Source organism: Cellulosimicrobium sp. NPDC055967 (assembly GCF_042269845.1).
Classification (GTDB): domain Bacteria; phylum Actinomycetota; class Actinomycetes; order Actinomycetales; family Cellulomonadaceae; genus Cellulosimicrobium.
In genome coordinates this window covers 1-115,343 of the sequence record NZ_JBHJYJ010000012.1, presented here as the reverse complement: position 1 = coordinate 115,343, position 115,343 = coordinate 1, and the positions used below count along the sequence as shown (strand labels likewise).

Here is a 115,343-nt window from a genome sequence, read left to right as displayed (position 1 = left end):
GAGCATGAACGTGTTGGCGAGCTTGTACTTGGCGCCCCACTTGTAGTTCATGGTCTCGCCGTTGCGCTCGGTGTCGTGGTTGTCGACGAACACGCCCGCGCGGTCCGAGGGGAGCTTGTTGTCGCCGATGGTGCGCAGGTCCTTGATCTGGCCGTCGAACCGGGACTTGAGGTCGCGCGCGTAGAAGAACTCGTGCGAGTCCCCGGAGCCGAGGTACTCCGAGGGCTGGATCGGCTCACCGCCCGCGCCGATGACCTCGTGCACCCAGAAGATGTTCGGGTTGGACAGCTTTGCCTTGATGGCGGCGAGGTCGGATGCGGGGATGTGCTTGGCGGCGTCGATGCGGAAGCCGGAGACACCCATGCCGATGAGGTCGTTCATGTACCCGGCGATCTTGCCCCGCACATAGTCGGAGCTGGTGCGCAGGTCCTGGAGCGAGACGAGGCGGCAGTTCTGGACGTTGTACCGGTCGCCGTAGTTGGTGATGTTGGACCGGCAGTCGTTGAAGTCGTTCGGGCCGTACGGGACGCCAGGGAAGTTGTCGACCGAGTAGCTCGTCCCGCCGGTCCCGGTGCCGGACCCGGTGTCGGCGCCGGCGGTGTGGTTGACGACCGCGTCGACGACGACTCCCACGCCTGCGGACTTGCAGGTGCTCACCATGTTCTGGAACTCGGCACGGTTGCCGAGCTTGGACTCGATCTTGTAGCTCACCGGCTGGTAGGAGGTCCACCAGGCCGTGCCCTGGATGTGCTCCTGGGGCGGCGAGACCTGGACGTAGCCGAACCCGGCCGGGCCGATGGTGCTGGTGCACTCGGCCGCCACGGAGTCCCACGTCCACTGGAAGAGGTTGAGGATCACGTCGCCCCGGCCGTTCGGGGAGTCGACGACGGGCGTCGGCACGGGCGGTGCCGCCGCGGCGGGCGCGGCGACCGGGACCGTCGCGGCGAGCGCCGCCCCGAGCGCGAGGGCGGCCGACGCCGCGGCCGCGACGACGCGCCGCAGGCGTCCGTCGCGCCGGACCGTGCGCCCGGGGGCCCGACGGGCGCCGGGCGCCGCTGCGGGGGTGGGTGCCGGCGGACCGGCAGGGTCGGTGGTGCGCGTCATTGCTGCTCCTTCGAGGTGCTGCGGCCGACGACGCGCTCGACATCGAGCGCGTGCGGGCCACGCGGTGCTGTCTGCGCCCCGGGGTGTCGGGCGCGTCCGGGACTCGGCAGCGTTGCAGAGATTTACCGGATATTGCTGCAACCTTACAGAGCCGCCTCGACGCTGTCACGACCGGCCGGCGTCGCGCGCTCCGGTCGCGGCTCCTGTGGGCCGTGCGCCGTGGGCTCCGACGGCATAGCGTCGAGCGGTACGCACCACGGGAGGAGACGACGACATGGGGACCAAGCGCCGCTGGAAGGACCTGACCAAGGGTCAGAAGATCGTCGTCGGGGTCGTGGGTGCAGCACAGGTCACGCTCACCGCCGCGGCGTACCGCGACCTGCTGCGCCGCCCGGCGGAGCAGGTCAACGGCACCAAGCTCGCGTGGGGGCTCGCGCTGCTCGTCAACTGGGTCGGGCCGATCGCCTACTTCCTCGACGGCCGCAAGCCCTGACCCCCATCACGTCGAGCAGGTCATCCTGGTCGCCTGAACAGGTGGTCCTGGCGCGTCACGATGACGGACGCACCAGGACCACCTGTTCGACGTCGTGGTGGCTCCCGTCAGCGGGCCGCCGAGGACGTCCCTACCGTCGCCGCCGCGCTCACCTCGCCGAGGATCACGGCGTCGATGAGCTGGCGCGCCCAGTCGAGCACCTCGGCGCCGCGCAGCGGGCGTCCGCCGATGCGCGCCGTCGTCGGGTACGGGACGAGGAACGCGCGGATCGCGGGCTTGAGCAGCGTGCCCGGGTACAGGCGCTTGAGCCGGAACTGCGCCGACTCCGCGAGGTCCACCGGGGCGAACCGGATGAACTTGCCCTGCGCCGTGACGTCCGTGAGCCCCGCGCGGCGCGCGTGGTTGCGGAAGTCCGCGACGTCGAACAGGGCGGACGCGACGTCCGGCAGCGCCCCGTAGCGGTCGACGAGCTCGGCCCGCACCTCGGCGAGCTCGGGCGCGTCGGTCGCGGCGGCGATCTTCTTGTACGCCTCGAGCCGCAGCCGCTCGGTCGCGATGTACGACTCGGGCAGGTGCGCGTCGACCGGCAGCTCGATGGAGATCTCGGGCTGCTCCTCCGGGCCGTCGCCGCGGTAGTTCGCGACGGCCTCCCCCACCATGCGCACGTACAGGTCGAACCCGACGCCCGCGATGTGCCCGGACTGCTCGCCCCCGAGCAGGTTGCCCGCGCCGCGGATCTCCAGGTCCTTCATCGCGACCTGCATACCGGCGCCGAGGTCGGTGTGCGCGGCGATGGTCGCGAGGCGGTCGTGCGCCGTCTCGGTGAGCGGCCGCTCCGGCGGGTAGAGGAAGTACGCGTACGCGCGCTCCCGGCCACGGCCCACGCGCCCCCGGAGCTGGTGGAGCTGGGAGAGCCCCAGCATGTCCGCGCGCTCGAGGATGAGCGTGTTCGCGTTGGAGATGTCGAGCCCGGTCTCGATGATCGTCGTGCAGACGAGGACGTCGAGCTCCTTCTCCCAGAACGCCCGGATCACCTGGTCGAGCTGGTGCTCGTTCATCTTGCCGTGGGCCACGCCCACCCGGGCCTCGGGCACGAGCTCGCGCAGCCGCGACGCGGTGCGGTCGATCGTCTCGACCTTGTTGTGCACGTAGAACACCTGGCCCTCGCGCAGGAGCTCGCGGCGCAGCGCCGCCGCGATCTGCTTCTCCTCGTACGCGCCCACGTACGTGAGGACGGGGTGGCGCTCCTCCGGCGGCGTCGCGAGCGTCGACATCTCGCGGATGCCCGTGACCGCCATCTCGAGCGTGCGCGGGATCGGGGTCGCGGACATGGCGAGCACGTCCACGTTGGTGCGCAGCTGCTTGAGCGTCTCCTTGTGCTCGACGCCGAACCGCTGCTCCTCGTCGATGATGACGAGCCCGAGGTCCTTGAACCGGATGCTGCCCGTGATGAGCCGGTGGGTGCCGATGACGACGTCGACCTTCCCCAGCCGCAGGCCCTCGATCGTCTCCTCGGACTCCTTGGCCGTCTGGAAGCGCGAGAGCGCCTTCACTGTGACGGGGAAGCCCGCGTACCGCTCCGAGAACGTCTCGAGGTGCTGCTGGACCAGGAGCGTCGTCGGCACGAGCACCGCGACCTGCTTGCCGTCCTGGACCGCCTTGAACGCCGCGCGGATCGCGATCTCGGTCTTGCCGTAGCCGACGTCGCCGCACACGAGCCGGTCCATGGGGACCGTCTTCTCCATGTCCGCCTTGACCTCGTCGATCGTCGCGAGCTGGTCCGGCGTCTCGACGTACGCGAACGCGTCCTCGAGCTCGCGCTGCCACGGCGTGTCGGCGCCGAACGCGTGGCCCTGCGTCGCCATGCGCGCCGAGTACAGGCGGATGAGCTCGCCCGCGATCTCCTTGACGTGCTTGCGCGCGCGGGTCTTCGTCTTGGCCCAGTCGGCCCCGCCCATCTTGTTGAGGCTCGGGGACTCGCCGCCCGTGTACTTGGTGACCTGGTCGAGCTGGTCCATCGGGACGAACAGCCGGTCGCCCGGCTGGCCCCGCTTCGACGACGCGTACTCGATGACCAGGTACTCCCGCGTCGCCGCGTTGCCGCCCGTGCCGAGCGTGCGCTGCACGAGCTCGACGAACCGTCCCACGCCGTGCTGCTCGTGCACGACGAAGTCGCCCGCCTTGAGCTGGAGCGGGTCGACGACGTTGCGCCGCCGGCTCGGCATCTTGCGCATGTCGCGCGTGCTCGTCCCCGCACGGCCCGTGAGGTCGGCCTCGGAGAAGACGGCGAGGCGCAACCCCGGCGCGACGAAGCCCTTGCCGACCATGGCCGGGGTGACGAGGACGATGCCGCCCTCGGGCTCGTCGTCGAGGCGCGGCACGAGGCGCGCGGGCGTGTCGACCGCGCCGAGCTGCTCGACCATGCGCTTGGCCGGGCCGTGGCCCTCGGTCGTGAGCACGAGGCGCCAGCCCGCGTGCTGGAGCCCGCGCACGTCGTCGAGAGCGCGCGAGACGTCGCCGCGGTAGGACTCGACGTCACGCGCGCCGATCGTGAAGGTCGGGACGCCGTCCGCGCTCTCGCCCACGTGCGCGGCCGTCGTGCCCGACGCCGCCGGTTCGCCCCCCGCGACGGGCGCGCCGGCGCCCGCCGCGACGTCGGTCGGCAGGTCGGTCGGCACGTCGAGGTCCGGGTTGTCGAGCGCGAACGAGGACAGCGTCCACCAGCCGAGGCCGCGGCGCTGCGCGACCGCGCGCACCTCCACGAACGTCTCGAACGACGCCGCGGACAGGTCGAGCGGCGACGCCCCGCCCGCGACCGCCCCCGTCCAGGCGGCGGCGAGGAACTCCTCCGTCGTCGCGACGAGATCGTGCGCGCGCCGGCGCACGCGCTCGGCGTCGTCGAGGACGAGCAGCGCGTCGTCGGGCACGAGCTCGAGCACCGGGACCATGCGGTCCACGAGGACCGGCGCGAGCGACTCCATGCCCTCGACGGCCACGCCCGCGGCGAGCTTGTCGAGCATCTCGACCGCGCCCGGCAGCTGCTCGACGAGCGCCGCCGCGCGCGCCCGCACGGACTCGGTGAGCAGGATCTCGCGGCACGGCGGCGCCCACAGCCCGTGCTCGGCGATCTCGAGGCTGCGCTGGTCCGCAACCGCGAACCAGCGGATCTCCGACACCTCGTCGCCCCAGAACTCCACGCGCAGCGGGTGGTCCTCGGTGGGCGGGAACACGTCGAGGATGCCCCCGCGCACCGCGAACTCGCCGCGCCGCTCGACCATGTCGACGCGCGTGTACGCCGCCGCGACGAGCCGCTCCGCGACGTCGGTCAGGTCCGCCGTCGACCCGGCGTGCAGCTCGACCGGCTCGAGCTCGCCCAGCCCCTCCACGACGGGCTGCAGGAGCGCGCGCACCGGCATGACGAGCACGCGGACCGGGCCTGACGGCCCGACCTCCGGGTCCGGGTGCGCCAGGCGGCGGAACACGGCGATGCGCTTGGCGACGGTGTCCGCGCGCGGGCTCAGGCGCTCGTGCGGCAGCGTCTCCCAGCTCGGCAGGACCGCGACCACGTCCGCCAGCTCGTCCGGCAGGTAGGCGCGCACGCTCGCGGCGAGCTCGTCCGCGTCGCGCCCGGTCGCCGTCACGACCACGAGCGGACGCGAGCCCGTCGCCCACGCGGCGCCCGCCGCGCCGTCGGGCACCCCGTCGACCGGCCCGGTGGCCCGCGCCCCCGCCATCGCGGCGAGCAGCGGCGGGCGCGCACCGGCCGGGCCGACCACGTCCGCCTCGCCACGGGCGCGCACGTGCTCGACCGCCGCCGTCGCGGCGGGGTCGGCGAGCAGCGCGGGCAGGATGCCGGTGAGGTTCATGCGGTGGGGTCCCTCCGAGGACGGTGGTCGGGAGCGTCGACGGCCGCGCGCGGGGCGGGCCCGGGTTGAGGACGGTGCCGGGGCTGGCTGAGGACACGACGGGGCAGCACGAACGGCCCGGACCGAGGTTCACCGAGGGTGAGCGGGTCCGGGCTGACGTCGTGCGGGACGACGGATCCCAGCGTACGCCTCGGCGCCCACACGTCGACCGGCGGCGGCGCGCGACGGGCAGGCGGCGTTTTCACCCGGCGTCACCCGCTCGCGACCGGTGACACGGTCCCCGCCGCTCCGTCATGCTCGGGGCGTGTCCACGTCTGCGGCGCCGGCCTCCGTGCCGGCCCGGCCCCGCTCCTCCGCGCTCCTGGTGGTGCTCGTGCTGCTCGTCGCGGCCTTCGTCGCGCTCTGGGCCGCCTCGCACCTCACCGTCGCGGGCCAGCAGGCCGACGCCGGGGCGTTCCGGACCCTCGCTCCCCTGCACGACGCCGGCCGCGACCTCGCGGGGGCGCTGCGCCGGGGTCTCCCCGTGGCGTGCGCGGCCGTCGTCGCCGTTCTGGGCGTGGTCGCGCTCGTGCGCCGCGCGTGGCGCGACCTCCTCGCCGCGGCCGTCGTCGTGCTCGGGACGGTCGGGATCGCGCTCGGGCTCCGCGAGGTCCTCGTACGGCCCGACCTCGGGGGCTACGGCTACGCCCACCAGACCTTCCCGAGCGGGCACGTCGCCGTGGTCGGCGGCCTGTGCGTCGCGATCTGGCTGCTGTGGCCGTGGCCGGCGTCGCGGACGGCCGCGGGCTGGGCCGGGCTCGGCGTGACGGCGGTCGCCGCCCTCGCCTCCGTCGTGACGTACGCGCACCGGCCGAGCGACGTCGTCGGCTCGCTGCTCGTCGCGGCGGCCGTCACGGTCGCCGTCGTGTGGCTGCTCGACGTCCCGCGGAGAGCCGGCTCGGCCGGCGCGCCCCCGGTCGCGCCCCCCGCCGTCGCCGACGGGACGCCCGAGCCGCCCCGGGTCAGCGACCCCTCGGCGTGACCTCGGCGAGCCCCGCGTAGAGGTCCTCGTACCGGTCGACGACGCGCTCCCAGGTGAAGTCCTCGACCCGACGGCGACCGGCGGCCCCGATCCGCCCCGCACGCTCCGGGTCGTCGAGGAGGCCGAGCACGGCGGCGGCGAGCGCCTGCGTGTCCTGGGGGTCGACGAGCACGCCGTCGACGCCGTCGGTGACGATCTCCGGGGGACCGCCCCGCACGGTCGCGACGAGCGGCCGGCCCGAGCGCCACGCCTCGAGGACGACGAGCGGGGCCGCGTCCGCGCGGCTCGGCACGACGACCACGTCCGCGCCCGCGAGGCGGGCCGCCACCTCGGCCGGCTCGAGCCGTCCGGGGAGCTCGACGCGGTCCGTCAGGCCCGCCGACGCGACCCTGCGGCGCAGCGCGCCCGCCTCGCTCCCGTCGCCCACGACGACGAGCCGCGCCCGGTCGCGCAGCGCCGACGACGCGAAGGCGTCCACGAGCAGGTCGAACCCCTTGACGTGCTCGATCCGTCCCACCGCGACGACCACGGGCTCGCGCACCGCAGGACCCGACGGCCCGGGCCCGTCCGCCGCGGCGCCGTCGTCCGCTCCCGGCCCGACCAGGTCGTGCCCCGCCAGGTCGTGCCCGGCGAGGTCGACGCCGTTCGGGACGACCACGGCGTCGGGCGCCCCGAAGCGGACCAGGTCGTCCGCGACGACGCGCGAGCACCCCGTCACCGCGCCCGCGACGCCGATCGAGCGCTCCAGCGCCGTCCGCAGCAGCCGCGAGTGCTCGAACACGGCGTGGTCGTCCGCGAACGTCTCGCCGTGGGAGCTGACCACGAGCGGGGTGCGCGTGAGCGTGCGCAGGCCGAGGGCGTACGCGCCGTTGGGGCCGAAGCACTGCACGTGCAGCACGTCGGGCCGGAACGCCCGGAACGCCCGGCCCCACGCGAGCGCCGCCCGCGGAGCGGCGAGGGCGAAGCGTGCGACGTCGCCCGGCCGGCTCGACGGCTGCGGGGTCGGCAGGTACCGCACGAGGACGCCGTCGACGCGGCGCGTGCCGAGGTGCTCGCCGCGGTCGACCGTCCAGACCTCCACCGCGCTCCCGCGGGACGCGAGCACGCGCGCGACGTGGCGCACGTGCGACTCGACGCCCCCCGTGTACGGGTCGAACGAGCTCGCGACCAGCGCCACCCGACGACGGCCTGCCATGCGTCCCTCACCCTCTCGCGGGACGGCCCGCGCCCGGTCCACGATCACCCGCTCATCACCCGCTCCAGCAGGTCCGGCGGGGCGTCCGCGCCACTAGAGTGGGCCACTCTACCGACCGCCCCGGTCGCACCGACCGTGCCGCACCCGCCGCGCACCACGCCCCGAGGGGGACCTTCCCGATGCCGCAGCTCGTCGTCGCGACCGTCGCGGTCGAGGTCCCCATGGGAGCCCAGGTGTACCAGGAGGAGGTCGCGACGCGCGCGGCGGAGGCGCTCGCGGACGGGCGCGCCGGAGCGAGCGCCTGGTCCGTCGACCGCGCGGTCTTCCGCTCGCTCCGCTCCCCGCTGGCCGGCACCCACCGGCTCCCGCTCGGCCGCCTCGGCTCCGCGGGCCCGGCCCTGCGCCGGGCCGTGGGGCGCGCGGTCTACCCGCGGGGCGCCGTCGTGCACCGCGTCGGGCTCGACCTGCCGCCGCACCCGACGCGCGACGTCGTCGCCGTGCAGGACGTCGTGTCGTGGCGCTACGACGACGAGTCCGCACCGGTCCGTGCGGCGGCCGAGGAGGTCCGCCGCGCGGCGGCCGTCGTGTGCGTGTCGGAGTTCAGCGCGGACGAGGCCGCGGAGGTCCTCGGGCTCGCCGAGCGCCCGGCGGTCGCGTACAACGGCGTCGACCCCGTGTACTTCTCGGCCGAGCCGCTCCCCCGCGAGCGTCTCGCCGCGCTCGGGGTGGACGGCCCCTACGTCCTGCACGCAGGCGGCGCGTCGCGGCGCAAGAACCTCGAGGAGCTCGCGGTCGCGTGGACCGCCGTCCGCGCGGCACGGCCCGACCTCACGCTCGTCATGAGCGGGCCGCCGCACCCGCGCCGCACCGCCCTGTTCGCGGAGCTGCCCGGCACGCGGCTCGTGGGGCGACTGCCGGGCGGGCTCATGCCCGGCCTCGTCGCGGGGGCCGCGGCCGTCGTCGTGCCGTCGCGCTACGAGGGCTTCGGGCTCCCCGCCCTGGAGGCGATGGCCGCGGGCGTGCCGGTGGTCGCGGCGCGCACCAGCTCGCTGCCCGAGGTCGTGGGCGACGGCGGCGTGCTCGCCGAGCCGGACGGCGCGAGCCTCGCGGAGGCGCTGCTGTGGGTGACGACGCGCGACGCCGAGGTCGAGGCGCTCGTGGGGCGCGGGCGTGAGCGCGCGGCCACGTTCACGTGGGAGCGCAGCGCCGCGCAGCACGCCGCGATCTGGCGCGCGGTCGCCGCACGCGGCTGACGACGCCCGCGCCCCGGTGGCGGCGCTCACCCTGCCGGCTCCCACGCCTGGACCGCACTGATCGTCGCGATCCACTCGCTCTCCGTCGCGAGCGGGATGAAGTCGGGGTGCAGCCCGCCGACGATCCCCGTGTAGTTCGCCGCGAGCACGGGCACGTCGCGCTCGGTCGTCATCGGGAGCGTCACGCGCACGGCCGTCACCTCGACGGGCTCGAACGAGAAGAGCGCGACGCGGTCGAGGAGCTGGTCGGTCTGCTGCGCCACGTCCTGCCACGCGCCGTCGGGTGTCCGGACCGAGACGGTGTAGTCGCGCAGGCCGGACGTGCAGCACCGGATGCCGGCCGTCGCGACGGCGACGCGGTCGATCGTGCGCGGGCCGTCGGTCGCGACCTCGACGCCGGGCGCCTCGTCGACGGACCCGTCGGCCAGGCGCCCCGACCGCCAGGGCTCGCGCACGGCGAAGGTGCCGGACGTGACGACGTCGGGGTCGCTCGCGTCCTCGTGCGTCGACGTCGCGGTCACGGGCCGACCCTCGAGGACGTCGTCGCCGAACGCCTCGACGGGGGCGACCTCCAGGGCCGTGCCCGCGGGCGCGACGAGCAGGACGGGCGCGCCGTCCACCGGGACCTCGACGCCCCCGGAGGGGACCTCCAGGCCGCGCTCGGCGCCGTACGGGTCGCGCGCGGTCACGGTGACCGCGCCACCTGGCGCGGTGAGCCGCACGGTGGTGGACAGGTCCTCGCTCCACAGAGCGAGCAGCTCGGCGCCCTCGACCTCGCCCGTCCCGGGCGCGCGCACGGCGTGGACGCCAGGGGTCCCGGTCTCGACCGCCGCGGGAGGCCCGAACCCGTCGAGGAACGGCGCGCTCGCCGCGAACGCCGCGCCGGCGGGCTTCACGTACTCTCCGTACTGGAGCAGCGACCACGAGTTCCCGGCCTCGCCGAACCCTCCCTCGGAGAAGAAGTACGTCCACTCGTCGACGCCCTCCGACCCGTACCAGAGGAGCTTGCGCACGACGTCGGACCCCCCGGCCCAGAAGTTCGCGACGCCGTCGGACCACCACCCGGACTCGGTGTCCCACACGGGGACGTCGCCGCACGGCCCGATCGCCTCGCGCAGCCGGTCCAGCTCGGCACCGTCCGCGGAGAACCCCTCCTCCTCCCACGACCGGTTGAACCCGGTGTAGGGGTGGATCCCGACGACGTCGAGCGAGTCGCAGCCGCCCGCCGCGACCAGGTCGGCCCACCACGCGGGCTCGATCCCGAGCGTGTTGCCGCCCACCACGACGACGTCGGCCGACGCGTCGCGAGCGCCCGCCGCGAACGGCGCGCCGACCTCCTCCTCGTACGCGGCCGCGTCCTCGTAGCCCGTGTTGTTCGGCTCGTTCCACGGCTGCCAGTAGCGGATCTGCGGTGCGTGCTCGTGGACCGCGGCGACGATCTCGCGCGTCCATCCCTCCCACGTGCCGGCCTCGACCGCGGCCTGCTCCGCCTCGCCGCCCGAGCCGAGCTGGAGCGTGAGGATCACGCCCGTCTCCTCGGCGAGCTCGGCGGCGGCCGCGAGCTCGGCGAACGGGTCGACGTCGGCAGGCTCCTCGCCCTCCTCCTCGTCGGGCTCGAAGGCCGCGTTCGGCAGCGAGTCCCAGACGAGCGCGGCGCCGTCCGGCTCGGCGGTCGGGTCCGGCACGATCGCCCCGAAGTCGAGCTGCGCGCGGTGGCTGCCCACGCCGAGCTGGTCCGCGAGCTGCACGCCGCGCAGCGGTCCGGCACCGCCCCAGTCCGCGCCGTCCGCGAGCGCCGCCGGGTCGAGGTCGCTGCCCGGCGCGGCCACGGTGTAGCGCAGGCACGTGCCCGAGACCGGCTCCCCCGTCGCGGCGTCGACGAGCGCGGCGTCGACCTCGTACACCCCGGGCCGGGTCGGCGGCAGGTCGAGCGGGACCTCGCCGCCGTCCGCCGGAAGGTCGACGACGGTCTCCTCGCCGGCCACCGGGTCCCACACGCGCGGGTCGCCGCGCACCTGGTAGCGCAGGCGGTACGTCCCGGCGGAGGCTCCCCACGCGTCGTCGAACGCGGCGACCACACGCGGTGCGGTCCCGTCGGGGAAGACGCCGTAGGGCGCGTCCACGAGCAGCCCGGCGCCGAGCCCGAGCCCGCCGAACAGCTCCTCGTTCGCCGCGTTGTACTTCACCGGCGCGCCGAGCTCGTACGCCATGCGGTCGGCCGTGATCTCGGTGAGGGCGAACCCGTCGTCCTCGCCGTGCGTGAGCACGTAGTAGGGCGCGTCCCCGGCGGTCCCATCGCGCAGGACCGGCGTGCGTTCCCACAGCGCGAACGGCTGCTCGAGGTCCTTGTGCGTGTCCGGCCACACGCCCCGGAACACGCTGTCGCTCCCCCACCACCGGAACCCGAGGTTCTCGTCGGCGACGACGAGGCCGTCGCCCGCCGGCCCCGACGACGGTCCGGTGGTGGCACCCGTGGTGTCGTCGAGCCAGGGCACGCGCGGGACGCCGAACGGTCGCCCGCGCTCCCACGAGGCGCCGAGGCGGAAGGACGCGTCGTCGCCCTCCGGACCCACGGCGTGCAGGTCGCGCGAGCGGCGCTCGCCCTCGCGCACGTCAGTCTGGACGAGCGCGCGCCCGTCCGGGAGCTGCGCGAGGAGAGAACCGTCGAACGGCTCCGTGCCGAGGAGATCGCCGTCGTCGGACACCTCGTGCAGCACCTCTCCTGCCTCCTGGACACCGACGACCGTACGATCGTCGACCGTCCAGCGCACGGTCCCGTACAGGTCGAGGAGCGCACCGGTCGTGTGTGCTCCCTCAGGGATCGAGACGGTCCAGGCGACCGAGCCGTCGGGTGCGACCTTGTGCAGGTCCCGCCGACGCATGAGCGTGTCGACGAGGTAGAAGCTCCCGTCGGGATCGACCTCGAACGATCCCGTGGTGAACGTCTCGCTGACCCCGTCCCAGTCGAGCTCGACGAGAGTGCGCCGCACGGCGTCACCGTTCGCCAGGTCGTACCGGGTCACCGTGTACGTCGCCTCACGGTCCCACTCGAGCACGTACGCCGAGCCGTCGACGACCCGGAACGTCATGAGCTCGCCGTCGTCCAGCGTCACGACGTCGTCGACGACCGTGCGGATGCCCTCGAGCCCGTCGGCGTCGACGCCGTCGTCGGTGACCTGGTCGAGCCGCGGGAAACCGCACAGCGGCAGGGCGCCGACCTGGGTGACGGGAGCGGCCGCCGGGACGGCCGAGGGTGTGAAGGCGGCCGGCCCGCTCGACGTCGTGGTGACCCCACCGCCCCCGATCGCCACGGCGACGAGGACCCCCACCACGGCGGTCGCGAGGCCGGTGACAGCGGTGATGTCCAGGCGTCCGCCCGCCCTGCCGTCCTCGTGCGAGCTCATCCGCGCCCCTGCCGTCGTGAGGGCCCGGCACCGTGTGCCGTTCAGGCGATCGTAGGACCGCGTCGCCCCCGGGCCGAGGGCCCTGGCGCACTTTCACCCGCGTTCGTCCGGTTCTGCACGTGATTCACCCGACCGACCCCGCCGCACCGCCCGTCGCGACGACTATCTTTCATCTGTGCAGGCGACGACAGAACCCGCGATCCGCGTCGCCGGGCTGGGGAAGACCTACCGGCTCGGCGCCTTCGGCGAGCGGCCGTCGACCGCGGCGGCCGCCGCGGTCCAGTGGATCCGGTCCACCGGCAAGCAGAAGTACACGCTGTTCGACGCGCTCGACGACGTCTCCTTCGAGGTGCCCCAGGGCGAGGCGCTCGGGATCGTCGGACGCAACGGTGCCGGCAAGTCCACGCTCCTGAAGATCCTCACGCGCGTCACCGCGCCGTCGCGCGGACGCATCGAGCTCACCGGGCGCGTGGGGTCGCTCCTGGAGGTCGGGACCGGGTTCCACCCGGAGCTCACCGGCAAGGAGAACATCTACCTCAACGGCGCGATCCTCGGGATGACGCGCGCGGAGATCAACAAGCGCTACGACGAGATCGTCGCGTTCTCCGGCATCGAGAAGTTCCTCGCGACGCCCGTCAAGCGCTACTCGTCCGGCATGTACGTGCGCCTCGCGTTCTCGGTCGCTGCCCACCTCGACACCGAGATCCTCGCGATCGACGAGGTCCTCGCGGTCGGCGACGCCGAGTTCCAGCGGCGCTCGATCCAGAAGATGCGCGAGGCGGCCCAGGGCGGGCGCACCGTGCTCTACGTGAGCCACCAGCTCCAGACCGTCCAGGCTCTGTGCACCTCGGCGGTGCTCCTCGACCGGGGGACCCTGACGTACTCCGGCACCGTCGAGGGCACGCTCCAGGCGTACCGGGACAGCTTCGAGAGCTTCGCCGCCGCGCAGTCCGACCCGAAGAAGCGCCCCGGCAACGGGAAGGTGCGGCTGTCCTCGGTCCGCATGGAGGACGAGTTCGTCAAGTCGTCGCAGGACATCGTCGTCGACTTCGATGCGCCCGCGAGCAAGAAGCTCGTCGGCACGTACTTCGTCTCGATGCACATCAACAACGACCAGGGCACGGTCATCGCGCAGTGCGACTCGCGCCTCGTGGGCAAGTGGTTCGACCCCGAGCAGGCGCAGCGCGGACGGCTCGTCATCCGTGACTTGTGGCTCAAGCCCGGCCAGTACACGGTCGACGTGTACGCGTGCCAGGCCGGGGTGCTCGACGCGTGGGAGGGAGCGTGGCGCTTCGAGGTGCTGCCCGACCTCCCGTATCCGGAGTTCACGGAGGCGTCGAGCACCGAGAAGGGCATGGTCTTCGTGAACTTCGACTACGAGGGGATCTGACGTGGAGCACACCGTCCAGCGCACCGTCATCACGCCCCCCGGGCGGCTAAACCTCCCCTCGCTGCGTGAGCTGTGGGGTGCTCGTGAGGTCGCGGTCCGACTCGCGCTGCGCGACGTCATCGTGCGGTACCGGCAGACGATCTTCGGCATCACCTGGGTCATCGCCCAGCCGCTGGTCAGCGCGGGCATCTTCACCATCGTCTTCGGGGAGATCGCGGGTCTGTCGACCGGGAACGTCCCGACGTTCCTCTTCACGCTCGCCGGGATGCTCGCGTGGAACCTCTTCAACGGGTCGCTCGGCAAGGCGTCGGGGTCGATGGTCGGCAACCAGTCGCTCGTGCAGAAGGTGTTCTTCCCCCGGCTCCTGGTCCCTGTCTCGAGCCTCGCCTCGGTCGTGCTGGACTTCCTCGTCGCCCTCGTCCTCGCGGTCGTCCTGCTGTTCGTCTACGGGATCAACCCGGGCTGGGCCGTCCTCCTCCTCCCTGTGTGGGTCCTGCTCATCCTCATGATCGGCACGGGGGTCGGCCTGGCGGCAGCGGCGTACATGGTCAAGTACCGCGACGTCGGGTACGTGCTGCCGTGGCTCGTCCAGATCCTGCTCTACGCGAGCCCGGTCGCCTACGCCCTCTCGTCGGTCCCGGAGAGGCTCCGCTGGCTGTTCGAGATCAACCCCGTGACGTGGTTCCTCGAGACCTTCCGCTGGTCGCTGCTGGGCACCGAGCTTCCCCCGACCTGGCAGATCGTGGCGCTCGTCGTCGCGGCACCGCTGATCTTCCTCGCCGGGACGCTCGTCTTCCAGAAGAACGAGCGCGAGTTCGCGGACTACATCTGATGCGCCTCGCTGCATACGTGCTGCTGGCCGACCCGAGCTTTCTCGCGGCCAGCCTGCGCGCGTACTACGACCACGTCGACCGCATCGTGCTGTCCTACGACGAGACGTCGACCTCCTGGACGGGAACGCCGCTGCCCGTGGACGAGTGCCTCGCGATCGTCGAGGGGCTCGACACGGACGGCAAGTGCGTGCGCGCACCGGGACGCTACGCCCGGCTCGACGAGCACCCCCTGGACAACGACACCTTCCAGCGGCAGGCAGCGCTCGACGAGGCCTCCGACGGTGCCGACTGGGTGCTCCAGCTCGACACCGACGAGGTCTTGCTCAACGCGCCGGTCTTCCTCAGCACGCTGGACTCCGCGGATCGTGCCGGCGCCCGAGGCCTGCACTACCCGTCGCGCTGGCTCTACTCGCGGGTCGCCCCCGGGCGGTACCTGGAGGCGAGCACGAGGTCGGGGCGCCCGTCCGCGTCCTACCCCGGACCTCTCGCGGTCCGGGCCGGTACGCGGCTCGACCACGCCCGGCAGGCGGACGTACCGCTGTACCGCGTCGACCTGCGCCCCTGGAACACCGACCCGAGCCACCCCCACGACACCATCGTCCACGCCGTCGTGGACCCGTCGGACGCGGTGCTCCACTTCTCCTGGGTACGCTCCCCCGAGGTCATGCGCCGCAAGTTCGGCTGGTCTGGCCACACCGCGCACTACTCGCACCCCACCGTCTACCAGGACTGGGTCCGTCACTCCCGTCGCCCGCGCCTCACCGCCCTGACGTCGCCGCTCCGGCGGCGCGACTGGTACCGCGTCGTGACGGTCGCCGAACCTCCCGGAGGAGAGCCATGACCTGCTCGGTGAGCGTCGTCGTCGTGACGTACGGGCGGCCGGACAGCGTGCGTGAGTGCCTGCAGCACCTCGAGCGCCTCGACACGGCTCCGCTCGAGGTGATCGTCGTGGACTCGACGCCCGACGACCGGACCCGACGACTCGTGCGCGAGGAGTTCCCCCAGGTGCGGCTGCTGCACAGCACGCTCGGACGGGGCACCACGCCCGAGTCGCGTCAGATGGGGTTCGCGGTCGCACGCGGTGACGTCGTCGCCTTCGTCGACGACGACGCGTACGCGGCCCCCGACTGGCTGGACGAGCTCGTCGCCCCCTACGCCGACCCGGACGTCGTGGCCGTCGGCGGTCGCGCCGACAACGGGATCACCGGCGAGGAGTCCGAGGGACTCGACCGCATCGGCCGCCTCCTACCCGACGGCCGGCTCACGGGCTACTTCGCTGCGGACCCCGGACGCACGATCGAGGTGGACCACCTGCTCGGCGCAAACATGTCGTTCCGCCGTTCCGCGCTCGAGGCGATCGGCGGGATCCGCGGGAACTACCCCGGCACGTGCCTGTGCGAGGAGTCCGACATCTCCCTGCGACTGCGCGCGACCGGCGGCCGGCTGCTGTACACGCCGCGCGCCGTCGTACGGCACATGGCCGCGCCCTACGGGATCGGCGGGAAGCGGTTCGACCGCCGCTACCTGTACTACGCCCGGCGCAACCACCTCGTGATGCTCGTGCGCAACTTTGGATGGCGAGACCCGATGGTGCGACGGTACGCCCGCTCGACCATGCGTCAGCAGCGGGACTACGTGATCCTCGCCTGGCAGCAGCTCCGCCCGCGCAAGTCGGACGGTCGTCCACGGCCCTGGCGCAAGAGGCTGCGCGGACCGGTGATCCTCTCCCGGTCCGCCGCCGAGGTCGCCGGGCTGGTGGCCGGTGTCCCCGCCGCGGCCTCCGCAGTGCGCCGCGACCGCGCCGACGGCCGTTGACGTGGCGCTCCCTCCCCTCGTCCACGTCATCACGCCCGGTGACCACTACTCGCCACGCACCGGCAGCGCTGTCCCCACCGTGGTGGACGGCCTCTCCAGGTCGCGGCGACCCGACGCCCCCCGGTCGCAGGTCGTCGTGGCACGAGGCACTTACGCCGACCGTTACGACAGCGCCGACATCGTCGAGTACGACCCACGGCCCGCGCGGCGGTACGACCGGTACCTCGATGCCGCGCTCTCGCGAGCCGGGGCTCCACGGCTCGCCGCCCGGAGGGTGCTCGCGCCGACGCTCGGCGCGCAGCACCGTTTGCCCCCCTCCGTCGTCCTCGCCCACAACGCGCCCGCGCTAGTCCCGCTGGTCGACGACAACCACCACCGGCCCGTGCTCTACGCTCACAACCACGTGCTGCGTACCTACTCCGCACGTGAGGCGCGCCGCGTGCTCGGCTCCGCTGAGCTGGTCGTCTGCGTGAGCGACTTTCTCGCCGACCAGGTCCGCTCGGACCTGCCGACGGATCTCCGTGCCCGCGTCGTCACGGTGCGCAACGGCGTCGACCTCGCGCAGTTCGCTCTGCCACGCCCACCCCGCGGCGGTCCGCTGCGGGTCGCCTACGTCGGCCGGGTCATCCCCGACAAGGGGGTCCACGTCCTGCTGGACGCGGTCGCGAGCCTGCGCCGCCGTGACCTCGAGCTGACCGTCGTGGGCCGTCCGGGTTTCGCCGCCGACGCCCCGCTCACGGAGTACGAGCGGGGCCTCCGCCGACGGGCTGCCGAGACCGTCTCGCCCGTGCGGTTCACCTCGTTCGTCCCGCGGGCCGGACTGGCCGCCATCCTCGCGCGCACCGACGTCGTCGTAGTGCCCTCGATCTGGGACGAGCCCTTCGGGCTCACCGCGCTCGAGGGCATGGCGGCGGGAGCGGCGGTGGTCGCGTCGTCGGCCGGGGGCCTCCCCGAAGCGGTCGGGGACGCCGGCTTCCTCGTCGCGCCCGGGGACCGCGACGGCCTCTCCGTGATCCTTGCGGCCCTCGCCGACGACGAGGCCGCGCTCACGGCCGCCGCGAGCCGCGCTCGCGAGCACGTCGGGCGCTGCACGTGGGAGCTCCGGGCGTCCGAGCTCGACCGGGCCCTCGCCGTCGGCGCGACCTGAGTCCTCGCGGCACGTGTCAGTCGCGGTGGACGTCCCTCGGTCCGCACTCGTCGCGGACCACGACCACCGGGACGGCTGGGGCAGCACGTCCGCGGCGGTGACCCCACCACTCACCGAGGCGCCAGACGGTGTCGGCCACACCACCGCGACCTCGGCGGGCCTTTCCCACGATCGTCGACCAGGTTCCCAGGAGAGCCCCCCGCACCGACCGGCGCCGTGCCGGGTGGGGCGACACGGGGCGATCTCGACGTTCGCCGCCGGGTCCGCCCCGTGCGATCACCTGGGCGAACCGGTGCCGCAGCTGCTCGTCACCCAGCGCGTAGGCGTACGCCTGTCGAAAGGTGGCACGCAGGCCGTCGCGCTTGCGGACGTGCAGCACCGCCGTCGGTTCCAGGGTCAGTCGATGGCCCGCCAGCTGGGCGCGCCAGCACAGGTCGACGTCCTCGCAGGTAGCCAACGACTCCTCGAAGCCGTCGAGAGACTCGAAGACGGAGCGTCGGATCCCGAGGTTTCCCGCGCCGGTCCCGACCAGCCAGGGCAGGTAGGGCTTCACGACGAGCGGGTCGGTCGTCCACGTGACGTGGAACCCACCTCCCGGGTTGAGGAGGTCTCCCTCCCACCGGCCCGTCACGAGGGCGGAATGCCGCAGCGCCTCCCGCATCGCGACGACCCACCCCTCACCGACGACGTCGTCCGCGTCGCAGAACGCGAGCAAGGTTGCACGGGCCGCGCGCGCGCCGGCGTTGCGCGCTGCTGACGGTCCTCGTCGCGCGGAGGCGTCGACGAGGCGTATCTCCGGGTGCTTCGCACGGAGATCGCTGACGAGCTCCCGCGTGCCGTCCCTCGAGCCGTTGTCGGCGACCACGATCTCCCACGGGAAGGGGACGCTCTGCGCGACGAGTGCCGCCAGCTGGTCGCCGATGGTCTCGACGGCGTCGAACGCGGGGACGACCACGCTGAGCTCGGGAGGCTCCGGGCTGCTCACGCAGACGTCCTTCGGTGCGCGGACCGGCTGCGTACCACCCGGTGGCTCGTCAGAAGCTCGCCCACGGTCGCGGTGGTGTACCCGGACACGGCGAGGCCCGCCAGGATGAGGTCGGTGACCCGCCCGCGGTCGAAGTGCGGCAGCTCCTCGTCCGGTCGGAGCGTCTCGGGGTCGCCACGGTGGTCGTGGAGCAGGAGGATCCCACCCGGGCGGATCTCGGCGAGCGCGCGCCGGGCGATCACCTCCTCGTCGTCGTGGAGCCAGTCCCTGGCGTCCGCCGACCACAGGACGACCTCCAGACCCGAACGACGGATGCGGCGTGCCTGCCGGGCCGTGTGGTGACCGTACGGCGGCCGGTAGGCGTCGACCCGCACCCCGAGCAGCTCCTCGAGCCGTTCGCGCGCCGCGGTGACCACGCGCGGCCCTTCGTGGTCGTCATATCCGAGCAGCGACTCGTGCCCGGTCCCGTGCAGTGCCACCTCATGGCCCTCGTCGACGATCCTCCGGGCCAGGTCGAGATGGGCCTCGACCTGGCTCACGAGCACGAAGAACGTCGCGCGCGCCCCGTGCGAGCCCAACGCCTCGAGCACGCCCGGAGTACCGTCCGGGCTCGGCCCGTCGTCGAACGTCAGGGCCACGCGGCGCTCCGTCGTCTCGACGCAGAAGACCCCGCAGTCGGCGAGCAGCGCCGAGGGGACCGGGAAGGGCACGATCGCCCGGTCGGCCGGTGCCGCCTCACGCGACGCCGGCTCGTCGAGCACGTGGCGCCGCACCGGCACGGACCAGCGCCGGCCCGTCGGCCGGAACCGTCCGAGGCTCGCGGACCCACGGATCACGTCAGCCGCCCGCCCGGCACCGTCCGCGTCCGCGGCGGACGAGGCGCGACAGACGCACGCCGCTGCGCAGCACGCGCACGTACCCGAAGGCGGCTGCCAGCGCGACACGCGACGTCCACCGGCGAGGACGGTCGAGGGTCCATACCACCTTCCAGAACGCGAGCGCATCCCAGAGCTCACCACCGACCCCGCGCAGAACCTCCCGTGCCGGCCGGTTCGCCTCGAGATCGGCCACCCCGCCTGCCACGCGCACGGACTTGTGCGTCAGCTCGCCCCACGTGGGCCTGGACGGATGGTCCACGACGGCGTCAGCCGCGTACCGGAAGGAGCCGCCCGTCGCATCGAGGCGCAGACCCCAGTCAAGGTCCCCGCCCGACTTCAGGCCGGCGTCGAACGGGCCGACGCGGTCGAACGTCTCCCGACGGACCAGGAGGTTCGCCGTCATCGCGAACGGGTAGGTCGCGATCGAGTGCTCCTGCGGCAGACCCTCCATCGCATCCATGTGCTCCGGGGCGCTGCGGGGCTCCCTACCACCGCGGAAGACGAGGTTGATGGCACCGCCGACCGCGTCAGGAGCCGGTGCGCGCGTCAACGCCTCGACGCCGGCACTCAGCCAGCCCGGCCGGGGGAGACAGTCCCCGTCGGTGAACGCGAGGACATCGCCCTCCGACGAGACCACGCCCTTGTTCCGCGCCGCGTAGGAGCCGCGCCTGGCCTCGTGCTCGACCCGGAACCGCTCGTCGCCCGGCGGGAGTGCCGGTCGCAGGTCCTCCGTCGAGGCGTTGTCCACGACGACCACCTCGAACCGGTCGCGCGGGTAGTCCTGCTGCGCCAGCAGCCGGAGGCAGCGGCCCAGCCGCTCGGCGTCGTTGTGCACCGGGACGATCACCGAGACCGTGGGCGCCTCGCTCCGGGAGGGCCTCAGATCCACCTCGTCGGTCATGTCGCGCGTCCTCTCCTCTCCTGGTCCGCTCGTCTCACCCATCCCGCGCCTCCGTCCCGGACGACACGCCGGAGACGGCTCGCGACCGCGCCAGGCGCGCGATTCTCCGATAGACCCGTCGGGCCATGTCACGCGAGGCGCGCAGCGTCATCCCGGCGAGGCGACGCGGTGGTGCCCCCGGGGCCACGCTGATCCGTCGAGCACGGTGCAGGACGCGGTGCGCGTGCTGCACCAGCGACGACCCGTCCACCAGGACGGCCCGCGGCATACCCGTGAACGGGAGCCAGCGCAGGTCGTAGGCGTTGTCGCCCACCGGGACGTCGCCCGGGAATCCGTCCGGGGTCGCGACGAAGTTGTAGCTGTCCGCGAACGGCAGCAGCTCTCCGTCGCCGTACTCGTGCAGGAACTCGAAGTCGACGAGCACCAGACCGGCGTCCGGGTCCAGGAGGAAGTTGTGCGGGCGAGCGTCGACGAGGTCGTATCCGCGCTCGTGGACAGCGCGGAGCACGGCCACCATGCGTCGCAGGTGCCGGACCGGGACGAGCCGCCCGCTCTCGTCGAGCCCGGCGATCCGGTTCTCGTAGTACGGGCACGTGAACCACCCGTCCCCCGTGTCGAGCACCGGGGGCACCCCGGGAAGACCGACGAGCTGCTCCCGCATCGCCCGGATCTCGCGATCGAGGAACCTGCGCGCTCCCGGGTGGAAGGTCTTGCGCACGACCAGGCCGTCAGCGGCTCGCACCACCTCGACGCGCGAGCGCCTCCCGCGGCTCAGGACGCGGACGAGGTCGCCCGCGGGACGGTTCGCGGCACGGCGCGCGTCCACGAGACGCCGCAGCGCCTCCACCTGGTCCGGCACCGCATGCTCCACGTACTCCCACGACTCTTCCTCGTCGTCCGCGGAGTGGACCGGGTTGAAGCGCTCCTCCGACCCGACCCGCTGCTCCACGAGGCCCCGTAGCCGGTTCTTGGCCCAGTACGTCGCCTGGTTCGTCAGGTGCGGATACTGCGCGGCGATCCAGGGCTCGACCGGGTCCGGGGCGTAGTGCAGCGCGACCACGAGCAACGCAGGCCCGCCGCCGCTGCGCGGAAGGGGCCCGGAACCCCAGTTCCCGCCACGGATCGCTTGGGCGCACCGCTCGCGCGCCGCGTCGTCGAGGTCGTGGACCGCGAGCACCTCGAAGCCGAGCTGCTCGAGCACGCCCACGACGTCGTCGGTGGTGAGGTGGGCTGCCGTCCGCTCCCGGACGACGAAGGCCGTCATCTCCGGTGGCTCGGGCGCCGTGGCGGGACGGTCCGGGACGAGGCTCGACCGGAGCCAGCCGTTGGACTGCGCCATGCGCCGCCGTGCGTCGCGGGAGGGTGACCAGCCCGCGTCCCCGAGAAATCCGTCCAGGCCCTCGAGCGTGGCCGGCAGCTCGACGTCGAGCGTCTGGGCGAGCGTATCGAGGATGCGGCGATAGTCGTGCTCGGGGTCGGTGACCGGCCGCCCGAGCGAGCGGGACTCGATGCCCGACAGCTCTCCCTTGTGGTAGACCGCGTGGTAGGTGAGCGAGCGGAGGTGGTCGAGCGGGCCAGGAACACTCAGCCCGCTCCGGTGACGCACGGCGCCGTTCAGGATCGTGCGGGCGAGGTGCGGAGGGTAGTAGGCGGCACCGCGGAAGTCCGACGCGGGGAGCCCCGAGACGCTGTAGAGGTCGACCGGGATCGTGCCGGGCTCCTCCGCGAGCAAGGCACGGAATGCGGCGAGGTCCGCGTCGGAGACCAGGATGTCGAGGTCCTCGCCGGGGTCCAGATCTGGCAGGCCATCGAACCAGCGCAGCACGGCGTGCTGCAGGCCCGCCTGCTCGAGCCGCGCGGCCAGGCCTGCGACTCCCCAGACCGGGCTGAGATAGGTGCGCGTGGCGGGTGGAGTGCGGTGGCGCACTCCGAAGACCTCGAGCTCGGCGCCGCCGAGGGTCAGCCGGCCGCGAGGGTCGAGCTTGCGCGTCAGCCGGCCCCACGCGGCGGCACCCGCCCGCTCGAGCGTCGCCAGTGCGGACCGGTCCACCGCGACGAACGGGACGTGGGCAAGGAGCAGGGGCGACCAGAGCAGTCGGGCGTGGTGGCCCCGCAGGACCAGCAGGTCGGTCGAGCACCGGAGCGCGACGCCGGGGTCGGTCAGCTCCTGGAGACGAGGGTCGTCCTCCCGACGACTCGCGTCGCCGAGGGTGCGCGGGGCGACCAGCCCGAGGTAACGGTCCACTCCTCGGTCGGCCAGCTCGTGCATCGCAGCGGCGCTCGCCGGACCGACGTCCAGCACCCGCAGGGCGGGCGTCAGAACGTCGGAGGCATCCATAGGGGACAGCGTAGGGGGACGCCGCGGGTCACCGAACCCGTCGAGCGGGCGAAATTAGGCCGTCGCACGCTCACTCGACGAGTCGAGGTCCGAGGACCTCGACCGCCCGGACCAGCGGCTCGAGGGTCCAGGGCTTGTGCCGGCGTCGCGGCAGCGAGTACGAGGCGACGCGGTCCAGGAGGACGAGCGTGGCGGCATCGAGCGGTCCGAGCTCTCCCCGTACCTGGTGCGCCCGACGCGCCAGCGGTCCGGGGATCGCGTCGTCGGCAGCCCGGCCGAGCGCGTCGGCGAGCGAACAGCCCGTCCGTGCACGCTCGTGACAGATCGCGGCGTAGAGCGCGTCGAGCACCAGGGGGTTGCGTGGCTCGAACCGGTTCCAGTCGACGAGGACCGGAGGACGCCCGGCCGGGACGAGGACGTTCTCCGGGTGGAGGTCTCCGTGCGACGGACCGAGTGGCACCTGTCGGGACGACAGCGTGCGATCGGCCCACCGCCAGATCCCCTGCGCCTCGCACTCGGCGATGTCGCGCTGTCCCCGGGAGGAACGGAGCCGCGCCCACAGGACGCTGTCGCTGACCGGGCCGTGGTCGGTGTCGTCGAGGGCAGCCAGCACGTCGCCCACGACCCGGGTCGAGGTCGCGACGTCGACGGCTCGCGAGCGCACCACCGGGGTCCGGATCCCGACGACGTCTCCCGTCCCGACCATCTCCGCCTCCAGCACGTAGGGGCCGAGGCGCGTCGAGCGCGCCGCACGCATCCGCTGGTGCTCTGCCACGAGCGCCGTCCGCTGATCGGGGGAGAGCGCGATCTTGACGAACGACCGCGGCCCGGCCAGCCCGACGCGGGCGTCGCTCAGCGCCAGGGCTCGGGCGCCCTCGTCCGCCCAGGACGCAGCGCGCTGCGCGCCCGGACCGTGGTCCTCGCGCGCGAGGACCACGAACGCCCCGGGCGCGAGAAGACGGTGACCTCCCCCACGGGTCAGTGCGCGCGCCACGCCCCGCTTCCACCCGTGACGTTGTTCGTGCTCGAGGAGGTACCGGCGCGCCGCGCCGCCGGGAACCAGCACCCGCCACCCCGCCCGGTGCGGGAGCGCGACGTAGCGTTCCACGACCCGGAGGCCGCTGCGCCGCGCGAGACGCCGTACCGAGGCCTGTCGCTCGCGGCCGCGCGAGCTCCGGAGGACGGCGCGGACCACGCTCTCCTCGGCGCCGATGACGAGCCTCCCCGACGGCGACATCGCCCGGACCACCTCTGTCAGCACCCGCTCCGCCTCGTGCGGCGCGAGTCCGGCGGCGGCGAGCTCGCCCAGGTCGGCGAGGGCGACGTCGAACCCCGGCGAGGTCGCGGCGAGCGGGTCTCGCACGTCGATGTGGACGTCCACCCCTCCCGGCACCGCGTGCATGAGCCGTGCGAAGCGCAACCGGTCCAACGACCAGTCGGCGCGCACCACGTCCGCCCCCAGCGTGCCCAGCGCCGGACCGAGTGCCGCCCACCCGGTCCCGAGATCCAGGACCCGCGCTCCCGGACCGGTCGGCACGAGCGCTGCCACCGCGCCGGACGCCGGGTGCAGCAGCTCCTGGACGGTGTGCAGCGGCCAGGACCGCGGCCCCTGGAGCATTGCGGCGACGACGTCCTCGGCCGTCCGCGCCTCCCGCACGGTGGCGCGGACGTGACCGGGCACCGTGCGCCAGGGCTGGTCGTCGGTCGTGGCACGGACGATGCCCAGGTCGTCGGTCGGGCGGCGGTCGTTCACGGTGCGGTCCGCGCGTCCCGCGTCCAGGCCGGGCCGAGGTGTCGCGGGGAGGGTCCGGGACTCATGGCTCTCCCTGCCTCTCGGTCATGGCCGGTCCGTCGTCCGCCGCATCCTACCGACGACGTGCGCAGGCGAGGCCGTCGCCGCCGGTCTCCGGTGAGACTTCACCCGAGCGACGTCCTGGCCGCCGCGCACCACGCCACTCGAGGGCGACGAGCCACAGGGCGTGCGCCACGTAGCCCGGCCCGAGCCACACCAGGTACCGGGGTACGCCGACCGTCGCACGCCCCAGGGCGGCCAGAGGTCGGTGCGCCAGCACCGCGCCCTGGACGTCCGCAGGGAACGACCCGGCGTACCTCGACCGGGTCCGGCGGTACGGGGACCGGCGGTACGGGGACCGGCGGTGAGCAGTGCCGAGCGTCTCCACGTACGGCGCGACGAGGTCGACGCCGGCGCCGCGCAGCGGCACCAGCGAGTCCCACGCGCGGAGATTGACGTCCACGACGAGCGGTCCGTGGGGTCCCATCTGCAGGTCCAGGTTGACCAGACCGGTCCCCCCGAGCGCTCCTGTCGCGCACCGACCGACCTCGAGCACGCGCCGGTCCTGGTCGACGACGACCCGCGCGGCCGGTCCGTGCGTCCCGCGGACCGAGGCGCTGCGCGACGCGACGTCCGCGACGACCTCTCCGCCGACGTGCACCGCTCCGTACTGGTGCGTCGGCCCGGCCTCGTAACGTTCGAGGAACACGTCCGGCCCCCAGCGCCCGAGGGCCGCGCGCACCTCGTCCTCGTCTCGTGCGACGAGGACCCCGCTCCCGCCCGCACCGACACGTCTCTTCACGACGACCGGTAGCCCCGACACCGCGAGCGCCGCCCCGAGGTCGTCCGCCGGCCACGTGTCAGGGACGGGGACGCCGGCTGCGCGCAGCAGCGTCGACACGACCAGCTTGTCACGGTGAGCCAGCCGGTGGCTCAGGGTCGCCGCGAGCACGGGCGGGGTGCGGAGGTCGGCGACCAGGGGTGCGAGCAGAGCGACGTCGACCTCGCTGCACTGCAGGTCGGCGATGCGCGGGTCGAGGAACCCGGCGTCGAGGAAGTCGTGCAGGGTGATCGTCGCGTCGAACACCCATCGGGTCATGAGTCGCTCGTCGCGGCTCCGGACGTCTCCCACGCGCAGGGTGCGGACACCGTGCCGACGCAGTGCCGCGGACAGCTGGAGCATCGACTGCCAGGGCTGGTCCTGGAGGAAGACGACGGTCGGCCCTGCTCCCGGCCGGGGTACCCGGCTCATGGGACGTCCCGCCCGGAGGCACGCCGGACGACACGTCGCAACGACGGCGTCGCGAGCGCCCGCACCGACCGCGCGGGCAGCGGCGAGCGTCGTTCCAGCAGGGCTGCCTCGACCGGACGCTCGGCGTTGGCATAGCGGACCTTGTAGGGCTCCTGGCCGGGCCCCAGGTCCAGCACGGCAGATCCGGTCGCGTGCGCGTGCTCGAGCAGCAGGAGGAGGGTGAGGTGGCCGGGCGAGTACCGGGACTCGGCACTCCCCACGGCTCCGATCCACGCCGTCGTCGTCGTCCCCGCCGTGAGCGCGAGGTCCGCCGCGAGCGCGACCCCGTCGCGCTCCCAGGTGCACACAACCACGCGCCCGTCGATCGCGAGCCTGTCCGCGACGTCCGCGAGCATCGTCGCGGTCCGCGCACCGAAGCCGATCCCCCAGCCGCCTCGTGTCTCCTTGCGCTCGCCGTAGAGACGGCGCAGCTCGGGGATCCGCTCGCGGACGGCCGACGCCGAGGTCGACACGACCGGCCGGTAGCCCAGCTCCTCGAGCCGGCGCGCGTAACGGCGCGCCTGCTTCCCGCTGGTGCGGTGGCGCCGCTCGAGCCATGCCTCGTACCTGTCCTCGTCGAGGGCGAACTCCGGGGCGGCGGACGGGACGACCGACACGCGCGGGAACCAGGCCGGGGACCGGCGAGCGACGCGCGCGAGGAGCTCACCACCGTGCCCGGTGCACTCGAGCTCGACCGTGGAGGGGGTCGGTCGGAGGTCCGCGATCGCCCGTGCGAAGGCGTCCTCCGCCTCGTCGGCCCAGCGGGGATCCACGACGGGTTCGACACCGACGAGCACCTGGTGCCCGGCCATGCGGACGATCTCCGCGTCCCAGCGGTCGCGCTCGACGTAGAGGGGCAGGACCCCGACGACCGCGCCACCGCGCCGCACGACGACGACGCGGGCGCGCGCGTCGTCCCGCAGGACGTGCCGGTACCAGGCCAGCACGCACGCCGGGGCCGAGCGTGGTCTGCCCTGCTCGACGACCAAGCGGTCCCAGGCCGCGACCACGTCGGCGTCCGGGGCGGGCACCACGACGGTCGTGAGTGCGCCCTCGGAGTCGTCGACTCGATCTCGCGACTTCCCCCGGAGCGGGCCATAGCCACAATGTAGCGACGATGCACAGGTGCGACCGCCCGCACCCCCAAGTTCACCCGTGGCCGCGACCCAGCCTGACGAACGGTGCCGTGGGCGCGAACCGCACGGCCCACGCGGCCTCCCCGAACGCGGTGACGACATGCCGTTCCCTCAGCGCAGCCCGCGCCGCGCGCCCCGCGCTCCACCACGCGAACCGGTCGTTGGTCCGGAGCCGGTCGTCGTACGCCGCGACGAGGTCCCGACGCCCCGCCGCGAGCGCCTCCTCGCGGTGCCGGCGCAGGATCGCCCGGATGCTCGCCGCGAGGTCGCGGTGCGAGCGGGTGGTGTTGGACGCGTGGTAGCGGTAGTCCACGAGCACGTCGGCGACGAAACCGAACGGTCCGAGTGCCGCCGCGTGAAGCACGAGGTCGAGGTCCTCACCCTGTCGGTAGGCGGGGTCGAACCCGCCTACCGCGTCGAACGTCTCCCGCCGGATCACGAGGTTGGGCAGCATGACGCCCGGGCCGCGGATCACGGCACGCCGGTCGGTCGCCGGACGCTGGTCGGCCGGGACGAGCTCCACGCCGTCGGCGTCGATCGTCCGCATCGCGCAGTAGCTCAGGACGACGTCGGGCCGTGCGGTCATGGCCTCGACGTGCCGGCGGAGCCGGTCGGGGTGCCAGCGGTCGTCGTCGTCGAGGAACGCGACGAGGTCGCCGGTCGTCTCCTTCACCCCGGCGTTGCGTGCAGCGGAGACGCCCGACGGCGCTCGGCGCACCACGCGGGGCCTCGGCGCACCCTCCTCGACCCTGATCGCCTCGACGATCCCCCGCAGGGCGTCAGGCTCGGGCGAGCCGTCGTCCACCACGACGAGCTCGGCGGCAGCGTACGTCTGGGCGAGGACGGACTCGAGCGCCTCGGTCAGGAAGGCGCCGCCGCGGTTGGTCGCGACGACGACGCTCACGCGCGCCGCGGTACGGGCGCCGTCGGCCGGCCGCGCTCCGCTCACCTGTCTCCTCCTGCCGTCCGTGCCTCGTGCCGGTCTCGTACGTGTGCGTGGGGGCGCTCGCGTGCCCGCGCGGGGCGAGTCGTCGCCGGCCACCGGACCGGTGGGGTGAAATCGGCGGATTCCTGCGGGATCCGCCTCCCGCTGGGGGACAATCTCCCACATGAGGGTCCTCCGCGTCTCGCACAGCGCCGTGGTCGACGCCTGGCGCGAGCGCGAGCGGGAGCTGCGTGCGCGGGGCGTCGACGTGCGACTGTTGTCCGCTCGCGCGTGGGACGAGGGCGGCACGACCGTCGACCTCGCACCGCGACCTGGCGAACCGGTGAGCGGCGTGCGGACGCTCGGCTCGCACCCGGCTCTCTTCGTCTACGACCCGCGCGTGCTGTGGCGCGCGCTCGGCCAGGAGTGGGACGTGCTCGACGTGCACGAGGAGCCGTTCGCCCTCGCGACGGCCGAGATCCTGGCCCTGCGCCACCTGCGCGCGCTCGTCTCCCGACGCACCGCTCCCCCGTACGTCCTGTACTCGGCGCAGAACCTCGCCAAGCGCTACCCGTGGCCGTTCCGCTGGTTCGAGCACCGCGCTCTGCGGGGCGCGGCTGCCGTGTCGGTCTGCAACGACGAGGCCGGTCGGATCGTACGTGCCAAGGGAGCACGCGGGCGCGTCGAGACCGTCCCGCTCGGTGTGGACCCGGCGGTCTTCTCCCCCGCGACGCCCGTGCCCGACGTCGCGGGGGCCGGGCACGCGGCCGGGCGCCTCTGCGTCGGGTACGCCGGGCGGCTCGCGCACCACAAGGGCGTCGACCTGCTCCTGGATGCGGTCGGCGGTGACGACCGCCTCGACATCGTCCTCGCGGGTGACGGCCCTGACCGCGCCGCACTGGAGGTGGCCGCGCGACCGTTGGGCAGCAGGGTGCGGCTCGTCGGTCCGCTGGAGGGCGACGATCTCGTCGCGTTCTACCGCTCGCTCGACGTGCTCGCCGTGCCGTCGCGCGAGACGTCCGGGTGGGTCGAGCAGTTCGGCCGGGTCGCGGTCGAGGCGATGGCGTGCGGCGTCCCGGTCGTGGCGAGCCGGACGGGCGCGCTGCCCGACGTCGTCGGCGGTGCCGGACTGCTGGTGGCGCCCGAGGACCCCGGCGCGCTGCGCGACGCGCTCGTGCGGGTCCTCGACGAGGACGGCCTCGCCGAACGGTTGCGCACCGCCGGGGTCGAGCGCGCTGCGTCGTGCTCGTGGGCCGAGGTCGCACGCCGCTACGAGGAGCTCTACGAGACCGCGGCCGGCACGGGTGGCGCGACGACGGGGCCCGTCGCAGAGCCGGTCGCAGGAACCGCCGTGACGGCCGGCGACGCGGCGGTGGACGTGCCGCCCGAGGTCGTCGTCGTCGCGTACGGGTCGCCCGCCATGGTGCGCGACGCGCTCGCGCCGCTCGCCGGGAAGTTTCCGATCACGGTCGTCGACAACTCGTCGCTGCCCGAGATCCGGGAGATCACCGAGATCGCCGGCGGGCGCTACCTCGACCCGGGACGCAACGGCGGTTTCGCCGCGGGTGTGAACCATGCGCTCGCGCACCGCCAGGCGCCCGGCACCGACGTCCTGCTCCTCAATCCCGACGCCGTCGTCACGCCCGAGGACGTCGAGACCCTGCACCGCGCCCTGCACGGACGGCCGGGGCTGGCGAGCGTCGGTCCGGAGCAGTTCGACGACGAGGGCCACACGGCGCGCGTCGTGTGGCCGTTCCCGTCCCCGGTGGCGACGTGGATCGAGGCCGTGGGGCTCGCGCGGCTGCGTCGCACGCCCGCGGACCGGTCGTTCGTCATCGGATCCGTGCTCCTGCTGAGCGCCGCCGCGATCGACGACGTCGGCTGCTTCGACGAGCGTTTCTTCCTCTACGCGGAGGAGACGGACTGGTCGTACCGCGCCGTGCGTGCCGGCTGGCGTCACGCCGTCGTGCCCGACGCGCGTGCGCTGCACCTCGGCGGCGCGACGAGCACCGACCCGGCCCGCCGCGAGACGCACTTCCACGCGTCCCAGGAGCGGTACCTGCGCAAGCACCACGGTCGCGTCGGTTGGGCGGTCGCCCGCGTCGGCGCCGTGCTCGGTGCCGCAGCCCGGACCGTCGCCCTCCGCGGCGAGGGCCGCGAGAGCGCACGGCGTCGGCTCCGCCTCTACGTCACGGGACCGGTCCGCGCGGAGTCCGCGCTGTGACCCCTCCCTCCGTGGGGCTCTCCCGTCGCCGCCCGGTCCTCTACCACGTCCCGCGGGTACGCGGTGCCGTGGCAGAACGGACGCGGACCGTGGCCGGATGGACCGCGGGGGGCGCGGTCGTCGTCGCGCTCCTCGGCGTCCTGGGCTTCGTCGTGCCGGAGCTCCAGATGGCCGCTCTGGCGGGCGCGCTGCTCGTGCTCGTGGTGGGGCTCACCGCGTACGAGCCCGTGGCTCTCCCGATCCTCGCGATGCCGGCGCTCGTGATCGTCCAGCGCGTCGGCGGGGGCGGGGTCGACCTCTCGCTCAGCGACTTCGCGCTGTTCGGGGCGTTCTGGTTCGCGCTCTTCTTCTCGCCCCGGCCCTTCTCGCGGCCCATGCGGGCGATGCTCTGGCTGTCGTTCGTCTACCAGGTGGCGACCCTCTTCACGGTGCTCGTCAACCCGTTCAGCGCGAACGTCGTCGAGTGGTTCCACGCCTGGCTGTCGGTCGCGGGCGCGCTCGTCGTCGGCTGGGCGGTCGGCCGCTCGGGCCGCGCCCGGCTCGGCCTGACCCTCTTCCTGCTGCCCTGCCTCGCGATCGCGGCGCAGACCTGCCTCGTCGCGCTCCAGCAGCTCGCGGCGGGCAACACGGGTCCGGTGTACATCGACGCGCCGCTCTCGATGCACAAGAACTTCATCGGGTGCGTGCTCGCGTTCGCCGCCCTCACCGCCTACGCGCGCCCGTGGTGGGTGGGCTGGCCCCGCTGGTTCTCGCTCGGGGCGTTCTGGCTCTGCTCGCTCGGCGTGCTCGCCGCGCAGGCGCGCCAGGCCCTCATCGGTCTCGCGATCGGCATCATGCTCATCACGCTGCGCGGCGACCCCGACCGCAAGCGCTCGAAGCTCATCCTGCTCGCCGCGATCCCGGCGATCTACTTCGTCGTGCTCGCGGTGCAGGAACAGCTCGAGTCGGGGAACGAGTTCAACTCCGCGAACCAGCGGCTCACCTGGTACGCCGACTCGATCGACGTGTGGCAGCGCAGCCCGTGGGTCGGGATGGGGCTGCGGTGGTGGACCGCGGGCGTCACGGAGTTCGTGTTCCAGCCGCCCAACGTCGAGCTCGAAGTCCTGTCGTCCGCCGGGATCGTGGGGCTGGTCGGCTTCCTCGCGCTGTTCCTCGGCGGGATGGTCGTGCTGTGGCGCATCAACCCGCGCTTCGGGACGCTCGCGTTCTCGATGCTCATGATGCGCTTCGTCCAGGGCCAGTTCGACCTCTTCTGGGTGTCCGTCCAGGTGACGGTCCCCTTCGTCATCGTGGGCGTGTGCCTGGGCGCCGAGTCCTACGCCGAGTCGCGGCAGCACGCCCGCGACGCGACCGGTCGAGAGCTCCCTCTCGACGAGCTGCGATCCGTACGGGAGATGGCCGAACGATGACCGACCTGCGGATCCTGCAGATCGCCCCCGAGATCGCCCCGGGCAGCGGCGTGGGCGGCGTCGCGCACCACCTGGAGGCGGCGTTCGAGCGCGCCGGGGTCGCGACCGGACGCTTCACGCTCGCCGACGCGCGGGGCGCGTGGCTCCCCGAGCCGGGGCCGGGCGTCCGGGGCCGGCTCGTGCTCCTCGCCCGGGTCGTGTGGTTCTCCACCGTGGGCACGGCCCTCGCGCGGCGCCGGGTCGCCCGCGAGCGCCGCGCGGGCCGGGGAACCGGGGACGCGGTGGTCTCGATCTGCCACAACGACGTCCTCGCCGGCGACGTGTACGTCAACCACGGCATCCTCCGGGTCGCCATGCGGGCCCGCGGGGGGTACGCGTGGCGCATGGCCCGCAACCCGCTGCACCTCTTCACGGCGGCGCGCGACGCGCTCCGGTACCGCGGCCGCGCCCACCGCGTCGTCGTCAACCTCACGCGGTCCGAGCGGGACGCGCTGCGCAGCACGTACCCGCGGCTGCGCGCGCGCGCCGTGGTGATCGGCAACGGCGTGGACGTCGCACGCTTCGCGCCGCCCTCGCCCGCCGAGCGCGCCGCGGCGCGGGCCGCGGCGGGCGTGCCCGAGGGCGCCGTCCACGTGGTGTTCGTCGGGCACGAGTTCGACCGCAAGGGCCTCGACCTCGTGCTCGCCGCGGCCGCGGACCTGCCCGACGTCCACGTGAGCGTCGTGGGCGGGACGCCCGACATGCTCGCGGACGTCCGGGCCCGGGTCGCCCGCCTCGGGACGACCGACCGCGTGCACCTCGCGGGCCGCGTGCCGGACCCGCGGCCCTGGCTCCACGCGGCCGACGCGCTCGCCCTGCCGAGCGCCTACGAGGCGAACGCGCTCGTCGTGCTCGAGGCGCTCGCGTGCGGGGTCCCGGTCGTCGCCACCCCCGTGGGCTACGCACCCGACGTGGTCGAGGACGGGGTCACCGGCTGGCTGGTGGACCGGACGGTCGAGGGGGTCCGCGGCGGTCTCGCGGCCGTCGTGGCCCTGGACGACGACGCGCGCCGCAAGATCTCCGCACGGGCGCGCGCCACCGCCGAGCGGCACGACTGGGACGCCGTCGCACGTCGCTATCTCGAGCTCGCGGCGGCGCTCGCCGCCGCACGATCGGAGCACCGCCCGTGAGGATCCTCCACGCCGTCCGGTCCGACGGCTTCGCCGGCGTCGAGCGGCACGTGGCACGGCTCGCGCGCGCGCAGTCGGCGGCGGGCCACGACGTCGCCGTGGTCGGCGGCGCGCCCGACGGCATGCGCGCGACGGTGGACGACCCCACGGTGCCCCTCCTCCCCGCGGCCTCGACCGGCGACGTCGTGCGTGCGCTGCGGGCGCACGGCGCTGCCGCCGACGTCGTCCACGTGCACATGACGGCGGCCGAGGTCGCCGCCGCCGTCGCGGCCCGCACGACGCGCGGGTTCCCTCCCGTGGTCTCGACGCGCCACTTCGCCCGGCGGCGCGGCACCGGGGCCCGGGGGCGGCTCGTCGCGGTCGTCGCCGCGTCGCCGGTCCGGGCGCAGATCGCCATCAGCCGGTACGTCGCGGACCACGTCGAGGGCGACAGCGTCGTGGTGCACCCCGGCGTGGCGGACCGTCCGGACGGTCGAGCCGCCGCCGCGCGCGACGACGTCGTGCTGGTCGTCCAGCGGCTCGAGGCCGAGAAGCGCACCGACCTCGCGCTCGAGGCGTTCGCGGCGTCGGGGCTCGCGGACCGCGGCTGGCGCCTCGAGGTCGCGGGCGACGGCGCGCAGCGGACGGCGCTCGAGGGCCTCTCCCGGTCGCTCGGCATCGCGGACGCCGCGTCGTTCCTCGGGGCGCGCGACGACGTCGACGCCCTCCTGGGCCGCGCGGGCCTGCTCGTCGCGCCGTGCCCCGTGGAGGGGCTGGGGCTGAGCGTCCTCGAGGCGATGGCGAGCGGCCTGCCCGTCATCGCCTCCGCGGCGGGCGGGCACCGCGAGACGCTCGACGGGATCGACCCGCTCACCCTCTACCCGGCGCTCGACCCGGGCGCCGCCGGCCGGGCCCTGGCCGCCCTCGCGGCCGACCCCGCGCGCCGCGACGCCTGCGCCGCGGCCGGTCGCGCCGTCCAGCGCGAGCGCTTCACGCCGGCGGCCCAGGTCGCCGGGACGGACGCCGTCTACCGCGCGGTGCTCGCGTGACGGCCGCCGCGGGCGGTGCGGGCGCGGGCGACGTCGTCGTCCTGTCGCTCGAACGCTGGGACGACGTGTGGCGCCGCAACCAGTACCTCGTCGCGGAGCTGTGCCGCACCGACCCGACGGCCCGGGTGCTGTTCGTCGAGCCGGCGTCCGACCCGCTGCACCGGCTCAGTCGGCGCGGCGTCCCGCGCCCCGGCCGCGGTCTGCGCGCCGCGCCCGCCGTGGACGGGATCGCCCCCGGCCGCGTGCTCCTCCACGAGCCGACCAAGTGGCTCCCCCGCAAGGTCGACCCGCGCGTGGACGTCCGGCTCGCGCGGTCGGTCGAGCGTGCCGTGGCCCGCGCCGGCCTGCGCCGCCCGGTGCTGTGGGTCAACGACCCGTCCGGCGCCGCCGTCGTGCGGCGCACGGGCTGGCCCGCGCTCTACGACGTCACCGACGACTGGCTGGCCGCCGACCGCTCCCCCGCCGAGCACGCGCGCCTCGTCGAGGACGAGGCGACGCTGCTGGACCGGTGCGCCGAGGTCACGGTGTGCTCCACCGGGCTGGTCGCCCGCAAGGGAGCGGCCCGCGACGTGACGCTCCTGACGAACGGGGTCGACCTCGACCGCTACCGCCGCGCGTTCGCCCGCCCGGCCGACCTCCCGGCGGGCCGGGTCGCGCTCTACGTCGGGACCGTGCACCCCGACCGGTTCGACGTGCCGCTCCTGCTCGCCACCGCCCGCGCGCTCGACGGGCACGCCCGGGTGGTGCTCGTCGGGCCGGTGGTGGACCTGTCCGCCGCCGAGCACGCGGACCTCGCGCGCGCCGGGGTCGTGCTCCTCGGGCCGCGTCCCTGGACCACGGTGCCGGCCTACCTGCGCCACGCCGACGTCCTGCTCGTCCCGCACGTCGTCGACGCGTTCACCGACAGCCTGGACCCCATCAAGCTCTACGAGTACCGGGCCGTGGAGCGGCCCGTCGTGTCGACGCCGGTGGCGGGGTTCCGGGACGAGCCAGGAGCACGTGTCGCCGTCGGCGACGACTTCCCCGCGGCGGTGCTGGCCGCGCTCGTCGGCGCGACGCCCCCGCGGACCGGCGAGCTCTCCGGCGACCCGCCCGACGTCCCGACCTGGCGCGGTCAGGCCGCGCTCATGCGCGCCGCCCTCGTCCGGGCGCGGACGTCCAGACGTCCGTGAGCACGCGCGCCGTGCGCTCCACGGGGAACCTGCGCAGTGCCGACGCGCGCGCCCGGAGCGCGCGCTCGCGGGCCGCGGCGGGGTCGTGCAGCACGTCGAGCACCGCGGCGGCGAGCGCGTCAACGTCGCCGGGCGGCACGAGGAGGCCGAGCGCCCCCGGCCCCGTCTCGGGGTCGTCGAGGATCTCCTCGACGCCGCCCGCCCGCGTCGCGACGACGGGGACGCCGCGCACCATCGCCTCGACGACGACCTGCCCGAACGGCTCCGGCACCGGCGACGCGTGCACGCACACCGCCGCCCGGTCGAGCTCCGCGCGGGGGTCGGGCACGAACCCGACGAGGTCGACGTGGTCGTCGAGCCCGAGCCGGGTCACCTCGGCCCGGACCTGCGCCGCGTAGTCCTCGGCCCCGAACGCGGGCTCCCCGACGACCCGCAGCCGCGCCGCCGGCACGGCGTCCACGACCGTGCGCAGCGCGCGCACCATCTCGAGCTGGCCCTTGGTCGGGCTGAGCCGGCCGACCATGTCCACCACGGGCTCCGGCACCTCGGCGCGGGCCGCGAGCGCGCCCTCGGCGCCCGCCACCTGCTCCGGGGCGAACCCCGGGTACGCGACCGCCGTCGTGACGGGGAGCGTGGCCGCCGTCGCGCGGGAGTTCGCGACCACGGCCGCCGGGACCCGGCGCGCCAGGGCCCGCACGACCCGGACGAGCGGCCCGGGCAGGTAGTCGGGGGCGATACGGTCGTGGACGTGCCACACGAGCGGCCGGCGCGCGAGCGCCGCCGGCACGATCCCCAGGAGGTCTGCCTTGAGCGACGTCGTGTGCACGACGTCGGGCCGCAGCGCCCGCACGCGCCGCGCGAGCCGCCAGAGGAAGGGGACCGTGCGCAGGGCGCCCCCGAGCGCCGCGACGGACAGCCGCCCCGCACGCTCGCGGTCGGCGGTCGCCACGGACGGCGCGAGCGGCACGACGTCGACCCGCACGCCGAGCTCCTCGAGGCGCGCGCGCAGGGGACCGTCGGCGAAGAGCAGCGCCCGGACGTCGACCTCGGGCCCGAGCGCCGCGCAGGTGCGCACGAGCGCGAGCTCGGCGCCGCCGAGCTCCGCGGTGTGGTCGAGGACGAGGACCCGGAGCGGCGGACCGCCCGGGGAGGTCACCACCGGAAGGGACGCTTGCGCTCGTCCGGTGCGGTCTCGTCGCCGGACTCGTCCGGGGTCGCCGGCTCGACCTTGCTCCACGCCGGGGCGAGCACGGCGTGCCGCTTGCCCGGACCCCGCGCAGCGGTGGGCGCCGCCGCACCGTCGGCCGCCGGCGCGCCGCGGGCGGGCACTGTGGGTGGCGTGGGGCGCCCCACCGCGTCGTCGACCGCGACCGCCGCCGCGGCGACCGAGGCACGTCGCGTTCCGACGGAGCGCCCGGAGTCGTCCGCGACGGGCTCGCCATCCGGCCGACCGGAGCCCGCCTGCCCGGACGGCTCTGCGGGGGCGTCTGACCGCCCGGTCGCGGGCCGCTCTGTCGCGGCGGGAACGACGGAGGGCGCCGGTGCCTGGGCGCCACCCTGCCTGGTCTCCTGCTCCGTGTCGTCGCCGTACGTGGACGCGTAGAGCATCCGCCGGTCGCCCGTGACCCCGGTCAGCGCGATGCCGAGCAGCGGGACGTTGCTGACGCGCAGCCGCTCCGTCGCCTCGGCGAGCACAGCGCGGTCAGTGCGCCCGGCCGACGCGATGAGCACGACGCCGTTCGCGTAGCCACCGAGGATCGTCGCGTCGGCCGCCGCCAGGACGGGGGGCGCGTCGACCACGACCACCTCCGCGTGGTCGCGCAGGCTCCGGACGAGACCCCGCGCGCGCTCCGTCGCGAGGAAGTCCGCCGGGTCCATCTCCTCCTCGGGCACCGGCATGACCCGGAGGTTCGGCACCGCGGTCGGGCGCAGCTCCTGGTCCTGCCCGTCCCAGTCGTCGGGAGCCGGGAGCATGCGGTCGAGCTGCGGGCGCCGCAGGTCGCCGGACAGCGCCACCGTGCGTCGGCCGCTCAGCGCGAACGATGCCGCGAGGTTGGCCGTGATGAACGAGCGGGGCGCCGACGGGTCGGCCGCCGTGACGACGACGACCGCGTGCTTCATGCCTGCGGTGGACACCTGCACGGCGGTGCGCAGCTCGCGGATCGACTCGGTGAAGGGCGTCGCGACCTTGCTCGCGACGGGAAGCGCGTGCGTGTGCACGAACTCCTTCTCCGCGGGCCGCGTGCCGTAGAGCTCGGCAAGCACCGGCGTCTCGGTGAGCCGTGTCGACTCCGCCGCCGTGCGCACGCGGACGTCGAGGCCACGCCGAGCGAACGCCAGGCCGATCCCTGCGACCAGGCCAACGAGCGCGGCGAGCGCGAGCACCGTCGCACGGGAGAGCCCGAGCGGCTCGGCGCCGGTCGCTGGTGCGACGACCTCTCCCGGCACCGTGATGCCCCGCAGCGAGTTGATCTGCACCGTGAGCGCGGAGTAGTCGTCGACGATGATGTCCTGCTCGGCCGAGGCCAGCGGATCGCCGGTGTCGGCCTGCAGGCGCGTACGGACACCGACCAGCTGCTCGGCGAGCGCCTGACGGCGGGCCTCGATCTCCTCGACCTGAGCCGACTGCAGCACGACGAGCTGTTCGGCGTAGGCATCGGCGAAGGCGTTCGCCACGTCGACGGACCACGCCTCGTCCGGGGTCGTGGCGTCGATGCTGACCGTGCTGCTCTCACCGTCCACGTGGGCGGAGACCAGGTCCGCGAGCTCGTCCGCCGACCCGGGTGCGCCGAGCGCCGTCGCGGCCGCCTCCGCTACCTCGGGCGCGGTGACGTCGTCGGCGTCGGTCGCCACCGTCACCTCGACGAGCGACTCCCCGCCCTGCGCGCTCTGCACGCCGTAGAGCTGGACCGTCGCGGTCGCGCGGTACATCGTCTCCTGACGGTCGAGGTAGAACAGCGCTCCGGCCACGACGACGAGGACCGCCGCGAGGACGTAGTACTTGCCCGCCCAGACGGTACGGACGAACTCCCTGATGGTCATCCCTGCGATCTCCCCCCACCGGGTCGGCCCGCGCCGACGGTGTGGTCCTGCTGCTGGGCCACGACGCTCCGCAACCGCGCGACGAACCGCTCACGGCCGAACGTCGCGACGTGCGCCATGACTGCGTCATCATCCCACGTGCGCCCCGTCGCCACCTCGACGGCCTCGGCCACGAGGTCGGGCCGCGGCGCGTCGAAGAACACGCCGTTGACGCCGTCCACGACGGTGTCGAGGTAGCCGCCGTCACGCAGCACGACGCTCGGCCGGCCGAACGCCCCGGCCTCCAGCGGCGAGAGCCCGTAGTCCTCGTACGACGCCGCGACGAGCGCCGACGCGTTCCGGTAGACCCAGCGCAGCGTCGCGTCGTCGACGCGGCCGAGCAGGTGCACCCGGCCGCCCCCGCGTGCCGCCTGCGCCTCCAGGCGCGCGCGGTCGGGACCGTCCCCGACGACGACGAGCGTACGGCCCGTCGCGAGCGCCGCCTCGACGACGACGTCGACGTTCTTGTACGGCAGCAGGCGCGCCACGCACAGGAGGAAGCCGGGCTCCACGCCCGGCAGGGCGCGCTCCTCCCCGTCGGGGAGCATCGCGGGCGGCGGTGCGAGCACCTCCGCCTCGATCCCGTAGGCGTCGCGGATCGCGCGCTGCGTCACGGTCGAGTTGGCGAGGTAGACGTCCGCACGCCGCGCGGCGGCGCCGTCCCACCGGCGCAGCCCCGGGGAGAGGAGGCCGAGCGCGGTGGCTGCGGCACGGCGTCGGGCACGGTGCGCGGCGGAGCCCTCGGACGGCCCGAGGTACCGGTCGCGCTGGTACAGCCACCGCGCCGGGGCGTGGCAGTAGACGACCGTGCGCCGCGCCCCGCGGTAGCCGTGCGCCCACCCGGTGGACGACGCGAGCAGGACGTCGGCCTCGACGCGCTGACGGTCGACGGCGGGCGCGAGGAACGGGAGCGCGACCCGGTGGTTCCGGCGCAGCAGCGCGGCCCGGTCGAGCGCGGACGTGCGCAGGTCGAGCGAGCCGAACTCGGGGAACGTGCCGACCGGGTCGTACAGCGTCGTGTACATGGGCGAGCCGGGGAACGCGCCCGCGAGCAGCAGCGCGACCCGCTCCGCGCCGCCACGCTGGGTCGCGTAGTCGTGCGCGAGCGCGACACCGTGGGTCATCGGTCCTCCCTCGCGAACGCAGGCAACCAGCCTAGGTCGGAGGGGCCGCCCGGAGAGGGGGACGAAGGGACCTCACCCGGGTGAAAACGGGCGTCACGGTGCGTTCGACACGCCCTACGCCTTGGTGTGGAACTTCCCCTGCGCGGCGAGCAGGCCGTCGGTGAGCAGCATCTCGACGGCGTCCGCCGCGTCGTCGAGCAGGAACGGCAGCTCCTTGGCCTCGGCGCCCTTGAAGTCCTTGAGCACGAAGTCGGCGGTGTCCTGGCGGCCCGGGGGACGGCCGACGCCCCCGCGCACGCGCACGTAGTCCTTGGTGCCCAGGGCCTTGCTGATGTCGCGCAGGCCGTTGTGCCCGCCCTCGCCGCCGCCGATCTTCAGCTTCACGGCGCCGAACGGGATGTCGACCTCGTCGTGGACCACGACGACGTGGTCCGGGTCGATCCCGTAGTACTTCGCGAGCCCGGACACGGGGCCGCCGGAGACGTTCATGTACGTCGTGGGCTTGGCCAGGACGACGCGCGGCCCGGGCCGCCCGCCGGGCAGCATGCCGATGCGGGCCTCGGCGACGGCGGCCTGCGCCCGCGGGTGCCGCGCGAACCGCGCGGCGGCGCGCCCTGCGAGGACGTCGAGGACCATGTGGCCCAGGTTGTGGCGGTTGCCCGCGTACGTCGGCCCGGGGTTGCCGAGCCCGACGACGAGCCACGGCTGGTCGGTCATGTCGTCCCTCGTCCTTCGTCCGGGTCCCGGCTCGGGCTGCGCGCCGGCGGGGGGTACGGCTGGTGGTGGTGCGGTGTGCGGGCGCACGGACGCCCGGCACCGTCACGGTACCGGGCGTCCGACGCGGGTCGTCGTGGCGTCAGCCGACGACGGGGAGGATCACTCCGCGGCAGCCTCGGCAGGAGCGGCGGCCTCGGCGGCCTCGTCCTCGGAGGCCTCGACCTTGGGCTCGCTGACGATGAGGACGTCGGCCGAGGCGTCCGTCACGAGGGTGACGCCCTCCGGCAGCGCGACGTCGCCCGCGTACACGACCGAGCCGGCCTCGAGGCCCTCGACGGAGACCTCGATCGAGTCGGGCAGGCGCGTCGCGTCCGCCTCGACCACGAGGGTGAGCTGCTCGAGCAGGTGGATCGTGCCGGGGACCGACTCGCCCACGACGTGCACCGGCACCTCGACCTCGACCTTCTCGCCCTTCTTCACGATGAGCAGGTCGACGTGCTCGATGACGTTGCGGACCGGCTCGCGCTGGACGTCCTTGGCGATCGCGAGCTGGGCCTTGCCGTCGAGCTCGATCGAGAACAGCGCGTTCGAGTGCTTGAGCGCCATCATCGTCTCGTGCCCCGGCAGGGTCACGTGCAGCGGGTCGGTGCCGTGGCCGTAGAGGACCGCGGGGATCTTGCCGGCGCGGCGGACGCGGCGGGCGGCACCCTTGCCGAACTCGGTACGGGCCTCGGCGGCGAGCTTGATCTCAGACACGTGGATCACTCCTGGAAGAACGTTGCGGGCCGGCCACCAGTGGGGAGCGGTCGGCTGTCCGGACGGTTGAGAGGGCCACCCGGACGGGCGGCTGCGTCGGCGCGGGACGTGTGACGGGCGCGCAGGAGGACGACCGCCCAGTCGATAACGGAGATCCAACAGGTCTGGCTGACACTCGCGGTCCCGCGCCGCCGGTGTGATCACCGGTCCAGCGCTGCCGGCCGTCAGACGTCCCTCGCCGAGGCAACCTGACTACTGTACCCGGGCTCGGCTCCCCCGCGAAACCCGCGACGGAGCCGAGGCGGAGCCGAGACTCGGGGCTTCCGCTACTTCCCGGGCGCGGCGTAGAGCTGCGCCACCTCCGCGGCGCTCAGGGCACGGTCGTAGAGCCGCACGCCGTCGATGCGGCCCTTCATCGGACGGGTCCCGTCCGACTCGGCGCCGATGCCCAGACGGAGCGCGTTGGTGCCGACGGCGGCCGGTCCGGCCTTCGACGCCTGCTCGACGCCGTTCACGTAGATCCTCATCCGCGTGCCGTCGAAGGTGCCCACGAGGTGCACCCAGGTGCCGTCCGTCGGGTAGGGCGTCGTGGTGTCGACGCGGTAGGTGTCCCCGGACGACGCGTGGTTGAACCGGAGGAACGCCGTCCCGCCGTTCGCGAGACCCAGCTCGTACCCATCCGTCGCACCCTGCGCGGCCTTCTTGAGGACGTACTGCGTCGCCTTCTGCTCGGGACGCACCCAGGCCGAGACCGTCATCGGGCCGGCGAGGTCGAGGGAGGGCCGGTCGTCGACGCGCGCGAAGTCGTCGACGCCGTCCAGCCCGAGCGCGGTGCCGCTGAGGCCCGTCGCCCACGTCGCGCCCGAGCGCATCGACGCCGTCGCGCCGTTGGTCGAGCCGTCCGCCGCCGTGGTCCCCTGCCCCTCGTCGAACCCCCACACCCCGACGGCCCCCGCCGGGACCGTCGGTCCGGGGTCGGGCGTCGGGTCAGGGGTCGGCGTCGGGTCGGGCGTCGGCGTCGGGTCCGGAACCGGTGTGGGATCCGGCGTCGGGTCGGGCGTCGGCGTCGGGTCCGGAGTCGGCGTGGGGTCGGGCGTCGGCGTCGGGTCCGGAGTCGGGTCGGGCGTCGGCGTGGGGTCCGGAGTCGGCGTGGGGTCCGGCGTCGGTTCCGGGGCGGGCACGGAGCTGCTCGCACCGGAGTAGAGCGCCGCGACCTCGGCCCCGGTGAGGGCGCGGTCGTACAGGCGCACGGAGTCCACGGCGCCCTTGGTGGCCCGGGTGCCGTTGGACTCGGCCCCGATGCCCAGCGGGAGCGTGCTCGTCCCGATGCTCGCCGGACCGGCCTTCGAGGCCTGCTCGACGCCGTTCACGTAGATCCGCATGCGCGTCCCGTCGTACGTCCCGACGAGGTGCACCCAGGTGCCGTCCGTCGGGTACGTGGAGGTGGCGTCGACCCGGTACGTGTCCCCCGACGATGCGTGGTTGAGCCGCAGGAAGGGCTTGCCCCCGCTCGCGAGACCGAGCTCGTAGCCGTCGGTCGTCCCCTGCGCGGCCTTCTTCACCACGTACTGCGTCGCGAGCTGTTCTGGCCGTACCCACGCGGCCACCGTCATCCGCGTCGTGAGGTCGAGCGTCGAGGCGTCGGGTACGCGGACGTAGCCGGTCACGCCGTCGGACCGCACCGCGGACCCGCTCCGCCCGGGGACCCACGTGGCCGCACCGACGAGGGAGCCGCCGTTCGCCCAGCCCGACACGTCCGCGGTCGCGAGCCCCTGACCCTCGTCGAGCTCCCACGCTCCCACGAGCCCGTCCGGGGAGGCCACCGCCACGCGGACCGTCGCCGGTGCCGACCACTGCCCACCGGCACCGACCCGGAACGTGAAGGAGTCCGCACCAGCGGAGGCTCCCGGCGTGTAGGTGAACGTGCCGGCCGACGTGCTCGTCAGCGCGACCGTCCCGCGCGTCGGCGGGGTGACCACCTGGAACTGCGGCGTCGCGCCCTGGGGCACCGTGGCCGTCAGCGTGCCGGAGACCGGCTGGCCGAGCGTCGTCTTCACGGCGACGTCCTGCGCGACGGGTGCCGGCGCGGGCGTCGTGGACCCACCCTGGAACAGCGTCGTCACCTCGGCGGCCGAGAGCGCACGGTCGTAGAGACGGACGCCGTCTACCGCACCCTTGACGGGCCGGTAGCCGTTGCCCTCTGCGCCGATGCCCAACGGTGACGCGTTCGTGCCGATGCTCGCCGGGCCGGCCTTCGAGGCCTGCTCCACGCCGTTGACGTAGATCCGCATGCGCGTCCCGTCGTACGACCCGACGAGGTGCACCCAGGTGCCGTTCGTGGGGTACGAGGACGTCGCGTTGACCCGGTACGTGTCGCCCGAGCTGTCCTCGTTGAGACGCAGGAAGGGCTTGCCGTTGCTCGCGAGCGCCAGCTCGAACCCGTCCGCGGCGTCGTTGGTGGCCTTCTTCACCACGTACTGGGTCGCGGCCTGCTCCGGTCGCACCCACGCAGCGACCGTGAGCCCGGTGCTCACGTCGAGTGCGGCGGAGTCCGGGACACGGACCAGACCCGTCGCGCCGTCCGAGCGCACGGCGGACCCGGAGACCCCCGGGACCCACGACGACCCGCCGACGAGCGTCCCGCCGTTGCCCCACCCGGAGGAGTCGGCGGTCACGAGCCCCTGGCCCTCGTCGAGGTTCCACGCGCCGACCAGGCCGTCCGCGGAGGACACGCGCACGCCCACGGTGGCAGGAGCCGACCACAGCCCGCCGCTGCCCACGCGGAACGTGAACGAGTCGAGCCCGCTCGCGGCCCCGGCGCGGTAGGTGAACGCACCCGTGGCGGGATCCATCGCCGTCAGGGTGCCCGCGGTCGGCGGCGTGACGACCTGGAACGTGAGGGGGTCGTCGGTCGTCGCCTGCGCGCCGAGCTTCCCGGTGACCGTGCCGCCCACCGTCGTCGCGACGGTCGAGTCCTGCGCCGTCGGGGCACCGGCCGGCGTCCAGGCGAGGCGCGCCGCACGCGCCGTCGTGGCGGAGGCGGCCATCACCAGGACCTCGCCGGGGACGTTCGACTTCGTCGCGGTCGCGTTGTTCCAGGAGCCGTCGAGCACCGTCTCCGCCGCCCCGGAGAAGTCAGGAGAGATCCGAGAGGTCTCCTTCACGAGGATGTCGTCGAGGTTGGTGCTGCGCGTGTACACGACGCGGAGCCGGTCCGTGACGTCGTCGACGAGGACGATGCCGCGCGTGCCGACCCGGTCGACCTCGCGCAACGGGTCCCAGGTGCCGTCCGGGTGACGGACCAGGAGACCGATGACGGTGCGGTCCGCGGAGTTGTAGGACGTCTTGACGGCCGCGTAGAAGGTGCCGTCGTCCGAGACCGCGACGTTGAGGTGGTCGTCCGCCATGCCGCCGCCGACCGGGAGCGCGGACCCCGCCGCGGGGACCTCGTCGGCCGTCCAGGTCGAGGGGGACGCGCCGTCGGCGTGCGTCCGGAAGCCGAATCTCTCGGTGTTCTGGTTGGACCACAGCACGCCGACCTTGTTACCCGGCATCGCGGTGACGACGGCGATGTCGTCGTCCGTGATCCCCGACGCGACCGTGACCGGAGCCGAAAACGACGAGTAGGGGGCGTCGCTCCAGCGCACCTGGACCTGGCTCGCCGTGTCCCAGGCGACCCACATGCGGCCGGTCGAGTCGATGTCGATGGTCGCGGTCTCGCTGCCGGGCAGCGAGACCGCCGTCGCGCCGGCGCGCGCGGTCCACGGGACGTACGTGTTCGACTGCGGGTCCCGCTGGATCGAGACGAGGGTCGTGGTCGGCCCGTGGAGCAGCACGTGCGCGACGTCGCCGACGGCCTTGACGTCCGCGCGCACGTCCGTGCGTTCGGAGATGCGCGTGACGTTCGTCCACGTCTTGGGGACCGCGTCGTACCGCCAGACCCACGTGCCTGCGGGCGACGTGCTGGCCGAGGCGAGCACCGCCCACCACGTGCCGCCCGCGGACCAGAGCTTCGACTGGGGCTTCTCGCCCGTGTTCCCCGTGAGGGGGATGCCGGTGGACGTGACCGCCGCCGCGGCGGGCTCCTCCGGGAGCGCCGCGGCTGCCGGTGCGGGCGGCTGCCACGACAGGGTCAGCAGCCCGGGGTCGGGCGACTTGGCGGAGACCTCGACGAGGTACTCCTCGCCCTCGGTCGCGTCGAACGTCACCGACGAGGTCCGGACGTCACCCTCGTCGTCGTTCGTCGCGACGGGGGCGCTCGTCGCCGTGCTCGGGTAGACCGTGAGCACGGTGTCGAGCTCGCTGCCGTGGGTCGAGAACGTGATGGGGCCGCTCGTCGGGGCCGTCCACCGCCACCACATCGACGAGGCGGACGCGTCCGGTCCCTCGGGGCCGGACTGGTCGGGGGCGAAGTTCGCCGCGACCTCCTGGCCGACGGAACCGCCGATCGCGACGCTCTCGGCCTCGCTGTCGCCGACGACGTCGGTGAGCTGCGAGGTCCCGGCACCGCCGGGAACTCCGGGGAACGCCGCCCCGATGCCCACGAGCGCGAGCGCACCCGCCACCGCGGCGGCGGTCGCGACGAACCATCGCCGACGCGTGACCCCTGACGGTCGAGGCTCCTGTGTGCTGTGCGGCATGTGGTGCGTCCTGCTTCTCGCGTGCTCGTCGAGACTGCGGCGACACCGCGTGACCGCCGCCCCCTGCATGCACCCTCAGGCGAATCGAACCACTCGGGGAGCCCGGAGGGCGACCTCCTGCCCGGAAGTTCACCCGCCGAGGGCGTCCCGCGTGACCGGTTGGGGCCTCCTGTCCGTCATTTCACCCACGCGACCCGGCCGCCGGGCGGCTCGGGCGGAGTAGCGTGGGCCGACACCCAGACCGTCACCCACGGAGGTCCTCGATGCGCATCTCGGTGGTCGGTTGCGGGTACCTCGGCGCCGTGCACGCCGCGAGCATGGCGTCCCTCGGCCACGACGTCGTCGGCGTCGACGTCGACGCCGACAAGGTCACGGCGCTCACCGCGGGCCAGGCGCCGTTCTTCGAGCCGGGCCTTCCCCGTCTCCTCGAGCAGGAGGTCGGGAGCGGTCGCCTGACCTTCACGACGGACGTGTCGCGCGCGGCCGGGGCACGGGTGCACTTCGTGTGCGTCGGTACGCCGCAGCGGCCGGGCGAGTACGCGGCGGACCTGCGCTACGTCGACGCCGCGGTCGAGTCCCTCCTGCCGCACCTGTCCCCCGGCGACCTCGTGGTCGGCAAGTCCACCGTGCCGGTGGGGACCGCCGCGCGGCTCGCCGCGCGCGTCCGCGAGGCCCAGCCCGGGGCGCGCCTCGTGTGGAACCCGGAGTTCCTCCGCGAGGGCCACGCCGTCCAGGACACGCTCCACCCGGACCGCCTCGTGTACGGCGTCCAGCCGGAGGACGACGGCACCTCCGAGAGCGTCCTCGACGAGGTCTACGCGAGCGTCCTCGCGGACGGGACGCCGAAGGTCGTCACCGACTTCGCGACGGCCGAGCTCGTCAAGGTCGCCGCGAACTCGTTCCTCGCGACGAAGATCTCCTTCATCAACGCGATGGCCGAGCTGTGCGAGGCCACCGGGGGCGACGTCACGGTCCTCGCGGACGCGATCGGGCACGACGCCCGCATCGGGCGCAGCTTCCTCAACGCCGGGCTCGGGTTCGGGGGCGGCTGCCTGCCCAAGGACATCCGCGCGTTCATGGCCCGCGCGGGCGAGCTGGGCGTCGACCAGGCCCTGTCGTTCCTGCGGGAGGTCGACTCCATCAACATGCGCCGGCGCGTTCGGATGGTCGACCTTGCACGCGAGGTGTGCGGCGGCTCGATCGTGGGCCGCAACGTCGCGGTCCTCGGCGCCGCCTTCAAGCCCGACAGCGACGACACGCGGGACTCCCCCGCGCTCAACGTCGCGATGCAGATGCACCTCCAGGGCGCGCACGTCGTCGTCACGGACCCCCGCGCGACGGAGAACGCACGACGCACCGCGCCGGAGCTCAAGTTCGCGGCGACCGTCGAGGAGGCGGCGCAGGAGGCCGACGTCGTCGTGCTGCTCACGGAGTGGCGCGAGTACCGCGACCTCGACCCCCGCGCGCTGGGCGAGCACGTCGCGCACCGGCGCGTCCTGGACGGGCGCAACGCGCTCGACCCGGCGGTCTGGCGCGACGCGGGCTGGACGTACCGCGCGCTGGGTCGCCCCTGACACCACGGCAATCCGGGAGCGAGCCGCGCTCGTCAGTTCGTCGCCGCTGCCGTCGCCGCGACCGTGGCGCCGACGAGGATCGCCGCGGTGACCTCCTCGACGTAGGCGCGCACCGCCTCGCTCGCCCAGCTCTGCCGCGCGATCTCCTTCGCGCGCGCGTCGACGGCGCGGCGGCGCGACCCGGACAGGTCGGTCCCGCCGTCCACGACTGCCGGCGTGCCTCGATCACCGCCCGCCGCGAGCACCCGGCCCGCCTGCCCGGTCGCGGCGAGGATCGCGACCAGGGCGGCCGTCCGCAGGTCCGGCGCGCCGCCGTCGACCAGGACGCGCCAGAGCCCGGCCCGCACGCCCTCCTCGTGGCGCGTGTCCGCCGCGGGCCAGCGCGTGGTCGGGAAGATCCCGAGCACGCGGCCCTCCTCGCGTCGCAGGACGCCGCGCTCGGCGAGCGACGCGATCGCGCGCGACGCCGGCCGGAGTTTCGCGAGCGGCGCCACGAGCCCCTTGGGCGTGGACCCCTCGCGCGACCGCACCACGGTCAGCGCCTCGTCGAGCAGCGTGTTGCCGGTGGGGGACGCGTCCCGCACGACGATGCGCCCGATCCTGCCGCCGTCGCCGTCGCCCGCGAGGTCGGCCCTGCCCAGGAGCGCGAGCTCTACGAGGAGCGCCCCGGCGGCGACCTGCTCGCGGTACGACGCGTCGACGACGGCCTTCCCGGTCACGTCGTCGAGCGTGAGCAGCAGGTAGTCCTCGAGGATGAGCATGCCTCCACGGTAGGCGCCGCCGTGCCCGCGGAGACGTGCCGAATGTCATCGGCCCGCGAGGCCGTCGCGGGCCTCAGCCGTCGTGGATCACCAGGACGGCCTGGTCCGGCCCCACGTGGAGCGTCGCGGCGTCGCACCCCTCCTGGGTGATGCGGACGGTCCAGGGTGGCTCGGCGCCGGACGACACCAGCTCGCCCGTCACCACGTCCGGACAGGTCGCGCCCAGCAGCTGCGTCGGGGCGGGGGCGAGGTCCTCGAGGAACGCCAGCGTGACGGTGGCGCCGCGGTACCGCTCCGCGGAGTCGTCGTGCGACGACACCACGAGACCGACGAGGCAGATCGCCGCGATCGCCGCGGCGACGGCGCTCCACACCCTCAACGTCGTGAAGCGTCGCCAGGTCACGGCGTACAGACCGGCGCCCTCGAGCCGGTAGGAGACCCAGCCGAGGATCGTCAGGTCGCGTTCGACGACGCGGCGCCGATCCTGGAACGCCGTGCGGAGGTCCGGTGCCAGCGCGGGGTCCGCGAGCTGGGCCATGACGTTCCTCTGGTCAGCGACCGCCCGGCGGCGACGCTCGACGAGGCCCGGGACGTCGCTCGCCCACAGGCCGAGGAACGTCGTGGGCTCGCGCGCGACCTCGTCCCGCAGTCCCGTGAACTCGAGCTGGGTCGCGATCGCCTCGACGGTCACCACGCGCGGCGCGAGCACCCGGCTCGCGAGCGCGACCACGGTCCCGAGCGCCACCAGGGCGCCCGCGCCCCACGCGAGCGCGGTCCACGTCACGGCTCCCCGCTCCGACACGATCCCGGCGACGGGGAACGCCGCGGCGAGGAAGGCGGTCAGGGCGACCGTCGACGTCGCGAACCACTTCGCGACGTCGCGCAGCCGGGCGGTGGAGGCGTCGTACGAGGCGATGCGGGCGACGGTCAGCGCCGTCTCGACCGGCTGCGGGCCCGACGGCAGGACGCTCGGCTCGGGTCCTCGCGGCACGTCAGTCCTCCCAGGGCGCGGCGAGGTCGTCCTGAGGAGGCATCTCGTCGGCAGGCTGCTGGTCGGGGCCGGCCCCTCCCAGCGGGACGACCCAGCCCGTGCCGTCCCACTGCAGCAGTCGACCGTCGATCCACCGGTACTCGTCGAGCGCGGGGCCTGGTTCGGTGCTCATCGTCACTCCCTGGGCGCTCGCGTCGTGCCGGACAGTCCCAGGGTTCTCCATCGCGGGCGCGCCGACAAGGATGAAGTCGGGTCAGTCCGCGAGCTCCCAGCGCACGGTGACGCTCGCGCGGACCTCCTGGGTGCCGGGCTCGACGACGAGCGCGTCGCTCGCGGCCTTGGCCGCCATCAGGCGCGGCACCGGGCCGGGCCCGCCGACGTCCTCGCGGACCTCCACGACCGGGCCGAGCGACCGGCCCGCGAGCCGCGCGTACTGCTCGGCGCGCGCGCGGGCGTCGGCGAACGCGGCGTCGCGCGCCGCGACGGCGAGCGGGCCGGGGTCGCCCACGGCGAGGCTCGTCGAGTCGAGGCGCGCGACGGGCCCCGCGGCGTCGAGGGCGGCGCGGACGATCTCGCCGCACGCCGCGACGTCGCGCACGGTCGCGCGCAGGGTGAGCCGCGCCGTCGTGCGCGGGCCGTCGTCGCGCTGCTCGGTCCACGTGGACGTCTGGGACGTGCGCACGTCCGCGGGCGCGACGCCCGCCCCGACGAGCGCGTCGCGCGCCGCGGCCAGCCCGGCGTTCGCCCGGTCGAGGGCCTCCTGGACACCGGGGGCGCTCGACTCCGCGCCCAGCTCGACGACGGCGACGTCCGGCGCCGCCGTCACTGCCCCCTGACCGGTGGTCGTCACTCCCGAGCCGCCCACGACCCCTCCTGTCAGCTGTTGCCGTCGAAGAGCGAGGTGACCGACCCGTCGTCGAACACCTCGCGGATGGCGCGCGCGACGAGCGGCGCGATGGAGAGCACGGTGAGCTGCGGGAACTGCTTGTCCGCAGCGATGGGCAGCGTGTCCGTGATGACGACCTCGCTCGCCCCGCACTCGGACAGGCGCTGCGCCGCCGGGTCGGACAGCACGCCGTGCGTCGCGGCCACGATCACCGAGCGCGCCCCCGCGGCGAGGATCACGCGCACCGCCTCGGCGATGGTGCCGCCGGTGTCGATGAGGTCGTCGACGAGCACGCAGTCACGGCCCTCGACGTCGCCGACGACGCGGTTGGCGACGGCCTGGTTCGGGCGCGTCACGTCGCGCGTCTTGTGCACGAACGCGAGCGGCCCGCCGCCGAGCTTCGCGGCCCACTGCTCGGCGACGCGGATGCGGCCCGCGTCCGGGGAGACGACCGTGACGTTCGACGTGTCGACGCGCGTGCGCACGTAGTCCGTGAGGATCGGCATCGCCCACAGGTGGTCGACCGGGCCGTCGAAGAAGCCCTGCGTCTGCGCGGCGTGCAGGTCGACGCTCATGAGGCGGTCGGCGCCCGCGGCGGTGAACAGGTCGGACATGAGGCGGGCCGAGATCGGCTCGCGGCCGCGGTGCTTCTTGTCCTGCCGGGCGTAGCCGTAGAACGGCTGGACGACCGTGATGGTGCGGGCCGAGGCACGCTTGGCCGCGTCGACCATGAGCAGCTGCTCCATGATCCACTGGTTGATCGGCGCAGTGTGGCTCTGCAGGATGAAGACGTCGGCGCCGCGCACCGACTCGCCGAACCGGACGTAGATCTCGCCGTTCGCGAAGTCGTACGCGGTCGTGGGCAGCAGGTCGATGCCCAGCTCCCGCGCGACGTCGTTGGCCAGCTCGGGGTGCGCGCGCCCCGAGGCGAGGACGAGGGACTTCTCCCCGTTGCCGGCGATCGTGCTGCTCATACCAGTGGGTTCCTTCGGTGGTGTTTCCGGGTGCGGGGTGGGTCTGAGGAGAGCGGGGCCGGACGCGGTCAGTCTGCCGTGGTCGCGGGACGACCGCCACGCAGCGCCTCGAGCGTGTGCTCGAGCTCGGGTCCGGGCGGCGGCGGGGTCGGGCGCTCGGCCGTCGCCGCCGCGCTCTGGTCCGCGAGCTGGGCCTGGGCCTGGGCACCGAGCGGCGGCGCCTCGGGGTCGCTCGCGCGCGCGGCGGCCGCGGCGTCGGCCGCCGGGGTGCCGGGGCGGCGGCGCTCGACCCAGCCCTCGATGTTGCGCTGCTGCCCGCCGCTCACCCCGAGCGCGCCCGCGGGCACGTCGCGGCGGATGACCGAGCCGGCGGCGGTGTAGGCGCCGTCGCCGACGGACACCGGGGCGACGAACATGTTGTCCGCGCCCGTGCGCGCGTGCGAGCCGATCACCGTGCGGTGCTTGTGGACGCCGTCGTAGTTGACGGTGACCGACGCGGCGCCGATGTTCGTGTGCTCGCCGATCGTCGCGTCCCCCACGTAGGACAGGTGCGGGATCTTGGAACCCTCGCCGATCTCCGCGTTCTTCGTCTCGACGAACGTGCCGATCTTGCCCTGGGCGCCGAGCACGGTGCCGGGCCGCAGGTAGGCGAACGGGCCGACGGACGTCCCGGCCCCCAGGACCGCGAGGCTGCCGTGCGTCCGGGTCACCGTCGCGCCCGCGCCGACCTCGGTGTCGGTGAGCGTCGTGTCCGGGCCGATCGTCGCGCCCTCGGCGACGACCGTCGCCCCGTGGAGCTGCGTGCCGGGGAGCAGGGTCACGTCGCGCGCGAGCTCGACGTCGACGTCGACCCACGTCGTCGCCGGGTCGACGACGGTCACGCCCTCGCGCATCCAGTCCTCGAGGATCCGGCGGTTGAGCTCCGCGCGCAGCGTCGCGAGCTGCACGCGGTCGTTGACGCCCTCGACGATCGTCGGGTCCGCGGAGACGAGCGCCCGGACCGTGCCGCCCTCGGCGCGCGCCGCCGCGACGACGTCCGTCAGGTAGACCTCGCCCTGGGCGTTGTCGCGCCCGAGCGTGCCCAGGCCGCGGCGCAGGACCGCGGCGTCGAACACGTAGATCGACGCGTTGACCTCGCGGATCGCGCGCTCGTCGGCCGACGCGTCCTTGTGCTCGACGATCCGCTGCACGTCGCCCGAGCCGTCGCGCACGACGCGCCCGTAGCCCGTCGCGTCCTCGAGCTCCGTCGTCAGCATCGTCACCGCGTTGCCGTCGACCACGTGCGCGGCGAGGAGCTGGGCGAGCGTGCCGCCGTCGAGCAGGGGGGTGTCGCCCGCGGTCACGACCACGGGGCCCTCGAGCCCGTCGCCCAGGCCGCGCCCCTCCTCGCCGTCGGGCAGGCCGTGCAGGAGCGCCTGCGCGTGGGCCTTCGCGTCGAGCGCGGCGAGCGCGCACTGCACGGCGCGCCCGGTCCCGGGGATCTCGTCCTGGTCCACGACCACCGCGTCCGGGTCGACCGAGACGGCGTGCTCGGCGACGCGGTCGCGCCCGTGCCGCACGACGACGGCGAGCAGCGCCGGGTCGAGCGAGCGTGCCGCGACGAGCACGTGCCCGAGCAGGCTGCGGCCCGCGAGCGTGTGCAGCATCTTGGGGGTGGACGACTTCATCCGCGTGCCCTCGCCGGCGGCGAGGACGATCACGGCAGCGGGGGCGACGGTGGGGTCGGTTCCCTGCTGAGCTTCCATGGGTGTTCCCCTCGGGATCGGTGGCACGAGCTCCGCCCCCAGGACTCGAACCTGGACCAAGGGCACCAAAAACCCTTGTGCTGCCGATTACACCAAGGCGGACCGGACCCGGCGACGCCTCTGCCCGTCACCTGCCCCTCGCCGTGCTCCGGTACGTCTCCCGGGCCACGGCGGGCGGGCTGGGTCCGGGAACAGTCTGCCAGGTCGGTCCCTGTGCCCGACGCCGGTCGCGCCCGTCTCGTCCGGTCCGCACCCTGGTCCTCGCCCACCGCGGCAGTCGCGTGCGCCACACGGGCGGGGCGCGCACGCGGGGCACGGCGGCGGGTGCACGGCATGATGGACCCCGTGGCCGAGTCCAGACGCACCCCCCGATCCCGCATGACCGCGAGCCAGCGGCGCGAGCAGCTGCTCGCCGTGAGCCGCGGTCTCTTCGCCGAGAAGGGGTTCGAGGGGACGAGCGTCGAGGAGATCGCGGCGCGCGCCGAGGTGTCCAAGCCGGTCGTGTACGAGCACTTCGGGGGCAAGGAGGGTATCTACGCGGTCGTCGTGGACCGGGAGGTCCAGGCGCTCACGGCGGCGCTCTCCGGCGCGCTCGACGAGGGCGGCCACCCCAAGGTGCTCCTCGAGCGCACCGCGCTCGCGCTCCTGTCCTACATCGAGGCGTCCGAGGACGGGTTCCGCATCCTCGTGCGCGACTCCCCCGTCGCCCAGGCCACCGGCACGTTCTCCAGCCTCATCGGCGACGTCGCGACGCAGGTCGAGCACCTGCTCGCCCACCAGTTCAAGACGCGCGGGCTGGACCCCAAGGTCGCGCCCATCTACGCGCAGATGCTCGTCGGCATGGTCGCCCTCACCGGGCAGTACTGGCTCGACGTGCGCTCGCCCAAGAAGACCGAGGTCGCGGCGCACCTCGTCAACCTCGCGTGGAACGGCCTCGCGGACATGGAGAAGCGCCCGCACCTCATCACGACGAAGTCCTGACGCGTCCGTCCACGGGTCGTCCGGGGAAACTTCTCCGAATCCGCGTCATGGCGCCCGGGCGTACCCGTCTCTCCTTGCGGAAGCACGAGACCGACGAAGCGGGGCACTTCATGCACGGGCACGACCGGTCCACCGACCGCACGCACGAGGACCACCGGGACGAGATCCGTCCCACGGTCTGGGGATACTCGACCTGGACGACCGCGCGCTGCCTCCACGGGGCCGTCGCCGGGGCGCCGGACCGCATCGTCCAGCGCACCGACGTGCTGGTCCCCGGCCTGACGCCCCGCGAGCTCGACCGGGTGCGGCGGCACGCCGAGTGGTACGCGTCCGTCGACGGCGTGCGCCTGGGTCTCGTCGCGGGCGCCGCGACCGCGATCGCCGCGCTCCTCGTCGGGCACGCCCTGGCGCCTGCCGTCCTCGTCCTCGTCGCCGCGCTCCTCGGCGTCACGGCCGCGCTCCTCACGCGGGTCCTCCTGCGCGTGGCCGGACCCCGGCTCTCGCGCGTCGAGCGCCGGGCCCTGCGCGACGCCGTCGAGATCCGGCGCGTGCGCGTCGCGCCCCCGACGTCGGCGGGCATGCGCGTCCTCGTCGCGATGAGCGCCGTCGAGTCCGTCTCCGCACGTCTCGACGAGCGGGAGGCCGCGATCGCGCGCGAGCTCCTCTGGGCCGCGCTCGACGCCGTCCGGCGCGACGACGTCGCCGACGTCGACCAGGCGACCGCCGCGATGCTCCGCCTCACCGTGCGGGCCGCGCGCACCCCGCTGCCCCCCGTGCGCGACGAGCACCGGGGCTGAGCCCTCGGCCGGGGTCACGACCCCCGGCCTCGGAAGGACCCGCCCGGTCCGTCGGGAGGGGGCAGGACGTGACATCTGTCCCGTGCCGTGCGCGTGGCCGCGTGGTTGTCTGGGGCACATGGCGACACTCGAGATCGACTCGCTGACCAAGACCTACGGCGACGTGCGCGCCCTGCGCGGGACGTCGTTCGACGTGCGTGCCGGGGAGATCTTCGGCTTCGTCGGCTCCAACGGCGCCGGCAAGACCACGACCATGCGCATCATCCTCGGCGTGCTCGCCGCCGACGGGGGCGAGGTGCGCTGGGACGGGCGGCCGATCGACCTCGCCGCGCGGCGGTGCATCGGCTACATGCCCGAGGAACGCGGGCTCTACCCGCGCATGAAGGTCGGCGAGCAGCTCGTCTACCTCGCCCGGCTGCACGGGCTGTCCGCCGCAGACGCGAAGGACGCGATGGAGCGCTGGACCACGACGCTCGGCGTCGACGCCCGGCGCGGCGACGAGGTGCAGAAGCTCTCGCTCGGCAACCAGCAGCGCGTCCAGCTCGCCGCCGCGCTCACGCACGACCCCGAGCTGCTCGTGCTCGACGAGCCGTTCAGCGGGCTCGACCCCGTGGCCGTCGACGTCATGAGCAACGTGCTGCGCGCCCGCGCCGACGCGGGCGTCCCCGTCGTCTTCTCCTCCCACCAGCTCGACCTCGTGGAACGCCTGTGCGACCGCGTCGGGATCATCAAGGACGGCGCGATGGTCGAGGTCGGCACGATCGACGAGCTCCGCCGGACCGAGACCGAGAGGTGGGTCGTGGACGGGCCACCGGGGGCGACGTGGATCGGCGCCGTGCCCGACGCGCGGGCCGTCAGCCTGGAGCGGTCGCGCACCGTCGTCGAGCTCACGCACCGCGACGGGGCCGCGGGCGACCGGACCGCCGTCGACGGGCCGAGCGGGCGCGAGCAGGCCGTGCTGCGCGCGGCGCTCGCCGCCGGGCCGGTGCACGAGTTCTCGCTCGTCCGGCCGTCGCTCACCGAGCTGTACCGCGACGTCGTGAGCGCCGAGGAGAAGCCGGCCGGGACGGCCGCCGAGACCGTGGAGGTGGGGGCATGAGCACGGGGACCTCGTTGACGTCCTGGGGCGCGATCCGCCTCGTCGCGGGCCGCGAGATCACGACGCGGCTCCGCTCGAAGTCGTTCGTCTGGCTCACCGTGGTCCTCGTCGGCGCGGTCGTGCTCGGCGGGGTGGTGCTGAACCTCGCGAGCTCGTCCGGCCCGACCGCCGAGCGCGTCGGCGTCACGCCACAGACCGCGGCGCTCGCCGAGTCCGTCGAGGCCACGGGAAGCACGCTCGGCACCGAGGTCGAGACCGTCGACGTCGCCGACGACGCCGCGGGCGAGGCCCAGGTGCGCGACGGCGACCTCGACGCCCTCGTCACCGGGTCCGCCGACTCGCCCACCGTCGTCGTGGACACCGAGCTCTCCCCCGGCCTCACCGCCGTCTTCACGACCCTCGCCCAGCAGACCGCGCTGTCCGACGCCGTCGCGAGCCTCGGCGGCGACCCCGCCCAGGTCGCGGGCGACGTCGCGACCGCCGCGCCGACCGTGCGCACCATCGGGGAGCCCAGCGAGTTCGACCCGACCCGCTACGTCACCGGCCTCGTCACCGGCGTCCTGCTCTTCATGGCCATCATGATCAGCGGCCAGCTCATCGCGCAGGGCGTCGTCGAGGAGAAGACGAGCCGCGTGGTCGAGCTCCTGCTCTCGACCGTCCGGCCCTGGCAGCTCATGGCGGGCAAGGTGCTCGGCATCGGCCTCGTCGGCCTCGGGCAGGTCGCGCTCGTCGTGCTCGCGGGCGTCGGGACCGCGCTCGGCCTCGGCCTCGTCGACACGTCGACGATCGACCTCGGCACCGCGGCCGCCTGGGCGCTCGTGTGGTTCGTCGTCGGGTTCGTCAGCTACGCGCTCCTCATGGCCGGCCTCGGCGCGCTCGTCTCGCGCCAGGAGGACGTCGGCGCGGTCACGACCCCGGTCACGTTCCTCATGATCGTGCCGTACGTCGTCGGCATCTCCGTCGCGCCGTGGGCCCCGGACAACCCGCTCGTCGTGTGGCTGTCGTTCGTCCCGCTGTGCTCGCCGCTCCTCATGCCCGTGCGCATCGCCCTCGGCAGCGCCGAGACCTGGGAGGCGCTCCTCGCCCTCGGCCTCTCGCTCGCCGTCATCCCGGTGCTCGTGTGGCTCGCCGCGAAGATCTACTCCAACGCGGTCCTGCGCACCGGTGCCCGTGTCAAGCTCAAGGACGCCCTCCGCACCACCTGACCCGGGACCGCGGCGAGGTAGAGCCCTGGTCGCGCGAGATAGAGCCGTGGTCGCGCGAGGTAGAGGCGTGGTCGCGCGAGATAGAGCCGTGGTTGTTGTGCTCGACGGCGTGTGGCTGGCCTGGGTGGTCGGGGTGGGTGGTGGTGCCGCGTCTACCATCCGCCGCTCGTTCCTCGCGGCTCCCGCCAGGCCCGCCACGACGCGGCACCACCACCCACCCCGCCCCACGGTGTCTCGCTCTGGTCTCCCCTCACTCGGGCGACTGCCCGCGGTTGTCGGTCACGGCGACGAACCGCGGCCGACAACCCGCGGTTCTACCTCGACCCACCAGGGTTCTCCCTCGGTCGGCCAGGGCTCGCCCTCGGCCGACCAGGGGTCTCCCTCGGGCGACCGGGGTTGTCTCTCGGCCCGATGTGCGGCGGGCGTCAAGAGTCTTGATGTCGAGACACATCGAGTACCCTCGCGTCATGGAGCAGCAGCACGAGGACGAGGTCGACCGCATCGTCGCGGCGTGGCAGCGCGAGCGCCCGGACCTCGACGTCGAGCCGCTCACCGTCTTCTCGCGCGTCGACCGCCTTGCCCGGCACCTCGACCGCGCGCGCCGCACGGCGTTCGCGCGCGGGCACCTGGAGACCTGGGAGTTCGACGTCCTGTCCGCGCTGCGGCGGGCCGGCGAGCCGTACCGCCTGTCGCCCGGGGCGCTGGTGACGCAGACGCTCGTGACCAGCGGGACCATGACGAACCGCATCGACCGGCTCGAGGAGCGCGGGCTCGTGCTGCGCCGCCGGTCCCCCGACGACCGTCGCGGCGTGCTCGTGGAGCTCACGCCCGAGGGCCTGGAGCGCGTCGACACGGCGATGACCGACCTGCTCGCGGTGGAGGCTCGCATCCTCGACGCGCTGGAGCCCGGCGGCCGCCCTGCGCTCGCGGCCCTCCTGCGTACAGTCGTAGGACAGTTCGACGACTGACCGACGACCCGGCTGACCGGGCCGCGCGGCGTCGCACGTGCCCGCACCCGGAGGTCACCGCCCGATGCCGCCGTCCCGGCCGCCCCGCCCGACCACGTTCCGCGGCGGGATCGACGGCGTGCTGCTCGTCGCGGTATTGCTGGTCGCGGTCAACCTGCGCGCGCCGCTCACGGCGCTTCCGCCGGTCGTCGCGGACGTCGCGGTGGACCTGCACCTCACCGCGGCGGCCGCGGGCCTGCTCACGGGCATCCCCGTGCTCTGCTTCGCCGTGGCGACGCCCGCGGTCGCCGGGCTCCTGGGGCGGTCGTCGCTGCGGACGGCGATCGCCGTCGCCCTGGCGCTGATCCTCGCCGGCACCCTGCTGCGCTCGGCCGACGTCGCCGTCCTCGGCGCCGCGGGCACGTTCGCCGGGACGGTGCTCCTGGGGCTCGGCATCACGACGGCGAACCTGGCCGTCCCGATGATCGCGCAGCGCGACTTCCCGGGCCACGTCGCGACGGTGACGGGCCTGTACACGGCGGCGATCAACGTGGGGACCGTCGCGACGACGGCGCTCACCGCGCCCCTGGCCGACGCCGTCGGGTGGCGCTGGGCGCTCGCGTCCTGGTCGGTCCTCGCGGTGGTCGCGCTCGTGTGGTGGCTGCGGGCGGTCCCGCGCGAGCCGAGCCGGCCGGGAGGGGCGGCGACCGACCGGGCGAGCGGGACGCCGTCGGGCACGACGGCGCCCGCCGACGGAGCGGGGCGCGCACGGGCCGACGCGGGCGGGCCGGACGACGACGCCGCCCCCGACCCCGGCGACCTCGCCACCGCAGCGGCGGAGGGCGTCACCGGCACCGACCCCGCCGCCGCCCGCGAGCGCCACGTCCTCGCGACGCCGTTCACGTGGTGGCTGTGCGCGATGTTCGCGCTCCAGTCGTCGAGCTTCTACGCGCTCACGGCGTGGCTGCCGCTCATCCTGGAGGACCTGGCGGGGATCCCGCGCGCGGCGTCGGGCGGGGCGGCGTCGCTGTTCCAGGGGTTCGCGATCGTCGGGGGGCTCGCCGTGCCGCTCGCCGTGCGGCGATGGTCGCTGCGGCAGAGCTTCGCCGTGATCGCGGTGCTGTGGCTGACGCTGCCCCTGGGCCTGCTCGTCGCGCCGGGACTGTGGGCGGTGTGGGCGTCGATGGCCGGGATCGCGCAGGCCGCGAACTTCGTCGTCGTCTTCACGCTCGTCGCGCAGCGCTTCCCGACGGTCCGCCGCGGTCGACAGGCGTCGGCGACGGTGCAGTCGGTCGGCTACTGCCTCGCCGCCGTGGCCCCGACGCTCGCCGGCGCCCTGCAGACCGCGACGGGGACCTGGACGACGCCGGTCGCCGTCGTGCTCGGTGCGCTCGTGGTCATGACGGGGATCGGCCTCGTCCTCACGAGCTCCCCCCGCGATCGCGCGAGCTAGCCCCCACGTCCCTACCCCGCGCGACCAGGGCTCTACCTCGGGAGACCAGAGCTCTACCTCGCGCTCGCTCCCTCGGCAGGCACTACGCCCTTGACCCGCGCGTCGACGCGTGTTTATGGTGTACACATTGTTTATGCCATACACGCCAGTGTGCGCCGCACACCGGCCAGCACGTCCGACCGAGAAGGAGAAGGCGATGACCGAACCGATGATCGCCGTGCAGGGGCTCGAGAAGTCCTACGGCGACCACGCCGTGCTGCGCGGCGTCGACCTGACCGTGCGCCGCGGCGAGATCTTCGCGCTGCTCGGGCCCAACGGCGCCGGCAAGACCACGACCGTCAACATCCTCACGACCCTCGTCCGGCCCGACGGCGGCACGGCCCGCGTCGCGGGCGCCGACGTCGTCCACGACGCGGCGCGGGTGCGCGAGACCATCGCGCTCACGGGCCAGTACGCGTCGGTGGACGAGTTCCAGACGGGCCGCGAGAACCTCGTCATGATGGGCGAGCTCGCGCACCTCCCGCGCCGCGCGGTACGCCCGCGGGCGGACGCGCTCCTCGCGCGCTTCGACCTGACGGACGCCGCCGACCGCCGCGTCGGGACGTACTCGGGCGGCATGCGCCGCCGCCTCGACCTCGCGATCAGCCTCGTCGCCGACCCGGCGGTCCTCGTCCTCGACGAGCCGACGACGGGCCTCGACCCCGCCTCGCGCGCCCAGCTCTGGGACGTCGTGCGGAGCCTCGCGACCGACGGCACGACGGTCCTGCTCACGACCCAGTACCTCGAGGAGGCCGACCGCCTCGCCGACACGATCGCCGTCCTGCACGACGGCCGCGTCGCCGCGCGCGGCACGGCCGCCGAGCTCAAGGCGCTCGTCGCGGGCGACCACGTGCGCGTCGCGTTCGACGACCCCGCGAGCCTCGCGGCCGCCGTCGGGCTCGCGCCGGCACTGGGCCTGGCCCGCACGACCACGGACGAGAAGGACCTCTCCCTCACCGCACCGAGCGACGACCCGGTCCGCACCATCCGCGACGTGCTCGCCGCGGCCGACTCCCACGACCTCGCCGTCGTCGGGGTCAGCGTCGTCAAGCCCACGCTCGACGACGTCTTCCTCGCCCTGACCCGGAAGGAGGGCGCCCGATGAGCGCCACGACCGCGACCACCCTGGACCGCCCCCGCCGCGCCACGCCGTCGCGCGCGCGACAGACCCCGGCCACCGCCGCGCGGGACGTGCGCACGATGGTCGCGCGCGAGACGCGCCGCCAGCTCCGCAGCGTCGACGGGCTCATCACGGCGTTCGTGCTGCCCGTGATGATCATGCTCGTGTTCGTCGTCATCTTCGGCGGCGCGATCGGCGGGGACGACTACATCGACTACGTCGTCCCGGGCGTGCTCGTCATGTGCCTCGGGTTCGGCTCGGCGACGGCCGCCGTGGGGGTCGCGCAGGACATGACGTCGGGCACGATCGACCGGTTCAAGACGCTGCCGATCTTCGGGCCGTCCGCGCTGTGGGGGCACGTCGTGGCGAGCGTGGTGCGCAACCTCGCGTCCGCGGTCGTCGTCGTGGCCGTCGCGCTCGCGCTGGGGTTCCGGCCCGACGCCGGGCTCGGCGACTGGGTGGGCCTCGTCGCGTTCGCCGTGGTCGCGGTGCTCACGTTCACCTGGCTGAGCGTCGCGCTCGGGCTGGTCCTGAGCGTCGAGGCGTCGCAGTCGGTGAACTTCCTCTTCCTGTTCGTGCCCTACCTCAGCTCGGGCTTCGTCCCGATCGACACGATGCCCTCGTGGCTGCACGGCTTCGCCGAGAACCAGCCGTTCACGCCGATCATCGAGACGTTCCGCGGCCTCCTCGCGGGATCGCCCGACGCGACGACGGTCCTCACGGCGATCGCGTGGCTCGCGGGATTCCTGGTCGTGAGCTGCGCCGCCGGCTCGTTCCTCTACCGCCGCCGCACGGCCCGCTGACACCCACCCCAACCCCCACCTCGGCCGAGCAGGTGGTCCTGGCGCGTCCTGCCGACCGGACGCGCCACGACCACCTGCTCGGCCGCGAAGAGGGCCTGGTCGGCGACGGTCCGCCGGGACCGGCGCCGGTCGGGGAGGATGAACCCATGACGGACGCACCCGACCTCCCGCCCCGGCTCGCGCTCGCGTGGGGCGTCGCCGAACGGCCCGAGCGCGCGCCCAAGCGCGAGCTGAGCATCGAGCGGATCGTCGAGACCGCCATGGAGATCGCCGACGCGGACGGGCTGGCCGCGGTCTCCATGGCGAAGGTCGCCCAGAGCCTCGGCTTCACGACCATGTCGCTCTACCGGTACGTGACGAGCAAGGACGACCTGCTGCTGCTCATGCAGGAGGCGGCGCTCGACGTCGAGTACCCGCCCGCGCACGAGCCCGCGGACTGGCGCGCGGAGCTGCGCGAGTGGGCGCAGTTCACCATGGCGGTGTTCGCGTCCCACCCGTGGTTCCTCGACATCCCGGTGACCGGCGCGCCCCTCACGCCGAACAACCTGCGTGGGGCGGACAGCGCGCTGCGCGCCCTGCGCTCCACGCCGCTCGACGACGAGGAGAAGATGTCGGTCATCCTCCTCGTGAGCGGCTACGCGCGGAACGCCGCCCGCCTGCAGAGCGACCTCGCCCGTGCGGTCACCGCGGGCGGGGGCGACGAGACCGTCCTGGGCGGCGGCTGGGGCGGCGCGCTGCGCGACCTCGTCGACGAGGTGCGCTTCCCCTACCTGCGCCCGCTCGTGGAGGCGGGGACGTACGCCCAGGAGGGCACGATCGACGACACCGCCTGGGGCCTCGAGCGCGTGCTCGACGGGATCACGGTCTACGTGGACGCCCGGGCGGCCGGAGCCCCGGGCGCGGGGCGCCGCACCCCGGCGCCCGACGACCTGCCGGCCCCGGCCGGCGACGCCGGGGCCGACCCGCGCGACGCCGTCGCCCCGGTGGAGATCGCCGTGCACGTCAAGGACCCGAAGGTGAAGAAGGCGACGCTCAAGCGGCGCGACGCCGAGCGCCGCGTCCGCGAGGCGCAGAAGAAGGTGCGCGAGCTCGAGAAGGCGCTGCGCGAGGCGGAGAAGGCGGAACGCGAGGCGGCCCGGGCGGCGGCGGAGAGGTCTGGCCACTGATCCCGGAGGCCGCACGTGACCCCGAGATAGCGACGCACCACCGAGATAGCGACTCCCGGACGCCGGGGGGTCGCTATCTCGGCGGTGCGTCGCTATCTCGGCGCGTGGGCTCACTCGGCGAGCGCGAAGCCTGTCGTCCAGGACGTCTTCTCCCCCGCGGCGAGGGTGAGCTGGAGGAAGCCGAGCGCCTCGAGCTCGTGCGCGCGCTTCAGCGAGCCGGCGTCGACGACGCGCACTCCGGACACCGCGCCGGCGAGCGCGGCCTTGGCGTCCGCGTCGTCGCCCGCGACGAGGACCGTCGTCGGGAGCGGACCGACCTGCCCGGAGGCGAGGGTCGCGGCGAAGTTCGTGTTGAACGCCTTGAGCACGCGCGCGCCGGGCACGCGCTGCTGGATCTGCGCCGCAGCCGACGAGCCGTCGGGCACGACGAGGGCGTCGAAGGTCGCGAAGTCGAGCGGGTTGGTGATGTCGACGACGACCTTGCCGTCGAGGCGGTCGCCGTAGAGGTCGACGACTTCCGCCACGGCCCCGTACGGGAGGGCGAGGACGACGACGTCGCCCTTGAGCTCGTCGCCGACGGTCCCGGCCGAGACACGAGGATCGAGGTCGGTCGCCTCGCGCGTGAGGACCTGCACCTCGCTGCCCGCGGCGAGCGCGAGCCCGGCGATCGCGGTGCCCATGTTGCCCGCGCCGATGATGGTGATGCTGCTCATGGTGGCTTCCCTTCCTGCGCCGGCCGCCCGGTCGGCTGTTAGTTGTTGCTACAACCATCACCCTACGACGCTAAACTTGTAGCGTCAACTATTACGATGGTCACACCGGAGGAGGCCCGATGACGACAGAACCCCGCTGGCTCGACGACCAGCAGCTCGACGCGTGGAAGCGGCTCGTGGCGGTCGTGGAGCTGCTACCGGGCGTCCTGGACACCCAGCTCCGGCGCGACGCCGACCTCAGCCACTTCGAGTACTACGTGCTCGCCATGCTCTCCGAGGCCCGCGACCGCACGCTGCGCATGACCGACCTCGCGGGCGCCACCAACGCGACGCTCCCCCGCCTCTCCCACGTCGTGGCCCGGCTCGAGAAGCGCGGGCTCGTCGAGCGCGTCCCGTGCCCCGAGGACCGGCGCGCCACCAACGCGCACCTCACCGACGCCGGGTGGGCCAAGGTCGTCGCGACGGCGCCGGGCCACGTCGCCACCGTCCGGGACCACGTGATCGACGCGCTGACCCCCGAGCAGGTCGAGCAGCTCGACGCCATCGCGGGCGCGATCCTCGAGCGCGTGGACCCCGACGACCGCATGGGCTTCCTGCGCCGCTGACCGGCCCGCTGGACCGCTCGCTCGCGCGGGTTCGTCAGCCCGCGACCTCCGCCGCCTCGAGCCACGCCGCCTCGAGCTCGTCCTTCTCGGCCGCGAGCGTGCGCAGCTCGGCGTCGAGCTCGGCGACCGCGGCGAAGTCCGTCGCGTTCGCGGCGATCTTCTCGTGCAGGCGACCCTCCGCCTCGGCGATCTTCGACAGCCTGCGCTCGATGCGGTTGATCTCCTTCTTCGCCACACGCACCTCGGCCGCGCTCGGACCGGCCACGACCGATTCGCTGTCCGCGCCGCCGTCGGCCCCCGACGCGGGCGCGAAGCCGCTCGACGACGCCCCGGCGCCCGCGAGCGCCGCGCGCCGCAGGTCGAGGTACTGCTCGACGCCGCCCGGCAGGTCGCGCACCTGACCGTCTCCGAGCAGCGCGACCTGGCGGTCCGCGACGCGCTCCAGCAGGTAGCGGTCGTGCGAGACGACGACCAGCGTCCCCGGCCAGCCGTCGAGCAGGTCCTCGAGCGCGGCGAGCGTGTCGGTGTCGAGGTCGTTCGTCGGCTCGTCGAGCAGCAGCACGTTGGGCTCGGCGACGAGCAGCCGCAGGAGCTGCAGGCGGCGGCGCTCGCCGCCCGAGAGGTCGCGCACGAGGGTCTGGGACCGCTCGCGCGTGAACCCGAGCCGCTCGACGAGCTGCGAGGCCGTGAGCTCCTTGCCGTCCACGACGACGGACCGCTTCTCGTCCTCGATCACCTGGATGACGCGCGACCCGGCGATGTCGTCGAGCTCGCCGACGTCCTGCGACAGCTCGGCGACGTGGACGGTCTTGCCGCGCTTGACCCGCCCGGAGTCGGGCTCGCGCCGCCCGGCGAGGAGCGCGAGGAGCGTCGTCTTCCCGGCGCCGTTGACCCCGACGACGCCGTACCGGTCGCCGGGCCCGAGGCGCCACGTGACGTCGTCGAGCAGCACGCGCCTGGCCACGTCCGCACCGGCCGCGCCGCGCACGGGGACGGCGACCGTCACGTCCTCGAGGTCGAGCACGTCCTTGCCGAGCCGCTTGGTCGCGGTGCGCGTGAGCTCGAGCGTGTCGCGCGGCGGCGGGACGTCGGCGATGAGCGCGGCGGCGGCGTCGAGCCGGAACTTGGGCTTGGACGTGCGGGCGGGTGCCCCGCGGCGCAGCCACGCGAGCTCCTTGCGCAGCAGGTTGTCGCGCTTCTCCGCGGCGACGGCGGCGGTCCGCTGGCGCTCGGCGCGCGCGAGCACGTAGGCGGCGTAGCCGCCCTCGTACCCCTCGACCGCACCGGAGCCGTCGCCGCGCACCTCCCACATGCGCGAGCAGACGGCGTCGAGGAACCAGCGGTCGTGGGTCACCACGACGAGCGCGCCCCGGGCGCCCGGGCGCGCGAACCGGTCGCCCAGGTGGGCGGCGAGCCACGCGACGCCCTCGACGTCGAGGTGGTTGGTCGGCTCGTCGAGGAACAGCACGTCGTGGTCGGCGACGAGGAGGGCCGCGAGCGCGACGCGGCGCCGCTGCCCGCCCGACAGGGTGTCCGCGGGGGCGTCGAGGTCGAGGTCGGCCAGCAGGCCGGCGTGCACGGTGCGGATGCTCGCGTCCGACGCCCACGCGTGCGTCGCGGCGTCGCCGTGCACGAGGTCGCGGATCGTCGCGCCGGTGCCGACGTCGTCGCGCTGGTCGAGCAGCCCCACCCGCAGCCCGCCCACCCGGGTGACGCGGCCGCCGTCGGGCTGCTGCGTGCCCGCGAGGAGGCGCAGGAGCGTCGACTTGCCGGCGCCGTTGGGGCCGACGATGCCGACGCGGTCGCCGTCGTCGAGGCCGAGAGAGACGTCGTCGAGCAGGGTGCGGGTGCCGACGGTCAGCGAGATGCCGTCGGCGCCGAGAAGATGAGCCACGCCGTCGAGCCTAGCGACCTCGGCGGCGCCCTCGTCCGGGGCGCCGGTGCGCGAGGCCCGACCGCGCGCCTCGCGCCCGATGGGGACTCCTCCCCCTTGCGCCGGGCCGCGTCATGACGAAAGGTGACCGTGACAACCGTCCCCCCTGCCAACAGAGGTTCACCATGTCCTTCTACGGTGCCGACGTCGCCGCGCTGCGCGGGCTCGCCGACACGTTCCAGGGCGAGTCCGCCAGGCTCGAGGCGACGACCTCGGCGCTGCGCGCCGCCGTCACGTCGACCCCGTGGGCAGGTCCGGACGCCGAGGCGCTGCGGGCACGGTGGCACGGCGAGATGGAGGCGGCGCTGCGAGCGGCGTCGACCCTGCTCGACGACGGCGCGCAGAAGCTCCGCGTGCAGGCCGAGCAGCAGGACAGCGCGAGCGCCGTCGACGGCGGCGGGAGCCGTGGCGGCGGTGCTGGTGGCGGTAGCGGCGGGATCCCTGGTCTGCCGGGCGATCACACCCTGCCCGACCTGCCGCCGATGACCGAGCAGCAGGAGCCGCCGACGATCGTCGCGACGGAGCACGTGACGTACGAGCAGGGCATCGGGGTCGGCCCGGGGGAAGGGAGCGCCGGGTTCGAGTACCGCATCGACGAGCTCTCCGACGGGACGTTCCGGGTCACCCAGCTCGCCGGGGGCAGCCTGGGAGTCGGAGAGGGCACCCCGACCCCCTACGTCGAGGGGCACGTGAACGAGCACGGCGTCAACCTCGGCGCGCAGGCGGGCGCCTCGGGCGGGGCGGTGCTGAACGTCGGGAGCGAGTACACCTTCGCGAGCCAGGACGAGGTCGACGCCTTCCTCGCCTACCAGCAGCGCCAGACGATGCACTACATGGGGCCGGAGCTCGGGTCGTACGTGCCGCCGAGGCCCGACGCCACGATCGTCGAGGCGGGCGCCTACGCGACCGGGTCCGCCGGGGGTGCGGTCGTGCCGCTCGCTGGGGGGAGGGCCGAGGTCGAGGTCGAGGGCCTGGTCGGCACCCGCGTGGACAACAACACGGGCACCACGACGGTCTACGTCCGCGGCGACGCCGGCGCAGGCATCGAGGGCACGGGGATCGTCCCGGGCAGCAAGGACGCCGGCGGGCCCGGCGTGTACGCGGTCACGTACGACGCGAGCGGCAACGTCGTGCCCAACCCACCGAGCTCGCTCATCACGACGCCACCCGGCGGTACGGTCGTGAAGGAGCAGGGTGTCGGGTTCTCCGCCGGGACGCCGCTGCCCGTGGTCGGCGGAGGGAGCGTCTCGGTCGGAGGGTCGCGCACCCGCACCGAGTACCCCGAGCAGGGCTGATCGGCGGGCCCTCCTACTTCAGTCCCGTGTGCGCGAGGCCCTGGACGAACTGCTTCTGCGCGACGAGGAACACCGCGAGGACCGGCAGCACCGTCAGCGTCGTCGCCGCGAGCTGCACGTTCCACATGGGACCGCCGTAGGCGTCGACGTACTGCGTGAGCGCCTGCGGGAGCGTGAACCGGTCCTTGCTGGACAGGTACACGATCGGCTCGAGGTACAGGTTCCACGACTTGAGGAACGTGAAGATCGCGACGGCCGAGATCGCGGAGCGGGACAGCGGGAACGCGATCCGCCAGAAGATCCCCCAGCGCCCGAGGCCGTCCATGCGCCCCGCCTCCTCGAGCTCGCCCGGGAGGCCGAGGAAGAACTGGCGCATGATGAACGTCGCGAGCACGCTCGGCGCCCCGAGGATCGGGATGACCACGAGCGGCCAGTGCGTGTCGATGAGCCCGAGCGAGTTGACCATCCGGAACAGCGGGACGATCGTCACCTCCGACGGCACGAGCAGCCCCACGAGCACGAGCAGGAACAGCGCGTTCGCCCCGGGGAACCGGATGCGCGCGAACGCGTACCCGGCCATGGACGACACGAGGATCGTCCCGACGGTCACCAGCGCGGCGATGTAGAGGCTGTTCCAGTACTGCTGCGCGAACGGCTGCAGCCGGAACACGTCCCCGTACGCCGCGAACGACGGGTCCTGCGGCCACAGCGTCGGCACGGCGCGGAGGATCTCGCTCATCGGCTTGAGGCTCGACGTCGCCATCCACCACGTGGGGAACACGAAGGGAACGCTCAGCACGACCAGCAGCGCCACGAGCGCCCAGCGTCCCCACCGGCGCCGGGACCGCGCGGCCCGGTCCCGACGCGCGGGCGCGTGCCGTGGGCGGTCCGCGCCGTCGCCCGTGCCCGACGCCGCGGGCCGGGCCGGGTCACCGTCCGCGCCCGGGAGCGTGGCCGGGCCGGGCATCACGTCAGACTTCATGGAAGACCCACCTCTTGCGCGTCTGCCACTGCACGAGTGTCAGGACGAGGACGATGACGAACAGCAGGACGGAGATCGCGCTCGCGTAGCCGAAGTCGTTGAACCGGAACGCCTGCTGGTACAGGTAGTAGACGAGCACCGTGGTCGAGTTCCCCGGCCCCCCGCCCGTGAGCACGGCGATCTGCGCGAACACCTCGAGCGAGCCGACGATCGTGAGGATCGAGACGAGCAGCACGGTCGGGCTGATGAGCGGGAGCGTGATCGACCGGAAGCGCCGCCACGCGCCGGCCCCGTCGATGCGCGCGGCCTCCTGGACCTCCTCCGGGACGCCCTGCAGCGCCGCGAGGAACAGGATCATGTTGAGGCCGACGTTCTTGAACACCTGGACGACGATCACCGAGATCATGGCCGTCGTCTCGCCCCGCAACCAGTTCGGGCCCTCGACGCCGAGGAGCGACAGGAAGCCGTTGATCCCGCCGTCGGCCTGGAGCAGGAAGCTCCACACGATCGTCCACGCGACGAGCGACACGACCACCGGTGAGAAGAAGAACGTCCGGAACGTCGTGGTGCCCGGGAGCTTCTGGTTGAGCAGCACCGCGAGCAGCAGGGCGAGCGAGATGTTGAGGACCACGAGCCCGACCGAGAACCACAGGCTCGCGAGCAGCGAGTCGCGCAGGCCGGGGTCGGAGAGCATGCGCTCGTAGTTGTCGGCGCCCGCGAACGTGAACGTGTTCGCGAGGACGTTCCACTCGTGCAGCGAGTACCAGACCACGGCGACCAGCGGTGCGACGACGAACGCGAGCGCGCCGAGCACGGCGGGCGCGACCATGGTGTACCCCACGGCCGCGTCCCGTCGTGCGAGTGCGGAGGACGCCACGCTCAGTCCCCGAGCAGGGGCTGGATCGCCGCGCACGTGTCGGCGAGCACGCCCTCGACGTCGGCGTCCGCGGTCCACAGCGCGTCGAGCTGGGCCCGCACCGTGTCCTGCAGCTTCGCGAAGTTCCGGTGCGACGGCTTGGTCACCGCGCCCTGGATGCCGTCGACCACGACCGCCTGGAGCTGGGTCTCGCTGAGCTTCGGGTTCGCCGCGCCGAGCGTCTCCGCGTTCAGGAGCGACTCGCGCGGCGGCGGGAAGTACGCGGCGAGCGTCTCGGCGTTCTCCGGGTTGGTGAACCACGCGAGGAAGTCGGCGGCGACGTCCGGGTGCTCGCCCGCCGCGAAGACGCCGATGCCCGCCTGGCCGATGACGTTCTGCTGACCCGCGGGACCGGCCGGGAGCGGCACGACGTCCCACGCGAACGAGTCGTCGAGCGCGGACGCGCGGCTGATCTGCGTGATCGTCATCGCGGCGTCGCCCGCGAAGAAGTCGGCCGTCGTGCCCGGACCGGGCATCGCCTTGTCCACGAACGTCGCGTCGTGGATCCACGTGAGCGCGTCGACCATCTCCGGGTCGGTGAACGTGCACTGTGTGCCGTCCTCGTTCCACGGCGCCGCGTCCCAGCCGTCCCAGACGGTCGACAGGTTCTCCCACACCTTGAAGTCGAAGTCGCGCACCACGAGGCCCTGCTTGCCCGACGCCGCGGCGGCGGCCGCCGAGATGTCGCGCGCCTGGTCGTAGGTCCAGTCCCCGGAAGCGACGAGGTCGGCCGGGTTCGGCTGGCCCGCGGCGGCGACCTGGTCGGTGTTGACGAACATCGCGAACGGCGAGTTGGAGAACGGGTAGGCGAAGAGGCCGCCGTCCTTCTCCCACAGCGCGAGCGAGGAGTCCAGGAGGTCGTCGTACTCGTACCCCTCGGTCTCCTGGAGCTTCGGGGCGACGTCCACGAGCGCGCCGCTCGCGACGAACTCGGGCGCGTAGCTCTCGAGGATCCACGCGAGGTCCGGGGCGTTGCCGCCCGCGAGCTGCGTCGTGAGCGACGTCGTGTAGTCCTCGAACGGGATCGTCTCGAACGTCACGCCCGAGACGAGGTCGGGGTTGTCCGCGACGTACGCGTCGGCGATATCCTGGAACTGCGCGAGCTGCGTCTCGTCGGCCGTCCAGACGGTCATGCGCAGCTCGACGGGCTCGCTCGGCGTGCTCGGCTCGCCGGCGACGTCGTCGCCGCCGCCGGAGCACGCGGTGAGGACGAGGGCGAGCGCGACGCCGCCTGCGGCCAGGGGTGCGCTCACGAGGCGGTGTCGGATGCGGGCCGGGCGGGGTGCGCGGCGGGGGGTCAGGGGGGTCATCAGTTCTCCTTCGGACTGAGGGTGGCCGTGTCGGTGCGGGCGGGGCCCGCGTCAGTAGGGGTGTGCCTCGGCGGGCCAGCGCAGCTCGACGCCGGCCCGGACGAGCTCGTCCTGGTAGTCGGCGAGCAGGTCGGCCTTGGACTGGACGGCGTGCGGCGTGCGCCCGGTCGCGAGGCAGTGGGCCGCGAGGTGGCCGGCGGCCTCGCCGATGTTCCACTCGACCGGGTGCAGGCGGTAGCAGCCGTTGGTGATGTGCGTCGTGCCGATGTTCTTGTTGGCCGCGAGCAGGTTGGTCACACGCTGCGGGAGGAGCGCGCCGAGGGGGATCTCGAACGGGGTCGACGCGACGTCGATGTACGTGTCGCCGCCGGTCGAGGGGTGCAGGTCGATGCGGTACATGCCGACGCCGACCGAGTCGTCGTAGCGCGTCGCGCCCCGGTCCCCGCGCACGGCGTACGAGACGTCGTTCTCCGTCACCGTCGTCACCGCGCGCAGGCGGCGGGACTCGCGGTGGTAGGCCGCCTGGGCGAGGCCGTCGGCCGAGCCCATGACGTCCGGTCGCAGGCGCAGTCCGGGGAACCCCGTCCCGCCGTCGGGGCGGGGCGCCTCGGTCTGCATCCAGTAGAGCATCGAGAGGCTGAGCTGCCGGGCGTCGGCGATCCGCGCCTCCTCCACGTCGCGCGGCACGTCGAGCACCGGCGCGAGGAAGTAGTCGATGCTCGGCCAGTTCACGAGGCACAGGTCGCTCGCGTAGTGGCCGGGCGCGAACAGGTCGCGCGCCGCGATGCGCCGGAACGTCCACAGGTTGCCGTCGCCCGGGTTCTTCGACTGGTCGGCGTCCACGGCGCGCGCGTCGTCGCCCGGGTTCGGCGTGAAGGACCGCACGTCCATCGCGAGCGTGCGCGGGTTCGGCGCCTCCCACGACAGCATGCGCCGCCCGTTCCACGGGCCCGGGGTGTACGTGCTCCAGAAGTCGTAGCGCTCGGGACGGTCGATCGTGTGGTCGCCGTCGACGTGCTCGACGGCGAAGCACACGCTCAGCGCCTGCACGTTGTCCGGCTGCGCCTCGTCGGGAGCGCTCGGCTCCCCCGTCTCACGGTTCGACTCGAAGCCCGTGACGTACTCCGTGCCCGTCAGGGGCAGGAGGTCGCCCGTCTCGGTCGCGTCGACGATGAACGCGGCGTGGACCGTCACGACCTCGTCGGCGCCCGTACCGTCGCCCGGGCTGACCGGGGTGAGCGTCACGGAGGTGACGCGGTCGCCGTCGGTGGTGGCCGCCGTCGGGCGCACGCGCTCCAGCAGACGGATGCGGCCCGCGGACCGCCACGGGGCGAGCATCTCCTCGAGCACCCCGACCGCGACGCGCGGCTCGTGGCACAGCTTGGAGACCCAGCCGGCGCCAGGGTTGAGGGCGTCCCACGAGCGCGCGGCGTCCGTCAGCGGGTACGAGCGGCGGTACACGTCGCGGATGCCGTCGCGCAGCGCGCGGTAGCGCGCGGTCACGCCGAACCGCTCGACCCACGCGCTCTCGTCCGGCGGCACCGCCTGGGACGTGAGCTGCCCGCCGATCCACGGGTGCTCCTCGGTGAGGACGACGCGGGCGCCCCGCTCCGCGGCCGCGAGCGCGGCGGCGACGCCGCCGAGCCCGCCGCCGACGACGAGGACGTCTGCCTGGAGGTCTGGATGGGTCACGCTGGTTCCGTTTCTCTGGTGCTCTGGTGCTCTGAGGTCTGCAGGGACGGTCCGGCTGCCGGGGGTGGCGCGGGCGGTGGCGCGGCGACGGTCTCGCCGTCGACGTCGACGCACTCGAGGAGCTGGTGCAGCTCGTCCTCGGGGACCCGGGCGGCGCGCGCGGCCTTGCGGTCGGAGCGGCCCGAGCCGGACTCGGCGACGAGCCGCGAGAGCAGGACGAGGGCGCGCGCCCCCATCTCCTCGCGCGGGATCGAGAACCCGGACCACCGGCGCCCGCCCGGACGCCCGTGGTGCGGCTGGCCCAGGAGGAGGAAGGAGACGTCGTCGGGCACGCGGACCCCGCGCCCCTCGAGCTCGTCGACGAGCTCCTCGGGATAGTTCTCCGGGGCGACGACGACGGCCGTGAGGCGCTGGTCGACGATCTCCGCGGCCGTGGCCGGGACGTCGTCGAGCTCGACGAAGCGCACGGTGAGCCCGTGCGCCTTCATCGTGGCGCGGTAGGCGTCGACGCGGTCGAGCGTCGGCTGGTCGGTGCCGCGCGGCCCGACGTAGCCGATGCGCTCGTGGCCGAGCGTGACGAGACGCTCGACCTGGCGCGCCGTCGCCGCGACGTAGTCGGCGCCGACGTAGGGCAGGCGCCCGCCGTCGCTCCCGCGCTTCCCGATGAAGACGAACGGGTAGTTCGTGTCGAGCAGGTGCTGGAGCTCGCCGCGGTCCTCGTGCTGGCCGAGCAGGAGGCAGCCGTCGGCGATCCCGAGGCGCTGCCACCCGTCGCGCGTGAGGCGGCGCCGGCCGTCGACGACGCGGGCGCTCGTGAAGAGCAGGATGTCGATGCCCAGCTTCTCGGCCGCGTGCTCGATGCCGACCAGGAACGGGCCGTAGAAGTCCCGGCCGGCGCGCGGGAACGTCGCCTCGTAGGTGAAGACGCCCAGGATCTGGTTGTGCCCGCCCGCGAGGCGCTGGGCCACGGGGTTCGCCGAGTAGCCGGTGATGCGGATCGCGTCGAGCACGCGCTGACGGGTCTCCTCGCTGATCCGCACCCCGGCGGGCGTGCTGTCGTTCAGCACGAACGAGACCGTCGCCTGGCTGACGCCCGCCATGGCGGCGACGTCGGCCTGGGTGATGCGGTGCCTCGGCATGGATCCTCCTCGATCACGTCGTCGATGACGTGCGAGGAGTCTCGCCAGAGCGGCGCGTGCGGGTCAACGCGGTAATACGCATTATTACGTCGCGAACGCTGGCACTCCGCGCCTCTGTCCGCCGCCGGTGATCCGCATAATCGGCGACGCGACGGTCACCGCCGCCCCGGCGGGCGACTGCCGGAGGATGCACGACGGGCCCAGGGACGCACTCGGAGGTGCATCCCTGGGCCCGCTGTGCCGCGCGTGCGTGCGGCGCTATCCGCAGGTCAGCGCGTCGTAGGTCGCCGAGGTCGAGCCGTGCTGGACACCGTCGGCCCCGGCGACGTCGACCCTCGCCTCCCCGGCCTCGACCGACGTCGCCCGCGTCGCGAAGGACTGGTAGGCGCTGCGCCCGGGCTCGACGTCCGCCACGGTGCGCTCGCCGAACGGCGTCACGAGCCGGACCGTCGTCGCGGCCTCCCCCTCGTTGCGCGCGGTCACCGCGACGTACGCGCGGCCCGCGAGGCAGCGCGTCACGGCCTGCACCTCGACGGCGGGCACGTCGTCGTCGCACGCGGCCGCCTCCTCGGCGGTCGGGGTCCACCGGAACCAGTCGAACGACGCCACGATCTCCGGCGGCGTCGCGGAGCCGCGCATCGCGAACGGCCCGACGCCCGTCGCACCAAGCGCCGCGACGTCCACGGTGCGACCCCAGGGCGCGAACTCGACGCCGTCGACCGACACCGACGCCTGCACGGCGCTCCCGTCGCTCGCGAGGCGCAGCCAGAAGGTCTCACCGAGTCCTGCCGGCGGGACGACCGAGTCGAACCCCGTGTTGCGGTCGGTGCCGTTCTGGCGCCAGATGAACTCGACGCGCGGGCCGAGCGAGCCGTGCACGAGGTCGAGCTTCGCGTAGTTCGCGTCGTCGCGGTACAGGAGCAGGCCGCCCTGCTGGAAGCGCTCGGTCGGGGAGACGGAGACGGCCGTCGTGACCTCCCAGGGCCCGTCGGGGACCGCCTGGAGCGGCAGCGAGGCGCCCGCGACGCCGGTCGGGTACGTCGGGACGCGCAGCGCGCCGTCCACGAGCTCGTGGCGAGCGGTGCCCGCGCGGACGACGGACCACCGCGCCGGGTCGAGCGTCGTGCCGTCGAACTCGTCCGACGCGGCACCGCTGCACTGCTCGCGCAGCGGGTCGGGGTCCTGGCCGGGCTCGGGCGGCCGGACGGCGTCGGGGTCGCGCTGCGCCCACGCGATCGTCGCGCCCAGCCGGTCGCCGGACTCGTAGAAGAGGTAGGTCTCGTCGCCGTCGGTCACGATCTCGGGCGCGGCCACCCGGCCGGTGTCCTCACCGACACCGCTGGCCCTGTGGAGCTCCCACCGCGGTCCGACCTGGGTCATCGTCGGGTCGAGCGTGCGGGCGAACGTGATGCCCGTGGAGCCGTGGTAGACCACGTAGAGCTGGCCCTCCCACTCCCACAGGTTGCCGCCGGACACGTTCGTGCCGGTCGCGGCGTCGGGCACGACGAGCGGGTCGGGCCGCACGTCCCAGGCCTTGCCGTCGACCGACTCGGCCACCTTGATGCGCCGGATGTTGTCGGTCCGGTTCTGCATGTACGTCATCGCGAAGCGGTAGCCCGACGCTGGGTCGGGGTGCTCGACGACGCGCGCGTAGGACGTCTCGGTGGTCCCGGCACCGCCGTCGGCGTTGGTGACCGCGACCCCGGAGTCGTCGAACGTCACGCCGTCGTTCGACGTCGCCCACCGCGTCGTCGAGTTCTCGCCGTGGAAGTACAGCAGCACCTCGTCGGCCGCGTCGTCCCACAGGACGTCGGGCGACGAGACGTGCGAGACGCGCTCGTAGAACGGCAGCCACTCGTCCGCGACGATCGGGTTGTGGGCGTACTCCGTCCACGGGCCCTCGAGCGAGTCGGCGTACATGAGCGAGATCCCGCCCGGGGAGTCGTGCGGGGCGTAGTACAGGTACCACTCCCCCAAAGCGTCGTCGAGGTAGGCGCCCGCGTGGAAGACGCTCGGGAAGATGAACTCGTCCGTCGGGTTGTAGATCATCGACTCCTTGTCGGTGATCACGCCGCGGTACTCGAAGACCGGGAGGTCGGACGCGGACGGGGCGTCGGCCGCCGTCGCGCCCACCGGCGCCGGGGCGAGGGCTGTCGGCGACGGCGCGGCCACGGCGGGGGCGACCGCGCCGGCTGCCACCATCGCGGCCAGGGCGACGACCGCCGCCGTCGCGACGCGGCGTCTCCGGCGGGGTGCTGGTGCTCGGGTTCTCACAGGGGACCTCCATCGGTTCCTCACCGGCGGCCTCGTCGCCGACCGGGCGCCGCGCGCGCGGCGGCGGCTGGTGGCAGTCTCGCCGCACCGGCCCCGCGCGGGTCAAAGGGATGATGCGCATTATTAGCGTGGCCCGGAGCTCTCCTCGCCGGCGCTAGAGTCGTCCCGACCCGACATCGATGTCCGACATCACCCTTGTGCGCCCTCCGGAGGATCGCCACCGTGCCGCTCTTCGACCTGCCCCTCGCCGAGCTCGAGACCTACGCTCCCGCGCTCGACGAGCCCGCCGACCTCGACGCGTTCTGGGCGCGCACCCTCGCCGGGTCACGCGCGGCCGGCGGCGACCTCGCCGAGACCGTCCGGCTCGAGCGCGTCGACGCCGGGCTGGAGACGGTCGTGGTCGACGACGTCACGTTCCCGGGCTTCGACGCCCAGCCGGTCAAGGCCTGGCTCGTGCGGCCCGCCGCAGCCGCGCGCGCGGCGGCCGCCGGGGACGGCCCACCGCTCACCGCCGTGGTCGAGTACCTGGGATACGGGGGCGGCCGCGGCCTGCCCCACGAGCACCTGCTGTGGGCGAGCGCGGGCTACGCGCACCTCGTCGTCGACACGCGCGGACAGGGCAGCGGCTGGGGCGCGGGAGGCGACACGCCCGACCCGGTCGGATCAGGCCCGGCCACACCCGGCTTCCTGACGCGCGGCGTCCTCGACCCGCACGAGCACTACTACCGCCGCGTCATCACCGACGCCGTGCGGGCGGTCGACGCCGTCCGCACGATCGACGGCATCGACGCCGCCCGCGTCGCCGTGACCGGGGTGAGCCAGGGCGGCGGCCTGACGATCGCCGTCGCCGGCCTCACCGAGGGCCTCGTCGCCGCCATGCCCGACGTGCCGTTCCTCACCCACTACCGCCGCGCGGTCGAGATCACCGACCGCCCGCCGTACTCGGAGATCACGCGCTATCTCGCCGTCCATCGCGAGCACGAGGACGCCGTCTTCCGCACCCTCTCCTACCTCGACGGCGCGAGCCTCGCGCGGCGCGCGACCGCGCCCGGCCTGTTCTCCGTGGCGCTCATGGACCCGGTCTGCCCGCCGTCCACCGTGTACGCGGCGTACAACGGCTGGGCCGCGGACGCGGGCGCCGGGGACGTCGCGCGCGCGATCGACGTCTACCGCTTCAACGAGCACGAAGGTGGCCAGGCCTACCGCTTCGCCCGCCAGCTCGCCTGGCTCCGCGAGCACACCCGCTAGCCACGGCCGCGTACCGCCCGATGCCCGACCCGCGCAGCCGCAGCGGGAGAGCCGTGGTCGCGAGGTAGATCCCCGGTAGCACGAGGTAGACCGGCGGCCCGGTCCGGTCCGGTCCGGTCCCATACGGGCGAGCCCGACACCGCGGGTAGTCGCCCGGGTCAGCGACGACCAGGGTGAGACGACGCCGGGCGGGGTGGGTGGTGGTGCCGCGTCGTGGCGGGCCTGGCGGGAGCGACGCGAGGAACGAGCGGCGCGGATGGTAGACGCGGCACCACCACCCACCCCGACCACCCAGGGCGACCACACGCCGTCGAGCACAAGAACCACGGCTCTACCTCGGCGGACACGGCTCTACCTCGCGCAACCACGGTTCACCCTCGGCGGGCAGGCTCGTCAGTGGGCGACGACGCGCGCGCCGGCGGCGGGGGCGGTGGTGCACCAGACGGTGTCGCACGCGTCGTTCGCGGTCCACGACGCGGCGATCGCGAGCGCGTGCTGGCGGCTGCGCGCGAGGGCGGCGACCGTCGGGCCGGAGCCGGAGACGATCGCGCCGAGCGCGCCGGCCTCGGTCGCGACGTCGAGGGTCCGCTGGAGCTCGGGGCGCAGGGCGAGCGCGGGGCCCTGGAGGTCGTTGCGCAGCACCTGCCCGAGCCCGACCGCGTCCCCGGCGCGCAGCGCCTGCATGAGCGCGGTGTCCTCGGCGAGGTCGAGCTCGGCCGGGCCCCCGACGGTCTCGTCGAACGTGCGGTACACCTCCGGCGTGGAGAGGCCGTCGGCCTGGACGGCGAAGACCCAGTGGAACTCGCCGCGCGTCATCGCGGGCGTGAGCACGTCCCCCCGCCCCGTCCCGACGGCGGTGTGCCCCACGAGCCCGAACGCGACGTCGGCCCCGAGGCCCGCGGCGAGGCGGACGAGGTCGGCGCGGGGCACGCCGGCCTCCCAGAGCGCGTCGCACGCGACGAGCGCGGCAGCGGCGTCCGCGGACCCGCCCGCCATGCCGCCCGCGACGGGGACCTCCTTGTGGATCTCGAGCCGCACGTCGGGGTCGACGCCCACGTGCTCGGCGAGCGCGACGGCGGCCCGCCACGCGAGGTTCGTCTCGTCGGTCGGCACGACGTCGGCCTGGAGCCCGGTCACGCCGAGCGAGACGCCCGCGCCCGGTGGCACCTGGTGGGCGACGACCTCCTCGCTCAGCCCGACGGCCTGGAAGATCGTCACGAGCGGGTGGTAGCCGTCGTCCTGCAGCGCCCCGACCCGCAGCGAGAGGTTGACCTTGCCGGGTGCGCGCACGCGGACGGACGGGGGTGGCGCGAGGGCGATGCTCGGCGGTCGCGGGGGTGTCACGCGTCCACTGTGCCAGGTCGTCCGGTGCGACGCTCCGCGGGTGCGGCACCGCCGGCCGGGCGCTCGCCGAGGCTGCCGTGCCGGACGAGCTGCTCGGCGACGCGCGCGAAGGCCGCGACGTCGAGCACCTCGCCGCGCGCCTGCGGGTCGACGTCGGCGGCCACGAGCACCTCGGCGGCCACGCTCGCGGAGCCGGCGAGGCCGGACAGCGCGGAACGCAGCATCTTGCGCCGCTGCGCGAAGGCGGCGTCCACGACGGCGAAGACCTGCTCCCGGGTCGCGGTCGTCGTCGGGGGCTCGCGGCGGTCGAGCGCGACGAGCGCGGAGTCGACGTTCGGCACCGGCCAGAACACGCTGCGGCCGATGGTCCCGGCGCGGCGGGCGTCGGCGTACCAGGCGGCCTTGACCGACGGGACGCCGTACGTGCGCGACCCGGGCGGGGCGGCGAGCCGGTCCGCGACCTCGGCCTGCACCATGACGAGCACGCGCTCGAGCGAGTCGAACCGCTCGAGGAACGTGAGCAGCACGGGCACCGCCACGTTGTACGGCAGGTTGGCGACCAGCGCCGTCGGGGGCTCCCCGGGCAGGGCCGTCACCTCCAGGGCGTCCGCGCCCACGACCTCGAGGCGGTCGCCGAGGTCGGGCACGTGCGCGGCGACCGTCGTGGGGAGCTGCTTCGCGAGGACCGGGTCGATCTCGACCGCGACGACGCTCGCGCCCGCCTCGAGCAGCCCCAGGGTGAGCGAGCCGAGCCCGGGCCCGACCTCGACGACGCGCTCCCCCGCGCGCACGTCCGCGGCCCGCACGATCTTGCGGACGGTGCCGCCGTCGTGCACGAAGTTCTGACCGAGGGTCTTGGTGGGGCGGACGCCGAGGCGGCCCGCCAGGTCACGGATCTCGGCCGGACCCAGCAGGGCACCGCGGGTGTCGCTCATGACAGGCAAGCCTACCGACCGGGGCGGCGACGGGACGGACCTCGCGGGACGACGAGAGGGCGGGGCGCCGTGCGCCCCGCCCTCCCTGGTGCGGCCGTGAGTCGTGCTAGCGGGTCAGAGAAGACCCAGCTTGCGGGCGCACGCGGGCCACTGGCCCCAGCCCGAGCGGGCCTGGAGCGCCTGGGCGCGCTGCGTCTGCTCGGCGGCCGAGGCCTCCGACGGGAGGCCGGAGCCGCCCATGGCACGCCACGTGGACGCGGAGAACTGGTACAGGCCGTAGTAGCCGTTGCCCGTGTTCGTCGCGGGGTTGCCGCCCGACTCGCACTGCGCGAGCGCGCCCCAGACGCCGTCCGGGGCGGACCCGAGGTCGGCGGCCGGCGCGGACGAGCCGCCCGACGACGGGGTCGACGAGCGCTGCTGCGTCGTGGGCTTCGGCTCGGGCTTGGGGCGCTCCTTGGTGCCCTGCACGAGGATCTTGTTCACCGGGGGCGTGGTGACGCCCTCGGAGACGAGCTCGCGCGACTCCTCGACGCCGTCGACCGTCGTGACGCGGTGCACGGTCGTGTGGACGCCCTCGGCGCCCTCCTGCTTGACGACCGGGTCGAGGTCCTTGAAGCGGTTCGCGTCCTCCTCGGTGACCGTCTCGAACGGGACGGCCGCCTCGGCGGGGACCTCCTCGACCTTCACGCGCTGCACGACGAGCGAGACGGGCGCGGCGTCGGTCGCGGCGTCCTCGGTCGCGGCAGCGTCGGCAGCGGCAGGGTCGGCCGCCGCCGCGGCGTCGGCCTGGGCCGCGGCGATCTGCTCCGACTTCTCGACGTGGACGCGGTCGAGCTCGCCGAGCTGGATGCCCTGCTGGTCGAGGATCGCGTCGATGCCGATGCTGCCGTCGGGCGCGACCTTGGTCTCGCCGTCCGCGACGACGTTCACGGGCCCGTCCGCGTCGAGGCGGATCGGGAGCGACACGCGCTCGCCGGAGCGCGACGCCACGAGGCGCACGTCGCTGCCGCGCGAGGCGAGCGTCGTCAGGGCCTCGTCCGCGTCGAGCGCGGTCAGCCAGACGGAGGACTGGGAGCCGTCGACCTGGACGGGCACCTCGCGCCCGTAGCGCACGACGACGTCGCCGCCGCCGCGCAGGGCGGAGTCCACGTCGGGCACGACGAGGTCGCGGTCGCCCACGGCGACGTCCTGCTCGGCGAGCAGGCCCTCGACGGACCCGGCGAAGGTCGTGACGGAGGTGATCTGGCCGTCGACGTCGAGCTGGACGGTCTTGCGCGCATTGCCGTAGGCGACGGCGCCGGTCGCGAGCAGGACGACGGCGGTGGCGCCGGCCACGAGGGGCCAGCGGCGGCGACGGCGGGCGGTGGTCGCGGGGCTCTCCGCGGGGCCGTCGGCGAGGGTCGGGGGGTTCTGGAGGGTCGTGTCGGCGCTCTCGGGGGCGCCGGCCGCGTCAGCGGTCCGGTGGAAGGGGTTCTTCACTCGGGTCCAGTCGTCGGGGGTCCCGGGCACGGAGGCTCGACGGCGCGTGCGCACCACCCGCGGCCCGCGGGGGACGTGCGTCCTCCGCGGCGGGCGCACACGTGCGTCCGCGGGTCTCGAGCGGCCGATCCGGCTGCCGGCGCCAACCCCGGCGCCCCTTCCCCAGGGCCCGACGACGGCGCACCGCCCGCGCGGTCCGGGCACGCCTCCCGTGGTCCGGAAGGACCGCGAGGGCATGCCGTTCGCACGCGAGCGACGTTCGACCGTAACCGATCCGTTATCGAACTCCAACCCCCACGCCGCTAGACTGGGAGGTTCTGTCCGGATTTCTAGGCGTATGTCACGGGCGTCTCCACGCGCTTCTCACCCGGCGTCACCGTCGACGTCACGCGCGAGGGCACCCTCCGCAGCGCCCGGTCGCGCACGCCCGGACCGTGCCGCGCGCGCCCCGACCCGAGCCAGCGTCGCCGCCAGCTCGGGCGGGTTGAGGACCGTGAGGTCGACGTCGAGGCCCAGCAGGGACCCGGCGAGCCGGGCGAGCGACGTCCCCCCGGTCTCCAGCACGCACGCGTCCGGCCCGTCGTCGACGAGCACCCCCGCCTCCGGCGCGAGCCGCTCCGCCACGACGCTCGCCGGCGCGTGCAGGCGCACGCGGGCGGGGTGCGCCGACGCGATCGACCCCACCCCGCGGACCACGTAGGCGACGGCGTCGCCGCCCGGCACGGGGCGGGGCGTGAAGCGCGGTCCGCCGGGCGTGCGCAGGCGCAGCCGGTCGAGGCGGAAGGTCCGCCAGTCCTCGCGGCCCAGGTCGAACGCCAGGAGGTACCACCGACGCCCCAGGTGCACGAGCCGGTACGGCTCGACCGCGCGGGCCGTGGTCGTCCCGTCGTGGGCCCGGTACTCGAGGCGCAGCCCGGTCCGCGCCGCGACGGCGCCCGCGATCTCGGAGAGCACCCGCGCGTCGACCGACGGCCCCGCCACCGGTGCGCTCGCGACCGCGGCGCGCAGGGCGTCCGCCCGGGCGCGCAGCCGGGCGGGCAGCACGGTGTCGAGCTTGACGAGCGCGCGACGCGCGGCGTCCTCCACCCCTGTGATCGACCCCGTCGCGGCGGCCCGCAGCGACACCGCGACGACGGCAGCCTCCTCGTCGTCGAGCAGGAGCGGGGGCAGCGCGGTCCCGGACCCGAGCCGGTAGCCGCCCGCGGTCCCCGGCGCCGAGCGCACCTCGTAGCCCAGGAGTCGCAGCCGCTCCACGTCGTTGCGGACCGTGCGGGTCGTGACGCCGAGCCGCTCGGCCAGCTCGGGGCCCGACCACGTGGGCCGCGTCGGGAGGAGCGCCAGGAGGCGCAGGAGTCGCACGGAGGTGTCGAGCACGGATCCATCCTGCCGCACCCTGCGGAACCGCACGTTCCGCATGGGGTCCTACTGTCCTGGTGTCGGTCCCGCCGGGTCGACGACCGCGGTCCCCGGGCTCGATCCCGGGGACGACGACGAGGGAGACGAGCATGCTGCGTGGGATGGCGACGCTGAACCTGTGGGCCGACGACCTGGAGGCCGCGTCCGCGTGGTACGCGGAGGTGCTCGGGACGGAGCCGTACTACGTGGTCCCCGGCGGGTACGTCGAGTTCCGGGTCGGCGACCGCCAGGACGAGCTCGGCATCATCGCCCGGTCCTGGTCCCCGCGTCCGCAGCCGGAGACCCCCGGGGGCGCGATCGTGAACTGGCACGTCGACGACGTGCGCGACGCGTTCGCCCGGCTGCTCGCGCTCGGCGCGACCGAGTACGAGGGGGTCGTCGAGCGCGGGGAGGGCACGGGCTTCGTCACGGCGTCGGTGGTCGACCCGTTCGGCAACGTGCTCGGGATCATACAGAACCCGCACTACCTGGAGATGCTGGAGGGCTAAAGCCTGTCGAACAACCTCGGTGAAGTGTTCGGCAGCGTCGTTCTCGGACGTCCCGATGCCGCGGTGGCGGCGAGGGTTCCCACGTCGTCCGGGCTGGTTTCACTCGCGCGAATGCGCGGGCCAGAGCCTTCCCGTCGGTGGGCGTTGGTGACCTGGCCTCGTGCTTCGGGGGCCAGGACCTGGGAGAAGCGGCGCTCGCCCCAGGTGGCGAGATTGACCGCGGCGTTCAGATCGCGGTCGGTGGTGTGCCCGCAGTGCTCGCAGACGAAGACGCGATCGGCGAGCGTGAGTGTCTGGTTGACGTTCCCGCACGCGGAGCAGGTCTTTGATGACGCGAACCACCGGTCTGCGGTCAGGACGTGGCCGCCTCGCCAGGATTGCTTGTAGGTGATCTGGCGGGCGAGCTCACCCCAGGCCGCATCAGAGATGGCTGCGGCGAGCCGGTGGTTGGCGAGCATCCCTTGGATGTTCAGGTCTTCGATGACGAGCCGGTCGTGGGTCTGGACCAGCAGGTTGGAGACCTGGTGCAGGAAGTGATGACGGCGGGCACGAACCCGCTCGTGGTGACGGGCGAGGCGGCGCACGGCGGCACGCCGGCTGGCGGAGCCCTTGACCTTGCGGGACACGGACTTCTGCAGCCGCCGGGTCACGGGTTGCGCCGCCCGCAGGGCCTTGGGCGCCACGTCGATGCGGAGTACCTGCTCGCCGCCAGCCAGGGCGACGACGATGGGTGCGTGCAGGCCACGATCAACGCCCGCCCACCCGCCATGGTCCTCGGCGTCGCGGACAGGATGCTGGGCGCCGGGGTGCAGGTCGGCGGCTTCGACGTTCACGCTGATGCGCCACCGCCCGCCACGCCGGGAGACGGTCGCGAACAGGATCCGTGCCCGACCCTTGGCGAGCATCCGTCGCAGGCGTCGGGTGTCGTCATGGACCTTGATGGCGCCGATCCCGGGCAGCGTCACCGAGCGAGGACCGGCCTCACCGAGCCGGATCGTGGCGCGCTCGCCGGTCTTCGTCCTCGAAGTCTTGTTGCGCATGCGGAACGAGCCGCGTTCGTGGTTCTTCTTCTTGAACCGGGGATGCCCGACCGGCCGGCCGGCGCGCTTGCCACGCCGGGAGTCGGTCCACGCCTTCAAGGCTTTGCCGAGATCAACCACGGCTTCCTCGAACACTTGGGCGCTGACTTCAGTCCGCCAGGCCCGGCCCGTGACCTCCAGCTCGGCGACACCCGCACCGTCGACGACGAAGCGGCGCCCGGCGTCCTCGGTCTTCTTCCACGCGTTGAACGCATTGATCAAGTCGAACCCGGTCCACGGGACCTTCACCTCGAAGCCGTCGCGCTTGCCGGCCGTGCGGGCATTCAGGTGCAAGCGCAGGCCCTGGTTGAACGCGAACCGGGCGGCGCCCTCGTGCCGGGCCAGGGCGCGTGCCTGCTCCGCGGTGGGGTCAGCCACCAGCTGGAACGTCGTATGCCTCGACACGACCAGGACGCTACCGGCCGGCACCGACAACGACGGGATGTCAGACCTGGTCAGGACGATGGCGCACGTGTGAACTATCACCGCGACGCCCTTACCCGTCCGACCTGACCGACACGGCCTGGGCGCGCATCCCCGCGCTCGAGATCCCCACCCGCACCCGCGGCGGGCGGCCTTGCTGCGAGCACCGGTGGCGCGAGTACTCAGGCGCACTTCTCTTCGTCGTGACCACGCGCATCCCGTGGCGGGCGCTCCCGCACGACTTCACCGTCTCCTGGTCCGCGGCCCACAAGCAATTCACCCGGTGGACGAACAGACGGCTGTGGGAGCAGGTCCTCGCCGTCTTGCGCGCCGAAGACCGCGTCCACGACGGCCGCGACCAGCAGCCGACGGCTGCCGTCGTGGACTCGTCTCCGTCAAGAGCACTCCGGTCCCCGGTGGGCGCGGCTTCGACGGTGTGAAGAAGGTCGAGGGCGTCAAACGGCACATCCTCGTCGACACCGCCGGACGACTCCTGGCCGCCCACGTGACCGCGGCGAACGTCCAGGCCAGGGCTGCGTTCGCCGACCTACTCACGAAGAACCCGTGCCCGTCCGTGGCGCACGTCTGGGCTGACAAGGGCTACACCGGGCAAGCACCCGCCGACGCCGCAACCGCGGCTGGGATCGAGCTGGAGATCGTCTCTGGCCCCCAACCCGTCGGCGGGTTCGTCGTTCAACCACGACGCTAGGTCGTCGAGCGGACGAACGGGCGGATCAACCGGCACCGCCGCCTCGTGCGGCAATACGAAGCCACACTCACCGCCCACGAAGCGTTCGTCATCCTGTCCCAGATCCGGCTCCTCTTACGCCGCCTTGATCGCCACGGGTAGTTGTTCGACAGGCGTTAGCGTGCCGCGGTGCCCGCGGACCGCGGGCGCCGCGCCGGCCTCAGTACCAACCCTTGGCGACCGAGTGCGACCACGCCGAGCAGGGCGTGCCGTACCGGCCCTCGATGTAGCCGAGGCCCCACGTGATCTGGGTCGCCGGGTTGGTGCGCCAGTCGGAGCCCGCGCTCGACATCTTGGACCCGGGCAGCGCCTGCGGGATCCCGTACGCGCTCGAGCTCGGGTTGTCGGCGTCGACCCGCCAGTTGCTCTCCTTGGTCCACAGCTTGTCGAGGCACGTGAACTCGTCGTCGCCCCAGCCGCGCTGGGCCGCGAGCGAGCGGCCGATCGCCCGCGCCGAGCCGGGGTCCACGGAGACCGAGATGTCCATCGTCCCGACCTTGATGATCTCGTTGCGCGGCTCCGTCGTGACCGTGCGCGTGAGGACGGTGCGCGACACCTCGGCGCCGCCGAGGGTCTGGACGGCGTACGTCGTGGTCGCCTCGCCCACGCGGCCGGACTGGACGACGACCCGGTGCCCCTTCGGCAGGTTCGGGTCCTCGACCTCCTCCGTGGTGAAGGGCAGCACCTCGGTGACCGTCGTGGCCGACGCGGCGGCCCGGCTCACGAGGACGAGCATCCCGTCCACGGCCGCCGCGTCGAGGGGCGCGGACGTGCTGTCGCCCTCGGCCAGCACGATGCCGGCCGTGGCGAGGACACCGCGCACCGTGGGCTCCGCCGTCGTGATGGGCATGACCGCGCCGTCGACGGCGACGTGCACGGTCTTGAGCGTGGAGACCCGGATCGGGTCGCGACCGAGCGCCTGGGTGCGGGACACCTCGGTCACGGCTCCCTCGGCGCGCGGGCCGAGGTAGGTGAGGAGCTCCCCGACGGTGCGCGCCGTCGTCGAGATCGTCTGGACCTGACCGTCGATCTCGATCGTCACGTCGTGGCTCGTCCGGACGACGATCGTGCCGCCGTCGTGCGCGGAGTCCGTCAGGCCCGGCTCGACGAGGTCCTCCGCGCCGACCGTGACGTCCTGGTAGTCGAGCACCTCGGCGACCGTGCGCCCGTACGCGGAGACGTCGTACAGCTCGCCGTCCACGTCGAGCGTGACGCTCTTCTGGAGCGAGGCGAACGCGCCCGTGACGACCACGAGGCTCGCGACGACGACGCCCCGGGCCGCCAGCCGCTGCAGGCGCCGGCGACCGGTTCCGTCAGGTGCGAGCACGCGCGCGGTCCCTTCTGGGAAGCGGCCCGCGGCGAGCGCCGAGGGCGAGGTGGGGCACGTCGTCGGCGCACGGCGCGCGACGCACGGACCTGACCGTAGCCGAAACGTGACCCAGGACGAAACCTCCGGTTCGCCCCGGAACGGGCGGCGACGCGCGGCGACGGCTCCCCCTCCGTCGTGCCCGCGTCACCAGGGCCCGTAGACCGCGACCGACGTCGCGGCGAGCCGCGCGCAGACGTCCGCGAGCGGCAGGTCCACCACCTCGGCGACGGTACGGACCGTCGTCGGCAGCACGTACGGGGCGTTGGGACGGCCCCGGTACGGGTGCGGCGTGAGGTACGGCGCGTCCGTCTCGACCAGGACCTGCCCGAGCGGCACCTCGCGCAGGGCGGCCCGCAGCTCGTCGTTCGCGCGGAACGTCACCGGGCCCGCGAACGACAGGTACCAGCCCTGCTCCGCGCAGAACCGGGCCATCGCCGCGTCGCCCGAGTAGCAGTGGAAGACCGTCCGCTCCGGGGCACCGTCCCGCGCGAGCACGTCGAGCACCTCGGCGTGCGCGTCGCGGTCGTGGATCTGCAGCGCGAGGCCCAGCTCCTTCGCGAGCGCGACGTGCGCCCGGAACGACTCCCGCTGTACAGCCTCTCCTCGCGGTCCGGTACGGAACAGGTCCATCCCCGTCTCGCCGATCGCCCGCACGCGGTCGTTGCCGCGCGCGATCGCGGCGATCTCGGCGACGGCGTCGTCGAGCGGGACGTCATGGTGCGCCCGAGGGTCGGGCAGGAGCCCGTCCGGCCCGACCTCCCGCACCCCGCCGTGCAGCACCGCCTCGTTGGGATGGATCGCGACGGCCCCGAGCAGCCGCCCCACCCCCGTGCCCGCGCGGTCGACCAGGTGATCCTGGCTCGTCCCGGCACCGGGACGCGCCGGATCCGCCTGCTCGACCCCCCAGATCGCCTGGTCGCCGCGCAGGAGGGCGTCGGTCCAGCGGGCCGCGGGGAGGTCGCAGCCGACCTGCACGACCCGGTCCACCCCGACGGCCGCCGCCCGCGCGAGGTGGTCCGCGACGCTCGGGGCGGGGACGTCGCCCCACCCCCACGAGTCGTCCTCGCTCCGCTGCGGGGACTCGCGGGGGCCCCGGGGATCGGGCAGGACGTGCGCGATCGAGTCGAGGTGCGTGTGGTTGTCCACCACGGGGACCGGCAGCGGCTCCGGGTCCGGCGGCCGGCCGCGCTCGCGCTGCTTCGCCACGGTCAGGCGGTCTCGCGCAGGCGGTCGAGCTCCTCCTCGACGATCGAGTCGTCGAGCTTGGTGAACACCGGCGTCGGCTTGCCGACCGGCGTGCCCGGCACGACGGCCTTCGGCTCCCACGTCGCCAGGCCCTCGGCGCGGTAGTCGCCCGTGATGATCGGGTAGCGGCGCGAGTCGTCGTCGAGGTCGGTCACCTCGTCGATGCGCGGCTGCGGCGCGATGGTGCCCGTGCCGCCGAACGCCTCGTGCACCTGCTGCGCCGAGTGCGGCAGGAACGGCGACAGGATCGTGTTGAGGTCGCTCACCGCCTGGGTCACGGTGTGGAGCACGGTCGCGAGCCGGTCCGGGTCGGTCTTGAGCTTCCAGGGCTCGGTGTCCGACACGTACTTGTTCACCTCGCCCACCGTCTTCATCGCCTCCGCGACGGCCGCGCGCTGGCGGTGCGTCGCGATGAGCTCGCCCACCCGGCCGAACGCGGTCGTCGTCGTCGCGAGGACGCCCTCGTCGATCGGCTGGCGCTGGCCCGGCTCCGGGATCGCCCCGAAGTTCTTGTGCACCAGGTTCGCCGTGCGGTTCACGAGGTTGCCCCAGCCCGCGACGAGCTCGTCGTTCGTGCGGCGCTGGAAGTCCGCCCACGTGAAGTCGACGTCCTGCGTCTCCGGGCCCGCCGACGCGACGTAGTAGCGGAACGCGTCCGGCTGGTAGCGGGCCAGCATGTCGCGCACGTAGATGACGACGCCCCGCGAGGAGGAGAACTTCTGGCCCTCGACGTTGAGGAACTCGCTCGACACGACCTCCGTCGGGAGCTGCAGGTTCCCGTACGGGCCCGGCGCCCCGCCCTTGCTCCCCCGGCCGTCGTAGGCGAGCAGCTCGGCCGGCCAGATCTGGGAGTGGAACGTGATGTTGTCCTTGCCCATGAAGTAGTACGAGCGGGCCTCGGGGTCGTTCCAGAACGCGCGCCACGCGTCCGGGTCGCCGCTGCGCCGCGCCCACTCGATCGAGGCCGACAGGTAGCCGATCACCGCGTCGAACCACACGTAGAGGCGCTTGCTCGGGTTGGACTCCCAACCCTCCAGCGGGACGGGGATGCCCCAGTCGATGTCGCGCGTCATGGCGCGCGGGCGCACGTCGTCGAGCAGGTTGAGCGAGAACTTCAGGACGTTCGGGCGCCACGCGGTGCGCGTGCGCAGCCAGTCCCCCAGCGCGTCGACGAACGCGGGCAGGTCGAGGAAGAAGTGGTTCGACTCGACGAACTTGGGCGTCTCGCCGTTGATGCGGCTGTGCGGGTTGACGAGGTCGATCGCGTCGAGCTGGTTGCCGCAGTTGTCGCACTGGTCGCCGCGCGCGCCGTCGTAGCCGCAGATGGGGCACGTGCCCTCGATGTAGCGGTCGGGCAGCGTGCGGCCGGTCGACGGCGAGATCGCGCCCATGGTCGTCTGCTCGACCATGTACCCGTTCTTGTGGACCGTGCGGAACATCTCCTGCACGACGGCGTAGTGGTTGCGCGTCGTGGTCCGGGTGAACAGGTCGTACGAGAGCCCGAGCTGGTGCAGGTCCTCGACGATGACGCGGTTGTACCGGTCCGCGAGCTCCTGCGGCGTCACGCCCTCCTTGTCCGCCTGCACGAGGATCGGCGTCCCGTGCTCGTCGGTGCCCGAGACCATGAGGACGTCGTGACCCGCCATGCGCATGTGCCGGCTGAAGACGTCCGACGGGACACCGAAACCTGCGACGTGGCCGATGTGGCGCGGCCCGTTGGCATACGGCCACGCCACGGCCGAGAGGATGTGGGTCATGGTGCCCGATCCTAGTCGGGACGGACGTCCGGTCGCGGCGCGGTCCGGGTCGTGACCATGCGTCGTCGGCGCGAGGTCACGCGTCGCCCACCCGGACGTCGACCGCGGAGAAGCCCGCCTCCCGGGCGAGCAGCACCCACCGTTGCACCGCGGGACCGGCGACCTCGTGCCCTGTGGGCGTGAGCGTCATCCGGACGCTCGCTCCTCCGGGCTGGTCGGGTCGTGGCTCGGCCGGCGGCTCGGAGACGAAGACGCTCGCCCCGAGGGCGTCGAGGTCGCCCGACGCGGTGGCGAAGGCGCCGGCAAGCACGGCGGCGACCAGCGGCGCCCCCGCCGGGTCGAGGCACCGGACGTCCACGAGGGCGTCGTCGCGCACCAGCAGGACGGAGACCTCGAACCCCTGCGCGTCCCCCGCGCGCGTCGACCCGCAGATCCGCTCGCTCAGCGCGTCGAGGTCGGGACGGCTCGGCCGCTCGTCGACGGTCACGGTCAAGGCGACCCTGACCGTCGGCTCGAGGAACCCTCGACCGATCCGGTCCGGACCCGTCACGTCGTCGGTCCCAGGCCACGCCCCGGCGTCTGCGACCAGGTCGGCGACGTACCGCTCGTCGTCCTCGTCCACCCCGCGCCACGCGCGCCACCCGTCCTCGGCAGCCGGCACCGAGCGGTCGAGGGCCCGCCCCAGCAGCACCCCGCCGACCGCTGCCACCGACACGACGAGGAGGAGGAGCACCGTCGCGGGCACGAGAAGCGCGCGCACGCGCCCGTCGCTCCCGCTCTCTCCCTGCCCTCCCACGCCGCGGACGCTATCGGACCGGTCGCTCACCCCGGTGGCGACGGCGTGCAGAGCCTGCCGAGGAACCGGGGACGACGCCCGTCCGGAGCCGGTCGGCTCGGGAGGTTCGTGCTCAGTACCAGTTGGTGGCCTGCGAGTGGGACCACGCGCCGCAGGGCGAGCCGTACGAGCCGGCGATGTAGTCCAGGCCCCAGGCGATCTGCGTCGCGGGGTTGGTCGCCCAGTCGGCGCCCTTGCTAGCCATCTTCGAGCCGGGGAGCGACTGCGGGATGCCGTAGGCGCTCGACGTCGGGTTGTCCGCCGTCGGGTTCCAGTTGGACTCCTTGGTCCACAGCTTCTCGAGGCACGTCCACTGCGACCCGGTCCAGCCGCGCGCGGCGGCCATGGCCTGCCCGATCGAGCGTGGGTCCTTCGGGCGCTCCTGCGTCCCGGTCACGACGACCTCGTCCACGGGCGCGGTCGTGACCTCCTGGGAGAGCTGCTCGCGCGACTCCTCGACGCCGTCCACGAGGGTGACCTCGAACGTCGTCGTGGTCACGCCGTCGGCTCCGGTCTGGGCGACGGCGGACTCGTCGGTGTACTTCGAGTCGTCGGGCTGCTGGACGGTCCCGTGCGGGACGGGCGTCGTCGTCTGCTGCTGCTCGACGACGACGCGCTGGACGACGAGCGAGACCGTGGGCGCGCCGGGCTCGGGCGCGTCGACGCGCTGCACGCTCACGCGGTCGAGCTCGCCGAGCTCGATGTCCTGCTGGTCGAGGATGGCGGGGATGCCGATGCTGCCGTCCGGGGCGACCGTCGTCGTGCCGTCGGCGACGACGTTCACCGGGCCGTCGGTGTCGAGGCGCAGGTCGAGCGACGCGCGCTCGCCGGACCGGGACGCGACGAGGCGCACGTCGCCGCCGCGCTCGGCGAGGGTCTGCAGCGCCTCGTCCGCGTCGAGCGCGGTGAGCCAGACGTCGGACTGCTCGCCGTCGGTCTGGACGGTGACCTTCTTGCCGAGGCGCACCACGACCTCGTCGCCGTCGTCGAGGGCCGACCCGGGGTCGGGCGCGACCTGGTCGCGCGTGCCGACGTCGACGCCGGCGGCGTCGAGCGCGCCGGAGACCGAGCCGGCGAGCGTGCTGACGGTCGTCACCTCGCCGTCGACGTCGATCGTCACGGTCTTGCTGGCCTCGCCGTAGGCGACGGCGCCCGAGCCGACGAGGGCGACGGCGGTCGCCGCGCCGACGATCGACCAGCGGCGCCGGCGGGTCGCGCGCAGGGTCCGCGCGGTGCGGGCGGCGCGACGGCTGGGCGTCTCGGAGGTCTCCGGGGTGGTCTCGACGGGGGCGACGTCCGAGGTCGTGGTCTCGACGTCACGGTTCTGGGGCGCGCGGAAGCGGAAGGGGTTGTGCACTCTGGTCCAAGTCGTCGGGGGTCCCGGGCACGGGGGTCGACGGCGCACGCGCGCCCCGGGGCGCTCCGCGCTACGGCGCGGGCGTCACCCGGTTCGACCAGCCGATCCGGCCGTCCTGCGGGCTCCTGGCACCTTGGGTGCTCGACGAAGACCGCGCCCCACGGCCGACCAATACACCTGTCCCCGGCGAGCGGCAACGCGAGACACTCGACCGTAACCGATTCGTTATCACAACCCAAACCACCTGCTCAGCCCGCACATCCGCCGAGATCGACCCGTCCGTGTCGAGATCGACCTCCCGAGGGTCGATCTCGGACGCTCGGGCCGATCTCGCGACGGCGATCCCCCGACAACGCGCGGACTCGCGGCGGCCTCACCCCGCGGGCGTCACCGCGACCCGCAGCAGCCGGTCGTCGCCGTCGCGCGGGTCCCCGCGCCCGTCGGTGTTGTTGGTCAGCACGTACAGCACGGAGCTCCCGTCGGCCCCGAGCGGCGTCGCCGGGTCCACCAGGACGGCGCGCAGCCGACCCCGGTCCGTGAGCACGGCCTGGGGCGGGCCGAACGCGGCGGCCGACGTCCCGCCGTCGGGCGTCGCGAAGGGCACGCGCCACAGCGCCTGGCCCCGCAGCCCCGCCAGGTACGCGCCCTCGCGGGTCGCGGCCAGCCCGCTCGGCGAGGCGTCCGACGTCGACCACGTCGCCACCGGGTCCACGAACCCCGACTCCGCGCCGCCCACCCCCTCGACCTCCGGCCAGCCGTAGTTCCCGCCCGGCACGACGACGTTGAGCTCGTCGAACGTGTCCTGGCCGAACTCCGACGCCAGCATCCGGCCCGTCACGTCCCACGCGATCCCCTGGACGTTGCGGTGCCCCAGGCTCCACACCGGCGAGGCCGGGTCCGGGTTCCCCGGCGCGGGCGCGCCGTCCACCGTCAGGCGCAGGATCTTGCCGTTGAGCGCACCCGCGACCTGCGCCGCGCCGCGCTGCTGCGCGTCCCCCGTCGTCACGTAGAGGTAGCCGTCGGGCCCGAACGCGAGCCGGCCGCCGTCGTGCGTGGAGGCCGCGGGGATGCCCTGGAGGATCGGGGAGAGGGCCGACAGCTCGCGACCGGCGAGCGTCCCCCGCAGGACCTCGTTGCCTCCGGCGGCGGTCCGGTAGACGAACACCTCCCCCGGTGCTGCGCCGCCCTCGGGTCCGACCGCCACCCCGAGCAGACCCGACTCGCCCGTCGCGACCGTGCCGTCGTGCAGGTCGTCCGCGCCCGGTCCCGTGACCGGCTCGACGGCGCCCGACGCCGGGTCCACGACGACCAGGCCGCGCTCGTCGCGCAGCGAGACGAGCAGCGTCCCGTCCGCGAGCGCCGCGAGCCCCCACGGCGCGGGGAGCCCGGTCGCCACCTCGGTCACGTCCACCCGCACCTCGGGCACGACGGCGAGACCGGGCTCGGGTGCCGGCGCGCTCGTCTCCGCGGGTTCGCTCGGCTCGGCGGTGGCCGTCGTGACCGACGGCCCCGGTGCGGGTTCCGGGCCGTCGTCGGGCGTGCACGCCGCCAGCAGCACGACGGCGGCCCCCACCACGACCGCGGACCTCGCCCGACGCGCGGTCGACCGGTTCGTGGGCATGCGCCCATCGTCGCGCGCCGCGGTCGCCGTCGCACGAGGCGAGGCGCCGACCGTCAGAGGCGGGTCAGGCCGCGCTTGAGGCCGCGGATCGCCTGGCCGATGCGGTGCTCGTTCTCGATGAGCGCGAACCGCACGAACTCGTCGCCGCCGGGGCCGAACCCGACGCCCGGGGACACCGCGACGTCGCACTCCTCGACGAGGTGCGTCGCGAACTCGATCGAGCCCATGTCGCGGTAGGGCTCGGGGATGCGAGCCCACGCGAACATGGTGCCGCCGGGCTTGTGGATGTCCCAGCCGATGCGCTGCAGGCCGTCGTGCAGGGCGTCGCGACGCGACTCGTACACCGACGAGATCTCCTGCGGGAACTCGGTCGCCTCGTTGAGCGTCACGGTCGCGGCGATCTGGATCGGCTGGAACGTGCCGTAGTCGAGGTAGCTCTTGAGCTTGGCGAGCGCCCCGACGACGTCGCGGCGGCCCACGAGGAACGCGACGCGCCAGCCCGCCATGGAGAACGACTTCGTCATGGAGTACAGCTCGACCGCGACCTCGCGCGCGCCCTCGCACTGCATGATCGAGGGCGGCTCGAACCCGTCGAACGTCATGTCCGCGTAGGCGAGGTCGTGCACGAGCACGACGTCCTTGTCCCGCGCCCAGTCGACGAGGCGCTGGAGGTCCTCCTTGGTCGCGACCGTCGTCGTCGGGTTGTGCGGGAACGACAGGACGACGACGCGCGGCTTGGGCCAGCCCAGCTCCCACGCCTCGATGATGCGGTCAATGTACCCCGCGGCGTCGGTCCCGTCGCCGATGGGGACCTGGCGCGCGTCGGCGCCCGCGAAGTAGGGACCCCAGATGTGGATGGGGTAGCTCGGCGTGGGGACGAGCGCGACGTCTCCCGGCTGCAGCAGCACCCACATGAGGTGGCTGAAGCCCTCCTTGGCGCCGATGGTCGAGATGATCTCGGTGTCCGGGTCGAGGCTCACGCCGAAGCGGCGCTGGTACAGGCCCGCGACGGCCTCGCGGAGCTTGGGGATGCCGCGCGACGCGGAGTAGCGGTGGTTGCGCGAGTTCTGCGCGGCCTCGGCGAGCTTGTCGACGGCGACCTGCGGGCTGGGCAGGTCCGGGTTGCCGAAGCCGAGGTCCACGACGTCGCGCCCCGCTCGGCGTGCCTCGATCTTGAGCCCGTCGATGATGGTGAAGACGTAGGGCGGCAGACCGGGGATCCGGCGGAACTCCATCGCAGTGCTCCAGCTCTGTGCGGGACGCCCGGGCGCGGGGTGCGCACGGGTCGCGGGTCTCGCAGGGTACGCCTGCTGCCGGACGCCGCGCGTCCCCTCTCGTCACGACGGCGCGCCACGGCTCCTCGGGGGAGCGGCGCTCAGCCGTCCCAGCCGAGGTTGCGCGCCATGCGCTCGAGCGTCGCGACCGTCTGCGCGTACTCCGCGCGGCTGATGCCGTCAGCGACCCGCTCGCGCGAGACCGACACCGCGTCGAGCAGGTCGTGGTAGGCGTGGTTGCCCGCGACGGTCACCGACAGGCTGCCCGCGCCGTCGCGCGCGACCCAGCCGCGGCGGACGAGGTCGTCGATCTCCGCCGTCACGGCGCTCGCCCCGCGCCCGGGCCCGGGCGCCGCCCCCGTGAAGGGCGAGAGGACGCCGTCGACACTCGTCTCCTCGCTCACGCCGTCCCGGATGGTGTTGAGCACCTGCCAGTGCCGGCGCGTGAGCCCGGAGTGCTGGAACACGCCGTCGAAGCTCTCGTCGATGAGCCGGTCGACGAGCTTGAGCCAGTACCCGATCGGGCGCTCCGGCGGAGCGGACGGTGTCGACTCCTGGTCGCTCACGGGAGACCTCCGTGCTCGTCGTCGGTGGGTCCGTCCACTGTCGCACCGTGACCTCCCAGCCGCCACGTCACGCGACGCTCAGTCCTCCCGCGCGCCGAGCACACCCTCCGGGTCGCGTGCGACGGCGCGCAGGAGGATCCGCCACATGCCCTCGACCCGGGCCGTGAGGTCGTCCAGGTGCGAGAGGTGGGTCGACACCGTCTGCACCCCGTCGAACCAGGCGACGACGTGCCACGCCGTCTCGTCGACGTCGACACCCTCGACGAGCTCGCCGTCGGCGGCCGCCTGGGCGAGGTACGTCCGCGCCAGGTCGATCCAGCCGACGAACGGGACGGGGAGGTCCGCGTCGACGTTCTCGGCCTCGAGCCGCAGCCGGGAGGCCGCGCGGAACACGGCGCTCTCCCGGTAGACGGTCGCCACCTGGCGCGACGCGTCGACGAGCGCGGCCAGGCCTCGGGTCCCTCGTTCCTCGTGCGCCGCGCGCAGCGGGACCCACTGCTCGGCGACGTCCTCGGAGATCGCGCGGGCGAGCTCCGCCTTGGAGCTGAAGTGGAAGAAGATCGTGCCCTTGGTGAGGCCGAGCGCCGCGGAGAGGTCGTTCAACGACGTCGCGGCGTAGCCCTTCGCGGCGAAGTGGGCCGCGGCGACCTCGAGGATCCTCCGGCGGGTCGCCGCCTTCTGCTCGCTGCGGGTCGTCGGGGGCACGGCACCTCTTCACGTCGTCCTGGATCGCTCCCCCTGCGTCAGCGTACGAGATGACGTGGCCGCGCGCGTCACGCACCGATCGAGGTCGTCAACCCGCCCGCGCGGATCCCGTCGAGGTCGATGCGACGGTCGCACGCCGAGGCCACCTGCTCGGAGTGGGTCGCGATGACGACGGTCGCGCCGCCCTCGGCGAACGACCGGAGCGACGACACGACCATCTCGGCGTTGTCGTGGTCGAGGGCGCCGGTGGGCTCGTCGGCGAGCACGACAGACGGGTCCTTGACGACCAGCCGTGCGAGCGCGACCCGCTGCTGCTCCCCGCCGCTGAGCTGGTACACCGGCTCCCCGCCGCGGCCCGCGAGCCCGACCTGCCCGAGCGCCGCCTCGAACGTCGTCCGCCGGCTCGCCCTGCGTCCGCGGGCGGCGATGGCGAGGTTCTCGTCGACGGACGCGTTGTCGACCAGTGCGTAGTTCTGGAAGAGGTACCCCAGCGCGTCCCGGCGGAACTGCCGGGTACGACGGCGCCCGAGCCTGGTCAGGTCGGTGCCGTCCACGACGATCCGTCCCGCGGTCACGGGCTCGAGCAGACCGATGCAGTTGAGGAGCGTCGACTTGCCCGACCCGCTGCGGCCCGTGAGCGCCACCATGCTCCCGGGCTCCACGGTGAACGAGAGGCCCTCCCACAGGGTGCGGCGGCCGAAGGCCTTGCTGAGCTCGTCGACCACGAGGGTCGTCGGTCCGGTCATGGTCAGGCCTCCGAGGATCGGGTACGGACGAGACGGCGGCCGAGGACCGCGAGCGCGCCCACGAGCGCGGCCAGGCTCACCGCGACGACGGCGGCGAGGAGCACCGGCTGCCAGTGGCCGAGGACGACGAGCACCTGCGAGGTCGTCGGGTCCGCCCCGGGGCGGACGGTCGCGGTGAGCCCCGACACCGTGGTCCACACCGACCACGCCACGACGGCCAGCGCCAGCGCGAGCTCGGCCCCCAGCAGGCCGCGGTGCGTGCGGACGAAGCCCCACCCGCTGATGTGCCGGACGAAGATCGACTGGGCGTTCTTGCGCGTCGAGACCTGCGCGACGGCGACGGAGGTGCCGAGCAGCACCGCGAGCGCGGCGACGGCGTTGAACACCTGGAGGCGGGTGTCGTTCACGAGCGCCGCGTGCTCCTGCGCCGCGGCGAGCGCGACCGGTTGGTACGCCATCGCGATCTCCTGCGCACCGACCGACGCCAGCCCGTCACGCGCCGTCGCGGCGTCGGTGACGACGAGCCCCTGCCTCGTCCCGAGCGAGGTGAAGTCGTCGGGCGCGAAGATCCCGGACCCACCGTTCACGACGACCGCGACCCCGTCGCGCACCAGGACGGACTGGTTCGGTCGGTCGGCGGCACCGTAGGTGAACAGCTCTTGGTCCGGCGCGAGCACACGGGTGCGGACCTCGACGTCCTGGGCGCCCCGCGAGAACCCGTCGAGCCAGTACCGCACGTCGTCGACGATCGACGCGGTCGCGTCCTCGTACCGGCTCGGGACCAGGACCGTCACCACGTCCTCGGGAAGCTCGACGATCCGTTCGCCGTCGGCGTCGCTGACGTCCTGCTGCGCGAGGTAGGCGTTGTTGACCAGGAGCGAGTCGTGCTGCCCCGGCAGCTCTCGTCCCCAGGAGACCTCGCCCTGACCCGCGAGGACGACGTCCCCGTCGGCCTCGGCGGCCAGCAGCCACTCGCCCGCGGGGACGGCGAGCGCGTCGAACTCCTCCTGGGAGAGGTTCGGCGTGAAGAGGATGTGGACTCCCTCCCCCGCGGCTGTCCAGCGTCCGCTCGCCGCGCTCTGCCCGGCGAGCTGGACGGCGGCGACGCTCGTCGCCACGACGGCGGCGATCGTGACGAGGAGGGCCGGCGTCCGCACGAGGTACACCGCGACGCCGGTCGCCCGGGCCGGCAGCCTGCCCTTGAGCGCTTCGAGGACGGGCCGCTCGGCCGCGAGCGCGAGCGCGAGCACGTGCGTGACGAGCGCGAGGAGCACGAAGGCGGCGGTCAGGACTCCCGCCGCGGCAGCGAACGTCCGCCACTGCGCCCCGCCGTTGTACAGGGCGAGCAGTCCGGCGTCCACGAGCGCGACGGCGACGAGCGTGACGGCCAGCGCCGGGAGCGACCGGCGCAGGTCGCGGCCGAGGATCAGGGCCGGCGGCACGCCGTGCAGCCGCTGGACGGCGTAGCCGCGGACGTTCGTCAGCACGCTCGCGGCCACGACCACGACCACGAGCAGGGCGGCGACGAGCGCGCTGAGCGCCAGCGGCTGCGTCACGAGCCACCCGAGGATCTGCGGCGGCGCGTAGTAGGTCCGGGACTCGACGACGTACCCCTGCGCGCGCAGGGCCTCTGCGAGGATCGGCGTCGCAGCGGGGTCGCCGAACGTGAAGTAGTGCCCGCGCGGGTCCACGTCCGCGCGCTCCGCCAGGGGGTGCACGGCTGTCCGCACGTCCTGGCTGAACGCCGGGTACCCGTCCTCGAGCCACACGCCCGAGGCGAGGCCGGGGTTGCCGACCGTGAGATACAGGTGCCGGGACCGGGCCGGGTCGTGCAGGTCCTCGACGAAGCGCACGACGTTCACGCGGTGCTGCGCGGCGACCCGCTCGATCGTCTCGACCACGTGGGCGCTCGACGACGTCGGCGTCTCCCCGCTCACGACCAGGATGTCGGTGGCGCCGAGCGGCCCCAGGTCGTCCATCGCGCGCAGGAACAGGAACGCCGCGAGCGACGCGTACACCGCCAGGATCGCGTACGCGAGCCGGATCCCTCGACTCTTCACGCCATGCTCTCCTCAGCTCGTGCCGTGCTCGGGCAGCCGTCCGGTCCCGGTCGCGCCGCGTGCGCGACCGGGACCGGGTTCGCTCGGCGCAGCGCTCAGCAGTGGCGCCAGTACGCCTTGTCGATGCGGAACGGGTTGCTGTCCCACGCGCGGGCGGTCGCCCAGCTCCCGCCGCCACGGCACAGCGAGCGCGCGAGGCCCGAGTCGCCCGTCACGCTCGATCCGTGCACGCGCGAGGAGTGGTAGTAGTCCGACCAGTTGTAGCTCGCGGTCAGGCTCGTGACGCCGTAGTCCCAGGTCCCGCCACCGGCCGAGACCCGGGTCGCGTACGCAGCGGTCGCACCGGCCGCGACGAGCCCGAGGCTCAGGGTCGCACCGATGAACGCCCTGCGGACGCGGCCCTGCCTCGGTCGACGCGCCTCCCGGTGCTCGACCTCGTCGTGCGCGACGTGCTGGACGTCGCTCGTCATGACTGACATGTCTCTCCTCTCGTCATCGTGAGGTGAGGCTGCTGCCCCCCGCGGAGAACCTACTGATCGGTCGACCGGTCAGTCAATCCTCCCGACCATCCCTGCCGTGGCAGAGTGGGCGTATGAGCGAGAGCACCTCCGCGCCGCGCCGCGCGCTGATCGTCGTCGACGTCCAGCCCACGTTCTGCGAGGGCGGCGAGCTGGGGGTCGAGGGCGGGAACGCCGTCGCGCAGCGCATCGCCGACCACGCACGCGAGCACCGCGACGCCTACGACCTCGTCGTCACGACCCAGGACTGGCACGTGGACCCGGGCGAGCACTGGAGCCCGGAACCGGACTTCGTCGACACCTGGCCCCCGCACGGGATCGCGGGCACCCCGAACGCCGAGCTCCACCCCGCCCTGGCCGACCTCGCGCCCGACGCCGGGGTCAAGAAGGGCGAGTACCAGGCCGCGTACTCCGGCTTCGAGGGGGTCGACGTCGGCGGCCGGCCGCTCGCGGACGTCCTGCGCGACGCGGGGATCGAGGCGGTCGACGTCGTCGGCATCGCCGAGTCGCACTGCGTGCGCGCGACGGCGCTCGACGCCCACGCGCTCGGGCTCGTCACCCGGGTCCTCACCGACCTCACGGTGCCCGTCACGCCCGAGCTGGGCGCCGCGGCGCGCGAGGAGCTCGCGGCGGCCGGCGTCGCGCTGGAGCCGAGCACCGCCATCGGGCGCTGACGGCGCCGGGGGCGCTGGCGGCCGGTCAGCGGCGGCGAGCCTCCAGGGCCGCGGCGTAGAGGTCGCGCTTGGGCACGCCGGCGTCCCGGGCGACGTCCGCGACGACGTCCTTGAGCCGCTCCCCGCCGTCGACGCGCGCCAGCACGCCCGGGACGAGCTCGGCGAGCGGGACCGGCCCGCGCGGCGGCGCACCGCCGACCACGACGCAGATCTCCCCCCGGAGCTGCTCCTCGGCGGCGCGCTCCGCGAGCTCGGCGAGGGGTCCGCGCAGCACCTCCTCGTAGGTCTTGGTGAGCTCGCGCGCGACGGCCGCCGGGCGGTCCGCACCGAACGCCTCGGCCATCGCGGCGATCGTCTCGGCCACGCGGTGCGGTGCCTCGAAGAACACGAGCGTGCGCGGCTCGTCGGCGAGCGCGGCGAGCGCGCGCGACCGGTCGCCCACCTTGCGCGGCAGGAACCCCTCGAAGCAGAAGCGGTCCGTCGGGAGCCCGGAGAGCGCGAGGGCCGTGAGCACCGCGCTCGGCCCGGGCGCCGTCGTCACCGGGACCCCGCGCTCCACCGCGCGCGCGACGACGCGGAAGCCGGGGTCCGACACGCTCGGCATCCCCGCGTCCGAGACGACGAGCACCGTCCCGCCGCCGTCGACGACGTCGAGCAGGTCGTCCGCACGGTCGGTCTCGTTGTGCTCGTGGAAGCTGAGGACGCGTCCGCCGACCTGCACCCCCAGCCGGCCCGCGAGCGCGTGGAGGCGGCGCGTGTCCTCCGCCGCGACGACGTCGGCCTCCGCGAGCAGGCGCCGCAGCCGCGGGCTCGCGTCCTCCGCGTTGCCGATGGGGGTGCCGCCCAGCACCAGGTGCCCGGCCTCCCGCGGGGTCGTGGGCCGGTCGGCGTCGGGCACGTCGGTCGAGGAGGACATGGTTCCCAGGGTTCCACACCCGGGTGCCCCTACGATGGCCAGCGTGTCCCAGCCGCCCGCCGACGCGCACCCCTGGCCCCGGCCCGCGTCCGACGCCTCCGACGTCCCCGACGTCCGCTCGGACGACGCCGGGACCCGGCCGCCGCCCGACGCCGGTTCGTCCGACCCGTCGGACGACCCGGCCGCCGAGTCGCCGGGCGAGACGCAGGGCGAGACGCAGGGCGAGCGGGCCGACGAGGCCGCGGGCCCCGAGCACGACGCCGCGTCCGACCTGACGCACCGCGAGCGTCTCCTGCTCGCGCTGCTCGGGCCGCGCCGTCTGGCGCTGGGGGCGACCGCGCACGACCGCCTGTGGGGGTGGCTCGGGGTCGCGATCGTCGCCGCGGTCGCCGCGGTGCTGCGGCTGTGGAACCTCGGCCGGCCCGGAACGCTCGTGTTCGACGAGACGTACTACGTCAAGCAGGCGTGGACGCTGCTCCAGGTCGGGTACGAGGCCGACTGGCCCGAGGAGCCCAACCCGGCGTTCGAGGCCGGGGACGTGAGCTCGTTCCTCCCGACGGCCGACTACGTGGTCCACCCGCCGCTCGGCAAGTGGATGATCGCCCTCGGCATGAGGTTCTTCGGCGGCGCCGAGAACCCGTGGACGTGGCGGATCGCGTCCGCGGTCGTCGGGGTGGTCGCCGTCGTGCTCGTGGCGCGGATCGCACGACGGCTGTTCGCCTCGACCGCGATGGGGATCGTCGCGGGCGCGCTCATGGCCGTGGACGGCGAGGCGATCGTGCACTCGCGCACCGGCCTGCTCGACAACATGCTCATGATCTGGGTGCTCGTCGCGTTCGGGTGCCTGCTCCTCGACCGCGAGCAGGCCCGGCGGCGGCTCGCCGACCGCTGCGGCGCGATCCTCGACGCCGGCGGGACGATCGGACGCTACGGGCCGGGCCTCGGGTGGCGGTGGTGGCGCTTCGCGGCGGCCGTCGCGCTGGGCCTCGCGTGCGGGGTCAAGTGGTCCGGGCTGTACTTCCTCGCCGTCTTCGCCGTCGTGTCGGTGCTGTGGGACGCGACGGCGCGGCGCACGGCGGGCGTCGGGCGCTGGTGGGAGGACGCGCTCGTGCGCGACGCGATCCCCGCCGCGCTCGTCATGCTCCCGACGGCGGCGCTCGCCTACCTCGGAGCGTGGACGTCGTGGTTCCGCACCCCCGGGGCCTACATGCGCCAGTGGGCGCTCGACCACCCCGGCGAGGGCGTCGCGTGGCTCCCGCCCGCGCTGCGGTCCCTGTGGGAGTACCACCTCAAGATGTGGGACTTCCACAACGGGCTCACGTCCGAGCACACGTACGAGGCGCACCCGCTCGGGTGGATCCTCCAGTGGCGGCCGACGTCGTTCTACTGGCGCTCCTACGACCCCGGCGAGGCCGGGTGCGAGGTCGAGCGGTGCGCCCGCGCGATCACGTCGCTCGGCAACCCCGTGCTGTGGTGGACGGCGGCGCTCGCGATCCTCGTCGCGCTCTGGGCGCTCGTCCGCCTCAAGGACTGGCGGGCGCTCGCCGTCCTCAGCGGGATCGTCGCCGGGTGGGCCCCGTGGTTCCTCTACGCCGAGCGGACGATCTTCACGTTCTACTCGATCGTGTTCACCCCGTGGGTCGTGCTCACGCTCGTGTACGCGATGACGCTCGCGCTCGAACGCACCGAGCACCGCCCGGTCGCGCGGGCGCGCCTGCGGGTGGGGCTCACGGTCCTGCTCACGACGATCGGCGCCGTCAGCGTGTTCTTCTACCCCATCTGGACGGCGTGGCAGGTGCCCTACTGGTTCTGGCGCCTGCACATGTGGCTGCCGACCTGGATCTGACGCGTCACCAGTCGACCTGCGCCGACTCGTGGAACGCGATCCCTGCGCGCCGCCAGACGTGCGCCTCGCGCGCCACGCGACGGCGGTAGTCGTCCCAGTCCTTGCGGTCCGGTGCGGTCCAGCCCACCTCGGCGACGGCGCTCAGGCGCGGCAGGAGCATGGTGAACAGCGCGTCGAGCGTCGGGATCCGCTCCGTCCAGACGGCCGCCTCGACGCCCTCGATCGTGTCGGCCGGCAGACCCGGCACGACCTCCTCGGGCTCCCAGCCGTAGGAGTCGCGCGCCTCGACGAGGCCGGCCCAGTCCTGGCCCAGGGCCGGGTCGAAGTCCGCCGTGTACCGCATGTCGAGGTAGACGCGGTTCGCCGGCGACAGGAGGATGCGCGCCCCGGCCTTCGCGGCGTCGACGAGGTACGTGAGGTCCATGGGGTGCGTGTCCCAGTACTGCACGATCGTGCCCGGGCGCAGCGGTGCCTTGGCCGCCTCCTGCCAGGCGACCGGCTTCTTGCCGGCCTCGAGGATCACGCGCTCGCACAGCTCGACGAACCGCGCGTACTCCGCGGGCTCCATCTTCAGCACCTCGTCGCCGCCCAGGTGCACGTGCTCGCCGTCGGTCGCGTGGGCGAGGTCCGTGAACACGTCGCGCAGGAACGGCTCGGTGGCGGGCAGGTCGAACGTGAGGCGCGAGAAGCCGACCTCGATGCCGGAGTACGCGTCGGTGGCGACGCCGTCGGGCATGAGGTCCCCGTAGACGTGCGTCGCCGCGTTGATGTGGCCCGGGACGTCGATCTCCGGCACGACGCGCACGAAGCGCTCCGCCGCGTGGTCCTGCAGCGCCCGGAAGTCCGCGAGGGACAGGTGCCCGCCCTTCCCACCGGACGTGTCGGTCCCGGAGGAGAGCTTGGCGAGCTCGGGCCGCGACGGCGACTCGATGCGCCAGCCCTGGTCGTCCGTGAGGTGCAGGTGGAGCACGTTGAGCTTGTACGCGGCCGCGACGTCGATCACGGTGCGCAGCGCGTCGAGGTCGAAGAACGTCCGCGCGACGTCGACGGACAGGCCGCGCCAGGGGTAGCGGGGCGCGTCGTGCACGACGACGTGCGGCACCCGCGCGGGCTCGTCGCCCGGGCCGGGCGCCTCGACGAGCTGCCGCAGCGTCTGCAGCGCGTGGAACAGGCCGGCCGGCTCGGCCGCGGCCGCGGTCACACCGCCGTCGTCGACGACGAGGCTGTAGCGCTCCGGGCTCGTCGAGCCTGCGGGACCCGCCTGCGCGTCGATCCGGAGCACGAGCGCGGTTCCGAAGCCCGCCGCGGAGTCCGTCGCGGCGCCCGCCGAGGAGGGAGACCCGGTGCCGTCGGACGCCGGGTCGTCGTGTGTCGCGCCGACGCCGTCGAGGCCGCTCAGGAGCGCGGCGGCCAGGTCCCCGAGCCACGGGGCGGTCCGCCCGAGGCCGAGCGCGTGGACCTCCAGCGCGGCGACGGGGACGTGGCCCGCGCCGGGCTCGACCTGCAGGGGCTGGGGGATGATCGAGACCATCGGGTACCTCGTCGTCTGGGGCTGGGATCGAATCGATTCGGCTTTTGCGAGCGCCACACCCTAACCCGGGCCCCCCGGCGCGGCCAACCGCCTCGAGACGCGGCTCGGGTCAGCGCGAGGGAGCGACGTAGCGCGGGCTCGGGTCGAGCGAGAGCACGCCCTCGACGTCGCGCGCCGGGTCGGAGGAACCGGTGGTCCACCCGCCGACCAGACCCTGCGGCAGGCCGTCGAGCAGCACGCCCCAGTCGCGGACACGCGCGCCGTAGCCGTCGCCGGAGGTGGACTGCAGCACGACCGCCGTCTCGCCGGCCCCCAGGTCGAGGCCGGCCGCGTCGCGGATGGCGTCCGCGTCCGAGCGCTGCAGCACGACGAGCTTCTGCGGGAGCCCCTCCGTGCGCACGACCTCCCCCACGGCGTCGATCGCCGCACCCAGCTCGGTCGCCTCGACGGTGCCGGTCGGGACGCCCCCGCCGGCGCGCCGGGCGTCGACGTCGAGGGCGACCCCCACGGTCGGGCGGGCGAGGACGTCCGCGTACTCCGCCACCTGCTCGTCGAAGGCCGCTCGCCCCGGCTCGAACCGCAGGACGACCAGCACGCCCGCCGTCGCGGCGGCGTCCACGAGCGGCAGCAGCTCCTCGGCCGGGATCTCCGTCGAGTAGTCCCGGTCCGTCCCCGCGCTCGACGACGCCCGGGTCGCGGGGACCTCGAGCACCGGGACCACGACGTCGTCCGGGGCCGCCTGGGCGTACGAGGCCGCCGCGTCCTGCGCCCGCGCGACGGCGTCGGACATCGCCCGCTCCCCCACCGCCACGAGGCCCGACGTCACCGCGTCCGCCTCGACCGCCACGTACCGCACCCCGTCGGCGAGCACGAGCTGGGACCCGCTCGGGAGCAGGTCGCCGGCCTCGGCCGTGCGCAGCCGCCACGCGAGGTCCTCCGCGGACCCGAAGCTCGCCCCGATGCCCACGACGGCGAGCGCCTTCGCCGCCGCGAGCGCGTCGACGACCTCCGCCGAGGACCGCGGGTCGCCCTGCGGCACCTCGAGCGGCACCGCCCCGGCCGCGCGCGCCGTCGCGATCGCCGCGGACTGCGGGCCGCCCGCCGCGTCGAGGCTCCCCGGCTCCGTGAGCGCGAGGACCTCCGTGAGCGTCTCCGGCTCGCCGCGCTCGGGGAGCGCGGCACGGACGTCGTCGAGGTCGTGCGGGTCGAGCGCCCCGTCCGCACCGAGCGCGCCCACGTCGAGCAGGACGCGCTCGACGTCCTCGACGTCGCCCAGCGTCGCGCGCTCGAGGGTCTCGCCCGCGTCGTCCTGCCCCGGGGGCGCGTCCTCCTCGCCGACCTCGACGACGGCGACGGTGCCGAGCCGGGCGAGCTCCGTGCGCAGGCCGCCGTCGGAGATGGCCCCACCGACCAGGAGCACGGGCGCCGCGAGCTCGACCGCGGCGGCGGCCGCCGTGGCCTGCGCGGCCTCGTCGCCGGCGACCGCGAGGACGACCACGGGCGCGGACGTGAAGAAGGCCTGGCTGCTCGTCAGCGCGAGCTCCGCCGGGTCGACCGAGTCGAGCACGAGCACGCCGTCGCTCGGCTCCGCGGCGCGCGCGACGAGCCCGGTCTCGACCGCGGACGGTCCGTCGGCCTTCGCGCTCTCCGCGGCGCAGCCACCGAGCGCCGCGACGGCACCGAGACTGAGGACGACGGGGAGGGCGACAGGGACGAATCGGACCTTCCGAGAGTTCACGCCCCCCATCATCGCGCACGCCGCGAGCACCGCCGACCCCCGGATGTGTGGGACTCGTGACGGTCGGCCCGTCGGGTGGACGCGGGCCGGTCCGGCGACGCGCGTTCGAGACGCGCCGCGAACGCTCGGGGCGCGGGGTGACCGGGACCGGCATACTGGCCGGGCCCGAACCCATCGCCGAGGAGATCGCATGTCGACCCCCGACCAGCCCGACCAGAACCCGCAGTCCGGCGGGACTCCGCCCTCCGGACCGCCCGCGTACGGCGCGCCGCAGCCCGGCGAGCCGCAGCAGCCCCCGCAGGCCCCGCAGTACGGCGCCCCGCAGGCACCCCAGTACGGCGCGCCGCAGGCGCCGCAGTACAGCGCCCCGCAGGCCGGCACGCCCGGGTACGCCGCCCCTGCCCAGGACCCCGGCAAGACGATGGGCATCGTCGGCCTCGTGCTGTCGTTCCTCGGCTGCCTCTCGATCGTGGGCCTGATCCTCAGCATCGTCGCCTTCAACAAGTCGAAGAAGGCCGGCTACAAGAACGGCGTCGCCCTCGCGGGCATCATCGTCGGTGCCGTCGTGCTGGTGATCTCGATCATCGTCGGCATCGTGCTGGGCATCGGCCTCGCCACGGTGGCCGAGAAGTGCGCCGAGCTCGGCCCGGGCACGCACTACGAGAACGGCATCGAGTACACCTGCGGCTGACCGCCCGCGCGCTCCGCACAGGACGAAGGCCCCCGCCGACGGCGGGGGCCTTCGTCGTCCGTCAGCCGGCGTCGACGTCGGCGGCGCAGCGGAACCCGAGATGGGTCGTCGCGCTGTCGTCCGACTGCGGGGACCGGGCCGCGGGCCGGTACCGGCGGCAGTACTCGGGCGCGCACAGGTGCGACCCGCCCTTGGTGACCCGCATGACCTGCGGCGACGTCGTCGGGGCCAGGAGGTTGGGGCGCATCCCGGCGTCCGGCCCGCGCGTGCCGGGGACGACGTGGCGGGGCGTGAACGTGTCGACCGTCCACTCCCACGTGTTCCCGACGAGGTCCACCAGCCCGTACGCGTTCGGCGCGTAGGAGCCGACGGGCGACGTCCCGCCCCACCCCTCGTCGAGGTACGGGAAGCGGCCCCGCCACGTGTTCGCCATCCGCCGCCCGCCCGGCGCGAGCTCGTCGCCCCACGCGAACTCGGCGCCCTCCAGCCCGCCGCGGGCCGCGCGCTCCCACTCGGCCTCCGTCGGCAGCCGCCGCCCCGCCCACGCCGCGTAGGCCGACGCGTCCTCGAACGCGACGAGCACCACCGGGTGATCCGGGCGGTCGTCGACGTCGGAGCCCGGCCCCTGCGGCGAACGCCACGACGCCCCCGGCTGCCACCGCCACCACTGGCGCCATTCGCTCAGGTCGACAGGACCCGTCGTCGGGGTGAACACGAGCCCCCCGGGCACGAGGTCCGCCGGGTCGGCCCCCGGGAAGTCGGCCGGGTCGAGCGCGCGCTCCGCGACCGTGACGTACCCCGTGTCCGCGACGAACGCCGCGAACTGCGCGTTCGTCACCGGGTGCCGCTCCAGCAGGAACGACTCGACCTCCCGGTCGTGCGCCGGCCCCTCCTCGGGGTAATGCCGGTCGGAACCCATGCGGAACGTCCCACCCGGGACGGTGACGAGCTCGGTGAGCACCACGCGGCCAGCATAGGTGCGGCGCGTCCGAGCGGCGCAGCGACCAGGGCGATGGCTTCCCCTGCGCGCACTGCCGGGAGAGGATGACCCGTGCGCAGCCGCCGGAGAGAGCCCGAACCTGAGCCCGACCTCGACGCGTTCGAGGACGGGCTCGCCCTGCTGCGCCGCGACGGTGTAACGATGGGTCACGTGGCGACGTCGCTCGGGCACTTCCGCGGCCTGTTCACCTTCACGCCGCATCCCTGGGTGTGGCTCGTGGTCGTCTGGGACGACGGCGCCAAGGAGCGCGCCGTCGAGGACTACCCGCCGTGGACCTACGTCGCCGAGATGCGCGACGGGTACCTCGAGTGGGAGGGCGGTCGCGGCTCGCGGCGCACCGGACGGTACGAGATCGAGTGGGTGGACCGCGACCGTGCCACGGCCGAGCGCGCACGCCTCGGCATCCGTCGCGAGGACTTCTAACCACCGGCGGGGAGCACGCGAAGCGCCTCGCGAGCTGCGGAGAAAAGACGAGGCCCTCGCCGCCGCAGGTCGTCAACCTGGTCTCGGCGAGGGTCTCTCCGGTGGACCTCCGTAGAGTGTTTGAGAACCCCTGCCCACACCTGAGAACCTTGTTTTTGCGAAAGTCACGAGGCTCCTACAACCACGGCCAGCGTTCCTCCGAGTTTACCGTTTGGGACTGCTGCACATATAGGTGACACCTTGACCTGCCCCACGGTTCGGTTACCAGATCGGGCCTGGTGGTTCAGCTTCTCCAGCGAGGAAGTTCGAACATGCCGAAGCCGTATCCACCCGAGTTCCGTGCCAGGGCGGTCGCCCTCGTGCGGGCCGGCAGGCCTGCCAGCGCGGTCGCGGGTGACCTGTCGATCAGCGCGAGCTGCTTGCAGAACTGGCTGCGTCAGGACCGCATCGACCGTGGCGAGATCGAGGGTGTCCCGCGGACCGAGAGTGCCGACCTGCGACGAGCGCGGGCACGGATCCGCGAGCTGGAACGCGAGGTCGAGATCCTGCGCGTCGCGTCGAACCTGCTCGGGCAGGAGGCCCCGCACCCAAAAGGATCCACCCGGTGATCGACACCCTCGTCGCCGCCGGGCACCCGGTCCTGACCTGCTGCCGTGTCCTGGGAGTCAGCAAGCCGGGCTACTACCGGTACCGCAACTGCGCCACGTCCCCGACGCAGCTGCGCCGCCAGTGGCTCACCGGGCTGATCCGGGAGGTCCACGTCGCCTCGCGCGGCACCTACGGCTACCGGCGCGTGCACGCCGAATTGACCATGGCGATGGACGTGACCGTTTCGGCCCGGCTGGTATTCACCCTCATGCATCACGCCGGGATCTGCAACTCATCGATACTCTTGAAGTGACAAGACCTGCCGCATGGAGCACGAGGGCCGACGTGAGGTATCCGCACCTGGAGGCACTAGAGGGGGACTGGAACTACAGGCAGTTCTACTACGGGGCTGAGCCAGCCGCTCGAAGCCTAGACGACGACCCGCGCGTCGATGTGGACTCTGACATGCTCCGTTTCGCCAGTGTTCTTGTCGATGTCACAGGTCTGGGCGGCGACCCCGACGAGAGGGCGGATGCCATCTTGCACTTGGTCGCTGCTGAAGCGTCCCGAGAAATGCGTGTGGGCTCGGTCTTGCAGCCTCTCGGCGTGATAGCCACGTTGTGGAACTGCGATACCGACCACAACTTCTCTCGCCGACTGGCGGACCGCGCCGCGACTCTCTTCCAAGGTGCCGCATTAGTCGGTGCCTTACGTGCGATCGCGTGGCATCTCTCCCAGTCCTCGACGAGCCACCTGCGCGCCGACCTGGTTCGCCAGGCTCGCGACGTGCTAACCGAGAGCGGAATGCAAGTTGGTCATTCGGTGCTGCTAGCAGACGACGCTCACGCTCACCTTCGCTTGTCGGAACAGGTACGTGACGGCTACGAGGAGACTCGCGATGCGCTTGCCAGGATTGGAACGCTCTTGCTCGGAGCGGCACATGCGTACGCGATCCAAGAGCCCTGGGATCCGTTCGTCCAGTTGCGAATGAGTAAGGAGCGCATCGAACACAAAGTGGCGCTGGGGCGGGTAATGGATGACGAACCGCCGATCCGCCTCGCTCTTGATCGCGCGGTACAGATACTAGAGGAGAGCGGCAGGCAAGGGCAAACGGCTTTTGAATCCCATCTTTCCAATCTCGGTCATGCGCGTGATATGGAAGCGCTTTTCAGGTCGCGCGAATCCCACGGAACGAGTCGTCGTCCCGAACTTCTCGATCCTACGGTCACGCAATTTATTCAGCTTGAGGTCGAACTAGGGCGACTCGTATGACTAACCAGGAAGAGATTCCCACCTCGGGGAGCGGCAGGATCGAGCGGCCCATCGAGAACCCGCCCCGAGGCGAGGAGTACGACCGCTTTGTAGACGTTCTGGGAGGCGCATTCGATGCCGAAGCGAGAGGCGACCTGGTGGGTGCGCTCGACATCGTGCGTTCAGCTCGACTGCCCCCCGATGCGTTCGCCGATGGCGTGAGAGTCAAGGGCAGTCAGATCACTCTCGAGGTCTCGGCCCAGCTCATGACGCTGAGGGCCTACCGGGCCGAACTGTCGCTGCGGCTCGGCCAGTGGCGTGACGCACCGCGTAATGATTCGAACTCGGACTCGCCTCACGGCTTCCTGACCATGTACGAATCGCTGGGCCCTCGGCTGCCGGAGTCGAACTCCCTTCTCAGACTTTTCATGGATCGACTTCGAGTCCGGGTTGGACTCGAGCACCACAGGTACATCCGGGCCGCAGCGTGGGCCTACGACATGCATGCTCTGCTTCGCGCGAACGACTCCCTCGCATCGAACTTCGGCCTCTGGTCTGGAGAATCGCTGGGGAATATGGCCGTCGCGATGTCGGGACTCGGCTTCAAGCGCACCGCCGACTCGCTCTACCGTCAGTCCATTGACAGGTTGGGTGAGAGCGCTTCAAACCGCGCGGCGATTCTCGTCCGCTACGGGAGCATGCTCTGGTCTCAAGGATCCTACGACGCGGCGGAGTCCAATTACCGCGAGGCATTCAATGCCCTCGCGAACTTGGAGGAGCAGACCGTTACGACGCTGCATGACCAAGTACGGGTGCGTGCACGACTGGCTGACTGTCACCTCATCTCCGAACGCTGGGACGAAGCGGCTTCAATGATTTTCGGTGCGTTCGATCTCCTCGACGCCGCGCGTGGTCTCGGCGTATACCAACTGGCGAGGTCTGTCGACGCCAGTGTCGCGGAAGACATTGAGCACCTCCTCTCCTACATGACCCGTCTACCGTTCGAACACCTAGACGCGGCGCGGGTCGTCAAGGCACTACTCATTGTCGGCAATTCCTCGACTGCCGCACGCCTACGCAACGGTACGAAACGTCCTGATGCCCGCGCCCGAATCTGGGCCGATGAGCTCGACAAGACTGCCCGAGCGGCTGTCGAGTCAGCGGCCTTCTGGCGACCTGTCGGAGCCGCAGACGTCGAGGCCGTAATCGATTCGCCTCATCCGATTCTTCTGACAATGCTGTCGATGGGCACAGCCAAACGGCTGTATGGACTTTCAGTTCTAGTCGGCGCCGGCCTCGCTGCGGATGTACGTACGTGGTCACTGGATTCTGGCGAGGACGCTGAGGCATTCGAACTGCTGCAAGTCCTGCTGACACCACCTCCGGGCAGTGTTGACCAGAAGGCTGGCAAGGCCTGGACTCGACCGTGGGATGTTCAGGCCATGACCGCGCTTTCTGACCGGCTTTTCCCTGTGGATGCGCTTGCGAGGGCGATTGGAACGCGAGCAGAGGGCATCGCTGTTGTGCCGGTCGGCGCGATGTGGGAGTTCCCGTTCACGGCCATCGCCATTGGCGGCCAACCGCTGGGGGCAACCGCGCCCGTCGTGCTCACGCCGGGTCCGACCATCAATCAACAAGTCCCGCGCGGCTCGAAGTGGGCCGGTCACTTTGACCTGTCTCTCGCGGCCGCCCTCAATGACCTCAGGGTGGCAGTGCGGGTCTCGGGTGCGGCAGGCAGTCGCCTGGACCTATTCACCAACCTTGAGGAGTTTTCGAAGGTCGCCGGTGAGCAGGGCGTGGGCGTCCTGTTGTTCGCGGGCCATGGAGAGGTCCTTCAACGCGGTCAGCGTCTGCGCCTCGCCACCGGTGAAACTTGTCAGGCAGTTGATCTCAAAGGGCTCAGACAGGGTGCCGTCGTCGTGCTCAATGCTTGCTGGACTGGTGCGGTCACTGACGTCCACGGGAGCGACACTTCGGAGCAAGCGCTTCAGTTCCTCGTCGGAGGTGCCCACAGTGTGCTCGGCACACTTGGTCCGATCAACGACAGTCGAGCCAGCGAGTTTCTTGCCGAGTATCTGCCCGCTGTTGCGAGAGGAAGGACATCAGCGCAGGCGGCGCTACACGCGATCCGTGTTCTACTGGACGCAGAGCAGGGACGGCCGCTCAGCAGCTGGGCCTCGTACGCAACGTTGGGGCGCGGATGCAAATATGCTGGCAACCTGGGTACCGAGAGGATGAGTTCGTGAGCGTAGAGGTCAGGCTGACAGGCAAGGCGGCTACACACGCGCAGACACTCGTGGCTGAGTTGCTGGCCGAGGGCGTGGGGGTTCGACCGGCTGAACCCGCCGTTCCCGACGCAGATCGCGATCTGGCAAGTATTGCGACAGCCTTCGCAGTCGGCCTTGCCGTGGAGGCGACCGTCACGGTCGTGCGGGCCGCCGTGGACCGTTGGCGCTCAAAGTTCGCGATCGACTCCGGGGATGTTTCCTTGAGCGACGATGCGGATGCAGACGGAACTGGAGAGGACGGCGCGGCACCCTCATAGCCCGCGCGTTGTGAGGTGACACACCCGCCAGCAGGTGCAGGATGGTTGGTCGAGCGCGGGGATGGCTGCTGAACGTCACTCCGGGAGCTGGCGGGCAATGAGGCGTTCGGAGCCTGACCCGGTTTCCCGGACAGGTTCTGTTGGTTGATCATGCCGCGAGGCCGGCGGCGGTGTGAAGGGTTTCGGTGGGGCTGCGGTAGCCGAGTCCGGAGTGTCGGCGCACGGGTTGTAGAAGCCTTCGATCCACTCGAAGATCGCGGACGCGAGTTCGGCCTTGGTTGGCCAGTGCTGGCGGTCCAGGAGCTCGCGCTGCATGGTCGCCCAGAACGACTCGATCATCGAGTTGTCCACGGACGAGGCCACCCGGCCCATCGATCCGAGCAGCCCGGCCTCGCGCAGACGGTGACCGAAGATCCACGAGGTGTACTGACTGCCTCTATCGGCATGCACGATGGTCCCCGGCGCGGGCGGCGTCTCCAGCGGGCCATCTCGAGCGCGTCGACGACGAGATCGGAGCGCATGTGGTCGGCGATCGACCAGCCCACGACCTGGCGGGTGAACACGTCCAGGACCGCGCAGCAGTACACGCGCCCTTCGCTGGTGGGGTGCTCGGTGATGTCGGTGCACCACAGCCGGTCCGGGCCGCTGGCGGTGAAGTCGCGCCGCACCAGGTCCTCGTGCGGCGCCGGTGCCGGACGGTGGCCTCGGCGTTTGCGCCGGTGACACACCCCGACAAGGCCCGCGTCGCGCATCAGGCGTGCTACGCGTTAGCGCCCGCACCGGATCCCCAGCCCCAACCGGAGCTCGGCATGCACCTGCGGGGCACCGTAGGTCGCCCGCGACGCCTGGTGGATCCGGGTGATCGTCGAGGCCAACGCCTCGTCGCAGACCGCCCGCGCCGAAGGCGCGCGCTGGTCGGCTTCGTAGAAGCCTGAGCGAGAGATGCCCACCACCCGGCACGTCACCGCGACGGGCACCCCGTCGCCGGCGAGCTCGCGAACGAACCGGGCACTCATTTTGGGAGCACGTTCTCCTGGCGAAGTATGCCGAAGCGCGTTGTCTCGCCCCGGGTTCAGTGGAGGCTGGTGTGTCCCGCGTTCCGTGGAGTCGGATTACTGGATTCTTGTGCCACCTGACCCTGTAGGAGGGGCCTCGTGGGACGTCGTGGGTATCCGTCGGAGTTCCGGCGCAAGGTGTTGGACCTGCTCGAATCGGGCCGCAAGGTCGCGGACGTGGCGCGTGATCTGGAGATCAGCGACCAGACGATCTACGCCTGGCGGCGCCAGGACCGCATCGACAAGGGCCTCGAGCCGGGCCCGAGCAGTGTGGAGAAGGCCGAGCTGGCCGCGGCGAGGAAGCGGATCGTCGAGCTCGAGACCGAGCTGGCGATCCACCGGCGCGCGAGCGAGCTGCTGGGGAGGGTGGTGCCCCCAAAAGGCGGTTCGAAGCGATCGCGGTGATGGCCGGCGAAGGGCTGCCAGTTCAGCCCGCAGTGCGGGCCCTCGGTTGCTCGGAGTCCGGTTACTACGCCTCGCTAGTGCGGGCACCCTCAGCCCGTCATGTGCGGCATACCCTGCTCACCGAGACCATCCGCACCATCCACACCGCCTCCCGGGGCATCTACGGCGCCCGGCGGGTGCACGCCGAGCTCGCCAAGGGCCACGGCATCCAGGTCTGGCACGGGACCGTTGAGATGCTCATGGCCCGCGCCGGGCTCAAGGGCGTCGGCGGGCGACCGAAGTGGCGTCGGGCCCGCCCCGACCTGATCTCCACCGACCTGGTAGACCGGCAGTTCGCCCGTGATGGCGTGAACGAGCTGTGGGTCACCGACATCACCGAGCACCCCACCCGGGAGGGCAAGGTGTACTGCACCGTGGTGCTCGACGTCTGCTCCCGGCGAGTCGTCGGGTGGTCGATCGACTCCTCGCCCACCGCCGCCTTGGTCACCAACGCACTGGGCATGGCCATCGAGAACCGCCGGCCACCGGCCGGGACGATCATCCACTCGGACCACGGCGTCCAGTTCGGGTCCTGGGCCTTCACCACCCGGGCCAAGGACTCCGGCCTGGTGCCGTCGATGGGATCGATCGGCGATTGCTACGACAACGCCGTCATCGAGAGCTTCTGGTCGCGCATGCAGGTCGAGCTCCTTGACCGGCGTCGATGGCGCACCCGCCTGGAGTTGGCGAACGCGATCTTCGAGTACCTCGAGATCTTCCACAACCGCCAGCGCCGGCACTCCGCGCTCGGCTGGCTGACACCCGTAGAGTTCGAGAACGCAGCAACGATCACCGTGGCCTAGATTCCAAAAACCCGACTCCACAGAAGCCGGGGCACACCAGAGCCTCCATCAGACCCGGGGCGAGACAATGGTCATGGCACGTCCCTCGAAGTACCCGCCGGAGTTGCGGGAGCGTGCGGTGCGGATGGTCGCTGAGGTGCGACCGAACTACGGCACGGAGTACGAGGCGATCCGCGAGGTCGCGCGCAAGCTCGGGATCGGTTCGGCCGAGACGTTGCGGCAGTGGGTGCGCCGCGGGCAGGTCGATGCCGGTCAACGCCCCGGGATCACGTCCGAGGAGTCGGCGGAGATCAAGCGGTTGCGGCGCGAGAACGCCGAGCTGCGTCGGGCGAACGAGATCTTGAAAGCGGCGTCGGCTTTCTTCGCGGCCGAGCTCGACCGGCCACAGACCAGGTAGTGGCGTTCATCGAGGCGCACAAGGATCGCTCCGTGGGTGGTCTGCGTTGGGGAGTCGAGCCGATCGTCGCTGTCCTGCGCGAGCAGGGCGTCCCGATCGCCCCGTCCACGTACTACGAGGCTCGAGGCCGTGCCCCCTCGCGCCGGGCGGTGCGTGACGAGCAGCTGCGCAAGGTCGTGTTCGAGGAGTGGTCCAAGCGACGGGTCCTGGGTGCCAGGAAGCTGTGGCTGCGACTGCGCAGGGACGGGCACGACATCGCCCGGTGCACCGTGGAGCGCCTCATGGGCGAGCTCGGCATCACCGGGGTGGTGCGGGGCAAGGCGCGACGTGTGGGGCCACCGGGGCCGGCGGCGGTCCGTGCCGCCGATCTGGTCGACCGGCACTTCGCCGCGATCGCGCCCAACACGTTGTGGGTCGCGGACTTCACTTACGTCCCGACCTGGTCGGGCATGGTCTACGTCGCGTTCGTCTTCGACGTCCACTCCCGCCGGATCCTGGGCTGGCGGGCAGCGACATCGATGCGGACCAGCCTGGTGCTGGACTGCCTGGAGATGGCGCTGTGGACCCGGCGCACCGAGGGAGTGGTGGACCTGTCCGGGCTGGTCCACCACACCGACGCCGGCAGCCAGTACACCTCGATCGCGTTCACCGACCGCCTCATCGACCACGGCATCGACGCATCGGTCGGGTCCGTCGGGGACGCGTACGACAACGCCCTGGCCGAGTCCCAGATCGGGCTCTACAAGACCGAGCTCATCCGCCCCGAAGGCCCCCGGAAGGGCCTCGACGACGTCGAGGCCGCCACCTTGGACTGGGTCCACTGGTTCAACACCGAGCGCACCCACGGATCCATCGACGACCTCACCCCGGTCGAAGCCGAAGCGGCCTACTACAGTCACCACCAACGCCAAGCCGACTCGGCTTGACGCACGAAACCCAGTCCCCGGACACGCCGGGGTGACTCAGTCTGCTCTGCGGTCGCGGGGGGTGACTTCCCGTAGGACGGTGGCGTTGTTGAGCGCGGTGACGGCGAGCGAGGACTTCATGCGTGAGTCCATCGAGTAGCCCGCAATCCGCCCGGACCAGGCGTCCTTGATCGCGCACAGGTATCTCCGCGATCGGCGGCTCGCCCATCAGCAGACTCAACAGCCTGCCCGGACATCACACCTAGTGCGTCCGGGTTCCCTAAAGCCCTTATGTCGAGCGCCGGTCACAGGCGTCCAGCACTGTCTGTGCTGCCGCCCCGCGGTCCGATGTCACCTCGTGCTCCCAGACGCGCACGACAGTCCACCCGAGGCTCTGAGCGGTTTCGGTCGCGGCGGCGTCTCGCGCCCTGGTCCGAGTCATCTTCGCTTCCCAGAGGGCGGCGTTGGGCCCTGTGAACGGTGAGCGTCGCCCGTGCTGTGGGCACGAGTCCCAGTAGCACCCGTCCACCCACACCGCGACGTGGCGAGAGGGTAGGACGATGTCAGGTGTGCAGGAAGGTGCGAGCCTGCGTTGCAGGCGGAAGCGCACCCCTCGGGCGTGAAGTGCCCGCCGCAGGGCGACCTCGGGTGCCGTGTCGCGGTTGCGCCGCCCAGACAGGACTGCGCTGGAACTGGTGCTCTTCCACTGCTCGCCCATGCCACGACGATACGAGGCCCGTACTAGGGCCTGTTTCGGAAGTGGTCAGCGGTGGCTGATCCAGTCCAGGAGGTGGCTCGTGATGGTGGTGTGGTCTGCCTCGGTCGTGGTGTGCTCG

Annotated in this window: 93 protein-coding genes, 1 tRNA gene and 3 pseudogenes (1 of these 97 running past the window's edge); 39 read left to right on the top strand and 58 right to left on the bottom strand. The window is 73.5% G+C overall.

Features of this window, described 5'->3' with window-relative positions:
• Positions 1-1,104 carry the 5' portion of a carbohydrate-binding module family 20 domain-containing protein gene (locus tag ACFC2L_RS15370; RefSeq protein ID WP_375825151.1) on the bottom strand. Its footprint begins 1,104 nt before the window's first position, so 1,104 of the gene's 2,208 nt are visible here — the first part of the coding sequence; the start codon lies at positions 1,102-1,104; its stop codon lies off the left edge, out of view.
• 274 nt (positions 1,105-1,378) lie between these two features.
• Here ACFC2L_RS15370 and ACFC2L_RS15365 point away from each other — a divergent pair, with 274 nt between their 5' ends.
• Positions 1,379-1,597: a PLD nuclease N-terminal domain-containing protein gene (locus ACFC2L_RS15365; RefSeq protein WP_375825149.1), complete on the top strand. Its 219-nt coding sequence runs from the start codon at positions 1,379-1,381 to the stop codon at positions 1,595-1,597.
• A 107-nt stretch (positions 1,598-1,704) separates the two neighbouring features.
• Here ACFC2L_RS15365 and mfd read toward each other — a convergent pair whose 3' ends face one another.
• Positions 1,705-5,463 carry a transcription-repair coupling factor gene (mfd, locus tag ACFC2L_RS15360; protein ID WP_375825148.1) on the bottom strand — a complete coding sequence of 1,253 codons (3,759 nt, stop codon included), beginning with the start codon at positions 5,461-5,463 and terminating at the stop codon, positions 1,705-1,707.
• A 304-nt stretch (positions 5,464-5,767) separates the two neighbouring features.
• On the opposite strand from mfd, the gene ACFC2L_RS15355 reads away from it, so the two are divergent.
• A complete protein-coding gene (locus tag ACFC2L_RS15355) occupies positions 5,768-6,484 on the top strand; it encodes a phosphatase PAP2 family protein (protein WP_375825147.1) in 717 nt (238 codons plus the stop codon).
• Here ACFC2L_RS15355 and ACFC2L_RS15350 read toward each other — a convergent pair.
• Positions 6,465-7,679 carry a glycosyltransferase family 4 protein gene (locus ACFC2L_RS15350; protein ID WP_375825146.1) on the bottom strand — a complete coding sequence of 405 codons (1,215 nt, stop codon included), beginning with the start codon at positions 7,677-7,679 and terminating at the stop codon, positions 6,465-6,467. The two genes, ACFC2L_RS15355 and ACFC2L_RS15350, sit on opposite strands and share 20 nt — an antisense overlap.
• A 179-nt stretch (positions 7,680-7,858) precedes the next feature.
• Between ACFC2L_RS15350 and ACFC2L_RS15345 the strand changes: the two genes are divergently transcribed.
• The gene (locus tag ACFC2L_RS15345) at positions 7,859-8,932 is read left to right on the top strand and encodes a glycosyltransferase family 4 protein (protein WP_375825145.1); all 1,074 of its coding nucleotides are present in this window, start codon (positions 7,859-7,861) and stop codon (positions 8,930-8,932) included.
• A 26-nt stretch (positions 8,933-8,958) separates the two neighbouring features.
• Here the strand turns inward: ACFC2L_RS15345 and ACFC2L_RS15340 are convergent, their stop codons facing one another.
• Positions 8,959-12,336 (bottom strand): hypothetical protein, encoded by a 3,378-nt coding sequence (locus ACFC2L_RS15340; RefSeq protein ID WP_375825144.1) that lies wholly within the window; start codon positions 12,334-12,336, stop codon positions 8,959-8,961.
• Between the two features lie 175 nt (positions 12,337-12,511).
• Here ACFC2L_RS15340 and ACFC2L_RS15335 point away from each other — a divergent pair, with 175 nt between their 5' ends.
• From ACFC2L_RS15335 to ACFC2L_RS15315, 5 genes are all read left to right on the top strand, one after another.
• Positions 12,512-13,726, top strand: coding sequence for an ABC transporter ATP-binding protein (locus tag ACFC2L_RS15335; protein WP_375825142.1), 1,215 nt, complete (start codon positions 12,512-12,514; stop codon positions 13,724-13,726).
• 1 nt (position 13,727) lies between these two features.
• Positions 13,728-14,558 (top strand): ABC transporter permease, encoded by an 831-nt coding sequence (locus ACFC2L_RS15330; RefSeq protein WP_375825141.1) that lies wholly within the window; start codon positions 13,728-13,730, stop codon positions 14,556-14,558.
• The gene (locus ACFC2L_RS15325; protein WP_375825140.1) at positions 14,558-15,400 is read left to right on the top strand and encodes a hypothetical protein; all 843 of its coding nucleotides are present in this window, start codon (positions 14,558-14,560) and stop codon (positions 15,398-15,400) included. The genes ACFC2L_RS15330 and ACFC2L_RS15325 overlap by 1 nt, the downstream gene beginning before the upstream one ends.
• The gene (locus tag ACFC2L_RS15320; RefSeq protein WP_375825139.1) at positions 15,397-16,374 is read left to right on the top strand and encodes a glycosyltransferase; all 978 of its coding nucleotides are present in this window, start codon (positions 15,397-15,399) and stop codon (positions 16,372-16,374) included. Before ACFC2L_RS15325 ends, ACFC2L_RS15320 begins: the two co-directional genes overlap by 4 nt.
• Before the next feature lie 136 nt (positions 16,375-16,510).
• Positions 16,511-17,521, top strand: coding sequence for a glycosyltransferase family 4 protein (locus ACFC2L_RS15315; RefSeq protein ID WP_375825138.1), 1,011 nt, complete (start codon positions 16,511-16,513; stop codon positions 17,519-17,521).
• Positions 17,522-17,537: 16 nt separating this feature from the next.
• Here the strand turns inward: ACFC2L_RS15315 and ACFC2L_RS15310 are convergent, their stop codons facing one another.
• The 8 genes from ACFC2L_RS15310 to ACFC2L_RS15275 form a co-directional block, all read right to left on the bottom strand.
• Positions 17,538-18,506 (bottom strand): glycosyltransferase, encoded by a 969-nt coding sequence (locus ACFC2L_RS15310; RefSeq protein ID WP_375825137.1) that lies wholly within the window; start codon positions 18,504-18,506, stop codon positions 17,538-17,540.
• Entirely contained in the window at positions 18,503-19,342 is an 840-nt protein-coding gene (locus ACFC2L_RS15305) for a polysaccharide deacetylase family protein (RefSeq protein WP_375825136.1), read from the bottom strand. The genes ACFC2L_RS15310 and ACFC2L_RS15305 overlap by 4 nt, the downstream gene beginning before the upstream one ends.
• Before the next feature lies 1 nt (position 19,343).
• Positions 19,344-20,285 carry a glycosyltransferase gene (locus ACFC2L_RS15300; RefSeq protein ID WP_375825135.1) on the bottom strand — a complete coding sequence of 314 codons (942 nt, stop codon included), beginning with the start codon at positions 20,283-20,285 and terminating at the stop codon, positions 19,344-19,346.
• A 34-nt stretch (positions 20,286-20,319) separates the two neighbouring features.
• Complete coding sequence (locus ACFC2L_RS15295; protein WP_375825134.1) at positions 20,320-22,623, bottom strand: hypothetical protein; 2,304 nt, start codon at positions 22,621-22,623, stop codon at positions 20,320-20,322.
• A gap of 70 nt (positions 22,624-22,693) precedes the next feature.
• Positions 22,694-24,376: a hypothetical protein gene (locus tag ACFC2L_RS15290; protein ID WP_375825133.1), complete on the bottom strand. Its 1,683-nt coding sequence runs from the start codon at positions 24,374-24,376 to the stop codon at positions 22,694-22,696.
• Positions 24,377-24,488: 112 nt separating this feature from the next.
• Positions 24,489-25,667, bottom strand: coding sequence for a RimK family alpha-L-glutamate ligase (locus tag ACFC2L_RS15285; protein ID WP_375825132.1), 1,179 nt, complete (start codon positions 25,665-25,667; stop codon positions 24,489-24,491).
• Positions 25,664-26,737 (bottom strand): GNAT family N-acetyltransferase, encoded by a 1,074-nt coding sequence (locus ACFC2L_RS15280; RefSeq protein ID WP_375825131.1) that lies wholly within the window; start codon positions 26,735-26,737, stop codon positions 25,664-25,666. Before ACFC2L_RS15280 ends, ACFC2L_RS15285 begins: the two co-directional genes overlap by 4 nt.
• Positions 26,738-26,855: 118 nt before the next feature.
• On the bottom strand, positions 26,856-27,791 hold the full coding sequence (locus tag ACFC2L_RS15275; protein ID WP_375825130.1) for a glycosyltransferase family 2 protein: 936 nt from the start codon (positions 27,789-27,791) through the stop codon (positions 26,856-26,858).
• A gap of 160 nt (positions 27,792-27,951) precedes the next feature.
• Here ACFC2L_RS15275 and ACFC2L_RS15270 point away from each other — a divergent pair, with 160 nt between their 5' ends.
• From ACFC2L_RS15270 to ACFC2L_RS15250, 5 genes are all read left to right on the top strand, one after another.
• Entirely contained in the window at positions 27,952-29,991 is a 2,040-nt protein-coding gene (locus tag ACFC2L_RS15270; RefSeq protein ID WP_375825129.1) for a glycosyltransferase, read from the top strand.
• Between the two features lie 89 nt (positions 29,992-30,080).
• Complete coding sequence (locus tag ACFC2L_RS15265) at positions 30,081-31,400, top strand: O-antigen ligase family protein (protein WP_375825128.1); 1,320 nt, start codon at positions 30,081-30,083, stop codon at positions 31,398-31,400.
• Positions 31,397-32,569: a glycosyltransferase family 4 protein gene (locus tag ACFC2L_RS15260; protein WP_375825127.1), complete on the top strand. Its 1,173-nt coding sequence runs from the start codon at positions 31,397-31,399 to the stop codon at positions 32,567-32,569. The genes ACFC2L_RS15265 and ACFC2L_RS15260 overlap by 4 nt, the downstream gene beginning before the upstream one ends.
• A complete protein-coding gene (locus ACFC2L_RS15255) occupies positions 32,566-33,597 on the top strand; it encodes a glycosyltransferase family 4 protein (RefSeq protein ID WP_375825126.1) in 1,032 nt (343 codons plus the stop codon). Before ACFC2L_RS15260 ends, ACFC2L_RS15255 begins: the two co-directional genes overlap by 4 nt.
• Entirely contained in the window at positions 33,594-34,769 is a 1,176-nt protein-coding gene (locus tag ACFC2L_RS15250) for a glycosyltransferase (protein ID WP_375825125.1), read from the top strand. The genes ACFC2L_RS15255 and ACFC2L_RS15250 overlap by 4 nt, the downstream gene beginning before the upstream one ends.
• Here the strand turns inward: ACFC2L_RS15250 and ACFC2L_RS15245 are convergent.
• From ACFC2L_RS15245 to ACFC2L_RS15220, 6 genes are all read right to left on the bottom strand, one after another.
• Entirely contained in the window at positions 34,723-35,925 is a 1,203-nt protein-coding gene (locus ACFC2L_RS15245; protein WP_375825124.1) for a glycosyltransferase, read from the bottom strand. The genes ACFC2L_RS15250 and ACFC2L_RS15245 overlap by 47 nt on opposite strands.
• Entirely contained in the window at positions 35,922-37,811 is a 1,890-nt protein-coding gene (locus ACFC2L_RS15240) for a hypothetical protein (RefSeq protein WP_375825123.1), read from the bottom strand. The genes ACFC2L_RS15245 and ACFC2L_RS15240 overlap by 4 nt, the downstream gene beginning before the upstream one ends.
• Positions 37,808-38,974 carry a glycosyltransferase gene (locus tag ACFC2L_RS15235; protein ID WP_375825122.1) on the bottom strand — a complete coding sequence of 389 codons (1,167 nt, stop codon included), beginning with the start codon at positions 38,972-38,974 and terminating at the stop codon, positions 37,808-37,810. Before ACFC2L_RS15235 ends, ACFC2L_RS15240 begins: the two co-directional genes overlap by 4 nt.
• A 114-nt stretch (positions 38,975-39,088) precedes the next feature.
• Complete coding sequence (pth, locus tag ACFC2L_RS15230) at positions 39,089-39,691, bottom strand: aminoacyl-tRNA hydrolase (protein ID WP_375825121.1); 603 nt, start codon at positions 39,689-39,691, stop codon at positions 39,089-39,091.
• A gap of 159 nt (positions 39,692-39,850) precedes the next feature.
• Positions 39,851-40,447 carry a 50S ribosomal protein L25/general stress protein Ctc gene (locus ACFC2L_RS15225; protein WP_375825120.1) on the bottom strand — a complete coding sequence of 199 codons (597 nt, stop codon included), beginning with the start codon at positions 40,445-40,447 and terminating at the stop codon, positions 39,851-39,853.
• 326 nt (positions 40,448-40,773) lie between these two features.
• Positions 40,774-45,087, bottom strand: coding sequence for a LamG-like jellyroll fold domain-containing protein (locus ACFC2L_RS15220; RefSeq protein ID WP_375825119.1), 4,314 nt, complete (start codon positions 45,085-45,087; stop codon positions 40,774-40,776).
• Between the two features lie 263 nt (positions 45,088-45,350).
• Here ACFC2L_RS15220 and ACFC2L_RS15215 point away from each other — a divergent pair, with 263 nt between their 5' ends.
• Complete coding sequence (locus ACFC2L_RS15215) at positions 45,351-46,661, top strand: UDP-glucose dehydrogenase family protein (protein ID WP_375825118.1); 1,311 nt, start codon at positions 45,351-45,353, stop codon at positions 46,659-46,661.
• A gap of 32 nt (positions 46,662-46,693) precedes the next feature.
• Here ACFC2L_RS15215 and ACFC2L_RS15210 read toward each other — a convergent pair whose 3' ends face one another.
• The 7 genes from ACFC2L_RS15210 to ACFC2L_RS15180 all read right to left on the bottom strand — a co-directional run bounded on the left by ACFC2L_RS15210 (position 46,694) and on the right by ACFC2L_RS15180 (position 52,120).
• Positions 46,694-47,422: a GPP34 family phosphoprotein gene (locus tag ACFC2L_RS15210; RefSeq protein WP_375825117.1), complete on the bottom strand. Its 729-nt coding sequence runs from the start codon at positions 47,420-47,422 to the stop codon at positions 46,694-46,696.
• A gap of 73 nt (positions 47,423-47,495) precedes the next feature.
• Positions 47,496-48,413, bottom strand: a complete 918-nt coding sequence (locus ACFC2L_RS15205; RefSeq protein ID WP_375825116.1) for a hypothetical protein — start codon at positions 48,411-48,413, stop codon at positions 47,496-47,498.
• Position 48,414: 1 nt separating this feature from the next.
• Entirely contained in the window at positions 48,415-48,585 is a 171-nt protein-coding gene (locus tag ACFC2L_RS15200; RefSeq protein WP_336728113.1) for a hypothetical protein, read from the bottom strand.
• A gap of 81 nt (positions 48,586-48,666) precedes the next feature.
• Positions 48,667-49,278 carry an SIMPL domain-containing protein gene (locus tag ACFC2L_RS15195; RefSeq protein WP_375825115.1) on the bottom strand — a complete coding sequence of 204 codons (612 nt, stop codon included), beginning with the start codon at positions 49,276-49,278 and terminating at the stop codon, positions 48,667-48,669.
• A gap of 11 nt (positions 49,279-49,289) precedes the next feature.
• Complete coding sequence (locus ACFC2L_RS15190) at positions 49,290-50,273, bottom strand: ribose-phosphate diphosphokinase (protein WP_253052885.1); 984 nt, start codon at positions 50,271-50,273, stop codon at positions 49,290-49,292.
• A 68-nt stretch (positions 50,274-50,341) separates the two neighbouring features.
• On the bottom strand, positions 50,342-52,018 hold the full coding sequence (gene glmU, locus ACFC2L_RS15185) for a bifunctional UDP-N-acetylglucosamine diphosphorylase/glucosamine-1-phosphate N-acetyltransferase GlmU (protein WP_375825114.1): 1,677 nt from the start codon (positions 52,016-52,018) through the stop codon (positions 50,342-50,344).
• Between the two features lie 30 nt (positions 52,019-52,048).
• Positions 52,049-52,120, bottom strand: a tRNA-Gln gene (locus ACFC2L_RS15180).
• 276 nt (positions 52,121-52,396) lie between these two features.
• On the opposite strand from ACFC2L_RS15180, the gene ACFC2L_RS15175 reads away from it, so the two are divergent.
• The 9 genes from ACFC2L_RS15175 (at position 52,397) to ACFC2L_RS15135 (ending at position 61,628) form a co-directional block, all read left to right on the top strand.
• The gene (locus tag ACFC2L_RS15175; protein ID WP_087469723.1) at positions 52,397-52,999 is read left to right on the top strand and encodes a TetR/AcrR family transcriptional regulator; all 603 of its coding nucleotides are present in this window, start codon (positions 52,397-52,399) and stop codon (positions 52,997-52,999) included.
• Positions 53,000-53,073: 74 nt separating this feature from the next.
• Complete coding sequence (locus ACFC2L_RS15170) at positions 53,074-53,796, top strand: hypothetical protein (protein ID WP_375825113.1); 723 nt, start codon at positions 53,074-53,076, stop codon at positions 53,794-53,796.
• Between the two features lie 118 nt (positions 53,797-53,914).
• Positions 53,915-54,895 (top strand): ABC transporter ATP-binding protein, encoded by a 981-nt coding sequence (locus tag ACFC2L_RS15165; protein WP_375825112.1) that lies wholly within the window; start codon positions 53,915-53,917, stop codon positions 54,893-54,895.
• Complete coding sequence (locus ACFC2L_RS15160) at positions 54,892-56,100, top strand: ABC transporter permease (protein WP_375825111.1); 1,209 nt, start codon at positions 54,892-54,894, stop codon at positions 56,098-56,100. The genes ACFC2L_RS15165 and ACFC2L_RS15160 overlap by 4 nt, the downstream gene beginning before the upstream one ends.
• 467 nt (positions 56,101-56,567) lie before the next feature.
• Positions 56,568-57,068: a MarR family transcriptional regulator gene (locus tag ACFC2L_RS15155; protein WP_353708574.1), complete on the top strand. Its 501-nt coding sequence runs from the start codon at positions 56,568-56,570 to the stop codon at positions 57,066-57,068.
• Positions 57,069-57,132: 64 nt separating this feature from the next.
• Positions 57,133-58,500 (top strand): CynX/NimT family MFS transporter, encoded by a 1,368-nt coding sequence (locus ACFC2L_RS15150; protein WP_375825110.1) that lies wholly within the window; start codon positions 57,133-57,135, stop codon positions 58,498-58,500.
• 196 nt (positions 58,501-58,696) lie between these two features.
• Positions 58,697-59,644, top strand: coding sequence for an ATP-binding cassette domain-containing protein (locus ACFC2L_RS15145; RefSeq protein ID WP_375825109.1), 948 nt, complete (start codon positions 58,697-58,699; stop codon positions 59,642-59,644).
• Entirely contained in the window at positions 59,641-60,462 is an 822-nt protein-coding gene (locus ACFC2L_RS15140) for an ABC transporter permease (protein ID WP_375825108.1), read from the top strand. Before ACFC2L_RS15145 ends, ACFC2L_RS15140 begins: the two co-directional genes overlap by 4 nt.
• Positions 60,463-60,608: 146 nt before the next feature.
• On the top strand, positions 60,609-61,628 hold the full coding sequence (locus ACFC2L_RS15135; protein ID WP_375825107.1) for a TetR/AcrR family transcriptional regulator: 1,020 nt from the start codon (positions 60,609-60,611) through the stop codon (positions 61,626-61,628).
• A 110-nt stretch (positions 61,629-61,738) separates the two neighbouring features.
• On the opposite strand, the gene ACFC2L_RS15130 is transcribed toward ACFC2L_RS15135, so the two are convergent.
• On the bottom strand, positions 61,739-62,341 hold the full coding sequence (locus ACFC2L_RS15130) for an NADPH-dependent F420 reductase (RefSeq protein WP_375825106.1): 603 nt from the start codon (positions 62,339-62,341) through the stop codon (positions 61,739-61,741).
• A gap of 119 nt (positions 62,342-62,460) precedes the next feature.
• Between ACFC2L_RS15130 and ACFC2L_RS15125 the strand changes: the two genes are divergently transcribed.
• A complete protein-coding gene (locus ACFC2L_RS15125; RefSeq protein WP_375825105.1) occupies positions 62,461-62,946 on the top strand; it encodes a MarR family winged helix-turn-helix transcriptional regulator in 486 nt (161 codons plus the stop codon).
• A 34-nt stretch (positions 62,947-62,980) separates the two neighbouring features.
• On the opposite strand, the gene ACFC2L_RS15120 is transcribed toward ACFC2L_RS15125, so the two are convergent.
• Entirely contained in the window at positions 62,981-64,840 is a 1,860-nt protein-coding gene (locus ACFC2L_RS15120) for an ABC-F family ATP-binding cassette domain-containing protein (RefSeq protein ID WP_375825104.1), read from the bottom strand.
• A gap of 164 nt (positions 64,841-65,004) precedes the next feature.
• Between ACFC2L_RS15120 and ACFC2L_RS15115 the strand changes: the two genes are divergently transcribed.
• Positions 65,005-66,174 (top strand): WXG100 family type VII secretion target, encoded by a 1,170-nt coding sequence (locus ACFC2L_RS15115; RefSeq protein WP_375825103.1) that lies wholly within the window; start codon positions 65,005-65,007, stop codon positions 66,172-66,174.
• A 13-nt stretch (positions 66,175-66,187) separates the two neighbouring features.
• On the opposite strand, the gene ACFC2L_RS15110 is transcribed toward ACFC2L_RS15115, so the two are convergent.
• The 6 genes from ACFC2L_RS15110 to ACFC2L_RS15085 all read right to left on the bottom strand — a co-directional run bounded on the left by ACFC2L_RS15110 (position 66,188) and on the right by ACFC2L_RS15085 (position 74,487).
• Complete coding sequence (locus ACFC2L_RS15110) at positions 66,188-67,156, bottom strand: carbohydrate ABC transporter permease (protein WP_375825102.1); 969 nt, start codon at positions 67,154-67,156, stop codon at positions 66,188-66,190.
• Positions 67,146-68,033 carry a carbohydrate ABC transporter permease gene (locus tag ACFC2L_RS15105; RefSeq protein ID WP_375825101.1) on the bottom strand — a complete coding sequence of 296 codons (888 nt, stop codon included), beginning with the start codon at positions 68,031-68,033 and terminating at the stop codon, positions 67,146-67,148. The genes ACFC2L_RS15110 and ACFC2L_RS15105 overlap by 11 nt, the downstream gene beginning before the upstream one ends.
• Before the next feature lie 2 nt (positions 68,034-68,035).
• The gene (locus tag ACFC2L_RS15100) at positions 68,036-69,382 is read right to left on the bottom strand and encodes an ABC transporter substrate-binding protein (protein ID WP_375825100.1); all 1,347 of its coding nucleotides are present in this window, start codon (positions 69,380-69,382) and stop codon (positions 68,036-68,038) included.
• 51 nt (positions 69,383-69,433) lie between these two features.
• Positions 69,434-71,074, bottom strand: a complete 1,641-nt coding sequence (locus ACFC2L_RS15095) for an FAD-dependent oxidoreductase (RefSeq protein WP_375825099.1) — start codon at positions 71,072-71,074, stop codon at positions 69,434-69,436.
• Positions 71,071-72,213, bottom strand: a complete 1,143-nt coding sequence (locus tag ACFC2L_RS15090) for a LacI family DNA-binding transcriptional regulator (RefSeq protein ID WP_053370163.1) — start codon at positions 72,211-72,213, stop codon at positions 71,071-71,073. Before ACFC2L_RS15090 ends, ACFC2L_RS15095 begins: the two co-directional genes overlap by 4 nt.
• Positions 72,214-72,471: 258 nt before the next feature.
• Positions 72,472-74,487: a DUF1349 domain-containing protein gene (locus ACFC2L_RS15085; RefSeq protein WP_375825098.1), complete on the bottom strand. Its 2,016-nt coding sequence runs from the start codon at positions 74,485-74,487 to the stop codon at positions 72,472-72,474.
• Between the two features lie 222 nt (positions 74,488-74,709).
• Here ACFC2L_RS15085 and ACFC2L_RS15080 point away from each other — a divergent pair, with 222 nt between their 5' ends.
• Positions 74,710-75,735, top strand: a complete 1,026-nt coding sequence (locus tag ACFC2L_RS15080) for an acetylxylan esterase (protein ID WP_375825097.1) — start codon at positions 74,710-74,712, stop codon at positions 75,733-75,735.
• Between the two features lie 393 nt (positions 75,736-76,128).
• Here the strand turns inward: ACFC2L_RS15080 and ACFC2L_RS15075 are convergent, their stop codons facing one another.
• The 4 genes from ACFC2L_RS15075 to ACFC2L_RS15060 form a co-directional block, all read right to left on the bottom strand.
• Positions 76,129-77,079 carry a 4-(cytidine 5'-diphospho)-2-C-methyl-D-erythritol kinase gene (locus ACFC2L_RS15075; protein ID WP_375825096.1) on the bottom strand — a complete coding sequence of 317 codons (951 nt, stop codon included), beginning with the start codon at positions 77,077-77,079 and terminating at the stop codon, positions 76,129-76,131.
• Entirely contained in the window at positions 77,076-78,014 is a 939-nt protein-coding gene (gene rsmA / locus ACFC2L_RS15070) for a 16S rRNA (adenine(1518)-N(6)/adenine(1519)-N(6))-dimethyltransferase RsmA (RefSeq protein ID WP_375825095.1), read from the bottom strand. The genes ACFC2L_RS15075 and rsmA overlap by 4 nt, the downstream gene beginning before the upstream one ends.
• A gap of 114 nt (positions 78,015-78,128) precedes the next feature.
• Complete coding sequence (locus ACFC2L_RS15065; protein ID WP_375825094.1) at positions 78,129-79,523, bottom strand: transglycosylase family protein; 1,395 nt, start codon at positions 79,521-79,523, stop codon at positions 78,129-78,131.
• A gap of 333 nt (positions 79,524-79,856) precedes the next feature.
• On the bottom strand, positions 79,857-80,867 hold the full coding sequence (locus ACFC2L_RS15060; protein ID WP_375825093.1) for a helix-turn-helix transcriptional regulator: 1,011 nt from the start codon (positions 80,865-80,867) through the stop codon (positions 79,857-79,859).
• A 143-nt stretch (positions 80,868-81,010) separates the two neighbouring features.
• On the opposite strand from ACFC2L_RS15060, the gene ACFC2L_RS15055 reads away from it, so the two are divergent.
• Positions 81,011-81,397 carry a VOC family protein gene (locus tag ACFC2L_RS15055; RefSeq protein ID WP_375825092.1) on the top strand — a complete coding sequence of 129 codons (387 nt, stop codon included), beginning with the start codon at positions 81,011-81,013 and terminating at the stop codon, positions 81,395-81,397.
• On the opposite strand, the gene ACFC2L_RS15050 is transcribed toward ACFC2L_RS15055, so the two are convergent.
• Positions 81,394-82,854, bottom strand: coding sequence for an RNA-guided endonuclease InsQ/TnpB family protein (locus ACFC2L_RS15050; RefSeq protein WP_375825091.1), 1,461 nt, complete (start codon positions 82,852-82,854; stop codon positions 81,394-81,396). The genes ACFC2L_RS15055 and ACFC2L_RS15050 overlap by 4 nt on opposite strands.
• Here ACFC2L_RS15050 and ACFC2L_RS15045 point away from each other — a divergent pair.
• A pseudogene (locus ACFC2L_RS15045) lies at positions 82,827-83,201 on the top strand (transposase); the annotation flags it as partial. The gene ACFC2L_RS15050 and the pseudogene ACFC2L_RS15045 sit on opposite strands and share 28 nt — an antisense overlap.
• Positions 83,120-83,608: a transposase gene (locus tag ACFC2L_RS15040; RefSeq protein ID WP_375825160.1), complete on the top strand. Its 489-nt coding sequence runs from the start codon at positions 83,120-83,122 to the stop codon at positions 83,606-83,608. The pseudogene ACFC2L_RS15045 and the gene ACFC2L_RS15040, both read left to right, overlap by 82 nt.
• A gap of 199 nt (positions 83,609-83,807) precedes the next feature.
• Here the strand turns inward: ACFC2L_RS15040 and ACFC2L_RS15035 are convergent, their stop codons facing one another.
• From ACFC2L_RS15035 to ACFC2L_RS14980, 12 genes are all read right to left on the bottom strand, one after another.
• The gene (locus ACFC2L_RS15035) at positions 83,808-84,974 is read right to left on the bottom strand and encodes a ubiquitin-like domain-containing protein (RefSeq protein WP_375825090.1); all 1,167 of its coding nucleotides are present in this window, start codon (positions 84,972-84,974) and stop codon (positions 83,808-83,810) included.
• Between the two features lie 186 nt (positions 84,975-85,160).
• Positions 85,161-86,222: a TatD family hydrolase gene (locus ACFC2L_RS15030; RefSeq protein ID WP_375825088.1), complete on the bottom strand. Its 1,062-nt coding sequence runs from the start codon at positions 86,220-86,222 to the stop codon at positions 85,161-85,163.
• Between the two features lie 2 nt (positions 86,223-86,224).
• Positions 86,225-88,018 (bottom strand): methionine--tRNA ligase, encoded by a 1,794-nt coding sequence (metG, locus tag ACFC2L_RS15025; RefSeq protein WP_375825087.1) that lies wholly within the window; start codon positions 88,016-88,018, stop codon positions 86,225-86,227.
• Positions 88,019-88,094: 76 nt separating this feature from the next.
• On the bottom strand, positions 88,095-88,814 hold the full coding sequence (locus ACFC2L_RS15020; RefSeq protein ID WP_375825086.1) for a hypothetical protein: 720 nt from the start codon (positions 88,812-88,814) through the stop codon (positions 88,095-88,097).
• A gap of 112 nt (positions 88,815-88,926) precedes the next feature.
• A complete protein-coding gene (locus ACFC2L_RS15015) occupies positions 88,927-90,210 on the bottom strand; it encodes a G5 domain-containing protein (protein ID WP_375825085.1) in 1,284 nt (427 codons plus the stop codon).
• 373 nt (positions 90,211-90,583) lie between these two features.
• On the bottom strand, positions 90,584-91,831 hold the full coding sequence (locus ACFC2L_RS15010) for a PQQ-dependent sugar dehydrogenase (RefSeq protein WP_375825084.1): 1,248 nt from the start codon (positions 91,829-91,831) through the stop codon (positions 90,584-90,586).
• A 53-nt stretch (positions 91,832-91,884) separates the two neighbouring features.
• Complete coding sequence (locus ACFC2L_RS15005) at positions 91,885-93,066, bottom strand: aminotransferase class I/II-fold pyridoxal phosphate-dependent enzyme (RefSeq protein ID WP_375825083.1); 1,182 nt, start codon at positions 93,064-93,066, stop codon at positions 91,885-91,887.
• Positions 93,067-93,206: 140 nt separating this feature from the next.
• On the bottom strand, positions 93,207-93,671 hold the full coding sequence (locus ACFC2L_RS15000; RefSeq protein WP_375825082.1) for a MarR family winged helix-turn-helix transcriptional regulator: 465 nt from the start codon (positions 93,669-93,671) through the stop codon (positions 93,207-93,209).
• A 78-nt stretch (positions 93,672-93,749) separates the two neighbouring features.
• On the bottom strand, positions 93,750-94,376 hold the full coding sequence (locus ACFC2L_RS14995; RefSeq protein WP_375825081.1) for a ScbR family autoregulator-binding transcription factor: 627 nt from the start codon (positions 94,374-94,376) through the stop codon (positions 93,750-93,752).
• 68 nt (positions 94,377-94,444) lie between these two features.
• On the bottom strand, positions 94,445-95,122 hold the full coding sequence (locus tag ACFC2L_RS14990) for an ATP-binding cassette domain-containing protein (protein WP_375825080.1): 678 nt from the start codon (positions 95,120-95,122) through the stop codon (positions 94,445-94,447).
• A 2-nt stretch (positions 95,123-95,124) separates the two neighbouring features.
• Positions 95,125-97,182 carry a hypothetical protein gene (locus ACFC2L_RS14985; RefSeq protein WP_375825079.1) on the bottom strand — a complete coding sequence of 686 codons (2,058 nt, stop codon included), beginning with the start codon at positions 97,180-97,182 and terminating at the stop codon, positions 95,125-95,127.
• Between the two features lie 95 nt (positions 97,183-97,277).
• Complete coding sequence (locus ACFC2L_RS14980; RefSeq protein WP_375825078.1) at positions 97,278-97,661, bottom strand: lactococcin 972 family bacteriocin; 384 nt, start codon at positions 97,659-97,661, stop codon at positions 97,278-97,280.
• A 113-nt stretch (positions 97,662-97,774) separates the two neighbouring features.
• Between ACFC2L_RS14980 and ACFC2L_RS14975 the strand changes: the two genes are divergently transcribed.
• Positions 97,775-98,374, top strand: coding sequence for an isochorismatase family protein (locus ACFC2L_RS14975; protein ID WP_375825077.1), 600 nt, complete (start codon positions 97,775-97,777; stop codon positions 98,372-98,374).
• Positions 98,375-98,399: 25 nt separating this feature from the next.
• Here ACFC2L_RS14975 and rsmI read toward each other — a convergent pair whose 3' ends face one another.
• Positions 98,400-99,290, bottom strand: a complete 891-nt coding sequence (gene rsmI / locus ACFC2L_RS14970; RefSeq protein ID WP_375825076.1) for a 16S rRNA (cytidine(1402)-2'-O)-methyltransferase — start codon at positions 99,288-99,290, stop codon at positions 98,400-98,402.
• 34 nt (positions 99,291-99,324) lie between these two features.
• On the opposite strand from rsmI, the gene ACFC2L_RS14965 reads away from it, so the two are divergent.
• Complete coding sequence (locus ACFC2L_RS14965; RefSeq protein WP_375825074.1) at positions 99,325-101,136, top strand: phospholipid carrier-dependent glycosyltransferase; 1,812 nt, start codon at positions 99,325-99,327, stop codon at positions 101,134-101,136.
• A gap of 4 nt (positions 101,137-101,140) precedes the next feature.
• On the opposite strand, the gene ACFC2L_RS14960 is transcribed toward ACFC2L_RS14965, so the two are convergent.
• Together ACFC2L_RS14960 and ACFC2L_RS14955 are read right to left on the bottom strand one after the other, a co-directional pair.
• Complete coding sequence (locus ACFC2L_RS14960) at positions 101,141-102,667, bottom strand: family 20 glycosylhydrolase (RefSeq protein WP_375825073.1); 1,527 nt, start codon at positions 102,665-102,667, stop codon at positions 101,141-101,143.
• A 109-nt stretch (positions 102,668-102,776) separates the two neighbouring features.
• Entirely contained in the window at positions 102,777-104,405 is a 1,629-nt protein-coding gene (locus ACFC2L_RS14955; RefSeq protein WP_375825072.1) for a hypothetical protein, read from the bottom strand.
• A gap of 190 nt (positions 104,406-104,595) precedes the next feature.
• On the opposite strand from ACFC2L_RS14955, the gene ACFC2L_RS14950 reads away from it, so the two are divergent.
• Entirely contained in the window at positions 104,596-105,096 is a 501-nt protein-coding gene (locus ACFC2L_RS14950) for a DUF4190 domain-containing protein (protein ID WP_375825071.1), read from the top strand.
• Between the two features lie 61 nt (positions 105,097-105,157).
• Here the strand turns inward: ACFC2L_RS14950 and ACFC2L_RS14945 are convergent, their stop codons facing one another.
• On the bottom strand, positions 105,158-106,015 hold the full coding sequence (locus ACFC2L_RS14945) for a formylglycine-generating enzyme family protein (protein ID WP_375825159.1): 858 nt from the start codon (positions 106,013-106,015) through the stop codon (positions 105,158-105,160).
• A 132-nt stretch (positions 106,016-106,147) separates the two neighbouring features.
• On the opposite strand from ACFC2L_RS14945, the gene ACFC2L_RS14940 reads away from it, so the two are divergent.
• From ACFC2L_RS14940 to ACFC2L_RS14920, 5 genes and pseudogenes are all read left to right on the top strand, one after another.
• Positions 106,148-106,519: a hypothetical protein gene (locus ACFC2L_RS14940; RefSeq protein WP_375825070.1), complete on the top strand. Its 372-nt coding sequence runs from the start codon at positions 106,148-106,150 to the stop codon at positions 106,517-106,519.
• Positions 106,520-106,830: 311 nt separating this feature from the next.
• A pseudogene (locus ACFC2L_RS14935) lies at positions 106,831-107,393 on the top strand (transposase); the annotation flags it as partial.
• 179 nt (positions 107,394-107,572) lie between these two features.
• Positions 107,573-108,379, top strand: coding sequence for a hypothetical protein (locus ACFC2L_RS14930; protein WP_375825069.1), 807 nt, complete (start codon positions 107,573-107,575; stop codon positions 108,377-108,379).
• A complete protein-coding gene (locus tag ACFC2L_RS14925) occupies positions 108,376-110,604 on the top strand; it encodes a CHAT domain-containing protein (RefSeq protein WP_375825068.1) in 2,229 nt (742 codons plus the stop codon). The genes ACFC2L_RS14930 and ACFC2L_RS14925 overlap by 4 nt, the downstream gene beginning before the upstream one ends.
• Complete coding sequence (locus ACFC2L_RS14920; protein WP_375825067.1) at positions 110,601-110,903, top strand: hypothetical protein; 303 nt, start codon at positions 110,601-110,603, stop codon at positions 110,901-110,903. Before ACFC2L_RS14925 ends, ACFC2L_RS14920 begins: the two co-directional genes overlap by 4 nt.
• A 75-nt stretch (positions 110,904-110,978) precedes the next feature.
• Here ACFC2L_RS14920 and ACFC2L_RS14915 read toward each other — a convergent pair whose 3' ends face one another.
• Genes ACFC2L_RS14915 through ACFC2L_RS14905 form a run of 3 tightly spaced genes read right to left on the bottom strand, consistent with a single transcriptional unit; the run spans position 110,979 to position 111,919 of the window.
• A complete protein-coding gene (locus ACFC2L_RS14915; protein WP_375825161.1) occupies positions 110,979-111,353 on the bottom strand; it encodes a hypothetical protein in 375 nt (124 codons plus the stop codon).
• Positions 111,239-111,655: a DDE-type integrase/transposase/recombinase gene (locus ACFC2L_RS14910; protein WP_375825066.1), complete on the bottom strand. Its 417-nt coding sequence runs from the start codon at positions 111,653-111,655 to the stop codon at positions 111,239-111,241. The genes ACFC2L_RS14915 and ACFC2L_RS14910 overlap by 115 nt, the downstream gene beginning before the upstream one ends.
• 15 nt (positions 111,656-111,670) lie before the next feature.
• Complete coding sequence (locus ACFC2L_RS14905) at positions 111,671-111,919, bottom strand: IS3 family transposase (protein ID WP_375825065.1); 249 nt, start codon at positions 111,917-111,919, stop codon at positions 111,671-111,673.
• A 138-nt stretch (positions 111,920-112,057) separates the two neighbouring features.
• Here ACFC2L_RS14905 and ACFC2L_RS14900 point away from each other — a divergent pair.
• Both ACFC2L_RS14900 and ACFC2L_RS14895 read left to right on the top strand, forming a co-directional pair.
• Positions 112,058-113,205 (top strand): annotated as a pseudogene (locus tag ACFC2L_RS14900) (IS3 family transposase).
• Between the two features lie 73 nt (positions 113,206-113,278).
• Positions 113,279-114,528, top strand: a protein-coding gene (locus tag ACFC2L_RS14895) for an IS3 family transposase (protein WP_375825064.1) whose coding sequence is annotated in 2 segments (ribosomal slippage) — positions 113,279-113,561 and positions 113,561-114,528 — 1,251 coding nt in all. Because the reading frame shifts where the segments join, the coding sequence is not laid out codon by codon here.
• A 268-nt stretch (positions 114,529-114,796) separates the two neighbouring features.
• On the opposite strand, the gene ACFC2L_RS14890 is transcribed toward ACFC2L_RS14895, so the two are convergent.
• Positions 114,797-115,225, bottom strand: a complete 429-nt coding sequence (locus ACFC2L_RS14890; protein ID WP_375825063.1) for a very short patch repair endonuclease — start codon at positions 115,223-115,225, stop codon at positions 114,797-114,799.
• Between the last annotated feature and the right edge of the window lie 118 nt (positions 115,226-115,343).

Coding starts and splice junctions, on each gene's coding strand:
- ACFC2L_RS15325 (WP_375825140.1), top strand. CDS start 14,558: ATGCGCCTCGCTGCATACGTGCTGCTGGCCGACCCGAGCTTTCTCGCG.
- ACFC2L_RS15090 (WP_053370163.1), bottom strand. CDS start 72,213: ATGCCGAGGCACCGCATCACCCAGGCCGACGTCGCCGCCATGGCGGGC.
- ACFC2L_RS15155 (WP_353708574.1), top strand. CDS start 56,568: ATGGAGCAGCAGCACGAGGACGAGGTCGACCGCATCGTCGCGGCGTGG.
- ACFC2L_RS14905 (WP_375825065.1), bottom strand. CDS start 111,919: ATGAGTGCCCGGTTCGTTCGCGAGCTCGCCGGCGACGGGGTGCCCGTC.
- ACFC2L_RS14925 (WP_375825068.1), top strand. CDS start 108,376: ATGACTAACCAGGAAGAGATTCCCACCTCGGGGAGCGGCAGGATCGAG.
- ACFC2L_RS15210 (WP_375825117.1), bottom strand. CDS start 47,422: ATGCTCATCCTCGAGGACTACCTGCTGCTCACGCTCGACGACGTGACC.
- pth (WP_375825121.1), bottom strand. CDS start 39,691: ATGACCGACCAGCCGTGGCTCGTCGTCGGGCTCGGCAACCCCGGGCCG.
- ACFC2L_RS15100 (WP_375825100.1), bottom strand. CDS start 69,382: ATGACCCCCCTGACCCCCCGCCGCGCACCCCGCCCGGCCCGCATCCGA.
- ACFC2L_RS15115 (WP_375825103.1), top strand. CDS start 65,005: ATGTCCTTCTACGGTGCCGACGTCGCCGCGCTGCGCGGGCTCGCCGAC.
- ACFC2L_RS15140 (WP_375825108.1), top strand. CDS start 59,641: ATGAGCGCCACGACCGCGACCACCCTGGACCGCCCCCGCCGCGCCACG.
- ACFC2L_RS15005 (WP_375825083.1), bottom strand. CDS start 93,066: ATGGAGTTCCGCCGGATCCCCGGTCTGCCGCCCTACGTCTTCACCATC.
- ACFC2L_RS15190 (WP_253052885.1), bottom strand. CDS start 50,273: ATGAGCAGCACGATCGCCGGCAACGGGGAGAAGTCCCTCGTCCTCGCC.
- ACFC2L_RS15200 (WP_336728113.1), bottom strand. CDS start 48,585: ATGAGCACCGAACCAGGCCCCGCGCTCGACGAGTACCGGTGGATCGAC.
- ACFC2L_RS14910 (WP_375825066.1), bottom strand. CDS start 111,655: ATGCGCGACGCGGGCCTTGTCGGGGTGTGTCACCGGCGCAAACGCCGA.
- ACFC2L_RS14965 (WP_375825074.1), top strand. CDS start 99,325: ATGGCCAGCGTGTCCCAGCCGCCCGCCGACGCGCACCCCTGGCCCCGG.
- ACFC2L_RS15320 (WP_375825139.1), top strand. CDS start 15,397: ATGACCTGCTCGGTGAGCGTCGTCGTCGTGACGTACGGGCGGCCGGAC.
- ACFC2L_RS14980 (WP_375825078.1), bottom strand. CDS start 97,661: ATGTCAGTCATGACGAGCGACGTCCAGCACGTCGCGCACGACGAGGTC.
- ACFC2L_RS15365 (WP_375825149.1), top strand. CDS start 1,379: ATGGGGACCAAGCGCCGCTGGAAGGACCTGACCAAGGGTCAGAAGATC.
- ACFC2L_RS15260 (WP_375825127.1), top strand. CDS start 31,397: ATGACCGACCTGCGGATCCTGCAGATCGCCCCCGAGATCGCCCCGGGC.
- ACFC2L_RS15285 (WP_375825132.1), bottom strand. CDS start 25,667: ATGAGCCGGGTACCCCGGCCGGGAGCAGGGCCGACCGTCGTCTTCCTC.
- ACFC2L_RS15110 (WP_375825102.1), bottom strand. CDS start 67,156: ATGAAGTCTGACGTGATGCCCGGCCCGGCCACGCTCCCGGGCGCGGAC.
- ACFC2L_RS14990 (WP_375825080.1), bottom strand. CDS start 95,122: ATGACCGGACCGACGACCCTCGTGGTCGACGAGCTCAGCAAGGCCTTC.
- ACFC2L_RS14930 (WP_375825069.1), top strand. CDS start 107,573: ATGCTCCGTTTCGCCAGTGTTCTTGTCGATGTCACAGGTCTGGGCGGC.
- ACFC2L_RS15240 (WP_375825123.1), bottom strand. CDS start 37,811: ATGACCATCAGGGAGTTCGTCCGTACCGTCTGGGCGGGCAAGTACTAC.
- ACFC2L_RS15165 (WP_375825112.1), top strand. CDS start 53,915: ATGGCGACACTCGAGATCGACTCGCTGACCAAGACCTACGGCGACGTG.
- ACFC2L_RS14950 (WP_375825071.1), top strand. CDS start 104,596: ATGTCGACCCCCGACCAGCCCGACCAGAACCCGCAGTCCGGCGGGACT.
- ACFC2L_RS14945 (WP_375825159.1), bottom strand. CDS start 106,015: ATGGGTTCCGACCGGCATTACCCCGAGGAGGGGCCGGCGCACGACCGG.
- ACFC2L_RS15300 (WP_375825135.1), bottom strand. CDS start 20,285: ATGACCGACGAGGTGGATCTGAGGCCCTCCCGGAGCGAGGCGCCCACG.
- ACFC2L_RS15175 (WP_087469723.1), top strand. CDS start 52,397: ATGACCGCGAGCCAGCGGCGCGAGCAGCTGCTCGCCGTGAGCCGCGGT.
- rsmA (WP_375825095.1), bottom strand. CDS start 78,014: ATGAGCGACACCCGCGGTGCCCTGCTGGGTCCGGCCGAGATCCGTGAC.
- ACFC2L_RS15160 (WP_375825111.1), top strand. CDS start 54,892: ATGAGCACGGGGACCTCGTTGACGTCCTGGGGCGCGATCCGCCTCGTC.
- ACFC2L_RS15125 (WP_375825105.1), top strand. CDS start 62,461: ATGACGACAGAACCCCGCTGGCTCGACGACCAGCAGCTCGACGCGTGG.
- ACFC2L_RS15235 (WP_375825122.1), bottom strand. CDS start 38,974: ATGACCCACGGTGTCGCGCTCGCGCACGACTACGCGACCCAGCGTGGC.
- ACFC2L_RS15135 (WP_375825107.1), top strand. CDS start 60,609: ATGACGGACGCACCCGACCTCCCGCCCCGGCTCGCGCTCGCGTGGGGC.
- ACFC2L_RS15270 (WP_375825129.1), top strand. CDS start 27,952: ATGAGGGTCCTCCGCGTCTCGCACAGCGCCGTGGTCGACGCCTGGCGC.
- rsmI (WP_375825076.1), bottom strand. CDS start 99,290: ATGTCCTCCTCGACCGACGTGCCCGACGCCGACCGGCCCACGACCCCG.
- ACFC2L_RS15220 (WP_375825119.1), bottom strand. CDS start 45,087: ATGCCGCACAGCACACAGGAGCCTCGACCGTCAGGGGTCACGCGTCGG.
- ACFC2L_RS15340 (WP_375825144.1), bottom strand. CDS start 12,336: ATGAGCTCGCACGAGGACGGCAGGGCGGGCGGACGCCTGGACATCACC.
- ACFC2L_RS15345 (WP_375825145.1), top strand. CDS start 7,859: ATGCCGCAGCTCGTCGTCGCGACCGTCGCGGTCGAGGTCCCCATGGGA.
- ACFC2L_RS15215 (WP_375825118.1), top strand. CDS start 45,351: ATGCGCATCTCGGTGGTCGGTTGCGGGTACCTCGGCGCCGTGCACGCC.
- ACFC2L_RS15295 (WP_375825134.1), bottom strand. CDS start 22,623: ATGGATGCCTCCGACGTTCTGACGCCCGCCCTGCGGGTGCTGGACGTC.
- ACFC2L_RS15010 (WP_375825084.1), bottom strand. CDS start 91,831: ATGCCCACGAACCGGTCGACCGCGCGTCGGGCGAGGTCCGCGGTCGTG.
- ACFC2L_RS14890 (WP_375825063.1), bottom strand. CDS start 115,225: ATGGGCGAGCAGTGGAAGAGCACCAGTTCCAGCGCAGTCCTGTCTGGG.
- metG (WP_375825087.1), bottom strand. CDS start 88,018: ATGACCCACATCCTCTCGGCCGTGGCGTGGCCGTATGCCAACGGGCCG.
- ACFC2L_RS15150 (WP_375825110.1), top strand. CDS start 57,133: ATGCCGCCGTCCCGGCCGCCCCGCCCGACCACGTTCCGCGGCGGGATC.
- ACFC2L_RS15145 (WP_375825109.1), top strand. CDS start 58,697: ATGACCGAACCGATGATCGCCGTGCAGGGGCTCGAGAAGTCCTACGGC.
- ACFC2L_RS15350 (WP_375825146.1), bottom strand. CDS start 7,679: ATGGCAGGCCGTCGTCGGGTGGCGCTGGTCGCGAGCTCGTTCGACCCG.
- glmU (WP_375825114.1), bottom strand. CDS start 52,018: ATGGAAGCTCAGCAGGGAACCGACCCCACCGTCGCCCCCGCTGCCGTG.
- ACFC2L_RS14960 (WP_375825073.1), bottom strand. CDS start 102,667: ATGGTCTCGATCATCCCCCAGCCCCTGCAGGTCGAGCCCGGCGCGGGC.
- ACFC2L_RS15130 (WP_375825106.1), bottom strand. CDS start 62,341: ATGAGCAGCATCACCATCATCGGCGCGGGCAACATGGGCACCGCGATC.
- ACFC2L_RS14975 (WP_375825077.1), top strand. CDS start 97,775: ATGAGCGAGAGCACCTCCGCGCCGCGCCGCGCGCTGATCGTCGTCGAC.
- mfd (WP_375825148.1), bottom strand. CDS start 5,463: ATGAACCTCACCGGCATCCTGCCCGCGCTGCTCGCCGACCCCGCCGCG.
- ACFC2L_RS15055 (WP_375825092.1), top strand. CDS start 81,011: ATGGCGACGCTGAACCTGTGGGCCGACGACCTGGAGGCCGCGTCCGCG.